This window comes from Promicromonospora sp. NPDC090134, from assembly GCF_044746965.1.
In the GTDB taxonomy this organism is placed as follows: Bacteria; Actinomycetota; Actinomycetes; order Actinomycetales; family Cellulomonadaceae; genus Promicromonospora.
This window is the reverse complement of the sequence record NZ_JBIVCZ010000010.1, coordinates 129508-241853: the sequence shown is the minus strand read 5'-3', so window position 1 is coordinate 241853 and position 112346 is coordinate 129508. Positions and strand designations below refer to the sequence as shown.

General features: G+C 71.9%; 106 protein-coding genes and 2 pseudogenes (2 of these 108 only partly in view). 75 read left to right on the top strand and 33 right to left on the bottom strand.

All coding sequences use genetic code 11. The features are described 5' to 3' along the window. The 4 genes from ACIPN7_RS24585 to ACIPN7_RS24570 form a co-directional block, all read right to left on the bottom strand. Positions 1-472 carry the 5' portion of an alpha/beta fold hydrolase gene (locus ACIPN7_RS24585; RefSeq protein WP_400548761.1) on the bottom strand. 407 nt of this gene lie to the left of the window's left edge, so 472 of the gene's 879 nt are visible here — the first part of the coding sequence; its start codon is at positions 470-472; its stop codon lies off the left edge, out of view. A 99-nt stretch (positions 473-571) separates the two neighbouring features. Beyond that, positions 572-1033: a nuclear transport factor 2 family protein gene (locus tag ACIPN7_RS24580; protein WP_400548698.1), complete on the bottom strand. Its 462-nt coding sequence runs from the start codon at positions 1031-1033 to the stop codon at positions 572-574. Between the two features lie 13 nt (positions 1034-1046). Then, on the bottom strand, positions 1047-1979 hold the full coding sequence (locus ACIPN7_RS24575) for a pyridoxamine 5'-phosphate oxidase family protein (RefSeq protein WP_400548695.1): 933 nt from the start codon (positions 1977-1979) through the stop codon (positions 1047-1049). Between the two features lie 23 nt (positions 1980-2002). Continuing rightward, positions 2003-2542, bottom strand: coding sequence for a carboxymuconolactone decarboxylase family protein (locus ACIPN7_RS24570; RefSeq protein ID WP_400548692.1), 540 nt, complete (start codon positions 2540-2542; stop codon positions 2003-2005). 133 nt (positions 2543-2675) lie between these two features. Here ACIPN7_RS24570 and ACIPN7_RS24565 point away from each other — a divergent pair, with 133 nt between their 5' ends. Then, the gene (locus ACIPN7_RS24565; protein WP_400548689.1) at positions 2676-3266 is read left to right on the top strand and encodes a CGNR zinc finger domain-containing protein; all 591 of its coding nucleotides are present in this window, start codon (positions 2676-2678) and stop codon (positions 3264-3266) included. 30 nt (positions 3267-3296) lie between these two features. On the opposite strand, the gene ACIPN7_RS24560 is transcribed toward ACIPN7_RS24565, so the two are convergent. From ACIPN7_RS24560 to ACIPN7_RS24550, 3 genes are all read right to left on the bottom strand, one after another. After that, complete coding sequence (locus ACIPN7_RS24560) at positions 3297-3971, bottom strand: nitroreductase family protein (protein WP_400548686.1); 675 nt, start codon at positions 3969-3971, stop codon at positions 3297-3299. Between the two features lie 358 nt (positions 3972-4329). Then, positions 4330-5631, bottom strand: coding sequence for an endo-1,4-beta-xylanase (locus tag ACIPN7_RS24555; RefSeq protein WP_400548683.1), 1302 nt, complete (start codon positions 5629-5631; stop codon positions 4330-4332). A gap of 20 nt (positions 5632-5651) precedes the next feature. Further along, the gene (locus ACIPN7_RS24550) at positions 5652-6707 is read right to left on the bottom strand and encodes a LacI family DNA-binding transcriptional regulator (protein WP_400548680.1); all 1056 of its coding nucleotides are present in this window, start codon (positions 6705-6707) and stop codon (positions 5652-5654) included. A gap of 153 nt (positions 6708-6860) precedes the next feature. Between ACIPN7_RS24550 and ACIPN7_RS24545 the strand changes: the two genes are divergently transcribed. From ACIPN7_RS24545 to ACIPN7_RS24515, 7 genes are all read left to right on the top strand, one after another. Further along, complete coding sequence (locus ACIPN7_RS24545; RefSeq protein WP_400548677.1) at positions 6861-8243, top strand: ABC transporter substrate-binding protein; 1383 nt, start codon at positions 6861-6863, stop codon at positions 8241-8243. Between the two features lie 111 nt (positions 8244-8354). Next, entirely contained in the window at positions 8355-9302 is a 948-nt protein-coding gene (locus ACIPN7_RS24540) for a carbohydrate ABC transporter permease (protein ID WP_400548675.1), read from the top strand. A gap of 2 nt (positions 9303-9304) precedes the next feature. Beyond that, a complete protein-coding gene (locus ACIPN7_RS24535; protein ID WP_400548672.1) occupies positions 9305-10093 on the top strand; it encodes a carbohydrate ABC transporter permease in 789 nt (262 codons plus the stop codon). After that, positions 10090-10854: an SDR family oxidoreductase gene (locus ACIPN7_RS24530; RefSeq protein ID WP_400548669.1), complete on the top strand. Its 765-nt coding sequence runs from the start codon at positions 10090-10092 to the stop codon at positions 10852-10854. Before ACIPN7_RS24535 ends, ACIPN7_RS24530 begins: the two co-directional genes overlap by 4 nt. Positions 10855-10919: 65 nt before the next feature. Beyond that, complete coding sequence (locus ACIPN7_RS24525) at positions 10920-11993, top strand: Gfo/Idh/MocA family protein (protein WP_400548666.1); 1074 nt, start codon at positions 10920-10922, stop codon at positions 11991-11993. Beyond that, positions 11990-12445 carry a VOC family protein gene (locus ACIPN7_RS24520; RefSeq protein ID WP_400548663.1) on the top strand — a complete coding sequence of 152 codons (456 nt, stop codon included), beginning with the start codon at positions 11990-11992 and terminating at the stop codon, positions 12443-12445. The genes ACIPN7_RS24525 and ACIPN7_RS24520 overlap by 4 nt, the downstream gene beginning before the upstream one ends. After that, a complete protein-coding gene (locus ACIPN7_RS24515) occupies positions 12445-13314 on the top strand; it encodes an amidohydrolase family protein (RefSeq protein WP_400548660.1) in 870 nt (289 codons plus the stop codon). The genes ACIPN7_RS24520 and ACIPN7_RS24515 overlap by 1 nt, the downstream gene beginning before the upstream one ends. Before the next feature lie 601 nt (positions 13315-13915). Here the strand turns inward: ACIPN7_RS24515 and ACIPN7_RS24510 are convergent. Continuing rightward, on the bottom strand, positions 13916-14806 hold the full coding sequence (locus ACIPN7_RS24510) for a LysR family transcriptional regulator (protein ID WP_400548657.1): 891 nt from the start codon (positions 14804-14806) through the stop codon (positions 13916-13918). A gap of 157 nt (positions 14807-14963) precedes the next feature. Between ACIPN7_RS24510 and ACIPN7_RS24505 the strand changes: the two genes are divergently transcribed. Beyond that, entirely contained in the window at positions 14964-16082 is a 1119-nt protein-coding gene (locus ACIPN7_RS24505) for a serine hydrolase domain-containing protein (protein WP_400548654.1), read from the top strand. Between the two features lie 137 nt (positions 16083-16219). Here the strand turns inward: ACIPN7_RS24505 and ACIPN7_RS24500 are convergent, their stop codons facing one another. Beyond that, positions 16220-16774 (bottom strand): NADP-dependent oxidoreductase, encoded by a 555-nt coding sequence (locus tag ACIPN7_RS24500; protein ID WP_400548651.1) that lies wholly within the window; start codon positions 16772-16774, stop codon positions 16220-16222. A gap of 465 nt (positions 16775-17239) precedes the next feature. Here ACIPN7_RS24500 and trxA point away from each other — a divergent pair, with 465 nt between their 5' ends. The 4 genes from trxA to ACIPN7_RS24480 all read left to right on the top strand — a co-directional run bounded on the left by trxA (position 17240) and on the right by ACIPN7_RS24480 (position 19202). Further along, on the top strand, positions 17240-17611 hold the full coding sequence (gene trxA / locus ACIPN7_RS24495; protein ID WP_400548648.1) for a thioredoxin: 372 nt from the start codon (positions 17240-17242) through the stop codon (positions 17609-17611). 87 nt (positions 17612-17698) lie between these two features. Next, complete coding sequence (gene msrB, locus ACIPN7_RS24490; protein WP_400548645.1) at positions 17699-18172, top strand: peptide-methionine (R)-S-oxide reductase MsrB; 474 nt, start codon at positions 17699-17701, stop codon at positions 18170-18172. Beyond that, positions 18169-18723: a peptide-methionine (S)-S-oxide reductase MsrA gene (gene msrA, locus ACIPN7_RS24485; protein ID WP_400548642.1), complete on the top strand. Its 555-nt coding sequence runs from the start codon at positions 18169-18171 to the stop codon at positions 18721-18723. Before msrB ends, msrA begins: the two co-directional genes overlap by 4 nt. Positions 18724-18833: 110 nt before the next feature. Continuing rightward, entirely contained in the window at positions 18834-19202 is a 369-nt protein-coding gene (locus tag ACIPN7_RS24480; RefSeq protein WP_400548639.1) for a GNAT family N-acetyltransferase, read from the top strand. 13 nt (positions 19203-19215) lie between these two features. Here ACIPN7_RS24480 and ACIPN7_RS24475 read toward each other — a convergent pair whose 3' ends face one another. Then, a complete protein-coding gene (locus ACIPN7_RS24475) occupies positions 19216-19779 on the bottom strand; it encodes a GNAT family N-acetyltransferase (protein ID WP_400548636.1) in 564 nt (187 codons plus the stop codon). 131 nt (positions 19780-19910) lie between these two features. Between ACIPN7_RS24475 and ACIPN7_RS24470 the strand changes: the two genes are divergently transcribed. Genes ACIPN7_RS24470 through ACIPN7_RS24460 form a run of 3 tightly spaced genes read left to right on the top strand, consistent with a single transcriptional unit; the run spans position 19911 to position 22041 of the window. Beyond that, positions 19911-20465: a GNAT family N-acetyltransferase gene (locus ACIPN7_RS24470; RefSeq protein ID WP_400548633.1), complete on the top strand. Its 555-nt coding sequence runs from the start codon at positions 19911-19913 to the stop codon at positions 20463-20465. Beyond that, positions 20369-21085: a uracil-DNA glycosylase family protein gene (locus ACIPN7_RS24465; RefSeq protein WP_400548630.1), complete on the top strand. Its 717-nt coding sequence runs from the start codon at positions 20369-20371 to the stop codon at positions 21083-21085. Before ACIPN7_RS24470 ends, ACIPN7_RS24465 begins: the two co-directional genes overlap by 97 nt. 11 nt (positions 21086-21096) lie before the next feature. Then, positions 21097-22041: an NADP-dependent oxidoreductase gene (locus tag ACIPN7_RS24460; RefSeq protein ID WP_400548627.1), complete on the top strand. Its 945-nt coding sequence runs from the start codon at positions 21097-21099 to the stop codon at positions 22039-22041. Positions 22042-22116: 75 nt separating this feature from the next. Here ACIPN7_RS24460 and ACIPN7_RS24455 read toward each other — a convergent pair whose 3' ends face one another. The 4 genes from ACIPN7_RS24455 to ACIPN7_RS24440 form a co-directional block, all read right to left on the bottom strand. After that, complete coding sequence (locus tag ACIPN7_RS24455; RefSeq protein WP_400548624.1) at positions 22117-22392, bottom strand: DUF6510 family protein; 276 nt, start codon at positions 22390-22392, stop codon at positions 22117-22119. After that, entirely contained in the window at positions 22392-23114 is a 723-nt protein-coding gene (locus tag ACIPN7_RS24450) for an FAD-binding oxidoreductase (protein ID WP_400548758.1), read from the bottom strand. Before ACIPN7_RS24450 ends, ACIPN7_RS24455 begins: the two co-directional genes overlap by 1 nt. A 38-nt stretch (positions 23115-23152) precedes the next feature. After that, positions 23153-23746 carry a molybdopterin-dependent oxidoreductase gene (locus ACIPN7_RS24445; protein WP_400548621.1) on the bottom strand — a complete coding sequence of 198 codons (594 nt, stop codon included), beginning with the start codon at positions 23744-23746 and terminating at the stop codon, positions 23153-23155. 104 nt (positions 23747-23850) lie between these two features. Continuing rightward, the gene (locus ACIPN7_RS24440) at positions 23851-24084 is read right to left on the bottom strand and encodes a hypothetical protein (RefSeq protein ID WP_400548618.1); all 234 of its coding nucleotides are present in this window, start codon (positions 24082-24084) and stop codon (positions 23851-23853) included. Between the two features lie 291 nt (positions 24085-24375). Between ACIPN7_RS24440 and ACIPN7_RS24435 the strand changes: the two genes are divergently transcribed. The 8 genes and pseudogenes from ACIPN7_RS24435 to ACIPN7_RS24400 all read left to right on the top strand — a co-directional run bounded on the left by ACIPN7_RS24435 (position 24376) and on the right by ACIPN7_RS24400 (position 29941). Then, positions 24376-24708: a hypothetical protein gene (locus tag ACIPN7_RS24435; RefSeq protein WP_400548615.1), complete on the top strand. Its 333-nt coding sequence runs from the start codon at positions 24376-24378 to the stop codon at positions 24706-24708. A gap of 210 nt (positions 24709-24918) precedes the next feature. Further along, the gene (locus ACIPN7_RS24430; protein ID WP_400548612.1) at positions 24919-25539 is read left to right on the top strand and encodes a sigma-70 family RNA polymerase sigma factor; all 621 of its coding nucleotides are present in this window, start codon (positions 24919-24921) and stop codon (positions 25537-25539) included. A 135-nt stretch (positions 25540-25674) separates the two neighbouring features. After that, positions 25675-26154 carry a hypothetical protein gene (locus tag ACIPN7_RS24425; RefSeq protein WP_400548609.1) on the top strand — a complete coding sequence of 160 codons (480 nt, stop codon included), beginning with the start codon at positions 25675-25677 and terminating at the stop codon, positions 26152-26154. 48 nt (positions 26155-26202) lie between these two features. Continuing rightward, a complete protein-coding gene (locus ACIPN7_RS24420) occupies positions 26203-26820 on the top strand; it encodes a TetR/AcrR family transcriptional regulator (protein ID WP_400548606.1) in 618 nt (205 codons plus the stop codon). Between the two features lie 209 nt (positions 26821-27029). Beyond that, positions 27030-27398, top strand: a pseudogene (locus ACIPN7_RS24415) (hypothetical protein); the annotation flags it as partial. Positions 27399-27446: 48 nt separating this feature from the next. Then, positions 27447-27677, top strand: a pseudogene (locus ACIPN7_RS24410) (cytochrome ubiquinol oxidase subunit I); the annotation flags it as partial. Positions 27678-27686: 9 nt separating this feature from the next. Then, entirely contained in the window at positions 27687-28448 is a 762-nt protein-coding gene (ppgK, locus tag ACIPN7_RS24405) for a polyphosphate--glucose phosphotransferase (RefSeq protein ID WP_400548603.1), read from the top strand. 167 nt (positions 28449-28615) lie between these two features. Continuing rightward, the gene (locus ACIPN7_RS24400) at positions 28616-29941 is read left to right on the top strand and encodes an NAD(P)/FAD-dependent oxidoreductase (protein ID WP_400548600.1); all 1326 of its coding nucleotides are present in this window, start codon (positions 28616-28618) and stop codon (positions 29939-29941) included. 97 nt (positions 29942-30038) lie between these two features. Here the strand turns inward: ACIPN7_RS24400 and ACIPN7_RS24395 are convergent, their stop codons facing one another. Then, a complete protein-coding gene (locus ACIPN7_RS24395) occupies positions 30039-30407 on the bottom strand; it encodes a MerR family transcriptional regulator (protein WP_400548597.1) in 369 nt (122 codons plus the stop codon). A 68-nt stretch (positions 30408-30475) separates the two neighbouring features. On the opposite strand from ACIPN7_RS24395, the gene ACIPN7_RS24390 reads away from it, so the two are divergent. Further along, a complete protein-coding gene (locus tag ACIPN7_RS24390; protein ID WP_400548590.1) occupies positions 30476-31507 on the top strand; it encodes an oxidoreductase in 1032 nt (343 codons plus the stop codon). 94 nt (positions 31508-31601) lie between these two features. Next, positions 31602-32447, top strand: a complete 846-nt coding sequence (locus tag ACIPN7_RS24385) for an MBL fold metallo-hydrolase (RefSeq protein WP_400548587.1) — start codon at positions 31602-31604, stop codon at positions 32445-32447. Between the two features lie 31 nt (positions 32448-32478). On the opposite strand, the gene ACIPN7_RS24380 is transcribed toward ACIPN7_RS24385, so the two are convergent. After that, entirely contained in the window at positions 32479-33348 is an 870-nt protein-coding gene (locus ACIPN7_RS24380) for an alpha/beta fold hydrolase (RefSeq protein WP_400548584.1), read from the bottom strand. 84 nt (positions 33349-33432) lie between these two features. Between ACIPN7_RS24380 and ACIPN7_RS24375 the strand changes: the two genes are divergently transcribed. The 5 genes from ACIPN7_RS24375 to ACIPN7_RS24355 all read left to right on the top strand — a co-directional run bounded on the left by ACIPN7_RS24375 (position 33433) and on the right by ACIPN7_RS24355 (position 37057). Further along, a complete protein-coding gene (locus ACIPN7_RS24375) occupies positions 33433-33948 on the top strand; it encodes a CGNR zinc finger domain-containing protein (protein WP_400548581.1) in 516 nt (171 codons plus the stop codon). A gap of 74 nt (positions 33949-34022) precedes the next feature. Further along, positions 34023-34427: a molybdopterin-binding protein gene (locus ACIPN7_RS24370; protein WP_400548578.1), complete on the top strand. Its 405-nt coding sequence runs from the start codon at positions 34023-34025 to the stop codon at positions 34425-34427. Beyond that, a complete protein-coding gene (modA, locus tag ACIPN7_RS24365; RefSeq protein WP_400548575.1) occupies positions 34424-35212 on the top strand; it encodes a molybdate ABC transporter substrate-binding protein in 789 nt (262 codons plus the stop codon). The genes ACIPN7_RS24370 and modA overlap by 4 nt, the downstream gene beginning before the upstream one ends. A gap of 1 nt (position 35213) precedes the next feature. Further along, positions 35214-36005 (top strand): ABC transporter permease, encoded by a 792-nt coding sequence (locus tag ACIPN7_RS24360; protein WP_400548573.1) that lies wholly within the window; start codon positions 35214-35216, stop codon positions 36003-36005. Then, positions 36002-37057 carry a sulfate/molybdate ABC transporter ATP-binding protein gene (locus ACIPN7_RS24355; RefSeq protein WP_400548570.1) on the top strand — a complete coding sequence of 352 codons (1056 nt, stop codon included), beginning with the start codon at positions 36002-36004 and terminating at the stop codon, positions 37055-37057. The genes ACIPN7_RS24360 and ACIPN7_RS24355 overlap by 4 nt, the downstream gene beginning before the upstream one ends. Positions 37058-37077: 20 nt before the next feature. Here ACIPN7_RS24355 and ACIPN7_RS24350 read toward each other — a convergent pair whose 3' ends face one another. Beyond that, a complete protein-coding gene (locus ACIPN7_RS24350) occupies positions 37078-38130 on the bottom strand; it encodes a LacI family DNA-binding transcriptional regulator (RefSeq protein ID WP_400548567.1) in 1053 nt (350 codons plus the stop codon). A 198-nt stretch (positions 38131-38328) separates the two neighbouring features. Between ACIPN7_RS24350 and ACIPN7_RS24345 the strand changes: the two genes are divergently transcribed. The 12 genes from ACIPN7_RS24345 (at position 38329) to ACIPN7_RS24290 (ending at position 54972) form a co-directional block, all read left to right on the top strand. Beyond that, a complete protein-coding gene (locus ACIPN7_RS24345; RefSeq protein WP_400548564.1) occupies positions 38329-39615 on the top strand; it encodes an ABC transporter substrate-binding protein in 1287 nt (428 codons plus the stop codon). A 34-nt stretch (positions 39616-39649) separates the two neighbouring features. Further along, positions 39650-40600 carry a carbohydrate ABC transporter permease gene (locus tag ACIPN7_RS24340; protein WP_400548561.1) on the top strand — a complete coding sequence of 317 codons (951 nt, stop codon included), beginning with the start codon at positions 39650-39652 and terminating at the stop codon, positions 40598-40600. After that, positions 40587-41513 (top strand): carbohydrate ABC transporter permease, encoded by a 927-nt coding sequence (locus ACIPN7_RS24335; RefSeq protein WP_400548558.1) that lies wholly within the window; start codon positions 40587-40589, stop codon positions 41511-41513. Before ACIPN7_RS24340 ends, ACIPN7_RS24335 begins: the two co-directional genes overlap by 14 nt. Positions 41514-41590: 77 nt before the next feature. Continuing rightward, a complete protein-coding gene (locus ACIPN7_RS24330; RefSeq protein ID WP_400548554.1) occupies positions 41591-42355 on the top strand; it encodes an SDR family NAD(P)-dependent oxidoreductase in 765 nt (254 codons plus the stop codon). Next, positions 42352-44301 (top strand): heparinase II/III family protein, encoded by a 1950-nt coding sequence (locus ACIPN7_RS24325; protein ID WP_400548551.1) that lies wholly within the window; start codon positions 42352-42354, stop codon positions 44299-44301. Before ACIPN7_RS24330 ends, ACIPN7_RS24325 begins: the two co-directional genes overlap by 4 nt. Beyond that, the gene (locus ACIPN7_RS24320) at positions 44294-46468 is read left to right on the top strand and encodes a hypothetical protein (RefSeq protein WP_400548548.1); all 2175 of its coding nucleotides are present in this window, start codon (positions 44294-44296) and stop codon (positions 46466-46468) included. Before ACIPN7_RS24325 ends, ACIPN7_RS24320 begins: the two co-directional genes overlap by 8 nt. After that, entirely contained in the window at positions 46465-47145 is a 681-nt protein-coding gene (locus tag ACIPN7_RS24315; RefSeq protein ID WP_400548545.1) for a hypothetical protein, read from the top strand. Before ACIPN7_RS24320 ends, ACIPN7_RS24315 begins: the two co-directional genes overlap by 4 nt. After that, complete coding sequence (locus ACIPN7_RS24310) at positions 47142-48497, top strand: GDSL-type esterase/lipase family protein (protein WP_400548542.1); 1356 nt, start codon at positions 47142-47144, stop codon at positions 48495-48497. The genes ACIPN7_RS24315 and ACIPN7_RS24310 overlap by 4 nt, the downstream gene beginning before the upstream one ends. 115 nt (positions 48498-48612) lie before the next feature. Continuing rightward, on the top strand, positions 48613-51093 hold the full coding sequence (locus ACIPN7_RS24305; RefSeq protein WP_400548539.1) for a polysaccharide lyase 8 family protein: 2481 nt from the start codon (positions 48613-48615) through the stop codon (positions 51091-51093). Between the two features lie 71 nt (positions 51094-51164). Continuing rightward, entirely contained in the window at positions 51165-52721 is a 1557-nt protein-coding gene (locus ACIPN7_RS24300; RefSeq protein WP_400548536.1) for a polysaccharide lyase 6 family protein, read from the top strand. A gap of 59 nt (positions 52722-52780) precedes the next feature. Continuing rightward, a complete protein-coding gene (locus tag ACIPN7_RS24295) occupies positions 52781-53761 on the top strand; it encodes an acetylxylan esterase (protein ID WP_400548533.1) in 981 nt (326 codons plus the stop codon). Then, positions 53758-54972, top strand: coding sequence for an MFS transporter (locus ACIPN7_RS24290; RefSeq protein ID WP_400548530.1), 1215 nt, complete (start codon positions 53758-53760; stop codon positions 54970-54972). Before ACIPN7_RS24295 ends, ACIPN7_RS24290 begins: the two co-directional genes overlap by 4 nt. Positions 54973-54984: 12 nt before the next feature. On the opposite strand, the gene ACIPN7_RS24285 is transcribed toward ACIPN7_RS24290, so the two are convergent. The 3 genes from ACIPN7_RS24285 to ACIPN7_RS24275 all read right to left on the bottom strand — a co-directional run bounded on the left by ACIPN7_RS24285 (position 54985) and on the right by ACIPN7_RS24275 (position 57529). After that, positions 54985-55776 (bottom strand): maleylpyruvate isomerase family mycothiol-dependent enzyme, encoded by a 792-nt coding sequence (locus ACIPN7_RS24285; RefSeq protein ID WP_400548527.1) that lies wholly within the window; start codon positions 55774-55776, stop codon positions 54985-54987. A gap of 101 nt (positions 55777-55877) precedes the next feature. Continuing rightward, positions 55878-56621: a dipeptidase PepE gene (gene pepE, locus ACIPN7_RS24280; protein WP_400548524.1), complete on the bottom strand. Its 744-nt coding sequence runs from the start codon at positions 56619-56621 to the stop codon at positions 55878-55880. Positions 56622-56665: 44 nt separating this feature from the next. Continuing rightward, complete coding sequence (locus tag ACIPN7_RS24275) at positions 56666-57529, bottom strand: IclR family transcriptional regulator (RefSeq protein WP_400548521.1); 864 nt, start codon at positions 57527-57529, stop codon at positions 56666-56668. Between the two features lie 175 nt (positions 57530-57704). Here ACIPN7_RS24275 and ACIPN7_RS24270 point away from each other — a divergent pair, with 175 nt between their 5' ends. Genes ACIPN7_RS24270 through ACIPN7_RS24260 form a run of 3 tightly spaced genes read left to right on the top strand, consistent with a single transcriptional unit; the run spans position 57705 to position 61052 of the window. Beyond that, positions 57705-59348, top strand: coding sequence for an OPT/YSL family transporter (locus ACIPN7_RS24270; protein WP_400548518.1), 1644 nt, complete (start codon positions 57705-57707; stop codon positions 59346-59348). Further along, positions 59345-60046: an AroM family protein gene (locus tag ACIPN7_RS24265; protein ID WP_400548515.1), complete on the top strand. Its 702-nt coding sequence runs from the start codon at positions 59345-59347 to the stop codon at positions 60044-60046. Before ACIPN7_RS24270 ends, ACIPN7_RS24265 begins: the two co-directional genes overlap by 4 nt. Positions 60047-60101: 55 nt before the next feature. Continuing rightward, entirely contained in the window at positions 60102-61052 is a 951-nt protein-coding gene (locus ACIPN7_RS24260) for a DUF1177 domain-containing protein (RefSeq protein ID WP_400548512.1), read from the top strand. A 24-nt stretch (positions 61053-61076) separates the two neighbouring features. Here ACIPN7_RS24260 and ACIPN7_RS24255 read toward each other — a convergent pair whose 3' ends face one another. Beyond that, complete coding sequence (locus ACIPN7_RS24255; RefSeq protein ID WP_400548509.1) at positions 61077-61490, bottom strand: hypothetical protein; 414 nt, start codon at positions 61488-61490, stop codon at positions 61077-61079. A gap of 69 nt (positions 61491-61559) precedes the next feature. On the opposite strand from ACIPN7_RS24255, the gene ACIPN7_RS24250 reads away from it, so the two are divergent. Then, the gene (locus ACIPN7_RS24250; protein ID WP_400548506.1) at positions 61560-62429 is read left to right on the top strand and encodes an HAD family hydrolase; all 870 of its coding nucleotides are present in this window, start codon (positions 61560-61562) and stop codon (positions 62427-62429) included. A 100-nt stretch (positions 62430-62529) separates the two neighbouring features. After that, positions 62530-64368: a gamma-glutamyltransferase gene (ggt, locus tag ACIPN7_RS24245; RefSeq protein WP_400548503.1), complete on the top strand. Its 1839-nt coding sequence runs from the start codon at positions 62530-62532 to the stop codon at positions 64366-64368. A gap of 24 nt (positions 64369-64392) precedes the next feature. On the opposite strand, the gene ACIPN7_RS24240 is transcribed toward ggt, so the two are convergent. Further along, positions 64393-65448 (bottom strand): hypothetical protein, encoded by a 1056-nt coding sequence (locus ACIPN7_RS24240; protein ID WP_400548500.1) that lies wholly within the window; start codon positions 65446-65448, stop codon positions 64393-64395. A gap of 144 nt (positions 65449-65592) precedes the next feature. On the opposite strand from ACIPN7_RS24240, the gene ACIPN7_RS24235 reads away from it, so the two are divergent. Beyond that, complete coding sequence (locus ACIPN7_RS24235) at positions 65593-66753, top strand: serine hydrolase domain-containing protein (protein ID WP_400548497.1); 1161 nt, start codon at positions 65593-65595, stop codon at positions 66751-66753. A 64-nt stretch (positions 66754-66817) separates the two neighbouring features. Here the strand turns inward: ACIPN7_RS24235 and ACIPN7_RS24230 are convergent, their stop codons facing one another. Both ACIPN7_RS24230 and ACIPN7_RS24225 read right to left on the bottom strand, forming a co-directional pair. Then, a complete protein-coding gene (locus tag ACIPN7_RS24230; RefSeq protein ID WP_400548494.1) occupies positions 66818-67441 on the bottom strand; it encodes a trimeric intracellular cation channel family protein in 624 nt (207 codons plus the stop codon). A 65-nt stretch (positions 67442-67506) separates the two neighbouring features. Next, positions 67507-67800, bottom strand: coding sequence for a helix-turn-helix domain-containing protein (locus tag ACIPN7_RS24225; protein WP_400548491.1), 294 nt, complete (start codon positions 67798-67800; stop codon positions 67507-67509). Positions 67801-67867: 67 nt separating this feature from the next. On the opposite strand from ACIPN7_RS24225, the gene map reads away from it, so the two are divergent. Next, a complete protein-coding gene (gene map, locus ACIPN7_RS24220; protein ID WP_400548488.1) occupies positions 67868-68650 on the top strand; it encodes a type I methionyl aminopeptidase in 783 nt (260 codons plus the stop codon). Between the two features lie 161 nt (positions 68651-68811). Here map and ACIPN7_RS24215 read toward each other — a convergent pair whose 3' ends face one another. Beyond that, positions 68812-70107 carry a cytochrome P450 gene (locus ACIPN7_RS24215; protein ID WP_400548485.1) on the bottom strand — a complete coding sequence of 432 codons (1296 nt, stop codon included), beginning with the start codon at positions 70105-70107 and terminating at the stop codon, positions 68812-68814. 177 nt (positions 70108-70284) lie between these two features. Between ACIPN7_RS24215 and ACIPN7_RS24210 the strand changes: the two genes are divergently transcribed. Further along, complete coding sequence (locus ACIPN7_RS24210) at positions 70285-71484, top strand: sulfotransferase family protein (RefSeq protein ID WP_400548482.1); 1200 nt, start codon at positions 70285-70287, stop codon at positions 71482-71484. Here the strand turns inward: ACIPN7_RS24210 and ACIPN7_RS24205 are convergent. Beyond that, positions 71454-72377, bottom strand: coding sequence for an SDR family oxidoreductase (locus ACIPN7_RS24205; RefSeq protein WP_400548479.1), 924 nt, complete (start codon positions 72375-72377; stop codon positions 71454-71456). The genes ACIPN7_RS24210 and ACIPN7_RS24205 overlap by 31 nt on opposite strands. A 130-nt stretch (positions 72378-72507) precedes the next feature. On the opposite strand from ACIPN7_RS24205, the gene ACIPN7_RS24200 reads away from it, so the two are divergent. Continuing rightward, the gene (locus tag ACIPN7_RS24200; protein ID WP_400548476.1) at positions 72508-73095 is read left to right on the top strand and encodes a TetR/AcrR family transcriptional regulator; all 588 of its coding nucleotides are present in this window, start codon (positions 72508-72510) and stop codon (positions 73093-73095) included. A 6-nt stretch (positions 73096-73101) separates the two neighbouring features. On the opposite strand, the gene serA is transcribed toward ACIPN7_RS24200, so the two are convergent. Further along, positions 73102-74340, bottom strand: a complete 1239-nt coding sequence (gene serA, locus ACIPN7_RS24195) for a phosphoglycerate dehydrogenase (RefSeq protein ID WP_400548473.1) — start codon at positions 74338-74340, stop codon at positions 73102-73104. A 116-nt stretch (positions 74341-74456) separates the two neighbouring features. Next, positions 74457-76727, bottom strand: a complete 2271-nt coding sequence (locus tag ACIPN7_RS24190) for a HelD family protein (protein WP_400548470.1) — start codon at positions 76725-76727, stop codon at positions 74457-74459. Positions 76728-76848: 121 nt separating this feature from the next. Here ACIPN7_RS24190 and ACIPN7_RS24185 point away from each other — a divergent pair, with 121 nt between their 5' ends. From ACIPN7_RS24185 to ACIPN7_RS24165, 5 genes are all read left to right on the top strand, one after another. After that, positions 76849-78228 carry a PP2C family protein-serine/threonine phosphatase gene (locus ACIPN7_RS24185; protein ID WP_400548467.1) on the top strand — a complete coding sequence of 460 codons (1380 nt, stop codon included), beginning with the start codon at positions 76849-76851 and terminating at the stop codon, positions 78226-78228. After that, the gene (locus tag ACIPN7_RS24180) at positions 78225-79874 is read left to right on the top strand and encodes an ATP-binding protein (protein WP_400548464.1); all 1650 of its coding nucleotides are present in this window, start codon (positions 78225-78227) and stop codon (positions 79872-79874) included. Before ACIPN7_RS24185 ends, ACIPN7_RS24180 begins: the two co-directional genes overlap by 4 nt. A 106-nt stretch (positions 79875-79980) precedes the next feature. Then, positions 79981-80400 (top strand): response regulator, encoded by a 420-nt coding sequence (locus ACIPN7_RS24175; RefSeq protein WP_285101664.1) that lies wholly within the window; start codon positions 79981-79983, stop codon positions 80398-80400. 125 nt (positions 80401-80525) lie between these two features. Continuing rightward, entirely contained in the window at positions 80526-81455 is a 930-nt protein-coding gene (locus tag ACIPN7_RS24170; protein ID WP_400548461.1) for a proteasome assembly chaperone family protein, read from the top strand. Positions 81456-81668: 213 nt separating this feature from the next. Continuing rightward, on the top strand, positions 81669-81872 hold the full coding sequence (locus tag ACIPN7_RS24165; protein ID WP_020016705.1) for a cold-shock protein: 204 nt from the start codon (positions 81669-81671) through the stop codon (positions 81870-81872). Between the two features lie 76 nt (positions 81873-81948). Here ACIPN7_RS24165 and ACIPN7_RS24160 read toward each other — a convergent pair whose 3' ends face one another. After that, positions 81949-82914 (bottom strand): spermidine synthase, encoded by a 966-nt coding sequence (locus tag ACIPN7_RS24160; protein ID WP_400548457.1) that lies wholly within the window; start codon positions 82912-82914, stop codon positions 81949-81951. Between the two features lie 100 nt (positions 82915-83014). On the opposite strand from ACIPN7_RS24160, the gene ACIPN7_RS24155 reads away from it, so the two are divergent. The 3 genes from ACIPN7_RS24155 to ACIPN7_RS24145 all read left to right on the top strand — a co-directional run bounded on the left by ACIPN7_RS24155 (position 83015) and on the right by ACIPN7_RS24145 (position 85314). Continuing rightward, entirely contained in the window at positions 83015-83482 is a 468-nt protein-coding gene (locus ACIPN7_RS24155) for an SAV_6107 family HEPN domain-containing protein (protein ID WP_400548454.1), read from the top strand. Between the two features lie 58 nt (positions 83483-83540). After that, positions 83541-84782 (top strand): DNA polymerase IV, encoded by a 1242-nt coding sequence (locus tag ACIPN7_RS24150; RefSeq protein ID WP_400548451.1) that lies wholly within the window; start codon positions 83541-83543, stop codon positions 84780-84782. Between the two features lie 106 nt (positions 84783-84888). Next, entirely contained in the window at positions 84889-85314 is a 426-nt protein-coding gene (locus ACIPN7_RS24145) for a DUF3040 domain-containing protein (RefSeq protein WP_400548448.1), read from the top strand. Between the two features lie 101 nt (positions 85315-85415). Here the strand turns inward: ACIPN7_RS24145 and ACIPN7_RS24140 are convergent, their stop codons facing one another. From ACIPN7_RS24140 to ACIPN7_RS24130, 3 genes are read right to left on the bottom strand one after another with little or no spacing between them, the layout of a single operon-like run. Further along, the gene (locus ACIPN7_RS24140) at positions 85416-87707 is read right to left on the bottom strand and encodes a transglutaminaseTgpA domain-containing protein (protein WP_400548445.1); all 2292 of its coding nucleotides are present in this window, start codon (positions 87705-87707) and stop codon (positions 85416-85418) included. Beyond that, positions 87704-89017, bottom strand: a complete 1314-nt coding sequence (locus tag ACIPN7_RS24135) for a DUF58 domain-containing protein (RefSeq protein ID WP_400548442.1) — start codon at positions 89015-89017, stop codon at positions 87704-87706. The genes ACIPN7_RS24140 and ACIPN7_RS24135 overlap by 4 nt, the downstream gene beginning before the upstream one ends. Before the next feature lie 20 nt (positions 89018-89037). Continuing rightward, positions 89038-90087 carry an AAA family ATPase gene (locus ACIPN7_RS24130; RefSeq protein ID WP_400548439.1) on the bottom strand — a complete coding sequence of 350 codons (1050 nt, stop codon included), beginning with the start codon at positions 90085-90087 and terminating at the stop codon, positions 89038-89040. Positions 90088-90483: 396 nt separating this feature from the next. On the opposite strand from ACIPN7_RS24130, the gene mraZ reads away from it, so the two are divergent. The 4 genes from mraZ (at position 90484) to ACIPN7_RS24110 (ending at position 94684) form a co-directional block, all read left to right on the top strand. Then, the gene (mraZ, locus tag ACIPN7_RS24125) at positions 90484-90954 is read left to right on the top strand and encodes a division/cell wall cluster transcriptional repressor MraZ (protein ID WP_357484605.1); all 471 of its coding nucleotides are present in this window, start codon (positions 90484-90486) and stop codon (positions 90952-90954) included. A 156-nt stretch (positions 90955-91110) separates the two neighbouring features. Continuing rightward, complete coding sequence (gene rsmH / locus ACIPN7_RS24120; RefSeq protein ID WP_400548436.1) at positions 91111-92154, top strand: 16S rRNA (cytosine(1402)-N(4))-methyltransferase RsmH; 1044 nt, start codon at positions 91111-91113, stop codon at positions 92152-92154. Then, positions 92151-92579 carry a hypothetical protein gene (locus ACIPN7_RS24115; protein WP_400548433.1) on the top strand — a complete coding sequence of 143 codons (429 nt, stop codon included), beginning with the start codon at positions 92151-92153 and terminating at the stop codon, positions 92577-92579. The genes rsmH and ACIPN7_RS24115 overlap by 4 nt, the downstream gene beginning before the upstream one ends. Beyond that, the gene (locus ACIPN7_RS24110; protein ID WP_400548430.1) at positions 92576-94684 is read left to right on the top strand and encodes a penicillin-binding transpeptidase domain-containing protein; all 2109 of its coding nucleotides are present in this window, start codon (positions 92576-92578) and stop codon (positions 94682-94684) included. Before ACIPN7_RS24115 ends, ACIPN7_RS24110 begins: the two co-directional genes overlap by 4 nt. 12 nt (positions 94685-94696) lie before the next feature. Here the strand turns inward: ACIPN7_RS24110 and ACIPN7_RS24105 are convergent, their stop codons facing one another. Further along, positions 94697-95341 carry a TetR/AcrR family transcriptional regulator gene (locus ACIPN7_RS24105; protein WP_400548427.1) on the bottom strand — a complete coding sequence of 215 codons (645 nt, stop codon included), beginning with the start codon at positions 95339-95341 and terminating at the stop codon, positions 94697-94699. A gap of 91 nt (positions 95342-95432) precedes the next feature. Here ACIPN7_RS24105 and ACIPN7_RS24100 point away from each other — a divergent pair, with 91 nt between their 5' ends. The 11 genes from ACIPN7_RS24100 to ACIPN7_RS24050 all read left to right on the top strand — a co-directional run. Then, positions 95433-98033: a beta-glucosidase gene (locus ACIPN7_RS24100; protein WP_400548424.1), complete on the top strand. Its 2601-nt coding sequence runs from the start codon at positions 95433-95435 to the stop codon at positions 98031-98033. 46 nt (positions 98034-98079) lie between these two features. Next, positions 98080-99750 carry an ABC transporter substrate-binding protein gene (locus ACIPN7_RS24095; protein WP_400548421.1) on the top strand — a complete coding sequence of 557 codons (1671 nt, stop codon included), beginning with the start codon at positions 98080-98082 and terminating at the stop codon, positions 99748-99750. Beyond that, entirely contained in the window at positions 99750-100868 is a 1119-nt protein-coding gene (locus ACIPN7_RS24090) for an ABC transporter ATP-binding protein (RefSeq protein ID WP_400548418.1), read from the top strand. Before ACIPN7_RS24095 ends, ACIPN7_RS24090 begins: the two co-directional genes overlap by 1 nt. Continuing rightward, entirely contained in the window at positions 100865-101848 is a 984-nt protein-coding gene (locus tag ACIPN7_RS24085) for an ABC transporter permease (RefSeq protein WP_400548415.1), read from the top strand. The genes ACIPN7_RS24090 and ACIPN7_RS24085 overlap by 4 nt, the downstream gene beginning before the upstream one ends. Continuing rightward, positions 101845-102762 carry an ABC transporter permease gene (locus tag ACIPN7_RS24080; RefSeq protein WP_400548412.1) on the top strand — a complete coding sequence of 306 codons (918 nt, stop codon included), beginning with the start codon at positions 101845-101847 and terminating at the stop codon, positions 102760-102762. Before ACIPN7_RS24085 ends, ACIPN7_RS24080 begins: the two co-directional genes overlap by 4 nt. Further along, positions 102759-103829, top strand: a complete 1071-nt coding sequence (locus tag ACIPN7_RS24075; protein WP_400548409.1) for an ABC transporter ATP-binding protein — start codon at positions 102759-102761, stop codon at positions 103827-103829. Before ACIPN7_RS24080 ends, ACIPN7_RS24075 begins: the two co-directional genes overlap by 4 nt. 259 nt (positions 103830-104088) lie before the next feature. Continuing rightward, the gene (locus tag ACIPN7_RS24070) at positions 104089-104649 is read left to right on the top strand and encodes a suppressor of fused domain protein (protein ID WP_400548406.1); all 561 of its coding nucleotides are present in this window, start codon (positions 104089-104091) and stop codon (positions 104647-104649) included. 407 nt (positions 104650-105056) lie between these two features. Next, complete coding sequence (locus ACIPN7_RS24065; protein ID WP_400548403.1) at positions 105057-105308, top strand: hypothetical protein; 252 nt, start codon at positions 105057-105059, stop codon at positions 105306-105308. 117 nt (positions 105309-105425) lie between these two features. Beyond that, positions 105426-106025 carry a hypothetical protein gene (locus tag ACIPN7_RS24060; RefSeq protein ID WP_400548400.1) on the top strand — a complete coding sequence of 200 codons (600 nt, stop codon included), beginning with the start codon at positions 105426-105428 and terminating at the stop codon, positions 106023-106025. 301 nt (positions 106026-106326) lie between these two features. Then, entirely contained in the window at positions 106327-109569 is a 3243-nt protein-coding gene (locus ACIPN7_RS24055; RefSeq protein ID WP_400548397.1) for a hypothetical protein, read from the top strand. Positions 109570-109658: 89 nt separating this feature from the next. After that, positions 109659-112346 carry the 5' end (the start) of an RHS repeat-associated core domain-containing protein gene (locus ACIPN7_RS24050; RefSeq protein ID WP_400548394.1) on the top strand. 5943 nt of this gene lie beyond the right edge of the window, so the window shows 2688 of its 8631 coding nt (coding positions 1-2688); the start codon lies at positions 109659-109661; the stop codon falls past the right edge of the window.

Genomic DNA, 112346 nt, shown 5'->3' with positions numbered 1-112346 from the left:
TCTCGTCGGTCTGGTCGGCCCAGTAGCGCTTGATGGGCGCCCAGAAGTCGTTGTCCAGTCCTTCGTCGTAGGCGTTGCCGTTCTGCACGATCAGTGCGGTGACAGCGTCGGGGTGGGCGAGGGCGAGGCGCCAGGCGGTCGGTGCGCCGTAGTCGAAGACGTTCACCGCGTAGCGAGTGATGCCCAGACGGTCGAGGAGTTTCTGCACATGGTCGGCCGCGTTGTCGAAGGTGTACGCGAACTCAATGTGATCCGGGGCAGAGCTCTGACCGTAGCCCGGCAGGTCCGGCGCGATCACGCGGAAGCGATCGGCGAGGTAGGGGATCAGGTTGCGGAACATGTGCGACGAGGTGGGGAAGCCGTGCAGCAGCAGCACGACAGGCGCATCTCGTGGGCCCGCCTCGCGGTAGAAGATCTCCAAGCCGTCAAAGTTCTCGACCCTGTAGTCGACGACGGGAACTTTCGGTGGCATATTCACAATGATTCTCCTTGATAGCAGTGAGGGGTGTGAGTTCACAGCGGTACATCCACTATGCGCCTGCGAGCGGTTGGGTGGGCGGATGGACCCAAGTCACCAGATCGGGAGGTCGGCTCCGTGCTCGGCTCGGGAGCGCGCGCCGAAGATCCGGCGCTCGGACTCGGCGATCCGATGGTCGTTGATGGAGGCCTCCCGGCGGCTCATCAGTCCGTCCGGGTCGAACTCCCAGAGCTCGTTGCCGAAGCTGCGCCACCACCTGCCCTCGGCGTCGTGCCATTCGTACTGGAAGCGGACGGCGATGCGGTTGTCGTGGAAGCTCCACAGGCTCTTGCGGAGGGCGTAGTCCAGCTCGCGCTGCCACTTGGCGGCGAGGAAGTCGACGATCGCCGGGCGGCCGACGAGGTGCACGTCGCGGTTGCGCCAGACGGAGTCGGGCGTATAGGCGAGGGCCACCCGCTGGGGGTCGCGGCTGTTCCACCCGTCCTCTGCGGCCTGGACCTTCTGCAGCGCGGTCTCCAGGCTGAACGGGGGGAGCGGTGGGCGCGGGCCGGTCATCAGGTGTCCTTTTTCAGTCGGTCAGTGCGGGGTTTCGCGGGTAGGCAAGGTGCCTGGTCTCGTGCGCTCCGAGCGCGCGCCCGGCCACCAGCCGGTCGAGGCTGAAGCGGGCGATGCGGCCGGTGCGGCCGTCGTCGCCGGCGCGGCCCACCTCGCCCCATTCGATCTGTGTGGTGCCCGACAGGTGCAGCGTGCGGCCGCTGGGGAAGTCGAAGAACAGGAGGGCGGCCTCCGGGTCGACGGCGAGGTTGCCGAAGCTGTTGAAGAGGTTGTTGCCCTTGTAGTCGGGCCACCACAGGCCGTCGGTGTCGACCCGGACGAAGCCGGGTGGACCGCCACGGTGCGAGGCGTCAGCCCCTCGCTCGGGGTTCACGGTGCCGAGAAAGAAGGTGTCGGCCGACCGGATCAGATCGATGTCGTCCGCGGACAGCTCCGTGCCCCGGCGGACGTCCTGCGCGGAGGTGCGGCCACCGTCGTCCTGGGTCAGCAACCGCTGCTGGATGTACTGCGGGCAGTTGCCGTAGGCCTGCTCCACCTCGACCTCGAGCAGGTCGTCGATGCTCGCCACGACCAGGCCGTTGATGCGGACCCGGCGGCGGGTGGCGAACTCCACGGCCGTCATGCCCAGCTTCTGTCCCACGGGGATCCCGTGCAGCGGGTCGCCGGCGGGGATCCGGGCATGGACGGCCAGGGTGGTCGCGGAGCGCACGTCGAGAAAGCCGGGAGGGCCGACGATGGGGGACGTCCAGAGCCGCCCGCTCGGGTCCCGGCCGGTGATGACGAGGAACGTGCGGTCGGCGAGGAACCCCGCGATCCCTCCGGAGAGCTCGACGGGCTCCAGCATCCGAGACATCCGGGCGGCGTCCTCCTGGACGCCGGCCTTGCGCTGGACGTCCAGCTCGCCGGGGTGGAACCCCGCGTCTGCGGACAGATTTTGCTTGATCACGATCGTGCCCTTCCGTGGCGCGGCTACAGCTCGGTGACTGGCCAGTCGTTCTCCACGCCGGCGAGGATGTTGAAGTAGTTGGTCAGGGTGTTGAGCGCCAGGTTGGCGACGACTTCACCGATCTCGTTGTCGGTCACGCCTGCGGTGCGGGCCTCTCCGACGGTGGCTGCCGAAACGTCTCCGGCGTTCTCTGCGACGGCGTTGGAGAACCTGAGGAGGGCCGCGATGTGCGGATCGGCCGACTCGCCGCGGCGCGCCGCGTCAAGCTCGGCGGCATCGACCTTGGCGCTGGTGGCTGCGGTGTAGGTGTGCGCCGAGAGGCAGTACTCGCACCCGTTGAGCTGTGCGGTCGCGATCGCGAGGCGCTCGCGTACGGCAGCAGGGAGGCTGCCGGAACCCACGGCGCCCGAGAGCGCCAGGTAGCTCTTCAGGAGAGCCGGACTGTTGGCCATGGCCTTCGCCATGTTCGGAACCCGGCCGAGACCCTTCTGGACCTGGTCCAACAGCTCCGCGGCGGCCCCGGTTGCCGACTCCGGCTGGATGGGGGTGATGGTCATGCTCATGCCTCGACTCCGTTCTAACGGTTGAATACGGCAGCATCCGTTAGAAGTTCTACACCCTTCTTCTCACGGATGCAAGCGCCTCCACCCGTGATAAGATCTCGCTGTGACCGATCGAGACACGCACCGAGCCTGGATGCTCCCCGAGGAGTCCCTGCCGGTTCGTCTGATGTCGACCATCTGGGCGGACGGGGACGGGCTCCACGACGACCTCAGCGAACCCGGGGACGTGGACGCGTGGCTCGACGCCGTCGGCGTCAGTCGGTTCGGCGCCCAGGCGACATCGGCAGAGCTCGCCTCGGCGAGGGCGCTGCGTGATGCGGCGCGCTACCTGGCCGGACAGGTGACAGGGGACCATCGGGAGCATGCCCGAGCTCCGGTTCCGGACGTTGACGCCGCCGTACGGCGCGTCAACGAAACGGCCGCGCTGTTGCCGCCGCCTCGGCTGGAGGTGGCGGGCGAGGCGGTCCGCGAGGGTGTCGCGATCGACGGCTCGGCGGTGACCGCCGCCCTGGCTCGCGTGGCCCAAGAAGTGGTCGCGCTGGTCGGCGGCGACGACGCGGTCAGGCTACGCGCCTGCTACGCGCCGGGGTGCGTCCTGTACTTCGTCAAGACACACCCGCGGCGGGAGTGGTGCTCCGTGACCTGCGGCAACCGGGTTCGCGCGGCCCGGCACTACGAAAAGACGCGCGAGGCCACGCACGGCACAAAGGCGCGGCAAGCCTGACCTTGGCGCTCATGCCGTGCTGGCCTCCAGCTACCAGCGGTTCCAGTGCGTGAACTCCTCCGCGTCCGCCCGCGGACCGGGCTTGAAGTCGGTGCCGACGGTGTACGCGACCGGGGTGAGGGCGACCTGGACGACGGTCTCGAAGGGGAGGCCGAGCAGGTCCGCCATCTCCCGCTCGTAGGTCAGGTGAGCGGTGGTCCAGGCGGTGCCGAGGCCGCGTTCGCGGGCGGCGAGCATGAAGCTCCAGAAGGCGGGGACGGCTGAACCCCAGCTGCCGGCCTGGCCGCGGACAGTCTCCAGGTCTGTCCGATCGGTGACGCGCAGCGTGGGGATCATCAGCACGGGCATCTCGTGGAGATGCCGTGCTAGGTGTCCGAGGCTGTCGACGATCCTGGCCCACTCCGGTGAGGCGAAGCTCATCCGGGAGGGAGGCGGGCCGACGCGACGGTCACCCGGCGCGCCCGCGGTCAGCCCGGCGTGCCAGAGGCGGGCGACGTCGAGCTTGGTGGCGGGATCGTCGATGAAGACGAAGTCCCACTGCTGACGGTTGCGCCCCGAAGGCGCTTGGGTGGCGATGTGCACGCATTCCTGGATGAGGTCCCGGGGGACTGCGCGCGTGTGGTCGAGGCGCTTGCGGACCGCGCGGGTCGTGGTCAGGACCTCGTCGGCGCTCAGCCCGAGGGTGGGAAAGATCTGCTCCGTCATGGGTTCCTCTCGTGCGGCGGAGGGGGTCCGCTTGCTAGCTGGGCAGCCCACCGAGCATGAACGTTGATGGCGCCCAGCGCTCGCCCGGTCTGTGTCCGTGCCTGTGGTCGATGGATGGCCACCAACCCCATCATCCTGAACAACGGGCATCGAGATGCCCGTCATCGGCTTCAGGGTCTTCGAGTCCCCGGCCGGGGAGACCGCGACCTCGGTCGCCGAAGCGCTGCGCAGTCGGGTCAGAATCGGGACAGGGGCCCTTGGTGTTAACGAACGGCTGCTGCGAGCACCACAGTGGTTGTGCTCGCTCGGGGGCCAGAGGCCAACAGATCCGCCTCGACGTTCACCGGCATCCGCACCGTCATCTTGCGTCTTGGAGCCTGGGCAACAGGGGGACCGATCCGGCCTGCTCACCGGCGGGCAGCGTGAGCTCGGCGACGTCGCCGCCGACGGTGACCCGGAAGTCGCCCGCGAAGGCGTCCACCCGGACCTGTCCGTGCTCGTCGGTCCGCGTCGTCGTCGGGGGCAGCCACCAGGCGCCCTTGACGAGGCCCCGCAGGGCGTCGTAGGCGGGCTTGGGCGTGCCGTCGGCGCGCACCAGCCCGCACGGGGCGCCCAGCCAGGCGCCCTCGTCGGTGAGCCCCCAGTAGTTCACGGCCTGGACGGCGGGGTGCGCCACGAGCTGGCCGTAGTGGCGCACGATCTCATCGGCCTGCCGGGCCTCGCCCTCCGGCGTTGAGGGCCAGGAGTCGACCACGTGGTCGTTCAGGTCGGTGACGTCGGCGGGCATGAGGTCGCCCGACAGCAGCGTGTTCTCCGTGAGGTGGAGCGGCAGGCCGAAGCGGGCGAACCGGTCGAGCACGTCGGCGAAGTACCCCTCGCCGCGGTAGCCCTGGTGCATGTGCGACTGGAGCCCGAGTGCGTCGATCCGCACCCCGGCGTCGAGCACCTCCTCGACGAGCCGCTCGTAGTCGGCCGACAGGTTGAAGTCGTTGAGCAGGAGGGTGACGGACGGGTCGGCCTCGCGGGCGGCGTCGACGGCGAGCCGCACCATGCCGACCCGGCCGAGGCGCTGCGCCAGGCGGGTGACCGCGTTGTCCTCGCGGTCGAAGACCGGCATGATCACGGTCTCGTTGATGGCGTCCCAGGTGGGCACGACGTCGCCGAGCCCAGAGACCTCACGGCGGATCCGGAGCCGGATCTCACGTTCGACGTCTTCGTCGCCGAGATCCAGGAGCCACGTGGGTGCCATCGTGTGCCAGAGCAGGGGGTGCCCCTTGACGGTGACGCCGCGCTCGGCGAACCAGGCGGCGGTGCGCCGCAGCCGGTCGGTGTCGGGCGCGCCGCGCTCCGGCTCGAACCCGCGCCAGTAGAACGGCAGCGTCACCTGGTTGAACAGGTCGAACCACAGCGGCGCGAGCGTGCGGGCGGTCTCGACCGAGGCGCCGCCGAACGGGGAGTAGAGCGGCGTCGTGGTGAGGCCGTTGGCCAGGCCGACGAAGTCGAAGCCGATGTTGCCGAACAGGAACGCGTGCCGGGTCTGCTCGATCTGGACCTCGCGCCCGGCCAGCGGCTGCCCCGCGGCGTCGAGGACCGTGACGGTGGCCCGGGTGTGCCGGTGCGCGAAGCGGGGATCGGCGGAGATCGCGACGGAGTGGTCCATGAAAAGTTTCCTTGGGTGTTTCAGCGTCGCGGGGCGGCCGTGGAGTGGCGTTCGACGAGCGAGGTGGCGAGCTCGGTGCGCGGAGCGGGCCGCAGCTCGTTGCGGGACATCTCGATGACGATCCGGGCAGCCTCGCGGCCCATCTCGAGCAGTGGCTGGCGCACCGTCGTCAGGTGGGGCGTGATCCACTGGCACAGCTCGACATCGTCGAACCCGACGACGGAGAGGTCCTCCGGGACGGTGAGCCCGAGCTCCTCCGCCGCGAGGTAGACGCCGTAGGCCTGCTCGTCCGATCCGGAGACGACGGCGGTGGGGCGGTCCGGGCGGTCCAGCAGGTCCCGCCCGTGCGTGCGGCCGCCCGTGACCAGCGAGTCGCCGTGCCGGACGAGCGAGTCGTCGACGGGGAGCCCGTGCCGCTGGAGCGCGCTGCGGTAGCCGTCGAGACGGTCGCGGTGCGACTCCTCGTCCATGGGCCCGGTGATCACGGCGATGCGCGTGTGGCCCAGCGCGATGAGGTGCTCGGTGGCGTCGCGCCCGCCGGCCCAGTTGGTGGCGGCCACCGTGGGCAGCGCCGGGGCGGCGGCCCCGACCGGGTCGACCAGGACGACGGGCATGCGCAGGCGGGACAGCTCGGTCTCGACCGAGTCGTGCACGTGCGCCGCCACGAGCACCACGCCCTCCGAGCCGCGCTCGGCGAGGTGGTCCACCCACGCGGCGGTGCCGAACGAGTCGCCGCTGCTGGTCGTGAGCACCAGGTCGAGGCCGAGTCGGGCGGCCTCGGTCTGTGCGCCGCGCAGCAGGGTCGTGGCCCACTGGGTGTCGAGGGTCTCGATCACGAAGTCGACGAGCCCGCTCCCGGCGCCCGGGTGCGGGCGGCGCTGCTCGTAGCCGCGCTCGGCGAGCACTTGCTCGACCTGGCGGCGGGTGGCCGCGGACACCCCCGGTCGGCCGTTGAGCACCTTGGAGACGGTGGGGGTCGAGACCCCGGCGGCCTCGGCCACTTCGGCGATGGTGACTCCGCCGCGTCGCTCCTTGCGCCCCGCGCCGGCCTCGGGCCTCGTGGCCGTCCCTGTCATCTCGCGCCCTTCCTTTGTCGCCGGACCGTGCTGACGACGGGTGTTGACGTCGTCGTGAGCGGACTCTATCGTACCGGAAAGCGAAAGCATTAAAGAAACTTTCGCACCTCGCTGGTACCGCATCGGTCGCGAGGACGAGGAAAGGACGCAGAGATGCAGACGTCGAAGAAGACGTTGTCGGCCCGTCGAGTCGGTGCCGTCGCGGCGGTGGCCGCGGCGAGCCTGCTCCTGGCGGCGTGCACCCTGGGTGGCCAGGGCGGCGCGACGACAGGTGACGCGACCAAGGGCAGCATCACGTGGTGGGGCTGGACCCCCGACGCGAACAACGCAGAGAAGCTGATCGCGGCCTTCAACGAGGAGTACCCCGACATCGAGGTCGAGTTCGTCTCGAAGCCGATCGACAGCTACGACTCGGTCCTCTCGCCGGCCATCACGTCGTCGGACGGGCCGGACGTGTTCAACGTCGCGCCGGGTTCTGCGAACGGCGGAGTCGACACCTTCGGGCCGGGTGCGATCGACCTGACGCCCGCCGTCGAGAAGGCGCTGGGGTCGGACTGGTCGAGCAAGGTCTCCGAGCTGGGTGTCAGCGGTCTCACCGTCGAGGACAAGCTGGTCGGGCTCTCCGCCGGCGCCGTCTACTCCGGAAACCTCTGGATCAACCAGGGGATCTTCGACGAGTACGGCCTCGAGCCCCCGACCGACCTCGCCTCCTGGAAGCAGGTGTGCGAGACGCTCGAGGCGGCGGGCGAAGGCTGCTTCGTCCAGGGCGCCGGCCAGTGGGCGTTCGACATGGACACGTTCGAGGCCATCGTCGAGAACATCGAGCCGGGCCTCTACCAGAAGGCGTCGGTCGGCGAGGCGTCGTACACCGAGGGCGACTCGGGCCAGAAGTTCACGCAGGCGATGGAGATCTGGAAGTCGCTGTTCGACGAGGGCATCATGCAGGAGGGCGCCGTCGGCCTGCAGCAGTACCCCGACGCGAACAACGAGTTCATGCAGGGCAAGTACGCCATGATCATGATGGGCTCCTGGTACACCCAGTACGCCGTCAAGGACTCGATGGTCACGGCCATGGAGGCGGCCGGGGTGTCCGACCCGGATCCGATCACCCTCGTCCCTGTCGACTTCCCCGACCTCGCCGGCACCGGCAACGTGGGCAACATGTTCGGCGACGCGGACTACGGCCTGGCCGTCTCCGGCCGCTCGGACAACCAGGCGGCCGCGACCACGTTCGTCACCTGGCTCGCTACGTCGCAGGCCGGCCAGCAGTCCGTGGCCGACACCCTGAACAACATCCCCGCGCTGTCCGGCATCACCCCGGAATGGGACCAGATCGACCTGGTGGACCCGAAGGCGCAGGCGGACGTCCTGTCCGCTTACACCGAGCAGGCCGCAGCGGCCACGCAGCCGCGGTTCGCCTCGATCAGCTCCGAGCTCAACACCGCCTTCCGCGACGCCCTGGTCGGCGTCGCCGGCGGCGACGTGTCGGTCCCGGACGCGCTCGGGAACCTCCAGAGCGTCGTCGACCCGGAGTGACAGACCGGGGTGGGCCGGCCGACCCCTTGCGGCCGGCCCATCCCTCCACAGGGCACGAGGCGCCCGCCCTGAGCGCCGCCCGCACCGCCCCCGACACCCGAAGGACACGCAATGAGCCTCAGCGCAACGCTGCCTGACGCCGCGACACCCACCGGAGGCGCGCCAGCAGCGCAGCCACGCCGCCGGGGGCTGAAGCCGACGGCGAACGGCCTGCCGTGGATCCTGCCCGCGATCGTCGTCGTGGTCGGCCTGATCTACTTCTCGATCGGCTACACCGGCTACGTCTCCACCCTCGACTGGAACGGCTTTATCCTCACCGAGCCCACGTTCCTGGGGTTCCAGAACTTCTCGGAGATGTTCGCCGACCCCGTCTTCTGGAAGGCGCTGGCGCACACCGCCGTCTTCTACGTCGTCACGTTCACCGTGCAGACGGCGCTCGGCTTCACGTTCGCCGCGCTCATGCACTCCCAGGTGTACCTGCGCGGGGTGTACAAGGTGGTCATCTTCGTGCCGACCGTGCTCGCCCCCGCCACCATGGCGCCCGTCTTCCGCCAGATCTTCGACGCGGACGGGCAGCTCAACACGTTCCTGAGGGCAGTCGGGCTCGACGGCCTCGCGCAGACCTGGCTGGCCGGCGGCACGACCGCGATGGGCGTGGTCATGCTCGCCACGATCTGGCAGTGGACCGGCCTGACCTTCATCCTCTTCTACGCCGCCATGAGCCAGATCGACACCGAGATCCTCGAGGCGGCCCGCGTGGACGGCGCCGGGAACCTGCGCACCCTGTGGTCGGTCGTGTGGCCGATGTGCAAGGGCACCACGGTGGCGCTCGCGACGCTCGGCCTGATCGGGGCGCTCAAGACGTTCGACTGGCCGTACCTCATCACCAAGGGCGGCCCCAACTACGCGACCGAGTTCCTGGGCACGTACATCTACCACACGATGTTGTCGGAGAAGCGGTTCGGCTACGCCGCCGCGATCTCCGTCGCGCTCCTCGTCCTCGCGCTCGCCTGCGGCGTCTTCATGTCGCTGCGCAACCGTCGTGAGGGGAAGGCCTGACCATGCTCGTGACACGTTCGTTCACCTCGAAGGTGGTCATCCAGGTCGTCGTGACGCTGATGGCCCTGCCCTTCCTCCTGCCGCTGGTGGCGATGGTCCAGGGGTCGCTCGGCGGCCGGGGCCTCGGCAACTACGTCAAGGTGTGGGAGACCGGGGTGCTGCCCACCTACCTGCTCAACTCGGTGCTGATCTCGGTGTTCGCGATCCTGATCGTCTACGCCTGCACGATGCTCGCGGCGTTCGGGTTCTCCAAGCTGCGCATCGCGGGCAAGGAGCTCTGGTTCTGGGCGCTGCTCCTGGCCCTGACCATGCCCGAGGCGGTGCTGCTCACCCCGCTGTTCGTCACCGCCTCGACCTTCGACATGTACAACCAGCTCGTCGCGGTCATCCTGCCCGTCGCCGCGCTGCAGATCCCGTTCACGACGCTGCTGGCCCGCAACTTCTACGACGGCATCCCGTCCGAGATCATGGACGCCGCCCGCGTCGACGGCGCCAACATCTGGCAGGTCTTCTGGCGGGTGGTCCTGCCGCTGACCCGTCCGATCGCGGCCGCGATCGTCGTCCTCACGCTCATCGCCGCGTGGAACGCGTACCTGCTGCCGATGCTCATGCTCAACGACCCGGGCCGGCAGGTCCTGACGCTGCTCCCGTCGTACTTCGTCAGCCAGTACACGAACGACCAGACCGGGGTGCTCGCCGCGGCGGTCATCGCCGCCGTCCCCATGCTCGTCGCCTACCTCGCGCTGCAGAAGTACTTCGAGCGCGGTCTCGCGGCGGGCGCGCTCAAGTGACCACCAAGGAGAGCCCCGTGGGCATGCTCGAAGGAAGGCTCGCCGTCGTCACGGCGGGGACGGCGGGCATCGGCCTGGCGGTCGCCACCCGGTTCGTCGCCGAGGGCGCGACGGTCGTCGTCACGTCCCCGACCGCGGCCTCGGTGGACGCCGCTGTCGCCCGGCTCGGGCCACGTGCGGTCGGCGTGGTCGGCGACGCCTCCAGCGTCGAGGATCTCGCGCGGCTGGCGGACGCCGTCGCCCGGCTGGGCCGGAAGGTCGACGTCCTGCACGTCAACGCGGGCCGCGACGTCGAACCGACACCGGTGACCGGGATGACGCCGGAGAAGTTCGACGCCGTCGCGGGGCTCACCTTCCGCGGTGCCCTCTTCACGGTGCAGGCGCTCGCCGCGCACCTGGCCGACGGCGCGTCGATCGTGCTCACGTCGTCCATCGCGGGCACCAACGGTGGGCCCGGCCACGCCGTCTACAACGCGAGCAAGGCCGCGGTGCGGTCCCTGGCCCGCACCCTCACGGCCGAGCTCGGCCACCGGGGGATCAGGGCGAACGCCGTGAGCCCGGGCCCGACGCGGACCGCCGGCTTCGACGCGTTCACCGGCGGTTCGGACGACGTCGAGGCGGCAGTCGTCGCCCACATCCCGCTGGGCCGGGTCGGGCTCCCCGAGGAGGTCGCCGCCGCGGTGTGCTTCCTGGCGAGCGACGAGTCGAGCTTCGTCGCCGGGATCGAGCTCACCGTGGACGGCGGCATGAGCCAGGTCTGACGCCGCCGGACCGCAAGCACCGACGTATGGCCGAGTACTGACGTATGACCGAAAGGACACCACCCATGAGCAACCCCGCACGTTTCGCCGTCATCGGGACCGGATGGCGCGCGCAGTTCCACCTGCGCGTCGCCGCCGCGGATCCTGGCCGGCTCGAGGCGGTCGCCGTCATGGCGCGCGACCAGTCGAAGGCCGACGCCCTCTCCGCCCGCTACGGCGTGGCCGGTGTGACCACCATCGACGATCTCCTTGCCCACGAGCCGGAGTTCGTGGTCGCCGACGTCTCGTGGCCCGCCATGCCCGGCATCCTGAAGGAGCTGACCGCTCGCGGCGTCCGGGTGCTGGCCGAGACCCCACCCGCGCCGGACCTGGCGGGCCTCCGCGACCTCTGGACCACCATCACCGACGAGTCCCTGGTCCAGGTGGCCGAGCAGTACGTGCTGATGCCCGGCCACGCCGCCCGCCTGGCCGTGATCGGTGAGGGCGTGATCGGCACGCCGCAGGCGGTCGAGATCGCCTCGACGCACCTGTACCACGCGACGTCGCTCATCCGCGCGTTCCTGGACGTCGGCACGGAACGTGCGGTCGTGTCCGGGCGCACCTTCGAGACCCGGATGGCGCTGCCGCTCGGGTTCGACGGCTGGAACACGGATCCGCAGCCCGAGGTGCAGACGTCGACCTACGCGACGCTCGACTTCGGCGACGGGCGCGTCGGAGTGTACGACTTCATGAACATGCAGTGGTGGAACCCGCTGCTGGCGCGGCGCATCGTCGTGCGCGGCACGCTCGGCGAGCTGGTCGACGACACCGTGACCTCGTGGGACGGCCACGACCCGGTCACCTCCCGGATCGAGTACCGCCGTACGGGTGTGGACATGAACCTCGAGGGCAACGAGGTGGTCCACGCCTCGTTCAACGGCAAGGTGGTGTGGCGCAACGACTGGGTGGGCACCCGCCTGTCGGAGGACGACCTCGCGGTCGCCGACAACCTCGTCGCCGTCGGCGCGTGGGCCCGCGGCGAGGGCGAGGGGCCGTACTCGCTCGCCTCGGCCTGCCAGGACCACGCCCTCGGCCTCGCGATCGAGGAGTCCGCGCGCACCCACCAGGACGTCGTCGTGGCGAAGGAGCCGTGGGCATGAGCGCCCCGGTGCCCGTCAGCGGGCTGATCCAGGTGGCACTCGTGGTGGAGGACATCGAGGCGTCGCTGGACCGGTGGTGCGCCCTGTTCGACATCGAGCGGCCCGAGGTCGTGACGCTGGGCCGGCCCAACCACGACGAGACCTACCGGGGGGAGCCCGCCGACTACCGGCTGCGGCTCGCCGTGATCATGGTCCCCGGCAGCCAGGTGGTCATCGAGCTCAACGAGCCCGACGCCAACCCGTCGACGTTCCGCGAGTTCCTGACGAAGCACGGCGAGGGGGTGCACCACCTCGGCTTCGCCGTCGGTGACGCCCGCGACGCCGTCGTCGGCGACCTCGAGACGGCGGGCTTCGCCAAGCGTGTCGAGGCCTACTACCCGGGCGGCTCCTGGACCGTCATGGACACCGAGGCCGCGCTCGGTGTCAACCTGAACATCAAGCCGCACGCCTGATGTCCGTAGACGCCCCCGCGTTCGTCGACGCGCACGTGCACCTGTGGGACCGGCGCGAGCGGGACCTCGGGTACGCGTGGCTGGACGGCGACGACTTCCCCTTCGGGGACCTCGTCGCCGTCCGCACGGCCCGCTACTCCGTACCAGAGCTGTGGGCCGAGGGGCGGTTCGCGGGGCTCACCAAGGTGGTGCACATGAACGCCGCGTCCGGTGCCCGCGACCCCGTCGCGGAGACGGCCTGGCTCCAGCGGCTGGCCGACGAGACCGGCTGGCCGCACGCCGCCGTCGTGACCTGCGACCTCGCCGCGCCCGACGTCGCCGACCAGCTCGCCCGGCACCGCGCCCACCGCGTCTTCCGGGGCGTCCGGGAGATGGGGCCAGCCGCACGGTTCGCGGACCCCGCGTTCCGCCGCGGGTACGCCGAGCTCGGCCGGGTGGGTGGACTGTTCTTCCACACCGTCGGCCTCGGGAACGCGGCCGCGGCGCTCGCCCTCGTACGCGCTCACCCCGAGACTGCCTTCGTGCTCGACCAGGCCGGCATGCCCCCGGACCGCAGCGCCCAGACGTTCACGACCTGGGAGGGCATGCTGCGAGCGCTCGCGGCGGAGCCGAACACGCTCTGCAAGGTGTCGTCGCTCGGGATGGCCGACCCGGGCTGGACACCTGTGTCGCGGCGCCCGTGGGTGCTGGCCCCGATCGAGGCGTTCGGGGCCGACCGTGTGTTCCTCGGGTCGAACTGGCCGGTCGAGCGGTTGTACTCCAGCTACACCGACGTGGTCGAGGCGTTCCGGTACGCGACCGCGGACCTGACGGCCGGCGAGCGGAACGCGGTCATGGCGGGCACGGCGGAGCGAGTCTTCGGGATCTAGGTGTGATGTCCAGGGAGGTTGTTCAGTCTGGTGATGGGTGGTTGGTTGCCGATCGCGCTGTGGAGTCTGACTCGCCAAACGGCTGGGTTTCGACCGCACGATCACGTTCGTCGACGAGGCCGTCCCCGCCTTTCAGGAACGCACCGGGCCCGCCTACCGCCGGCTCCTGGACCACCTTGCACGAAGCACCACCGGCGCGACGGCCATGCCGCAGGGTCGGAACAGATCCCGCCGCGACAAGCGCCTCAGCGCTGACACGGTTCGTGACACAGTTGCCTGATTCTCAGGTGCTCTGCCACGCAATCTGACACAGTTGCAGCGCCCACCCCTGCCTACGGTTGCCCAGCGTTGTGGTCTCGCGGCAATGTGGTTGCCGCAGCCCAGGAACGGCAGAAATGAGCCGTTCCGGCCGCCCGCTACGCGCGAGTGGCGCGGCTCACCAAGCGCCTCGCGAGCAGTCTCCTCAGCTTTCCGTGGAACAGAAGATGTTCCGCCGCACGTCCGGCTGATCCGCGGTGGTGGAGGCCGCTGACCTGGTGAACGACCAGGTCAGCGGCCTTTGTCGTCCGCGCGCAGAACGAGTGGGGGCGTTACGCAGGCGTCAGAGCTGTCGTGGGCCGAGGTCGCTCAGCACCGCGGTGAGGTTGCGGATGCCCGCGTTGTCGTTGTCGGCCTTCCAGATCGGGCCCCAGCTGATCCTCCAGTCCTGGCGGAACGGCCGGTAGGTGAGGTCGGGGCGCCGGTAGTAGCGGGCCGCGTGCCCGCCGAGCGGTTGGGCGACCTCGCCGTTCGCGGTGGCGCTGAAGGCCTGTTCGAGGTCCGCGATCACCGGACCGCGCGTGATGGTGCGCCCTCCCGGTGTCTGGAACGGGTTGAAGACGTCCAGGTACTCGTCCGCGAAGGCACCGGCGGTGTCGATCACCTCGAAGGCGGCGAGATCCTCCAGGTTGACCGCGTCGGCGCGGGCCAGCTCGTGGTCGAGCGCGAGGGCCACGACCATCGGCTCGGTGAACATGACCGGCCCGCTCGTGAGGTCGGGCTCGCTCATGGGTAGCCACCCGATGTACACATCGACGTCACCCTGCCGCAGTGCGGCCATGGCGTTGCTGAACGGCTGGTAGCGCACTCGAAGATCCCAGGTGGGGTGGGCCGCCCGAAACGCGTCCCAGTACGGCCGCAGCTCCAGGGTGTTGCTGGCGGCGGTCCCGACGCGCAGCACGCCGGCCCGTCCGCTCGCGGCCACGCGTGCTCGTTCGGTGCTGTCGGTGATGGCCCGGAGCAGGGGTCGCAGATCGTCCCGGAGCCGTTCGCCGATCGGCGTCAGGCGCACGACACGGCTGGTGCGGTGGAACAGCGGGGCGCCGATGCTGCGCTCCTGCTTCTTGATCGCCTGGCTGACCGCCGCCTGGGACAGGTGCAGGCGCTGCGCGGTCCGGCCGAAGTGGAGTTCTTCGGTGAGGGTCAGAAAGATCTCTATCTCGCGAAGCTCCATGTCGTTCCTGTCGTTCCTGTCGATCAGCGGTGGTGATCGCTGCGTTGCGATTTTCGCCGTTGTTGAGCGGTTTGGCCGGACTCGATGATATGCGGGGCGGCCAGGACGAGGTCCTGCGGTGCCGCCAACCTCCCCACAGATCGAAACGGAGCCAACCATGAACGCGCCATCCCTCCCCACCCTGGTGCCGGCTGACCGCGACCAGCTGCAGCGAGACATCGAGACCATGGTCGAGGCCGGGTTCACCGGGGTGCAGCTGCGCGTGCACGACGAGCAGGGCGACTGGACCGGCGTCGCCGGCCGGCGGTCGCTGGACGACACCGCCCCGCCGTCGACCGACGGGCACGTCCGGATCGGCAGCAACACCAAGACCTTCGCCGCGACCGTGGCGCTGGCGCTGGTCGGCGAGAACGTGCTCAGCCTGGACGCGTCGGTGCACGACCACCTGCCCGAGCTTCGGCTGGACCCGCGCATCACCCTGCGGATGCTGCTCCAGCACACCAGCGGCGTCTTCAACTTCACCGGTGAGTACTACGACGACGGGACGTTCGTGCCCGGCATCCCCGCGACGCAGTCGGGCAAGGAATGGGTGGACAACCGGTTCCGGACCTACGCACCGGAGGAGCTCGTCGGGATCGCGCTGTCCAACCCGGCTCGGTTCGAGCCGGGCACGGACTGGAGCTACTCCAACACCAACTATGTGCTGGTCCGGCTGCTGATCGAGCGGGTCACCGGCCGCTCGCTCGCCGAGGAGACGCAGCGGCTGGTCCTGGGGCCGCTCGCCCTGACCGGCACGGTGCTGCCGGGTACCTCGCAGGAGATCCCCGCCCCGTACTCCCACGCCTACTACCGGTACGACGACGGCGGCGAGGAGAAGACGGTCGACGTCACCCGGCACAACCCGTCCTGGATCGCCACCGGCGGCGACATGATCTCGACCACCCAGGACCTGCAGACGTTCATCACCGCGCTGCTCGCCGGCACGCTGCTGCCCGGGGCGCTGCTGACTGAGATGCTGACGCCGCACCCCAAGGCCGGCTACGGCCTGGGTGTGTTCGTGCAGCCGACCGAGGCGGGCGGCACCGTCATCACCCACAACGGCGGCATCGCGGGCCACGCCGCACTCATGTACAGCACCCCCGACGGCAGCCGCACACTGACCGCGGCCCTGCACTACGTGGACGACCCCACGATGTCGATGGGCGCCGCCTTCCAGCAGGCCACCCAGGTGCTCGTCCGGGCAGTGTTCGACGGCGGCGACGCGACCGTCCGGTAGCCCGACCGGCGTGCCGGGTCGGCAGCTTGGTCCTGCCCACGGACAGGGCGGCGGCCCGCACGAGGGCTCGTCGCTCTGTCCGGCGCCGCCGGAAGGGCGCCGGCGCGCAGGGTGCGCCCGTGTGATGCGGTCGAGCCCTACGGGCGAACGCGGATGATCGTCTTGCCCTTGGCCCGCTCCGTGGGGTTGAACGCGGCGACCGCCTCGTCAAGGCTCACGACGTCGGCGATGTTCGTCCGCAGGCGTCCGTCACGGACTCGCTGGGCGAGCTCGCTCAGCTGCGCGCGGTCGGCCTCGACGACGAAGTCGACAGCCAGCCCGTCGGCCGGTCGTGCCTCGGGCGGGCCGGCGATGCTGACGAGCGTTCCCCCTGCTCGCACCAGGGCGGCCGACCGCCGCTGGATGTCTCCGCCGATCATGTCGAAGACGAGATCGACCTCACCGACGTCCTCCAGCGAGTCGTCGCCGAGGTCGACGAACTCCTGCACGCCGAAGTCGAGCGCCGCCTGCCGGTCCGCCGTGCGCCCGGTGCCGATCACGTAGGCACCTGCCTCCCGGGCGAGCTGCACCACCATGGACCCGACGCCGCCGGCGGCACCGTGCACAAGAACGCTCTGCCCGACCTCGAGACGACCGTGGACGAACAGACCCTGCCACGCGGTCAGGCCCGAGATCGGCAGGCTCGCACCCACCGTGAAGTCGACGTCGCCGGGAAGTGGCGCGAGGTTGCGTGCCTCGACGGTGTCCGGTCACGCCCCAGACGGTCGGTCCAGGTACCGGGCCACGTCAGCTCACCCGGAGTGAATCCCGACGCGTGGACCTGTACGACGACGTCATTCCCGGCTGGCTCAGGCTCAGGACGGTCGGCCAAGGTCATCCCGGCCGTACCCGCGGCCTCGTCAGTCACCACGATGGCTCTCATCGGGCGCCTCCCCGTTTCGCTTGCGTCTCCTCAACCGTATTTCGGTTCATCACCGTTAGCGGCGCGAGACGCCGACGTCTTACGTGCCACTGCTGTCGCGATGCGCCGGCGGAGGCCTTGCTGTGTGCGTCCGGTAAGACGACGACGGGCGGTGACACCCACCAGACGAGGGTCGTGGCGGCTACGGGTGACGAAGCCCCTACATCACGACCCGTGCTTCGAGGAGAGGGAGACCATGGCGACCATCGAGCTCACGGACGGCAACTTCGAGCGCGCGATCAAGGACAACGACATCGTCCTGGTGGATTTCTGGGCTACCTGGTGCGGCCCCTGCCGGCAGTTCGCGCCGATCTTCGAGCAGTCCGCGAAGAAGAATCCCGACATCGTCCACGGCAAGCTCGACACCGAGGCTGCCGAACGTACCGCGGCGGCTGCCGGCATCACGGCGATCCCGACGCTGATGGCCTTCCGTGAAGGTGTCCTGGTGTTCAACCAGGCCGGCGCGCTTCCCGCCACGGCTCTCGCAGAGGTCGTCGACACGGTCCGGAAGCTCGACATGGACGAGGTTCGCAAGGACCTCGCGGCTCAGGACGAGCGACCCGCGTAGGGCGGGCGGGTGCTGGGACCACAACCGGGCACCACGACGTTGTGGGTAGTGACGACACCTCGCACTGGTGTCAGAAAGGAACGCGACATGGCACACGACTACAACACCTCACCTGAGGCGGTGCGCCGACTGACCAAGACACAGTTCCGTGTCACGCAGGAGGGCGGAACTGAGCCGGCGTTCAGGAACAAGTACTGGGACAACCACGAGTCCGGCATCTACGTCGACGTGGTCTCCGGCCAGCCCTTGTTCTCCTCGACCGACAAGTACGACAGCGGCACCGGCTGGCCGAGCTTCACCAGGCCGATCGGCGCAGGCACGGTCCGGGCCGTGACGGACAGGTCGTTCGGGATGGTGCGTACCGAGGTGCGCTCCACCGCCGCGGACAGCCACCTCGGGCACCTGTTCGGCGACGGTCCGACGGATCGCGGAGGCGAGCGCTACTGCATGAACTCAGCAGCACTGCGCTTCGTGCCGGTCGCCGAGCTGGAGGCACAGGGCTACGGCGAGTACCTGACCCTGTTCGAGACCACGTCGAGTACTGAAGGGCAGGGATCATGAGCAGCGGACCGAACGACACCGGACAGGTCGCACGCCGACCGGGAACCGAGACGGCCGTGCTGGCCGGCGGATGCTTCTGGGGCATGGAGGACCTGATCCGCCGACAGCCCGGCGTCCTGGCCACCCGCGTCGGATACACCGGCGGACACAACGATCACGCGACCTATCGAAACCACGCCGGGCACGCCGAGGCGGTCGAGATCGTCTTCGACCCGACCGCGACGAGCTACCGCGACATCCTGGCGTTCTTCTTCCAGATCCACGACCCGTCGACCCTCGATCGTCAGGGCAACGACATCGGGACGAGCTACCGCTCAGCGATCTTCCCGCTCACCCCCGAGCAGGAGACGGTCGCTCGCGACACGATCGCCGACGTCGACGCATCGGGCCTCTGGCCCGGAAAGGCGGTGACGACGATCGAGCCCGCAGGACCGTTCTGGGAGGCCGAACCCGAGCACCAGGACTACCTGATCACCTATCCGAACGGCTACACCTGCCACTTCCCGCGCCCGAACTGGGTGCTTCCGCGGCGCAGCACCACCTCCGCCTGACCGAGCAGGCGTGGCCCGCGCTCCGCGGGGGCCACGCCCCGGTTCTGCGGCCCGTGCCCAGGCGAGGCGGCGAGAGAACCCCACACCAGCCAGACCAAGAAGGAGCCTCAGTGAACGGCGCAGAGCTCGGACGTAACTCCGACGAACTTCGGGACGAGGTCGACGCAGACCGGTTCGAACTGGTCCGAGACGGCGAGGTGGCCGCGTGGATGAAGTACAAGCACCTCAAGCCGAACCGGTACGTGCTGCTGCACACCGAGGTGGACCAGGCTCAGCGAGGACACGGGGTCGGCAGGGTCGTCGTCGAGGCCGTGCTGGACGAGATCAGGTCACGGCAGGGGACCGTCACGGCGATCTGCCCCTACGTCGCGGACTACCTGGCCGGCACCGATCAGTACAGGGACCTCATCGATCCGAGCCATCCCGGGTATCCGAACCGCGCGGCGGCCGAGGGCGGAGACGGCACGATCCCCACGTGAACCGGCGCGTCCGCTACTGGTTGGGCAGGTCGAGATCACCCTTGCGCAGCCTGAAGACCTGAAGTCTCAGGTCGTAGTACTTCGTCGTCTCGCCGACCCATTCCATACCGATCTCGCGCGCGGTCCTGATCCCGTGATGATTTCCGGTGCGGACGACAGCGAACACCTCTTCCTCGTCGTGGGAGAACGCGTAGTGGGCGAGCGCGTGACCAGCCTCCGATCCCAGCCCTCGGCCCCAAGCACTCGGTGCGAACTGGTAGCCGAGCTCAAGGTCTTCCCCTTCTGGTGGAAGGCCGAGGATCTGCCCGGAACCGATCAGCTTCCCGTCGGCGAGGTCGTCGATCGCCCAGCGGCCCGTCGGCCGTCCTGTCTCGGTCTGTTCTGCGATCCAGTCTTCGATGATCGCCTGCATCCGCCCTGGCTCATCGATCCTGCCCATCGCGGGAGCCAACCAGCGCGCGACGTCGGCCTCCCCGTAGATCGCCAGCGCCTCGACGGAGTCGTCGGGCTGCCAGGGCCGCAGGCGGAGGCGTTGCGTCTCGATCGTGGTGCCGTCGATCGTGACTCGATGGCTCATTTCTCCTCCTGATGTGTCAAGACATGGGACCCGCGGGAGCCGGAGGACATGCCGGCTGGGACTGGCGTGACCGTACGCGAACTGGACGATCCCGTCCAGTTCCTGGCGGTCGCGGTCTGACGGCACTTCGGATGACATTCCACCGCGCATCGCGCACCCGTGCACGTTTCGCGCGTGGCCGTATGGATCGCGCGTTGCGTGCCACCAACGAAGATGGGCGTATCAACCAGGCGTCCCGCCACGACAACCGCGTGGACGAAGTGGTGGAAAAGGAAACTCTCATGACTGATCCGAAGCAGACCGCACCGAAGGCTCGGGACGACGACCAGAAGGTCTTGATGGACGAGGTCGCCGGCGGTCACGACCATCGTCTCGACCTGATGATCGTCAAGGACGGCAAGGTCGGCATCTATGACGCAACCACCGGCGGCCAGCAGGTCGGCGGGCTGACCTACAACGATGACGGCGATCGGGTCGTGCTGGTCGCCGTCTCGATCCTCCCCGAGTTCCGCAACCAGGGGGCCGCCACCAAGCTGATCAGGTACGTCCTGGACGACCTTCGGACGCAGGGCAAGAAGGCTACGGTCCTGTGCCCGATCGTGAGGACCTTCATCGACAAGCATGCCGAGTACCAGGACGTCGTCGACCGGGAGCACCCGGGTGTCGTCAAGGTGGCGCCGCGGTGACAGCCTCGGTAGGTGGTGATCCACGTTTCGAGGACATCCGGGCCGCCATTGCCGCTGATCCTGGGAACGCGTGGGCGAGGGATCGCGGGTACTCGCCCCTCTACACAGCAGGCCCGCGGGCGCGCGTCATGGTCGTCGGCCAGGCGCCAGGACGAGTCGCTCAGGAGAGCGGCTTGCCGTGGAACGACGCCAGCGGAGCGAAGCTCTTCGAATGGCTGGGTGTCGCTGAGGGCCAGTTCCGCGACCCCGACCTGTTCGCGCTGCTGCCGATGGACTTCTACTACCCGGGCAAGGGCGCCACTGGCGATCTGCCCCCCAGGAAGGACTTCGCGCCACGGTGGCACCCGCCGTTGCTGGACCTGATGCCGAAGATCGAGCTGACGATCCTGATCGGCGGCTACGCGCAGAAGTACTACCTGGCCAGCCGGGTGAAGAAGAACCTCACCGAGACCGTCCACGCCTTTCGCGAGTACCTGCCGACCACGATTCCGCTGGTGCATCCGTCGCCACTGAACTTCCGCTGGCAGGCCCGTAACCCATGGTTCGCCACCGACGTGCTTCCCGTCCTCCGGGCGCAGGTCGCCTCGGCGCTGGCGGGGAATCCCAAGAAATTGCAGTGAAGGAGACGCACATGAGAGCGATCGTGGTGACAGACCCCGCAGCGGGGCGAGCAGGAATGAGGCTGGTCGACCGACCCGACCCAGATGTGGCACGACTCGCGAGCCTCGACGGTGCCAGCTACGGCGACGTGGTCGTCGAGGTTCACGCCTCGGGGTTCACCGGGAACGAGCTGGAGTGGCCCTCGACGTGGGTCGACCGGCTCGGCCGCGACCGGACGCCCTCGATCCCCGGCCACGAGGTCGCCGGAGTGGTCACCTCGCTGAGCTACGGGGCCGCAGGACTGTCGGTCGGGCAGCGGGTCTTCGGGCTGACGGACTGGACCCGGGACGGCACTCTGGCGGAGTACGTCGTTGTCGAGGCGCGCAACCTGGCACCGCTGCCCGGCGACGTCGGCTTCGTGACGGGTGCCGGTGTCGCGATGACCGGACTGACCGCCTGGCAGGGGTTGTTCGAGCACGGCCACCTCACCACGGGGCAGAGCGTCCTGGTGCACGGCGCTGCCGGGGCCGTGGGGTCGATGGCGGCGCAGCTCGCACGCGAGTGCGGCGCACATGTCATCGGGACCGGGCGGGCGGCCCATCGTCAGGTGGCACTCGACTTCGGCGCGCACGAGTTCGTCGACCTCGAGAACGAGGCGCTGGAAGAGGCGGGCAAGGTCGACCTCGTGTTCGACGTCTTCGGCGGAGAGATCGGGAACCGCTCCGCGGGCCTGGTGCGGACCGGAGGCACGCTGGTGAGCATCGCCGGCAGCCCCGAGGTGCGACCGGCCGAAGGCCGGACGGTCGACTTCGTGGTGGTGCCCGACCGGACACAGCTCACCGAGATTGCCCGGCGGGTCCACCAGGGTCGGTTGCGGCCCAACATCGGACGGACCGTGAACCTCGAGGACGCCGTCGCCGCCTTCAACTCGACAGAACCGACGAGCGGGAAGACGGTGGTCCGTATCCGTGGTTGAGCGGAGCGGGCGCCGTCGGCCGCCCGCTGGACGACGGTGCGGAGCACGGCGTACGCCGTGCTCCGCACGGTGATGTCAGCCGTCGGTGCTGCCGGTGGCGCGCAGTTCTATCGTGTCCAGTCCCGCGAGACTGAGAATGAGGTGTTCGCCTGCGGTGACCACCACGGCGAGGATGTGGTTGCACGACGCGCACCGCGCGACGAGGCCGGGGGCGTCCGGGTAGACCATCGCTTCGGCGAGAGGCGAGGTCCGGCCGCAGCTGCCGCACCGGGCGCGTGCCGCGGTCACGTCTGTGGTGAACACTTCCGAGAGCACACCGGCGAGCGCGTTGCCGTCGAGGTGGTTCGGCATCAGAGTCCTCCGAATCGTTCGGTGAGGATGTCCGTGGTGGCATGACCGAGCTCCAGCAACCAGCCGGCGACGGTCTCCGCGAACCCGGTGGACCCGCAGACGTAGATGCGGGGCCGCTCTGCCGGTGGGATCGTGCTTGCCGCGAGCGACTCCCGCGTGAGGCGCCCCACGGTGCCGAGCCGGTCGACCGGGGCTTGTCGCGTGTAGACGTGCTCGACCTGGAAGGACGGTCCGGCCAGGTCGTCGAGCTCGCTGGCGAAGAAGACGTCGGCGGGCGTGCGGACCGAGTAGAGCAGCCGAAAGGGAGTGGAGTCCTCGGCAAGGTCGTGCGCCACCGCCATCGCGTAGAGCGGGACGACGCCGGAGCCACCTGCGATCAGCTGGACCGGTCGGTCGTTCTGGCCGGGGCGCCAGACGAAGTAGGACCCGAGGGGTCCGTGGATCTCCAGGTTGTCGCCAGGTCGTGCCTCGTTGACCAGGAACGGTGACACCTCGCCGTCGGGGAGCTCGTCGATCGCGAGAACGACGTGGCCCCACGGTGTCGAGGACGCGACCGAGTAGGACCGGCTGGCCTGATACCCGTCGGGTGCGGTCAGTCGCACGTCGAGGTGCGAGCCGGGCTCGCTCCCGGGCCAGGTCGGGACGGCCAACGTCATGCGAACCGAGTGCGGTGTCTCCGCTCGGTTCTCCACGATCGTGGCTGCGTGCCAGGTGCTCCGCATGCGGTGCTGAGCGGGCTGGACGGACGTACGGGATGTGCTCACCGGTACCGCTGCTCCTTCCACGGGTCGCCGTAGATGTGATAGCCGTACCGCTCCCAGAACCCCGGGTCGTTGGTCGCCATCATGGTCAGGCCCCGCACCCACTTGGCGCTCTTCCAGAAGTAGAGGTGGGGCACGAGCAGCCGCGCCGGACCGCCGTGCTCCGGGTGCAGGGGAGAGCCCTCGGCTTCCGTGGCGACCCACGCCTTGCCGCCCACGAGGTCCTCCAGGGGCAGGTTGGTGGTGTAGCCGCCGTAGGAGTGCGCCATCACGTACTGGTGCTCGGACGTGACCTTGTCGAGGATCTTGTCGAGGCTGACGCCCCGCCACGCCATGCCGAGCTTGGACCAGTGGGTGACGCAGTGGATGTCCACTGTGATGTCCTCGACGCCGAGCGCCAGGAGCTCGTCCCAGGTCCACCGGTGGTCGGCGCCGGTCTCGTCCTGGACGGTGAACTCCCAGTCCGTGGTCTCCACGTGCGGCGTCGGTCCGGCGCTGAGCACGGGCCACCTGTCGACCTTGGTCTGCCCTGGTGGTAGGTGTTTGTCTGCTTGGCCTCTACGGCCGGAGAATCCGCGGGTCGCGAACGACATGCCGACTCCAATCTGAGCTGGTGCCCCTGTGGGGCCGACCTCGTTCGGGTGGTGGAAGGGAAGCCGTGGCACGTGTGTCGTCCCACGGATGCGCGATGTCCGTCTCACGACGTCTGGTGCGCGAGCGCGTCGATCAGACCCCTGAGGTCCTCCCGGCAGTCAGGGCATGACCCCAGATGGGCTGCGACATGTGGAAGGAGCTCCGCGACAGCACCGCTGTCGGTGGTGAGCTCGGCGTAGGCAGGGAGGTCCAGCCGGCACATGTCGCAGCCGGGATCGCTGGGATCGGTTCGGAGGTAGTCGTCCAACCTCCTCCAGTGCTCATCAGCGGTGTTCATGGGACCGTCTCCCATTTTTCTCCCGTGCCAGGTGTGGCGTGCCGCTCCCCGCGTCGGTAGGCATCCAGCTGGAAGTCATCAACCCGGGTTACGAGGTAAGTGGACTTCCGTCGCCGATCTCTTACGTCGTATCCCGAGACTGCTTTCGAGGGTGCCGCAGCCTGAGCGTCAGGTAAGACATCCCGGGCTGTGGCAACCAACGGCGAAACTCGGTCGGGTGACGCGGCTGCGAAGAATGATCGAGCCGTGGGCGCTGCCTGCCCGGAAGTTGTACTGACGAAGGAGAACCTCATGTCGGGCAAGCATCACCACGGCGAGGCCGAAGACGGTGAACCGATCACGGCACAAGACATGCCGGCTGCGCTCACCGCAGGAACGCTCGTCTACGCCGACGGAGCTAATCAGACCTTTACCGCCGACGGGCAACGAACCACCTACGTCGAACGTGGCACATCGACGCAGGGCACCTCGGAGATCCTCGGCGACGGGCAGTTCTCGTCGTTCTGGCCACCGGACTACCGGGCCACCTACATCGTTCGCTGGATCGTCCAGCACGACGTCCGGATCGGGATCAGCTTCACCGAGACCCACAACGGCAGTCGCTTCGAGGGCTTGTATCGGTAGCAGGCGAGTCACGGAAGTCGGCACCCCGTACCTGGACCTGTCTCGCCGAACGGGACGGCGGAGTCCCGTTTTTGTCGCCATGGCAACGCTCTTGCACCTTGTCTGGACCCTAGCGTCCGGTTTACCGTGTGGCAACGCTCTCGGTTCGAGGCGTGCACGGACATGGCCGACGCCGGTTTCTCTTCCCGCGGGCCAGAAGGGTGGGACGCGATGGACGACCTGCAGATCACTCAGGACAACCGCAGATGGGTGCGGGATCTTGGCGCGACCGGATCGGTTCGCGAAGCCGCCTGCCAAGAGCTCTATCGGCTGCTGCATCGGGTTGCGAGGCGCGAGGCGACCCGTCGTGCGTCGTCCTTGCGCATGTACGGGCCGGAGCTGGACGACATCGCCTACCAGGCGGCGGCGGACGCCCTGATGGCGATCAGCCGGCGGCTGGACACGTTTCGGGGTGAGTCACGATTCACGACGTGGGCAGTCAAGTTCGTCATCTTCGACGTCGCGACGAAGATGAGCAGGCACTACTGGCGTCATCACGACGTGCCGTACGACTGCGAGGACTGGTCGCGACTGGCGTCCAGGTTCGAGGTCACGCCCGGCCAGGAGGTCGAGGCGGCCGAGTTCGTCGATGCCGTGTCGCATGCCGTCAAGCACGGCCTCACGGACCGGCAGCGGCTCGTCTTCATGGCGGCCGTGGTGAACGAGGTGCCCATGGACGTCCTGGCGGGCGAGCTCGGCTCGACGAGAAACGCGCTGTACAAGGTGCTGTTCGACGCCTGCAAGAAGCTGCGCGCCGAACTCGTCTCGGAGGGCTACCTACCTGCACTGTGACGCACGTGCGTGCGGTTGAACCGGACTATTTCGTCCAGTTAAACTCTCACGGGAGTTGTCGACGTGACCGACGGCTGATGCGCTGACGAGGAGACGAACTACGCGGTGACAAGCGCAGGTGCGGGCGGTGGGTCTGTGTGGGCGAACACCGCTGGTGGGGCCGGCGAGGAAGCGGCAGAGCAGTTTCGAGCAGTTCTCGACGTGGAGGAACGCTTGCTGGCCACCATCTCGTGCGCCGGCGACTTCACCGACTGGCGATCTCGCGTGGTCCGTGAAGTCATGGATCGCCGGTCACCCTATGCGATGGTGCTGCGTCGCGGTCACGGATCCAGCAGGCAGAGCGAGTTCCTCCAGTGCTGGCAGGCCCTGATCGCGGAGACACTGGAACGGATCGCACCGGCCCGCGAGGCCGGTGCCCTACCACCGGCTGCCTCCGCGGCATCCGGAAACCCCGAGAGCTTGGCCATCGCGATCCTGGCCGCCCTGCATGGTGGTGCCAGGCTGAGCTGGCTGGCGCAGGACGCCCGGTCGCTCGAAGCCGCACTCGACATCGTGCTGACGCCCGTGCTCGCGCTCGACGAGCCGGGCAGCCGCCGTGACCAACGATCTGGTTAGCCGTCTCAGTACGATGTCGCTGTGAACGAGAACTCGGACGAGAGCCCGGTGATCCGGCTGACGGCACGAGGGATGAGGACGAGGACCCGGATCGTCGCCGCAGCCGCAGACCTGATGCGCGTGCAGGGGATCGGGGGAACGACCCTGGACGACGTCATGGTCGCGAGCGGCGCGAGCAAGTCCCAGCTCTACCGGCACTTCGAGGACAAGGACGCACTCGTCAGGGCCGTGATCAGGCACGTGGGCGAGTTCGTCATCGTTCGCGAGACGAACATGCTCGGGACCGTCTCGACCCTGGCCGGGCTGCGGCGCTGGCGAGACTCCCTGATCAAGGCCAATGCGCTGCGCCACGGTATGTATGGCTGTGCGCTCGGTTCGCTCGCCAGCGAGGTCTCTGACCACGATGCCGTCGCTCGGAACATGCTGGACGAGCTGTTCCGTGCCTGGCAGCGCCTCATCGACGACGCCCTCGGCCGGATGAAGCGTGCCGGTGTGCTGGACGATTCGGTCGACACCTCTCGCCTCGCGGTCGGGTTCCTCGCCTCCGTCCAGGGTGGCTATCTCCTCGCGCAGACAGCCCGCGACGTCGAGCCCATGGCCATCGCGATCGACGTCGCCATCGCTCATCTGGAAAGCCTTGCCGCACCAGACCGCGCCGCGTCCTAGCTGCGCGTCCGCAGTCTGACCTCCCGCGGCAAGCCGGGCCCGCCAGATCAGGCCACCGTAGGGTGTTCCCGCGCGACGAGCCTCTTTCGCGAGCAGCACTCCTCCTCCTGCCTGCCAGGCACGAACGAAAGATCCGCCCTCCGGGTCCGCACGAACAACGGAGAAGCGGCGCGGTGAGCGGCCGCGACCCGACCAGGAGGTAGGGCGACATGAGTGATGGGTTCGACGACTACGGCACGGAGCAGGACGTCTTCGGCCTGCTCCCGCAGGACGAGAGCCTTGATGACGACGAGCTCGGCGGGGACGACGACGGAGCCGGCTATTCCCCCCTCGACAAGCCGCTCGCGTACGGCTGGGGATTCACACCCCAGGAGATCGGCGAGCACGAACCGCTCTCGATGAGGCTCGCGCGAGAGGAGCCGGACCCGGTCGACCGCTTCCTGGGGGACGGCCTGGGAGACACGTCTGACACGGACGGTGAGCTCATCGACGACCAGGTCGGCTCGCTACGGGCAGGCCGCCTGGTCTGGGCTGATCAGGACGACACCGACCCGTCCTCCGACCTGCGCGCGACCGACGTCGGCATCGATGGGGCAGGTGCCTCGGCGGAGGAGGCTGCGATCCATGTCGTCCTCGACGACCCGTGGGGTTACGGCCGTTCGCTGGAGTGGGCGACGTCCTGCCCGCCGCCGCGGCACAACTTCGCCTCGCTGCCGCGCATCCGCTCGGAGTCGCCGGCGTTCGACCTGCACCACCCCGAGGTCGTCGCGATGGAACATCGCCAGCTGATCCGCGCGTTGTTGAACGACACAGAGCAGCAGAAACTTGAGCTCGCGCCGCGAGCGAACAACGGATAGGACGGGATCGTGGCGGACCTGGCATTCGGAATTGACATTGGTGGCTCCGCGATCAAGGCCGGCCGGGTCGACCTCGGATCCGGGAGCGTACAGACAAGGCTGTCGCATGTTGCAACACCGATGCCGTCCACCCCGGAGGCGATCATCGCGGCCATGGACAGGCTGCTCGATCTGCACGGAGTGTCGAGCACGATGCCGGTCGGCATATCGATCCCTGCCCCTGTCGTGCACGGAGTCGTCCCGTCCATGGCGAACCTCGATCAGAAGTGGACCGGCGTCGACGTGCCCACGCTGGTGGAGGCACGTCTCGGACATCCCGTCACCGTCGTCAACGACGCGGACGCAGCGGCACTGGGGGAGGTGGGCTTCGGGGCCGCGAAGGGTGTGGCCGGGACGGTGATCGTCACGACCCTGGGGACCGGGATCGGCTCCGGTGTCGTCGTCGACGGCAGGCTCGTGCCCAATGTCGAGCTGGGGCATCTCGAGATCGACTCGTTCGATGCGGAGACGCGTGCGTCCGCACGACAGAAGAACACCGAGAACCTCTCCTGGGAGCAATGGGCCGCGCGGCTGCAGCGCTACTACTCGCACGTCGAGAAGCTCTTCTCGCCGGACCTGTTCGTGGTCGGTGGAGCCATCTCCGAGCAGTCTGCCCACTTTCTGCCGCTCCTGGACCTGCGGACTCCGATCGTGCCTGCCGTCCTCAGGAATCGGGCCGGTGTGATCGGTGCCGCTCTCGCGGCGTCCCTCACGGCCCGGACCGAGCCCTGACCAAGGACCTTTCGCTGTCACGAACGTGTGAGCCGCGTCGTCTCCCTGCCGTCCACGATCTGCCGCCGGGAGCATGCGCACCGGCGCTCGCCGTGGCACGGTCAGGGAGATGAGCTCTGGCCATCCTCCGCAGGTGCGTGTCAACGAAGAGACGAAGCGAGGTTGCGATGGGTGAGAGTCCGACAAGAGTCGTGATCGTCGGGGGTGGTTTCGCCGGGTACAACGCGGCCCGGGCGCTGCGTCGCGCGCTGCCGCGTTCTGCCGACGTCGAGATCGTCCTGGTGAACCGGACGGACTACTTCCTCTACCTGCCGCTCCTGCCGGAGGTCGCGGCCGCCGTGATCGATCCCCGGCGGGTGACCGTCTCGATCCCGGCCACGCTGCGCGGGGTGCGGCTCGCGCTCGGCGACGTGACGGCGATCGACCCGGACAACGACCGCGTCGAGTACACCGACCCGGAGGGCGGGACGCACACGCTGCACTACGACCGGCTGATCGTCGCGGCGGGCAGCGTCACGCGGCTCCTGCCGGTCCCGGGTGTCGCCGAGCACGCGCACGGCTTCCGCGGGGTCGCGGAGGCCCTCTACCTGCGTGACCACGTGATCCGGCAGGTGGAGCTGGCGGCCGCGACGGACGACCCCGCGGAGCGGGACGCGCGCTGCACGTTCGTCGTCGTCGGCGCGGGGTACACCGGCACGGAGGTCGCGGCGCAGGGACCGCTGCTCACCGAGGCGCTGCGCCGGCGGCATCCCGTGCTCGCCAACCAGCGGATGCGCTGGATGCTGCTGGACCTCGCCCCGAAGGTGCTGCCCGAGCTCGACCCACGCCTGTCCCGCGCGGCCGACCGCGTGCTGCGCGGCCGCGGCGTCCGGGTGCTGACCGGGGCCTCGGTACAGGAAGCGATGCCCGACGGCGTCCGGCTCACCACCGGTGAGCTCGTGCCGGCCCGCACCCTGGTGTGGTGCGTCGGCGTGCGGCCCGACCCGCTGGTCAGCGACACCGGGCTCGAGACGCAGAAGGGCCGTCTGGTCGTCGAGACCACGCTGGAGGTGCCCGGGCGGCCGCGCATGTTCGCGTGCGGGGACGCCGCGGCCGTGCCCGACGTCACCCGGCCGGGCGAGGTCACGGCGATGACCGCCCAGCACGCGAGCCGCCAGGGCACGCTCGCCGGCCGGAACGTCGCGGCGTCGCTCGGCTACGGCACCGTCCGCGCGTACAAGCACCACGACCTCGGGTTCGTCGTGGACCTCGGTGGCCTCCAGGCGGCCGCGAACCCGCTGCAGATCCCGATGTCCGGGCTCCTGGCGAAGATCGTGACCCGCGGCTACCACCTGATCTCCATGCCGGGCAACCGGGTCCGCACCGCCGTCGACTGGCTGCTCGACGCCGTCCTGGGCCGCCAGTCGGTCCAGCTCGGGATCATCCGTTCCGCAGCGGTGCCTCTCGACACGACACGGCCCCACGAGCTCGGCCCACCCGAGCAGGGCTCCTGACCTGGTCGGCACGACCTGGAAACTCGGGACGAGGGCGCCACCATCGATGACGACGTCGCGGCCGGGATGCTCACCCGGGCGACCCGCTTCTCGGGGGCTAGGCGCCGGCGTCTTCCCACGCGCGCAGGTAGGCCTTGATCGCCTGACGGTTGCGCTGCAGCGTGTCGATGCGGCGTTCGATGCTGCCCAGCTGGTGTCGTAGCCCGTCCAGGTCCGCGACGACCGGGCAGTCGCTGATGGCCCTCTGATCCGAGTCCGCCAGGCACGGCAGAACCTCCCGGATCATCTCGGTCGTGAACCCGGCTTCCAGGAGCTCGCGGATCTGCAGCACGCGTTCGACGGCCGGTTCCCCGTACGTCCTGTACCCGTTGCCCGACCGGAACGGGTGCAGGATGCCGACCTCCTCGTAGTAGCGCAGCAGCCGTGGAGTCACCCCGGTCCGAGCGGCCAGCTCACCGATCTTCACCAGCACCCCGCCTGTTCTGTCATGACCCGGATGATCGGGCCGCTCCCTGCTGCTTGACCCTGACATTAATGAGAATGTTTACGGTTTTCCAGTTCCTGAGCGGCCGGTCGATCCCGGCCGCATTGCGCTACGACGATGAGGATGACGACGTCATGAGCCCTATGACGAGATGCAGCAGGCCGGCAGTACCCGGCTGGACGGCTGACCGGATGCCGAGCCAGGAAGGACGGACGTTCGTGGTCACCGGGGCCACCAGCGGACTGGGCCTGGTCACGGCACAGGAGCTGGCCGCGCGGGGAGGCCGGGTGCTGCTGGCGGTGCGCGACATCGCGCGAGGAGAAGCGGTCGCGTCGTCGTTGCGTCACGCGCATGCCGACGCGCAGGTCGAGGTGCACCAGGTCGATCTCCTGGACCTGGGCTCGATTCGACGGGCCGCGGACCGGATGGCCGAGGAGGCCGCCGTCGACGTCCTCATCAACAACGCAGGGATCGCGTCGGTCGGGCATGCCGTCACGCCGCAGGGCTCGGAGACACATCTGATGGCCAACCACTTCGGCCACTTCGCGCTGACGGCGCTGCTGGAGCCGGCGTTGCGGCGCGCGTCCGCACCCAGGGTCGTGACCGTGACCTCCTACATGCACGAGCGGGGCGATCTCGACCTGGAGGACCTTGCCTGGCTGCGTCGGCGCTACACGCCGCTCGCTGCCTACTCGGCGTCCAAGCTGGCCAACGCCGTCTTCGGCGTGGAGCTTGCTCGACGCGAGCGCACGTCGCCGAGGCCGATCACGAGCGTTCTCGCCCACCCGGGGTACAGCAACACGCCCATGCAACGGAAGGGAAACGGGCCGACGGGTGCGGCCATGCGTCTGTCCGGCAACCTCTTCGGGCAGGACGCGGAGATGGGGGCGCTCCCTCAGCTCTTCGCCGCGACGGAGACCGGTCTGGAGGCCGGCGCCTACATCGGCCCGGACGGCAGGGGCGGACGCTCTGGATACCCGCATCGTGCGGCGCTCTCGTCCGACGCGCAGGATCCTGCCCTCGGGCGCAGGCTCTGGGAGCGCTCCGAGGAGATCACCGGCATCCGGTGGCCCAGCGTCTGACCCGCGAGCCCTGGGAGGGGCGGGGGATGCGGTGTCGGACCCGTGCGCCGATGCTGGGGGTATCGGTCGTCCGTACCCGACGGAGGGAACCGGGATGCCAGGTGGAACCGGCCTCGCCCACGCCGTGCGCACCGCGACGCGGCCCGGGCTCACGAGGGACCTGCCGTACGGCCCCGAGGACCTCCGGTGGGTCGCGAACTCCGCCACGCTGATCCTCGGCGACCACGACGCCGTCCTGGTCGACACCTATCTCTCCGTCGACCAGAACGCCGAGCTGGTCGAGTGGGTCAGGTCCTTCGGCCGTGACCTGACCCATGTCTTCGTCACCCACGGGCACGGCGATCACTTCTTCGGGCTCCGGCAGCTCCTGGACGCGTTCCCGGGCGCGCGGGCGGTCGCCTCCGCGGGGACGGTCCGGGAGGCGCTCGCCCGAGGCCAGGCGGAGGTGCGTGACAGATCCTGGGGGAGGCTCTTCCCGGGCCAGATCCCGCAGATCTCCTACCCGGCTGCCCTCGACGGCGACCACCTCACGCTCGAGGGCCACCGGCTGGAGGTGATCGAGACGGGCTTCACGGACACCCGGGACACGACGGCGCTGTGGGTGCCCGACCTCGGCCTCGTCGTCGCCGGGGACGTGGCCTACAACGACACGCACCAGCACACCGCGGAGACCACCGCGGCCACGCGCGGGCAGTGGGCCCGGGCCGCGGAGCGACTGGGCGAGCTCGATCCGGTGGCGGTCGTCGCGGGCCACAAGAAACCGGACGCACCGGACCGTCCGGCGATCCTGGCGCAGACCGCTGAGTACCTGCGCGCCTTCGACGCCGTCGTCGAGGTGTCCCACACCCCGGAGGACGTGTACGACCGCATGCTCTCGCTCTATCCCCGCCGTGCGAATCCCGGCGCCCTGTGGAGCAGCGCACGAGCGGCCATGGCGTGAGCTGCTCGGGCGACCCCGGCCCGGCCACGCGTCACCGGGCCAGGGTCGCCCCGAGGAAGTCGCGGATCAGAGCAGAGGTCTCGTCGAGGGCGGACTCGAGCAGGAAGTGCCCGCCGTCCAGCAGGGCGATCCGCGCGCCGGGCAGGTCCCGGGCGAAGGCCTGGGCGCCGGCGGGGCCGAAGATCTCGTCGTTCGCTCCCCACACGGCCAGCAGCGGGACCTGGGAGTCGCGGAAGTACTTCTGCACCTCGGGGTACAGCGTCCGGTTCGTGCTGTAGTCGCGGAAGAGCTGCAGCTGGACCAGGTCGTTGCCCGGGCGGGACACCAGCGCGAGGTCGTGCTCCCAGGTGCCGGGATCCACCAGCGTGGGGTCGGGCACGCCGTGCAGGTACTGCCACCGGATCGCCTCACGGCTGAGCGCGAAGCGCACGCCGGGCTCCGTCCGCTCGTTCTGCTCCCGCCCCCACGCCCACACGTCCGTCCAGAAGCTCTCGACGAACCCCTCCTCGTAGGCGTTGCCGTTCTGGCTGATGATCGCCGTGATCGCGGTCGGGTCCGCCAGTGCGAGACGCCAGCCGATCGGCGCGCCGTAGTCCTGGACGTAGATCGCGTACCGGGTGACGCCCAGGTTCGACAGCAGCCCGGACGTGATCCGTGCGAGCGCGTCGAAGGTGTAGTCGAACTCGTCGACGCCGGGTGCGTCCGACAGCCCGAAGCCGAGGTGGTCGGGCGCCACGACGTGGTACTCCTCGGCGAGCTGGGGGATCAGGGCGCGGAACATGTGCGAGCTCGTCGGATAGCCGTGCAGCAGGACGACGGTGGGCGCGTCCGCCGGTCCGGCCTCGCGGTAGAAGATCCGGTGCCCGTCGACGTCGGTGAACCGGTGGTGGATGGCGGCCATGATGCTAACCCTCTCAGTCGGTGTCGTCTGGTTATGACAGCACCGCGAGTGCTAACCTGTCAACACCAACTAAGGAGGTTAGGGATGGACCTGGTCACCCGGGACGACGAGAACCTGCTGCTGGATCTGCTGAACACGACCCCCGTGGTCGACGGCGAGCGGGTCGACGAGCTCGCGGACTCGCGGGCTGCGGCGAGCTGGGCCACGGCGCGCGACGGGGCCGGGTCCGCCGAGGAGGCCGCGGCGCTCCGGCGCGTCCGGGACGTGATCGAGCGCGCCGTCCGCGACGGCGCCGGCCCGCAGGCACTGGCGGCGGAGGTCGAGCGGATCGTGCTGCGTCCCCGGGTGCGCGACGGCGTGGTCCGCTGGGAGCAGCAGGCGTCCCCGGAGGAGCGGCTCGCGGCACGCGCGCTGCTCGCCTGGGTGGCGATCGGCGAGCGCTACCCGGGCCGGCTGCGGCCGTGCGCGAATCCCGAGTGTCGCCGTTTCCTGCTCGACCGCAGCAACGCGAACACCGCTCGCTGGTGCTCGATGGCCCTCTGCGGCAACCGGTTCAAGGCTCGGCGCCACTACCAGCGCACGCGCGTCGCGGGGCAGTAAGGGCTTGATCGATCTCCGCAGATCGTGACCGGAAGGGTTCCGGCGCCCGACTTCTCGGCGCTAGGATCGGCCACGTGCCGCACATGAGGATCCGAGATGCCGCCACCTACTTGGGGGTGAGCGACGACACCGTGCGCCGGTGGGTCGACAAGGGCCTGCTGACGGCGACCACCGACGAGTCGGGCCGCAAGGTCGTGGACGGGTACGAGGTGGCCCTGGTCGCCCGTCAGCAGGCCACCCTGCCCGGCCCGCCCGGCGGGACGGCGAGCTCGGCGCGCAACCGGTTCGTGGGGCTGGTCACCGACATCCGGACCGATGCGGTGATGGCCCAGGTCGAGCTGCAGTGCGGGCCCTTCCGCGTGGTGTCCCTCATGAGCAGCGAGGCGGTACGTGACCTGGGCCTGGAGCTGGGCTCGGTCGCGGTGGCCGTGATCAAGTCCACGACGGTGATCGTGGAGACAGCCAAAGGAGAGTCATGAGGCGAACGCTCTCGATCACGACCGCGGCGCTGGTGCTGGCCGCCGCGGTGGCCGGTTGCGGGTCCGGCGGGTCGGGTGACACCGCCGCGGCGGAGGGCGCCGCTGCCGGGGCGACGACCCTGACCGTGTACGCGGCGGCGTCGCTGACCGCGACGTTCGAGCAGATCGGTGAGGAGTTCGAGCAGGCGCACGAGGGTGTGCAGGTGGAGTTCAACTTCGCCGGCTCGTCGGACCTGGTCGCGCAGATCCAGGAGGGGGCTCCGGCCGACGTCTTCGCCTCGGCGGACGAGGCCAACATGGACAAGCTGACCGCCGACGGGCTGGAGGGCGCCGAGCCGGTCGCGTTCGCGTCCAACACCCTGCAGATCGCGGTGCCGCCGGGCAACCCCGCCGGGGTCGCGGACCTCGGCGACCTGGCCGGCGACCTGAACCTGGTCATCTGCGCCCCGGAGGTGCCGTGCGGCGCCGCCACCCAGAAGGTCGCCGGGTCGGCCGGCGTGAAGCTCGCCCCGGTGAGCGAGGAGCAGTCGGTGACCGACGTGCTCGCCAAGGTCACCACCGGTGAGGCCGACGCCGGGCTGGTGTACGTGACCGACGTGATCGGCGCCGGCGACGAGGTCGAGGGCATCGAGTTCCCTGAGTCCGCCGCCGCGGTGAACGTCTACCCGATCGCGCCCGTCGCGGACAGTGCGAACGCGGGTCTGGCCCAGGAGTTCGTCGACCTCGTCCTCGCCGAGGGCGGGCAGACCGTCCTGCGGGACGCCGGGTTCGCGCCGGCTCCCTGACGTGGCTGCCTCGCCCGGCCGGGTCGGTGTCCCGACCTGGATCTTCGTCCCCGCCGCGGCGGGAGCGGCCTTCGTGCTGCTCCCGCTCGCGGCGATCGTGCTGCGCACGCCGTGGAGCCGGTTCCTCGACCTGCTCGTCTCGCCGGCCGCCACCGAGGCGCTGCTGCTGAGCCTGCGCACCTCCGGCACCAGCACCCTGCTGTGCGTCGGGTTCGGCGTTCCCATGGCGCTGGTCCTGGCCCGCACGAGCTTCCGCGGGCAGGGCGTGCTGCGTTCCCTGGTGCTGCTGCCCCTGGTGCTGCCGCCCGTGGTCGGCGGCATCGCGCTGCTGTACACGTTCGGACGGCGCGGGCTGCTCGGCGAGACGTTCGAGGTGCTCGGCCTCCAGGTCGCGTTCTCCACCACCGCAGTTGTCATGGCGCAGACATTCGTCGCCCTGCCCTTCCTCGTGGTCAGCCTGGAGGGCGCGCTGCGCACCGCCGGGCAGAAGTACGAGGTGGTGGCCGCCACGCTGGGTGCCGGACCGACCACCGTCTTCCGGCGCGTCACCCTGCCGCTGGTGCTGCCCGGGCTGGTGTCGGGCGCCGTGCTGGCGTTCGCCCGGGCGCTCGGCGAGTTCGGCGCCACCATCACCTTTGCCGGCAGCCTGCAGGGCGTCACCCGCACCCTCCCGCTGGAGATCTACCTGCGCCGGGAGACCGACGCCCAGGCGGCCGTGGCCCTCTCCCTGGTGCTGGTGATGGTCGCGATCCTGGTCATCGGGTTCGCCCGGCAGGGCAGGAGCAGCCTGTGACGTTCCACTACGACGCCGCCGTGGCCGACCGGGGCGTCGACCTCACCTTCGACATCGCCCCCGGCCGGACCCTCGCGCTCCTGGGTCCGAACGGGGCCGGGAAGTCCACCGCCCTGGCCGTGGCCGCCGGGCTGCTGCGTCCCGACACCGGCCGGGTCGTGCTGGACGGGCGTCCCCTGACCGTCACCGGTCACGACGAGCGGGACGTCCTGGTCGCCCCGCACGACCGGCAGGTCTCGCTGCTGGCCCAGGAGCCGCTGCTCTTTCCGCACCTGAGCCTGCTGGACAACGTCGCGTTCGGACCGCGCAGCCGCGGCGCCGGCCGGGCCGGGTCCCGGACCGTCGCCCGCCACTGGCTGGGCGAGGTCGGCATCGCCGAGCTCGCCGACCGCCGTCCCGCCCAGGTCTCCGGCGGGCAGGCGCAGCGCGCGGCCGTCGCCCGGGCCCTGGCCGCGGACCCGCGGCTGCTGCTCCTGGACGAGCCGATGGCCGCCCTCGACGTCGCCGTGACCCCGGCCCTGCGCCAGACCCTGCGGCGTGTGCTGGCCGACCGCACCGTCCTGCTGGTCACGCACGACGCCCTGGACGCCCTGCTGCTCGCCGACGAGGTCGCCGTCATCGAGGACGGCCGGATCGTCGACCAGGGGGAGACCGCGCAGGTGCTCGCCCAGCCCCGCAGCCGGTTCACCGCCCAGATCGCCGGGCTGAACATGATCACCGGCACCTGGCGGGACGGCGCGGTGCTCACCCTGGCGGGCCTCCGGATCGAGGGGCGGCCCGACGGGCCCGCGCCCCGCCCGGGCGACGCCGCGGTGGCAGTGTTCCCGCCCAGCGCCGTGTCCGTGTTCCTCGACGACCCCGGCGGCAGCCCGCGCAACGCGCTCCGGGTGACGATCACCCACCTGGAGCCGCAGGGCGGCCGGATCCGGGTGCGCACCGAGGAGCTCAGCGCCGACGTCACGCCCCAGGCGGCCGCCGAGCTCGACCTCGCCCCGGGGTCGCCGGCCTACTTCGTGGTCAAGGCCACCGAGATCGCGGTCTACGCCACCTGACGCCGGGCGGCCCGAGCGGGTCAGGCCGCCGCGGGCCCGGTCGAGTCCCGGACCACGAGCTCGGGCCGGAACAGCAGCGAGCTGCCCCGGCTCGAGGTGTCGTCGTCCTCGGGCTCGTGGAGGGCGCGGAACGCGGCGGCGGCCATCTCCTTCATCGGCTGCCGCACGGTCGTCAGGGCCGGCGAGTACAGCTCGGCGAGCACGATGTCGTCGAAGCCCGCGACCGAGACGTCCCGGCCCACCTCCAGCCCGGCGTCGCGCACGGCGCGGCACACGCCGATGGCCGTCATGTCGTTGACGGCGAAGATCGCGGTGGGGGGATTCGGGCCGGCGAGCAGCTCGGTGGTGGCGACCCGCCCGAGCTCGGCGGCCTCGACGTCGCCGAAGGTGCTGTCCACGATGCTCCCGGGCCAGGTCACGACGTCGGGCCGCGCGATGCCCGCGCGCTCCAGCGCGCGCAGGAAGCCCTGGAACCGCTCGGTGCGGTTGATCGACCGGATGGCCCCCGAGACGAACGCGATGCGGCGGTGGCCGAGCGACACGAGGTGGTCGCCCATGAGCTCGGCGCCGATGGTGTTGTCGACGCTCACGTTGATCAGGCCCGCCGGGTCGTCGGCCTGGGCGGTGCGGTCGAAGGCGACCAGCCGCAGACCGTCGTCCAGCAGGCTCGCGACGTGCTCGAGCGAGGGCAGGGACGAGCACAGGACGATGCCGCGGATGCCGTCGGAGACGAGCTCGTCGACGTACTGGCGCTCCCGCTCGGGGTCGCGCTCGGAGTTGCAGAGCAGCACGTGGTAGCCCTGGGTCAGTGCCGCCGCCTCGACGTGGCGCGCGAGCGCGCCCCAGTAGGGGTTGCCGACCGACGGCACCACCAGGCCGATGACCTGCGGCTTGCCCGTCCGGAGCTGGCGGGCGGCGCGGTTGGGCCGGTAGCCGAGCTTGCGGATGGTGGACTCCACGCGGTGCCGCGTCTCGGGCAGCATCCGGTCGGTCCGGCCGTTGAGCAGGTTCGAGACCGTGCTCGTGGACACCCCCGCCGCTCGTGCGACGTCAAGGATCGTGACTCCAGCCATGTGCGCGTGTGGCCCCCTCCGGATCGGGATTCAGCCCATCTGTCAGTGCATCGATGGACTGAATAGGCCCGAGCATAGTCCATAAACGGACACTTGACCCCTGCCTGATGGCCCCCTATCGTCAGTGCATCGTTACACCGGGAGTCGCCGAAGACTCCCGCCCTGCGTGGAGATCAGTGCCGATCGAAAGGGCAAGTCATGGAACTCAGCCGTCGCAGCTTCCTCACGGCCATGGGCCTCGGGACCGCGACCGTCATGGCGGGTTGCGCCACGACGAGCGGGAGCGGCGCCCCCGCCGCCGACGTCACGGGGCCCGCGGAGGGCGACATCACCTTCCTGTGCGCGCTGTTCGAGGGCGCCACGGGCAAGGAGACGCTCGAGGGCAAGCTGCTCAAGCAGTTCAACGAGAAGTACCCGGACGTCAACGTCACCGTCGACTACACGGACTACGGCTCCCTCAACGAGAAGATCACGACCGGCCTGGCGAGCGGCCTCATGCCCGACGTCGTCACCCTCGGCGTCGGCTGGATCCCGCCCTTCGCGTACAAGAACGCGATCGCGCCCCTGCCCGAGTCGCTGGCCACGCGCTACACCTACGAGGAGCGCGTGCTGGAGCCGTCGCGGTTCGACGGCAAGCTGTACGCGCTGCCCATGGTGCTGGACACGCGCATCGTGGCCTACCGCAAGGACTTCTTCGAGGAGGCCGGGATCACCGCCCCGCCCAAGGACTGGGCCGAGCTGCGCGAGGTCGCCAAGGAGCTCACCGTCCGGGATGCGGACGGGACCCTCCAGCGCGCCGGGTTCGACCCGTTCTCGATCGACCTGCGCCAGTGCTGGGAGACGTTCCTGTTCGGCAACTCCGGCGAGCTGTTCTCCGCCGACGGGCGCGAGGTCCTGTTCGACGGCCCGGAGGGGGTCGCGGCCCTGCAGCTCTTCCTCGACATGGTGGCGGACGGCTCGGCCGACTTCGCCCTCACGACCGAGGCGGGCCAGCCGACCACCCTGCAGCAGGGCACCTCGGCGATCATGATGACCAACAACTCGCTGTACGTGCAGCTCCAGCAGCAGAACCCGGAGCTGATCGACAAGGTCGGCACCTTCGTGCTGGGGAACACCGGCCCGGCGATGCTCCAGGGCGGCACGATGATCTCGCAGTCGGCCAGCTCCAAGAACCCGGCCGCCGCGCGGGCGCTCGTGGAGTTCCTCGGCTCGCCCGACGCCGTGCTGGTCGCCTCCGAACAGCGCGGCTCCGTCCCCGCGATCTCCGACCTCCGGGACAGCGACTACGTCAAGGGCAACCCGATGGTCGCGTTCGCGCTGGAGAACCTCGACAAGGCGCGGTCCGAGGGCGGCACGCCGGCCTGGATGGAGATCCGGGAGAAGATCAAGCCCACCCTCGAGACCGCAGTCGTCGGCCAGCAGACCGCCGAGCAGGCCATCGCCCAGCTCGCCGGCATCGCCGACGACGCGATCGCCCGCCTGTGACCCGGTCCGTCCACTCGAGGAAGAGGGGTCCGTCGTGGCCGTTGTCTCCGCGCCGCGCGCCGTGAGCGCGCCGCCCTCCGCCCCGCCCCGCTCGTCCGCGCCCCGGCGCGGACGAGCGGGGGCGGCCCGCCGCCGCGCGGGGATGCTCATGGTGGCGCCCGCGTTCCTGCACGCCCTGATCTGGATCGGCATCCCGGTGATCGCCGCGTTCGTGCTGTCGTTCACGTCCTACGACGTGCTCACGCAGCCGCGGTTCATCGGCATTCAGAACTACCTGGACGCGTTCGGCGACCCGGTGTTCCGCCGGGGCATGCTCAACACCCTGGTCTACGCGTTCTTCACCGTGCCGGTCGCGATGGCGATCGCCCTGCTCATCGCCCTCATGCTCGACACGCAGCTCCGGGCGCGGGCGCTGTTCCGCACCGCGGTGTTCATCCCGCAGGTGACCGCGACCATCGCCGTCGCGCTGGTCTGGCTCTGGATCTACGACCCGCGCAGCGGCCTGCTCAACGCGGTGCTCAGCTTCTTCGGGCTGCCCGCGCAGAACTGGCTGTCGTCGACCACCTGGGCGATGCCCGCGGTCATCACCGTCGGCATCTGGCAGGGCATCGGCCTCAAGATGCTCATCTACCTGGCCGCCCTGCAGTCCCTGCCCAAGGACGTCTACGAGGCGGCGTCGGTCGACGGCGCCTCCCGGACCCGCCAGTTCTTCAGCCTCACGCTGCCGCTGCTGCGGCCCGCCACGTTCTTCGTCTTCGTCACCTCGGTCATCTCCGCCTTCCAGGCGTTCGACCTCATCTACATCCTCACCGACGGCGGACCGGCGAACACGACCACGATGATGACGTACGAGATCTACAAGTCGGCCTTCCGGGAGTTCCGCGTCGGCTACGCGTGCGCCCAGTCGATCGTCCTGTTCGTGTTCCTGCTGGTCCTGACCCTCGCCAACCGACGGCTCAACGGAGGCGACAGTGGCAGGCACTGATCTCGCCGCGGCCCCGCCGCGCACGACCCCGGGCACCGCCCGGACCCCGGCGGCCCGCCGCCGGCTCGAACGGACCGCCCTCTACGTGGCGCTGACGATCATCGCCGTGGTGATGGTGGTGCCGTTCGTGTGGATGATCCTCACCTCGCTCAAGACGCCCCAGGACATCGCGGCGAACCCGCCGGCGATCCTGCCGACGCAGTGGGCGTGGAGCAACTACACGGAGGCGCTCGCGGCCGCGCCGTTCCTGACGTACGCGCGCAACAGCCTGGTCATCGCCGTGAGCCACACGGCGATCAACCTGGTGGTCGCCTCCATGGCGGGCTACGCGCTGGCCCGGCTGCGGTTCCGCGGGTCGGAGCTGGTGTTCCTCGGCTTCGTCGCGGCGCTGATGATCCCGACCTACACCAAGATCATCCCGGAGTTCCTCATCGTGCGGTTCATGCCGCTGTTCGGGGGCAACGACATCCTGGGGCAGGGCGGCACCGGCTGGCTCGACACCTGGTGGGCCCTGATCGTCCCCGGCGCGGTGACGCCGTTCGCCGTGTTCCTGTTCCGCCAGTTCTACCTGGACCTGCCGGTGGAGCTGGAGGAGGCGGCCCGCCTGGACGGCGTCAGCGAGCTGGGCATCTGGGCGCGGATCATGACGCCGCTGGTCAAGCCGGCGTTCATCACGGTGGCGCTGCTGACCTTCGAGAGCTCCTGGAACAACTTCCTGTGGCCGCTGCTGGTCACGCGGAGCGACTCGATGCGGGTCATCCAGGTGGGGCTCTCGGTCTTCCGCACGGAGAACGACACCCAGTGGGCCTTCCTCATGGCGGGGACGACCCTGGCGACCCTGCCGATGGTGGTGCTGTTCCTGCTCGGCCAGAAGTACTTCGTCCGCGGCTTCGCGAACGCGGGCATCAAGTGACACCCGGGGACCACGTGACACGGGGGCAACAGACGACACGCGGCAGGGCGCCACGTGCCGGAGAGAGAGGACTGCAGATGGCGATGGACATGACGGACGTACGGGTGCTCGTGACGGGCGCGGGGCACGGCATCGGCCGGGGGATCGCCCTGGCCCTGGCGGCCGCGGGGGCGGACGTCGTCGTGCACTACGGCAGCTCGGCCGACGCGGCCGCACAGACCGTGGCGGACATCGAGGCGCTGGGCCGCAAGGCCGTGGCGCTGCGCGCCGACGTGACGGTGACCGAGGACGTCGACCGGCTGGTCGCCGAGGCCGTGGCGTTCCTGGGCGGGCTCGACGTGGTGGTCTGCAACGCCGGGCACCTGATCGGCCGCGTGCCCGTGGCCGAGATGAGCGACGAGCACTACGCCTCCGTCGTGGACGTCAACCTCGGCGCGACGTTCCGCACCTGCCGGGCGGCGATCCCGCACCTGCTGGAGTCGGACCGCCCGCGGATCGTCGCGATGTCGTCGCTCGCGGCGCACAACGGCGGCGGCCCCGGGTCGGTCGTCTACGCGGCGGCGAAGGCGGGCATCCGCGGCTTCGTCAAGGGCCTCGCCAAGGAGCTGGGCGCCCAGGGCGTCACGGTCAACGCCGTGGCCCCGGGATACATCGCGGACACCGCGTTCCACGGCACGTTCAGCACCGCCGAGGCGCAGCAGAAGATGGTCGCCGGCACCCCGGTCGGCCGCCCCGGCACCGTGGACGACGTCGCCGCGGCCGTGCTGTACCTGGCGTCGCGCGAGGCCTCGTACATCACGGGCACCACGCTCGACGTCGACGGCGGGACCTGGCCGCGATGACCTCCCTGGCCCCGGAGCACACCGTCGCCGCCGGGCTGCCGCGCGAGCGCGGCGGGTGGTGGCACAACTTCGTCTGCCCGGTGCACGGCACGGAGCTCTCCCCCGAGGGCATCCCGGGTCCCGTGCCCCCGGCGGGCGGGGTGCGGTGCCCGCACGGCTGCCGGGTCGACTCCGAACCCGTGCGCGGCGCCTGGCTCGTGCTGAGCCACCAGGCGTGGGCGCGGCGCATCCGGGTGCTCGCGCACCGCGCCGCCCGCACGGGGTCGGACGCCGACCGGGACGAGGCCGTCGCGCTGCTCGCGGCGTACGCCGAGGTCTACGCCGAGGTCGCCGGCGGCGGCGAGCACGAGCGGGCGCAGGACTGGATGCTCCGGGGCCGGCTGTTCCACCAGGCGCTGACCGACGCGATCTGGTCCGTCTCGATCGGGCACGCGGTGTGGTCGCTCGCCGAGGCCGCGCCCGAGCGGGCCGCGGACCTGCGCCCGGTGCTCCCGGTGCTCGACGCGACCGCCGAGGCGGCCCGCGCGGCGCGCGACCGGCTCGTGGGCGAGGGCCGGTTCACCTCGAACTACACGGCCTGGCTGAACGCCGCGGGCCGGGTGTGCGCGCGGGCCGCGGCCCTCGTGCGGGCGGGCGACGACGCGGAGGAGGCCGCCGCGCCGTCGTCCCTGGACGACGACGAGTGGCTGGCCGGGGAGCACGGGCAGCTCGCCCACGTGCTCGCCGCGACCACCCGCGGCGGCTGGGAGTGGGAGGCCAGCACGTACTACCACGGCTTCGTGCTGCGGGCCTACCTGCTGTCCCTGCGCGGGACCGACCCGGCGACCCTGCCGCCCGCGGCCCGGGACCGGCTCGTCGCGATGGTCGACGTGCTCGCGGGCCTGGCCACGGACGACGGCATCCTGCCCGCCGTCCACGACGGCCCGTACACCCGCCCGGCCCTCGCACTGGAGTGGACGGAGCTGTGCGCGCTCGCCGACGGGTTCGTGGCGGACGCCGGGCTCGCGGCCGTCGCCGCCCGGGCGCGCGAGGAGGCGTCCGGTCCGGAGACGCGCGCGGGCGACCCGCTGGAGGACGAGCTGCGGAGCCTGCCCGGCGGCTGGTTCGCCGGCGTGCCGCTCGCGGTCGCCCGCCCGGCCCGTCCGGCGGTGAGCGTCGACGAGGAGGTGGGGATCGCCGTCGTGCGCGCCGCGGGCATCCACGCCGTGCTCGACCACGGGCCGCACGGCGCGGGCCACGGGCACCACGACAAGCTCGCGCTCCACCTCTACGGGCAGCGGACCCCGTGGCAGCCGGACCCGGGGCAGGTGCCCTACGGGCACCCCGCGTGGCGCGACCACTACGCGTCGGCCGCCGCGCACCCGTGCGTGCGGGTGGACGACGGCGACCCCGCCGAGGCGACCGGCCGCCTGCTCGACCGCGACGAGCGGTCGCTGACCGTCGAGGTGCGCGGCGACGCGACGTCCTGGTACGACGGCGTCCGGGCGCTGCGGCGCCTGGTGGCCGGCGACGGCTACCTGCTCGACGTCGTGGCCGCGACCGCGGACCGGCCCCGGCGGCTGACGCTCGGGCTGCGGCCCGACGTCCCGCTGGCGGTGCGCCTCGACGGCGACGTGGTGCGCACCGCGTGGGACGGCGCGGAGCGGCTCGACGGCGTCCACGCTGCGCGTGCCGCCGGGCCCGACGGGCCGGTGCCGGTGCGGGCCGTCGTCCGCCCGGGGCCCGGGCCGGCCGACGACCCGCAGCGCGAGCGCGCCCACGTCGACTGGACGGCGCACGACGCGACGTCGGCCCTGTGGGTGTCCGTCTACCGGACCGGTGCCGCGGCGGGCGACGTGCCCGAGGGCGGCGTGGAGCTGGCCGTGGACGCGGCCGAGATCCGGGTCCGGCGCGCCGACGGCACGGTGGACGTGCACCGGCTGCCCCGGGAAGCGACGCATGACTGACACGGACCTGGGCCCGGCCGCCGCGGCCGCGGCCGCCGCGCCGCCCCGGCTCCTGCTCGACGACGCTCGGCTGGCCGACCTGCGCTCCCGGCTCGACGGCGACCTGGCGCCCCACTGGCGCCGGCTCGCCGAGCAGTGCGACCTCTACCGGCGTACCGCGCCGCCGACGGAGCACCCGCTCGCGAGCATCACCTACCTGGGACCGGCCGCCGCCAACCTGGCGCTCGCGTACCGGCTCACGGGGCAGCGGCACTACCTCGACGAGGCGTGGCGCTGGATCTTGGCGGCCGTGTCCTTCGAGCACTGGGGCCGTGCCCACCTGCCCGACCACGACCTCGACGCGGGGTGGCTGCTGCACGGGCTGTCCCTGGCCTACACCTGGCTCGGGGACGACCTGGGGCCGGAGCGCGCCGAGGCGCTGCGCGCCAAGCTCGCCCTCCAGGGCCAGCGGCTGTACGACTTCGCGGTGGCGAACGAGGGCTCCTGGTGGAGCAGCTCGTACTGGCAGAACCACCACTGGATCTGCCACACGGGCCTCGCGACGGTCGGGTACGCACTCGGCGAGCGGGCCTGGACGGAGCGGGCCAAGGACGCGTTCGCCACCGTCGTCGACGTGCTGCCGGCGGACGGCTCCGACATGGAGGGCGTCGTGTACTGGCGCTACGGCGTGCCGTGGCTCGCGACCTACCTCGACCTGCTCCAGCACACCGAGGGGATCGACTGGTGGGACCGTTGCCGGTTCCTCGCGCACACCTTCTGGTACCGGCTGCACCAGGCCGCGCCCGGCTACGAGGAGATCGTGGACCACGGTGACTGCCATGACCGGCGCAGCGGGCACAGCGTGGCGCTCTACCGGATCCTCGCCGCGCGGTACGGGATCGGGGAGGCGCAGTGGCTCGCCGACGCCGTCGCCGACCGGTTCTTCTGGCGCGAGGCGTACGAGAGCGGCGTCCGCCCGGGCGTGCTGCCCGAGGCGTGGGCCGAGCTGCTCTGGTACGACGCCGCCGTCGAACCCGTCGACCCGGCGTCCACCGTGCCGGCGCAGGCCTCGTTCGAGGACCTCGGCCTGCTGGTGCACCGCACCTCGTGGGCCGACGACGCGACGCTGCTCTCGTTCAAGTCGTCGCCCGGCGGCGGCCGGACGGCGTGGGAGGCCTCGCGCCGTATCGACGCCGAGCGCGGGTGGGACACCCTGAGCGCCGGCCACCACCACCCCGACGCCGGCTCCTTCGTGCTCGCCTCGCGCGGGGCCTGGCTCCTGGTCGACGAGGGCTACTCCAACCGCAAGCGTGCCGGGCACCACAACCTCGTGCTGGTGGACGGCCAGGGTTTCGCGGGGGAGGGGCGCTACCACGTCTACGCGGACGCGCCCCCGACCCGGACGGCCGACATGGTCGACGTCCTGGCCGAGGGCGGATTCCTGCACGGCCGTGCCCGGACCGGGCGCATGTACCCGGAGGAGCTCGGGGTCGAGAGCCTGGAGCGGTCCGTCGCCGTGCTGCCCTCGGGGCGCGTGGTCGTGGTCGACCGGGGCCGGGCCGCCGAGCCGCGGTCGTGGACCCTGCTCTTCCACGCCGACCACCCGGCGCAGGACGCGCCGTCGCCGGGGCCCGACGCCGGCGGCGCCGTCCGGCACGCGCTGCGCAACGGCCGCGCCGGAGCCTGGCTCACCACGTACCCCTGGGGCGCGACGGGCGTTGCCGGCGCGACGGGCGCGGGCAGCACTGTGGAGCGGGTCGTCACGGAGGTCGAGGCCAACCCCACCTCCAGCACGCCGGACCTCGTGGTCACGCGTCGGATGCACACCCTGCGCGTGACGCCGCCCGCCGCGCGCGACCTGCTCGCGGTGACCGTGATCGAGCCGTTCGACGCCTTCCGCACCGACGGCGCGAGCGGCCCGGTGGCGCGGCTGCTGCCGGCGCGCGCCGGGGTGGCGGTCGACCTCGGCGCGGGGGATCGGGCCTACCTCGCGGGCCCGGAGGGCGAGATCGACGCCGAGGGCGTGCGCGGCCGGGCCCGGGCGGTCCTGGTCTCGGGGCACGGGCACGAGCGGCGGGTCGCCGTGGCGGCCGCGCGCGAGGTCCGGCTCGACGGAGAGCTGGTGCTCGACGAGGCCTCCGCAGGGGCCGGCGCCGAGGTCACGCGCGTGCTCGGGGTCGACGCATGACCGCCGCCGTGCCGGCACAGGTGCGCCCCGACGGCTCCCGCCAGTGGTCGCGGACGCTGCTGGGCTGGCTGGAGTGGCTCGCGCACCCCGTGCTCGCGGGCCTGGCGTTCGCCGTCCTGTGCGTCGGCGTGGTCACCTGGCTCCCCGCGCTCGCGGCGACGGCGCACGCGCTGCGGGCCTGGCGGACCGAGGGCGAGAACCGCACGTTCACCGGCGTCTTCCGTGCCTTCGGCACGTACCTGCGGCCGCTGCTGGTCCACGCGGTCGCCTCGACCGGCGGGCTGGCCCTGCTGGTGGTCGACATCGTCTTTCTCGCGGGGCGGACCGGCCCCGCCGCCGTCGTCCTCGTGCTGCTCACGCTGGGCCTGCTGCTCGTGGCCGTGCCCTACCACCTGGCCCTCGCCGTGGTGGCGGGCGCGGACCCCGCGGGCACGGCGCGGGGTTGGGCCGGGGACGCGCTGTGGTTCGCGTTCGGCTCGGTGGCGCGGGGGACGGCGCTGCTGGGCGCCGTCGTCGCGACGCCGGTCTTCTCCCTGGTGATCCCCGCCGGACCGCTGCTGTTGTCCGCGAGCGTGCCCGTGCTGGTGGGGCTCGTGATCCTCGACCAGGCCGCAGTACCCGACCAGACCGCAGTACCCGACCAGACCGTGGTTCCCGACCGTACGGAGGACGCATGACCGGCACCGCACCGCTCGCCCGCCGCACCCTGCTCACGGGAGCCCTGGCCTCGACCGGGGCGCTGCTCGCCGGCCCCGCCCTGGCTGGTTCCGCCGTCGCCGGCCCGCGCACGCTGCCCGACGCCGGACCGGCGTCGGGAGCGGGGACCCGCCGTGTCGCCTGGGTGCCGTCGTGGGCCACCGCCCACACCCGCCCGACGGCGACCGACCCGCTCGTCCAGGCCGGCGTGACCGACCAGAGCGTCCGGCACGTGCTGCGCCTCAGTGCCGGCACCACGCAGGGCAGCGGCACGGCCGGGCCGGGCCGCCTCCGGATCCGGCTGGCCGGGACGTTCTCGGCGCAGCCCGTGCTCGTCGGCGCGGTGACCGTGGCCCGCCGCGCCGACGGGCTCGCCGGGGCCGGGCCGGGCGTCGACCCGGCGACCGTGACCCCCGTGACCTTCGGCGGCGCGAGCGGCGGCCGGCTCGCCGCCGGCGCGACGCTCGTCAGCGATCCCGTCGCCCTCGCCGTGCCCGACGGCGGCGACCTCGTGGTCAGCCTGCACCTGCCCGGGCCGACCGGTCCGTTGAGCTTTCACCGCAACGTGCACGCGACCGGCTACGTCGCCGCGGGGGACCGGACGGCGGACGCGGGCGACGCGTTCGCCGCCGAGGGCAGCGTCACGACCCGGTCGGCCGTGCTCCTGTGCGGCGTCGACGTCGAGCGCCCGGGCGTCCCCGGCGTCGCCGTGCTGGGCGACTCGATCACCGAGGGCGTGGGCACGCCCGACGACGCCGACCAGCGGCTCACCGACCACCTCGCGCGGCGGCTCGCGGAGCGCGGCGGGCCGGTCGGGGTCGCCAACCTCGGCATCAGCGGCAACCGGGTGCTGCTCGACGACGAGCGCTTCGGGCCGAGCGGCCAGGCGCGTCTCGACCGGGACGCGCTGGCGCTGCCCGGGGTGGACACGCTGCTCGTGGTGCTCGGCGTCAACGACCTGCAGCAGCCGCCCAGCCAGACCGACCCCGAGGTGATCCTCGCGGGGTACCGGCAGCTCGTGCTGCGCGCCCGCGACCGGGGTTTGCGCGTGGTCGGCACCACGGTCACGCCCTTCGGCGGCTGGCAGCGCTGGACGCCGGCCCTGGAGGAGGAGCGGCGGTACGTCAACGCGGCACTGCTCGCCGGGGCGAGGGGCGGGCGGCCCGACGCCGGGGCGTTCGACGCCGTGGCCGACGTCGCCGCCGCCGTCGCCGATCCCGCCGACCCGGCCCGGCTGCTGCCCGCGTTCGACAGCGGCGACGGCCTGCACCCGAGCCCCGCCGGCGCGGCGGCGATGGCGGCGGCGGTCGGCCGCCGCACGCTGCTGGGCTGACCCTCCCGACTCCGCTCGTCCCCGCGACGAGCGGGTGCCGCGCGCCCGCGCGCGGCCGATCCACCGCACCGCACTGCCTCGACGACGAACCAGCTCAACGACGAGAGGGACCGTGATGGAGAACGACACCGCAACCGAGGGCTCCGGCCCGACCCGGCGCACCGTGCTGCTCGGCCTGGGCACGCTCGCGGGCGTGGCCGCCCTGGCGCCGTATGCCGCCCTCCCCGCCCGGGCGCTGCCCGCGGCCACGACCACGGAGCTGGTCGAGCGCTGGGCCGTGCTCCAGACCGGCGGCCCGGGGCTCGACCTCGCCGACACCCACGTGGCGGCCGCCGTCCGGCGCGTCGACCGGGCGGCGACCACCGTGCTGGCCACCCTCGACCGGTCCGCGGGGCGCACCGCCCTGTGGGCCGACCTCGCAGACCGGACCCGGTCCACGAACGTGACCACGACCTTCAAGCGGCTGCGCTCGATCGCGGTGGCCTGGGCGACGCCCGGCACCTCGGTCGCGGGTGACCCGGCGGTGGCCGGCGCCGTGGCCGACGGCCTCGGCTGGATGCACGACAACCTCTACGGTCCGGGCCTGCCGCGCTTCGACAACGACTGGGACTGGGAGATCGGCTCCGCCTCGGCCCTGGTCGACACCCTGGTGGTGCTGCGCGAGCACCTCGGCGCCGACCTCGCGCGCTCCACGGCCGCCGTCCACCACTACACGCCCGACCCGAACCTGTGGCGGGCCGACCGGCAGATCGCCACGGGGGCCAACCGGGTGTGGATCGCCACCGTGGTCGCCGTCCGCGCCGCGCTCGACGGCGACGGCGACGCCCTGGTCCGGGTCCGCGACGCCCTGAGCGACGTCGAGGGCGGGGGTGCCAACAGCGTGCTCGCCTTCGTGGACGACGCGGCCGCCGCGGCGGGCACGGGGGAGGGCTTCTTCCGGGACGGCTCGTTCCTGCAGCACTGGAAGCACCCGTACAACGGCGGCTACGGCAAGGAGCTGCTCGGCACGCTGTCCTCGCTGCTGCACCTGTTGGGCGACTCGCCGTGGCAGGTCACCGACCCGGCCCTGGCCAACGTCTACGCCTGGGTGACCGACGGGTTCGACCCCCTCATGGTGCGCGGCGACGTCGTCGCCTCGGTGTGCGGGCGGGAGATCGCGCGCCCGAGCAAGCAGGGCCACGCCTCGGCGCAGACGGTGGTCGAGGGCACGCTCCGGCTCATCCCGTCCGCCCCGGCGGCGCAGGCGGCGACCCTGACCGCCCTGGTCGCCCAGTGGATCGCCGAGGACACCTACCGCGACTTCCTCGCCGGGACCACGCCCGCGTCCGTCGTCGCGGCCAAGGCGCTCCTGGCCGCGGGGCCGACGCCGCGCGGGCCGCTCGTCGGGCAGCACCAGTACCCGGCGATGGACAAGGTGGTGCACCACCGCCCTGGCTTCGCGGTCAGCGTCAGCGCGTACTCCTCCCGCGTCTACAACTACGAGTCGATCCAGAACGAGAACCTGCACGGCTGGCACCTCTCCGACGGCATGGTGCTGCTGTACACGGACGACCTGGGGCACTACAGCGAGGACTACTGGCCCACCGTGGACCCGTACCGACTGCCCGGCACCACCGTGGACACCGTGCGCCGCGCCGACGGCGCGGACCACCGCGCCACGAACGACGCGACGTGGGTAGGCGGCGCGACGCTGCCCGGCACCACGCTGGGCAGCTACGGGCAGGACCTGCGCGGCCAGGGCTCCGACCTGCGCGCGCTGAAGAGCTGGTTCCTGCTCGACGACGTCGTCGTCTGCCTCGGCTCCGGCATCACGGCGCCGGGCGCCGCGGGCGCCGAGACCGTGGTGGAGAACCGCAAGCTGCGCGACGGCGCCGCCCTCGTGGTCGACGGCGTGGACCAGCACGTCACCCCCGGCTGGTCCGCGACCCTGGACGACGTGCGCTGGTGCCACCTCGCGGGCACCTCCGGCTACGTCTTCCCCGACGGCGCCACCCTGCACGCGCTGCGCGAGGACCGTACCCACACCTGGCGCGAGATCAACGTCAAGTACGGCACCGACACCCCCGTGACCCGCCCGTACCTGACCGCCTGGCTCGACCACGGCGCGGCCCCCGCCGACGCGGGCTACGCCTACGTGCTGCTGCCGGCCGCGTCCCCGGACGAGACGCGGCTGTTCTCCGCGGCGTGCGGGACGGCGGACGGCCTGCGGGTGCTCGCGCAGGACGCCGCCGCGCACGCCGTCGTGCTCGGCGGCACCGTCGCGGCGAACTTCTGGGGCGCGGGGCGGGTCGTGCTGGACGCCGCGGCCGCGCCCGGTGCCCCGGGTGCCGGCATCTCCGGCGCGCTCGTGGCCGACGGCGCCACGTCGGTCGTGCTGCACGCCGACCCGGCCGCGGGCGGGCAGCGGCCCACCCGCGTCGCGGTGAGCGACCCGACCCAGACCCGGGAGCAGGTGGTCGTCGACCTGGAGGTGCCCGGGCTGCGCCTCGCCGGCGCCGACGCGGCCGTGACCGTCACGCGGCGGGGCACGGGCTGGCGGCTCGTCGCCGACGGCGCCGCCCTGCGCGGGGCGACCGTGACCGCGTCGTTCGTCTGACCGCCGTTCACCGATCGACGTCCCACCCGATCCACGTCCACCGATCCAGACCGATCCAGGAGGTAGCACTCATGAGCACGCACTCCGTCCGATCCCGTACATGGAACCGCCGCACGGTCGCCCTGCTGGCGGGCCTCGCGCTCGCCGGCTCCGCCGTCGTCCCGGTGGTGGCGGCAGCGGCGCCGCTGTCCCCGGCGTCCGTGACCGGCCCGAGCACCGCGACCACCCCGGCCGGCGCGGCCCGCGCCGCCGCCGACCCGGCCCCGCTGCGCACCGTCCGGGTGAGCACCAGCGCGGAGCTGGCAGCCGCGTTCGCCGCCGCCGTCGCGGGCGACCGCATCGTGCTCGCCGACGGCGACTACACGATGGTCAAGCTCGCCGACAAGTCCGGCACCGAGGCGCACCCGATCGTCGTCGAGGGCGCCACCCTCGGCGGCGCCGTCGTCACGGGCGGCCAGCTCGAGGTCACGCGGTCGCACCACGTCGTCGTCCGCGGCCTGGCCTGGCGCAACGCCGCGACGCTCAAGATCGAGGCGTCCACCCACGTGCGTCTGACCCGGAACGACTTCCGGCTGGCGTTCGCGCCCCCGGCCGACCCCGCCTCCTCGCGGCACTGGGTGTCGATCGCGGGGGAGGGCAGCGGCGACAACCGCGTGGATCACAACGCGTTCGCCGGCAAGACCGTGCTGGGCAACTACGTCACGGTCTACGGCGGCGCGACCCAGATCTCGCAGCACGACCGGATCGACCACAACTACTTCGCGGACAGCCCCGCCCAGCCCGTCAACGGTGGCGAGGCGATCCGCCTCGGCGTCTCCGCGCTGTCCGACTCCAGCTCGTTCGCCGTCGTGGAGCACAACCTGTTCGAGAACTGCGACTCCGACCCGGAGATCGTCTCGCTGAAGAGCGACGACAACACCGTCCGGTACAACACGTTCCGCACCTCGGCGGGCTCCGTCGTGGCCCGCCGTGGGGACCGCAACGCCATCCACGGCAACGTGTTCCTCGGCGGGGGCAAGGCCGGCACGGGCGGGGTGCGCCTCTACGGCGACGACCAGCGCGTGCACGACAACTACTTCGAGGGGCTGGCGGGCTCCGGCTACACGGCGGCGCTCCAGGTCGACGGCGGCGACGTGGACGGGTCCGGCTCGACGTCGGCGCACTGGCGCGTGCACCGGGCGACCATCGCGCACAACACGTTCGTCGACAATGTGTCGACCATCGAGCTCGGCGCCAACTACGTCTACCCGCCGGCCGACGTGACGATCGCGAACAACGTGGTGGTCGGCTCCACCGGGCAGCTGTTCGCCGAGTACAAGGCGACCGACGGACTGACCCTCGCCGGCAATATCGCGTACCCGCAGGGCGGCGCGACCCTCGGCATCTCGGCCCAGCCGGGCCAGATCCGGGTCGTCGACCCGCTCCTGGTCCGGTCGGGCGGGCTCTGGCGGCTGCGCCAGGGACCCGCCGTCGACGCCGCCGTGGGCACCTACCCGTTCCTCGTCGAGGACATGGACGGGCAGCCGCGCGACCAGCACCCCGACGTCGGCGCCGACGAGGTCTCCGGCGCTCCCGTGTTGCGGCACCCGCTGACGCCGTCCGACGTCGGGCCGCTCGCGGACCTCTGACCACCTGACCGCTCCACCTACCTGTCCCACCCACCTGCCCACCCATCCGGAGGAGAACCATGGCCCTCTTCGACAAGCCGCTCGACGAGCTGCGCGCCTACCGCCCCGAACCCGAGGAGCCGGCGGACTTCGACGCGTTCTGGAAGCAGACGCTCGACGCCGCCGCGGCCGTCGCGACCGAGCCCGTCGCCGTGCCGTACGACGCCGGCCTCGCGACCGTCGAGGTGCACGACGTGACCTTCTCCGGGTGGGCGGGACAGCCCGTCAAGGCGTGGCTGCTGCTGCCGCGCCACCGCACGGGCCCCCTGCCAGCCGTCGTGCAGTACATCGGGTACAACGGCGGGCGCGGCGTGCCGTGGGAGTGGCTCACCTGGAGCGCGGCGGGGTACGCGCACCTGGTCATGGACAACCGCGGGCAGGGCGGCGGCGGCAAGACGACGGCCGACACCCCCGACGTCGCACCCGAGGGCCACGGGTCCTCGTCGCCCGGGTTCCTCACCCGCGGCATCGAGGACCCCGCCAAGCACTACTACCGCCGGCTGATCACCGACGCCGTCCGGGCCGTGGACGCCGTCAAGCAGCTCCCCGACGTGGACCCCGAGCGGGTCGCCGTGCTGGGCGGCAGCCAGGGCGGCGGGCTCGCCCTCGCCGTCGCGGGCCTGCGCGACGACCTCGCCGGCGCGATCGCCGACGTGCCCTTCCTGAGCCACTACCGGCGCGCCTCCCAGATCACGGACCTCGGCCCCTACTCCGAGATCGCCCGCTGGCTCAAGGGCCACCGGTTCGAGATCGAGACGGCGATGCGCACGCTCTCCTACTTCGACGCCACGAACTTCGCCGCCCGCGCCCGCTGCCCGGGCTGGTTCTCCGTGGCCCTCATGGACAAGGTCTGCCCGCCGTCCACCGTCTTCGCGGCCTACCACCGCTACGGCGGGCCCGCGCAGATCGAGGTGTTCCCCTACAACGAGCACGAGGGCGGCGGCGCGTACGACACGCCCCGCAAGCTCGCGGCGCTCGCGGAGGTGCTCGGCCCCCGGTGACCTCCTCCGACGGGTCGCCGTCGCCCCCGGCAGGCGTGATGACCGCCCTCTACGTCAACACGTTCGTCATGGCGACGGGCTTCTACCTGCTGGTGCCGCTGCTCGCGGTGCACCTCTCGGACCGGCTCGGCTTCGGGCTCGCGCTGGTGGGCCTGCTCGCCGGGATCCGCGCCGCCGCGCAGCAGGGGCTCCAGCTCCCCGCCGGCCTGCTGGCCGACCGGTGGGGCGTGCGCGGCACCATCGTGGCCGGCGTGCTCGTGCGGGCGGCGGGCTTCGGCGCGCTGGCCCTCGCGACGACACCGGTCGCGGTCGGCGCCGCCGGGCTCGCCATCGGGCTCGGGGGCGCGCTGTTCCACCCGGCGAGCTACGCGGCGTACGCCCGGCTCGGCAGCGCCCGGCCCGACGTCTTCGCCCGCCGGGAGGCCCTGAGCAACGCCGGTTTCGTCGTGGGGCCGCTGCTGGGCGGGCTGCTGGTCACGGCCGGGTTCGACGTCGTGTGCGGGGTCGCGGCACTGCTGTTCCTCGCCGCCGCGCCGCTCACCTGGTGGGGGCTCGGGCGCGCGGTGGAGCCGGGGGCGGCTGGTGCCCCGGTCGCACCCGGGAACCCGGCCGCGCCGGAAGCGCCCGCCGCCCGCCCGGCCGGCGTGGCACGGCGGGACGCGCGCCGCGGGCTGGTCGTCCTGCTGCTGCTCAACGCGGGGGCGTGGGCGATCTTCACCCAGCTCCAGCTCGTGGTGCCCCTGCGGCTGGAGAGCGCGCTCGGCAGCAGCGTGGGCGTCGGCGCTACCTACGCGGCCGCGGCGGTGCTCGTGCTCACCACGACCGTGCCCGTGACGCGGTGGCTGCAGGACCGGCTCCGGCTGCCCGTGGTGCTTGCCCTGGGCACCGGCACCATGGGCGCGGGCATCGCCCTGCTCGGCGGTGGCCCGGGTATCGGGTCCCTGGCGGGGGGCATGACCGTGTTCACGCTCGGACAGATGGTGTTCCAGCCCGCCATGAGCGCGGTCGTCGCAGCGGGGGCACCGGCCGCGTCCGTCGCGACCCGGTTCGGCGTCAACGGGCTGGCGCTCGCGGTCGGCGGCGTCGTCGGGTCGTCGCTGGTCGGGGCGCTGCTGGCCGGGCCGCTCGCCGGCCCCGGCTGGGGCTGGGCGGGCTTCGCCGTGGCCGGTGCGCTGCTCGCCGTGGGGTACGCCCGGACGCGGCTCTGGTAGGGCCCGGCCCGGTCAGTCGGCCACGTGGGCAGTGCTCTCCAGCCAGTGCCGGGCGAGCCCGGCGTCGCCGTCGACGGTGACGCCGTCGGCGAGGGGGAGCCGCCGGGTCAGGGTCAGCAGCAGCGCCCCGGCCGGGCCGGTCACCGTCACGTCGGCCGGCCGGGTCACGGGCTGCCACCTGGCCCCGTCGGGCCGCCGTTCGACGAACCAGGCGCCCGTGCCGTCCTCGGTGTCGGTGGCCTGCCACTGCAGGGTCTGCCCGGTGCCCCGGATGGCGCCCGCGGAACCGGGCCGCCGCATCTTCCACGTCGGGGAGGTCAGCATCGCGAGGTGGTTGTCGATGAGCGCCGCCGCGACGTCGGGCTCGACGTCGACCGTCCGGCCCGCCGCGTGCGCGCCGTCGAAGCCGTGCACCACCGACTCGTTGAGCACGCTGGCCATCCAGAACCGCGCGCCGGTCCGCGCGTCCCCCGCGGCGTTGAACACGAGAGCGTCGAGGGCGTCGTCGGACAGGGCGTCCGCGACCCGCCGCGCGGACCCTTCGAGCCAGGCGGGCCACTCGCGGGGGTCGGCGGGGAGCTCGGCGGCGCCGGCGGGCAGCTGCGCCGGGTCGATGATGCGCCGCTCGATGATCTCCGCGACCCAGTGCTGGGTCTGGCCCACGTGCGCGACCAGGTCGGCGACGGTCCACCCCGGGGTGGTCGGGACGGCGGCCGCGGGGCCGGCCGCGGCGGCCGAATCGGCCAGCCGGCGGGTGTGCTCGACGATCGCCCACCGGGCGCGCCCGGCGTTCAGCTCGGTCATGGGTCTGTCCGTTCCGTAGGTTCCGCTGACGTGCTGTGACTGACGCGGCGGGGCGGGTGAACTCATCGACGAGCCGCTGACCGGCGTCGGCCGCGCCCGGGTCAGGTCGCCGAGGCCACGTCGAACCGCGGCGTGCTGCCGAGCAGCTCGCTCACGTCGCCGCTCACCTCGCGGGGTGCGGCCCCGCGGGAGAACACGAGCGCCGGGCCCGGTGCTCCCGCGCCGACGGCGGACCCGCCGATGCGCGCGGTGCCGTCCTGGACGGCGAGCCACGTGCCTTCGCGCAGGCCGAGCACGGGTACGTCGTTGACCTCCAGGAACTCCGCCAGCCGCTGCTCGCGCGTCTCGCCGCGGTGCGTGCTGGCCGGGTCCGCGTCGAGGAAGTGCGGGTTGAGCTGGACCGGCACCAGCCCAAGGGCCTCGAACGACGCAGGCTGCGCGATCGGCATGTCGTTCGTCGTGCGGATGGTCGGCCCGGCGATGTTGGTGCCCGCGCTCGCGCCCATGTAGGGCAGGCCGGCGCGGACCCGGGCCGCGAGCGGGGCGAGCACGTCGAGGCGCTGCAGGGTGTCGAGCAGGCGGAACGTGTTCCCGCCGCCCACGAACACGGCCTCGGCCCGCTCGATCTCGGCCCGCGGGTCGGCGGCCTCGTGCAGCCCGGTCACGCGGGTGCCGCTCGGCGCCAGCGCCGCGGCGACCTTGGCCGTGTAGGCGTCGTGGTCGGCCAGGGCGTAGGGGACGAAGGTGAGGGCGGCGCCGTCGAGAAAGGTGAGCACGGTCTCCAGCGCGTGCTCGAGGTAGCCGGTGCCGTGGTTCGTGGAGTTCGACAGGAGCAGCAGTCGCATGGGTGTCCTTGGTGGGTTGGTCGGGGATCGGAGCAGGGGCGGGCTCAGGGCCGCGCCGTGCGGGACCGGCCGCGCCGCCAGTCGCGCTGCGCGGGAGTGGGCGGCCGGTGCAGCAGGCCGGCCAGCTGCTTCGCGGCGTCGAGCAGCGCGGGGACCTGCTCACGCAGGTCGTCGTCGTACTCGAAGACCTTGGGCTCGACCACGGAGATCGAGCCGACCGGGTTGGAGCCGATCAGGACGGGCGCCGCGATGGCGCGGGTCGTGGAGTCGTACTCGCCCTCGGAGACGGCCCAGCCGGCGCGGTAGGCCTCGTCGAACAGCCGGTCCAGGCCGGCCTCGTCCACCTCGGTGAGCTCCGTGTAGCGGGCGAACGGGCGGCCGCTGAGCATGTTCCGCCGCGCGAGCGGGTCGAGGAACGCGAAGTAGGCGCGCGACGTCGCCCCAGCGTGCGCCGGGTAGAGGTCGCCCACCAGCGGGTGCGAGCGCACGGGACCGTGCTCGCCGTCGACGGCGGCGATGCAGCGCACGTGGAACCCGTCGGGGATCGTGAAGGAGGCCGTGCGGCCGGTCGTCGCGGCGAGCTCCGCGAGGACCTGCTCGGCGAGCCGGGCGAGCCCGCCGCCGCGCTCCCAGAGCGCGGCCATGCGCCACATCGCGGGGCCGAGGCGGTACCGGCGCGTGTAGGGGTCGGCGGCGAGGAAGCCCTGCGCCGCCAGCGCGGCGAGCAGGCGCTGGCTGGTCGACTTGGTGATGCCGAACTCCTCCGCCAGCTCGAAGACGCCCCACTCGGTGCGCGTCTCGCTGTACGAGAGCAGCACCTGGAGGGCGCGGTCGACGGTCTGCAGCGGGGAGCTGCTCTCCGGGATCGCCCCGGAGGCCGCGGGATCGGGTGTCTCTGCTGGTGGCACGGTCGCTCCTCTTGGTCGCCCGCATCGTAACCGACGGCCCGAAATATGAATGTAACTCCCAGATAGTGGGACCTGGTTGTCGGTTGCGGCCGTCGTGGCGCACGGTGCTCGGCAACGTCCTCCACCGGGCGGCAACCGTTCGCCGCCCGCAGCACTCCTCGAAGGGGCTCACCCCATGGCAGCTTCATCCGTCAGCGATCCCGCGCAGGCCGCGGCGACGGCGCGCCATCCGCGGGCGTTCGAGCCGCGCACCGCGATCATCACTCTCGCGATGAGCGTCGTCGGCGCGGTCATCGGCATCCACATGATCACGACGCTCGGCGTCTCCCCGAACACGAGCGTCATCGGCGCCGTCGTCGCGATGCTGATCGGCCGCATCGGCTTCGCCGGGCTGCACCGGATGCGAGACGTGAACCGCCAGAACCTGGTCCAGTCGGCGATCTCGGGGGCGACGTTCGCCGCCGCGAACTCGCTGCTGACCCCGATGGCCATCCCGTTCCTGTTCGGACGGCCCGACCTGGTGTGGCCGATGCTGCTCGGCGCGAGCCTCGGCCTGGCGATCGACGTGTACGTGCTCTACCGCGCCTATGGCTCGCGGTTCCTGCCCGCCGATGCCGCCTGGCCGCCCGGCGTCGCCGCCGCGGAGACGATCCGCGCGGGCGACCGGGGCGGCAAGCAGGCCGCTCTGCTCGTGGGTGGCGGGATCGTCGGGTTCGGCGCGTCGTTCCTCGGCCTGCCGATGTCCGCGGCCGGCATCGCGATGATCGGCAACGTCTGGGCGCTGCTGATGTTCGCGGTCGGCCTGCTGGTGGCGCAGTACGTACCCGCGCTGACCGGCCTGGACCTCAACGCCTTCTACGTGCCGCACGGCGTGATGATCGGCGCCGGCCTCGTGGCGCTCGTCCAGATCGGCGTCATGCTGTTCGGCCGGCCGTCCGAACGGGCCGTCGCCAAGGAGGCCGCGCTGCTGGAGGCCGCCAAGGACGACCCGTCGCTCGTGCCCACGGTGAGCGAGCGCACGCTGCGCGGCGCGCTCGGTTCCGGCTTCGTGATGTTCCTCCTGGGCGCCGTCGTGCTGGCGATCGCCGGCGGCGTCTGGGTCGAGCTGCCGTGGTGGGGCATCCTCGGGTTCGCGCTCTTCGCGGCCGTCGCCGCCATCGTGCACGAGCTCATCGTGGGTCTGGCCGCCATGCACGCCGGCTGGTTCCCCGCCTTCGCCGTGACGCTGATCTTCCTCATCCTGGGCCTGGTGCTGCAGTTCCCGACCATCCCGCTCGCCCTCCTGGTGGGCTACTGCGCCTCGACGGGACCGGCGTTCGCCGACATGGGCTACGACTTCAAGGCGGGCTGGCTGCTGCGCCGCGACCGCCGCCCGTACACGGCGTTCGAGCTGGACGGCCGGCGCGAGCAGCTCAAGGCGTCGATCCTCGGGTTCGTCGTCGCCATCGGCATGGTCGCGCTGGTCTGGCCCAGCCTGTTCGAGAGCGGCCAGGTGCCGCCCACGGCGAAGGTCTACGTGGACACCATCCAGGCCGGGATCACCGACCCCGCCGTGCTGGTCAACCTGCTGATCTGGGCGGTGCCGGGTGCCGTGGTGCAGCTCGTGGGCGGGCCCGGGCGCCAGCTCGGGGTGCTGCTGGCCACCGGCCTGCTGGTGGCCACGCCCAACGCGGGCTGGCTCGTGCTCGTCGCCCTGGTGGTGCGCCTGGTGTGGCGCCGCCTGCGCGGCGAGGAGGGCGAGCGGGAGACCGCGCTCGTGGGCGCGGGCCTGATCGCCGGCGACTCCCTCTACTCGGTCGGAAGGATGGTCTGGCGATGACGGCGCACCCCGCGCGCCCGACCCGGCTCGGCGTCGTCACCATCGGGCAGACGCCCCGCGTCGACCTGACCCCCGAGCTGGCCGCGCTGCTCCCCGGCGTCACGCTCGTCGAGCGCGGTGTGCTCGACGGGTGCACGCCCGGCGAGATCGTGTCCTTCGCCCCCGAGCCCGGCGACCACGTGCTGACCACCCGCCTCGCCGACGGCGGGTCGGCCGTCATCGGCGAGGTGGCCGTGCTGCGGCGGCTGCCCGCACTGGTCGCCGACCTGGAGCGCGAGGTCGACGCCGTGCTGCTGGCCTGTACGGGGCCGTTCCCGGCGCTCGCGCACTCCAAGCCGCTGTTCGTCCCGGACCGGATCATCGCGCACGCGGTGGCCGCGTTCGCGGGCGACGGCGGCACGGTCGGCGTCATCGCGCCGCTCGCCGAGCAGGCGCAGGACACCACCCGCAAGTTCTCCCGCGTGCTGGGTGCGGGCGCCCGAGTCGCGGTCGCGGCGAGCTCGCCGTACACCGAGGGGGAGCCCGAGCTGCGCGCGGCCGCCGGCCGGCTGGCCGACGACGGCGCCGAGGTGATCGCGCTCGACTGCTTCGGCTACACCGCGGCGATGCGCGACGTCGTCGCCGAGGCGAGCGGGCTGCCCGTCGTCGTCGCCCGGTCCGTGGCCGCCCGGCTCGCCGCCGAGGTGCTCGGCGCTTGAACGGCTCCGCGAACCGCGGCGCACACAGACCAGTCAGCAACTAGGAGGCACACCCATGTCCTGGAGCCATCTCACCGCCATGTTCGACCTGCTCGACGACCCCGCCGTCCGCGGCGCCGCCGTGGCCGACCACCTCGCGAGCCTCGGCGCTTCCCCCGACAGCATCGAGGTCGAGGTCGTCGACGGGCCCGGCGGCACCACCGACTTCGTGCGCGTCACCATCCCCGGCGCCGAGGGCAAGCGGGCCGGGGGCACCGCCCCGACGCTCGGCGTGCTCGGCCGCCTCGGCGGGCTGGGCGCCCGCCCCGAGCAGATCGGGTTCGTCAGCGACGGCGACGGCGCCCTGGCCTCGCTCACCGTCGCCGCCAAGCTGATCGCGATGCGGGCCCGCGGTGAGCGCCTGCCCGGCGACGTGATCGTCGCGACGCACGTCGACCCCGACGCACCCACCCAGCCGCACGACCCGGTGCCGTTCATGAGCTCGGCCGTGGACCAGGAGACGAGCAACCGGCACGAGGTGCTGGCCGAGATGGACGCGATCCTGTCCATCGACACCACGAAGGGCAACCGGGTCTGCAACCACAAGGGCATCGCGATCACGCCCACCGTCGTGGACGGCTGGATCGTGCGCGTCTCCGAGACGCTGCTCGACGTGGCCAGCCGCACCACCGGCCGCGCCCCCGCCGTCATGCCCATCACGATGCAGGACATCACGCCGTACGGGAACGGCCTCTTCCACGTGAACTCGATCGTGCAGCCCGCGACCGCCACGGCGGTCCCCGTCGTCGGGCTGGCGATCGTCACCGAGACCGCGGTGGCGGGCTCGGCCACGGGCGCCACCGACCTGCACGACGTCGAGGCCGCGGTCCGCTTCGCGATCGAGACCGCGAAGGACTTCGGGCGTGGCATCGCGTCGTTCGCCGACGCCGAGGAGGTCGCACGGCTGCAGGAGCTGTACGGGAGCATGGCCGGGCTGCGGACGGTCGGCAGCGCGGTCGCGGTCTGACGGGGTCCCGGGTCCGGGCGCCGGCTACGGCGCGGTCGTGCTCCGTGCCGCCCGGCGCCGCTCGACGGCCCGGGTGACCACGGCGACGACCGCGCCCCCGGCGAGGGTGCCCAGCAGGACGAGCAGCGCGCCGACGGCCCAGAGCCCGGAGTCGTCGGTCGCCTGCGCCTGGATGGTCCACGCCGCCGTGAACGGCAGGGCCACCGCGAGCACCGCGGCCCACGCGGGCAGCGCCAGCGAGCCGACCACCACCAGGGCGACCAGCACGAGCGCGCACGCGATCACCTGGGGTGCCGCGTAGGGGCCGGTGACGTTCCCGGTCACGGGATCGACCTCCTGCACGACGTCCCGGCCCAGGAAGATCCACCAGGCCACGACGGTCAGCACGACCACGGTGAGCGTGGTCAGGGTGGGGGAGGGACTCTTCCGCGTCGTCATCTCTTCACTCTGCCAACAACTGGTCACAGAAGTGCTGTGACATCCCGGCGCGACGCGCGTCTGAGAGGCATGACACACACGACCGGCACCGTGACGTCGCCCTCCACCACCACCGCCACCGAGCTGCGGACGGCCGCCCTGGCCGCCCCCCGAGCAAGCGCAGGGACCCGCACCCTGGTCGCCCTCGACATCGACGGAACACTGCTGGGCGCCGACGGGATCGTCCCGGCCGTGACGGTCGGGGCCGTCCGGGAGGTGCGGAGGTCGGGCCACCACGTGGTGCTCGCCTCGGGCCGGTCGCTGGTGGGGATCCTCCCCGTGGCCGGCCAGCTCGGCATCGAGCAGGGCTGGGCCGTCGCGTCCAACGGCGCGGTGGTCGCGCGCGTCGACACCGCCCTGCCCAGCGGCTACAGGATCGAGAAGATGCACTCGTTCGACGTCGAGCCGGTGGTCCGGCTCGCGCGCGCGGCGCTCCCCGCGGTGCAGGTCGGGGTCGAGGAGGTGGGCTGGGGGTACCGCGTCAACCGTGTCTTCGAGCGCGGGCTGGTCAACGGGGAGCAGCGCCGGGTCACGGACGCCGAGCTGTGGAAGGTGCCCGCCGCGCGCGTGATCCTGCGCGGCGACGGGGTGCTGACGCTCCTGGAGCCCCTGCGCGAGCTGGGCGTCACGGTCAACCCGGCCGGGCCCGACTGGGTCGACGTCACGCCGCTGTCCCTGAGCAAGGCGACGGCGCTCGAACGCATCCGCGAGCGGGTCGGGGTCGACCCGGGTGCGACCCTCGCCGTCGGGGACGGGGTCAACGACCTGGAGATGATCACCTGGGCCGCGCGCGGCGTCGCGATGGGCCACGCCCCGGCGGCGGTCATCGACGCGGCGGACGAGGTCACCGGACCGATCGAGGAGCACGGTGTGGTGGCGGTCCTGAGCACCCTGAGGTGAAATCGGTCCATCCGGTATGCAACGTATCGGATGGTTCGCACGTCTTAGTCGTGCCATCCCGTTGCGGGCCATGGCCCACACCTCAGGAGGATCCGTCCCTATGCACAAGAGATTCGTCGTTCGTTCCTCGGCGGTCACGGGCGCGCTGACGCTCGTGCTCGCCGGCGCGATCGCCGCGAGCCCGGCCGACGCCGCTCCCGACGCCACCGTCCCCGGCGCGCAGCACCAACCACCGCGGGTGCCCACCTCCGTGGGTTACGGCGGCGCGGTCAGCTCGCTCGACCCGGTCGTCTCGGACGTGGGCCTCAAGGTGCTGCGCCAGGGCGGCAACGCGACCGACGCGGCGGTCGCGATGGCGGCGGCGATCGGGGTGACCGACCCCTACAGCGCGGGGATCGGCGGCGGCGGGTTCTTCGTGCACTACGACGCCGAGACCGGCGAGGTCGAGACCGTCGACGGGCGCGAGACGGCGCCCGCCGGGGTCGGACCGGACATCTTCGTCGACCCGGCGACGGGGGAGCCGTACCCCTTCTACCCGGACCTGGTGACCGCCGGCGTCAGCGTCGGTGTCCCGGGGACGCCCGCCACCTGGGACCGTGCGCTGGACCGGTGGGGCACGACGTCGCTGGGCGAGGCGCTGGGCCCGGCCACCGCGGTCGCGGAGCAGGGCTTCGTCGTCGACCAGCTCTTCCACGACCAGACCGTGGCCAACCAGGAACGGTTCGAGGCGCTCACCTCCACGACCGAGCTGTTCTTGCCGGGCGGTGAGGCGCCCGCGGTCGGGTCGGTGTTCCGCAACCCGGACCTCGCGGCGACCTACCGGACGCTCGCCGCCGGGGGCGTGGACGCGTTCTACGGCGGCGCGCTCGCGCAGGAGATCGCCGGCGCGGTGCAGGCGCCGCCGGTCAGCGACGACACCGAGCTCCCGGTGCCGGCCGGGTCGATGACCACCGAGGACCTCGCGTCGTACGAGGTGGTCGACCGGGACCCGGTCTCCTTCTCGTACCGCGGGTACGACGTCTACGGGATGGCGCCGCCGGCGTCGGGCGGGACCACGGTGGGCGAGGCGCTGAACATCCTGGAGCAGTTCGAGCTGGGTTCGCTGGACGACCCGGCCGTGCTGCACCACCACATCGAGGCGAGCGCCCTGGCGTTCGCGGACCGGGCCGCGTACCTGGGCGACGGCGGCTTCGTGGACGTGCCGGTGGCCGGGCTGCTGGACGACGCCTTCGCGCGCGAGCGGGCCTGTCTGGTCGACCCGGAGGTCGCGGCGCCCAAGCCGGTGGCGGCCGGCGACGCCAGGTCGTACGACGGCGTGTGCGGCGCGGACGCCGCACCCGGCACCGAGCCCGAGGACACCGAGAGCACGTCGACCACGAACCTGACGGTGGTCGACCGGTGGGGCGACGTGGTCGAGTACACGCTGACGATCGAGCAGATCGGCGGGTCGGGGATCGTGGTGCCCGGGCGCGGCTTCCTGCTGAACAACGAGCTCACGGACTTCAGCATCGGGTACGACGCCGACGACCCGAACCGGATCGAGGCGGGCAAGCGCCCGCGCTCGTCGATGGCGCCGACGATCGTGCTGGAGGACGGGCGCCCGGTGCTCGCGCTGGGGTCGCCGGGCGGGTCGAACATCATCTCGACGGTCACGCAGATGCTGATCAACCGCATCGACCTCGGCATGACGATCCAGGAGGCGATCGCCGCGCCGCGCGTGGCGCCGCAGAACTCGGCGCGTCCCGTGGCGGAGCAGGCGTTCGTCGACCGCTACGGCACGGCACTGGCCGGCTACGGGCACACGCTCACGCCGACGGCCAACGCGATCGGGGCGGCAACCGCCATCGAGATCGGTCCGGGCGGCCTGCTCACCGCCGTGGCGGAGCCGGCCCGGCTCGGCGGCGGATCGGCCCGCGTGGTGCGGCCCGCCGGGCAGTGACGTGAGCGGGGGTGCGGGCCCGCGTCACGCGGCGCGTGTCCGCACCCCGCGCTCCTCACGCAGCAGGACCTCCAGCGCCACGAAGGCGAGCACGTCCAGGACCAGGCCGAACGCCGCCGTCCACCGCACCGCCCGGAACACCAGGAGCTGGGTGAACAGCAGGCTCACGAGCACCGCGCGGCGCACCCAGACCGCGCCCTGGAGGTGGTTGCGCCGCCCGACGACGACGCCGACCACCAGCAGCACCACGGACACCCCGACCGCCACGAGGATCGCGGCGCCCGTCCACGCGGGCACGCCGGTCACCTGCCCGGCCAGGACGCGGACGCCGACGGTCGCCTCCGCCGCACCCACCAGCAGCAGGAGCGTGATGACCAGCCATGCCGCCCACGCGCGGTCCACGAGCGCGTCCAGCCACCGCACCACGCCCCGCACCCCGGCGCGGACCGGGTCGGGCACGTCGGCGTCGTCGGCGGGCACGGTCTCGACCAGGTCGGCGACCAGGCGCGCGCCCGGTTCGCCGGCGCCCTTGGCGGCGAGCTCGCGCGCCTCCTGGCGCGCGCCGGGCGTGAACCCGCCGGCCAGGCCGGCGGCGAGCCGGTCGGCGGCCACGGCGAGGTACTCGGCCGGGTGGTGCGGACGGCGGCCGTGCAGGCCCTCGACGACCAGCACGAGCACCACCGTGACGAAGTAGATGATCGCGGCGGTGGGGGCGTAGAAGTAGTCGTTGTCGGAGGTGACGAACTTGCCGACCTCGTCGATGAACAGCCCGAAGCCCACGCCGCCGAGCAGGGCGCCGAGAGAGCGCGGCACCGGGCCGACGTACGACAGCAGGAGCATCAGCGCCAGGGCCATGAGGAGCCCGCCCCACAGCACGTGCGCCAGGTGCAGCCCGCCCCCGCCGATCTGCGGGTACCCCGTCGCCGCGAGGTACGCCCGCGTGGCGAGCACGGTCACGACGCTCGCCACGAGGAACGTCACCAGGTGCCGCACCGCCGCCGTGTCGCGCGGCGCCCCGAGCCGCAGCAGGTGGCCGCGGCCGGCCAGGCCGCCTGATCCGGTCGTGCGATCGTTCGTCATGCCGTCTCCCCTCGGACCGGGACGGCTCCCGTCGCCCCCATGGTGCATCCTCCCGCACGGCCCGGTCCGGGGGGGCTACCCCTACCTCGACGAGGGTGGCCAGCCCGGCTGTGCCGGGGCCGGCCCGTCGATAGCGTCACCGCCATGAGCATCGAGAAGCGCAGGGCCGCGCGGGCCGCGGTCGCCGTCGTCGTGGCCGCCTGCCTGACGGCTTCCATGGCGCCCGCCACCGCGGCACCCGGCGGGTCGTCCGCGATCCCGGCGCCGCCGTCCCGGGCCGCACTGGTCCAGCAGGCCGAACGGATCGTGGCGGCGGGCACACCGGGCGTCGTCGTCGAGACGCGCGACGAGGACGGCGGGCAGACCGTCGTCGCCGGGACCGGCGACCTGCGTACCGGCCGGGCACCGCAGCCCCACGGGCAGGTCCGCATCGGCAGCGTCACCAAGACGTTCACGGCGACCGTCGTGCTGAGCCTCGTCGCGGAGGGGCGGGTGGATCTCGACGCGCCGATCGGCCGCTACCTGCCCGGCGTCCTGCCCTATGCCGAACCGATCACCGTGCGCGAGCTGCTGCAGCACCGCAGCGGCCTGTACGACTACGGGACCGTACTGTGGGCGACCCCCGAGGTCGCGGCCCGCTCCCGGTTCGCGGACCACGAGCCGTCCGAGCTGGTCGGGATCGCCACGCGCGAGCCGCTCCAGTCCGCTCCCGGTGTGGAGTTCGGCTACTCCAACACCGACTACGTGCTCCTCGGCATGCTCGTGGAGCGGGTCACCGGGCACGGCTACGCCCGCGAGCTCGAGCGGCGGGTGCTCCGCCCGGCCGGGCTGCGGCACACGTACGTCCCGGGGCACAGCCCCTGGTTGCTCCGGCCGGCGGCTCGTGGGTACGAGGCCGTGGGCTCGTTCGCGGGCCTGACCGACCTGACCGCGTACAACATGTCGGTCGCCTGGGCGAGCGGCGACCTCGTGTCCACCGTCGGCGACGTGAACCGGTTCTACGCGGCGCTGCTCGGCGGCCGGCTGCTGCCGGACCCGTTGCTGCGCGAGATGCGGCAGACCCTGCCCGCGTTCCCCGGGTTCGACTACGGGCTGGGGCTCGGCCGGACCGAGTTCTGCGGCCAGGAGGTCTGGGGTCACGTCGGGGGAGTGCCCGGCTACGGTACGTACAGCTTCACGAGCGCGCGCAGCGGCCGCCAGGTCACGGTCGTGGTCAACCAGGGCCTCACGCAGAACATGGCGGCGGAGGACGCGGCCTACGCGCTCGTCGCGCTGGAGTTCTGCGGGGAGCACGCGGCCGGGTAGCCGCGCCTGCGGCGGGAGCATCGGCAGGACGCCGAGCCGCGGCCCCGACCTCGGGCCTCAGGCCTCAGGCCGTGCCGGGGCTGCCCGCCGGCGGCGCCTGCCAGCGGTAGCGCAGGGAGACCATCCGCAGCGCGAACACCAGCGCGGCGACGGCGGAGCCCGTGCCGATGCTGAACCAGTCCGCCCACACCAGTGCGCTGGTCAGCGCGGCCCCGAGCAGCGCCGGGATGGCGTACAGGCCGCGGGCGCGGAAGATCTGCGGCACGTCGTTGGCGATGACGTCGCGGATGACCCCGCCGCCCACCGCCGTCACCAGGCCGAGGATCGCGGATGCCACCGGGTTCATGCCCGCGGCCAGCGAGACGAGCGTGCCGGTGACCGCGAAGAGCGCCATACCGGCGGCGTCGAACGTGATCAGCAGGTCGTGGAAGCGGCGCACGACGTGCGCGAAGAAGTACACGACCACCGCGGCGACCACGGGCGGGACCAGGTAGACGGGCGAGTCGAAGGCCCGCGGCACGCCGACGTCGAGGATCACGTCGCGCAGGATGCCGCCGCCCAGGCCCACGCAGGTGCCGAGCAGCAGCGACCCGACGATGTCGAACTGCCGCTGGGCGGCGAGCAGCGAGCCCGAGACGGCGAAGAAGAAGACGCCCAGGAGGTCCCCGGCGAGCTGCGTCCACTCCACGTCAGGTTCCTTCCGTCAGGCACACCGGTCCCGACAATATGCGACCTGCCTCGACGGGGGCGACGTCAGGAGACCAGGCGGGCGCGGGTGTCCCGGGTGACCTTCATGGCGCCGTCGGGCCGGCTGATCTCGGCCCACACCTCGTCGAGGGACAGGCCCAGCACGCCGGCGATCGCCGCGATCGTCGAGAACGCGGGCGTGGCCACGCGGCCCGACTCGATCTTGCGCAGGGTCTCAGGGGAGACACGCGCGTCGAGCGCGGTCTCCAGCATCGAGCGGTCCCCGCGGGCGCGACGCAGCAGCGCGCCGAGGCGCTGCCCGCGCTCGACCTCGGCGGGGGTGAGCGGCAACCTGACCATGACGCCAATACTAATACCGGGATAACATGGCCGGGATAGTTATTGGCATGCGTGCGAAGGGCACCCCATGATCGAGATCCTCAACCCCGCCGAGCTGGCCCGCGCCAGGGAGACGGGCGCCCTGGTCGGCGGTTTCCTGCGGACGCTGCGCGACCGGGCCACGGCCGGCACCAACCTCCTGGACATCGACCGGTGGACCCGGGACCTGATCGCCGACGCCGGGGCGCAGTCCTGCTACGTCGACTACGCGCCGTCCTTCGGCCGCGGGCCATTCGGCCACTACATCTGCACGGCCGTGAACGACGCCGTGCTGCACGGGATGCCGTACGACTACCGGCTCGCCGACGGCGACCTGCTCACGCTCGACCTCGCCGTCTCCCTGGACGGGATCGCCGCGGACTCCGCGATCAGCTTCGTCGTGGGCGGGGCCAGGCCCGGGCCCGAGGCCGCCGAGAGCCGCGCGCTGATCGAGGCGACCGAGCGCGCGCTGGCCGCGGGCATCGCCGCGGCCGGGCCGGGGGCGCGGATCGGCGACCTGTCGCACGCCATCGGCACGGTCCTGGGCGGCGCCGGGTACCCGGTCAACACCGAGTTCGGCGGGCACGGCATCGGCTCGACCATGCACCAGGACCCGCACGTCGCGAACACGGGCCGGCCGGGCCGCGGCTACCGCCTGCGCCCCGGGCTGCTGCTCGCACTGGAGCCGTGGGTCATGGCGGACACGGACGAGCTCGTGACCGACGCCGACGGCTGGACCCTGCGGAGCGCCACCGGCTGCCGCACGGCGCACAGCGAGCACACGATCGCCATCACGGACGACGGCGCGGAGATCCTCACCCTGCCGCGGTAGGGGCGGACGTCGGGGCCGACGGCGCCGCCGGGTCGTGGCCGGCGGCGGCCACGGCCGTCCGGACAGAACATCACACAAGAGATCAGAAGGTAAGAGCACAAAGAAGCCCGCCGGGCCGGCTGATCACCGGCCCGACAGGCTGACCTGCGGGTCTGTCCGCGCTACCCGCGCGGCGCCGTCGTCGGGAAGAGGGGCCGGGGCGGCGGGGCCTGCTCGCGCGGCGGGGGGAACGTGACCGGCAGCCGGGCGGGGAACCGCATCCACGGGCTGGTGGCCCACTCGACGTCGGCCGGGTCGCCCACGAGCGTGACCTGGAGGCGCTGCAGCAGCTCGGCGACCGCGATCCGCGAGACCACGCGCCCGAGCCGCGGCGCGGGGCAGCGGTGCACACCCGCGCCGAAGGACAGGTAGGCGCGGTTGCCGACGGTGTCCCACGGGTCGTCGGACTGCACCAGCGGGTCGTGGTTGGCCGCGTGCACGGCGACCACCACGGTGTCGCCCCGCTGGATCAGCTTGTCGTCGATCACCACGTCGCGCACCGCGAACCGCGGCATCAGGTTCGGGTTGGTCGTGGACCGCCACAGCACCTCGTCGAGCGCGTCGTCGATGTGCAGGCGGCCGCCCGAGATCCGGTGCGAGAACCGCGGGTCGCTCAGCACCAGCACGAGCGTCTGGGCGATCCAGGCCATCAGCGCCTCGGTCGCCGCGGCGGTGATGGCCGTCAGCGTCTGGGCCCGTTCGAGGTCGTTCTCGAAGTTGTCGTGCACGGACAGCACGCCGGCGATGTCGCGCGTGCCGCGCTCGCGGCTGTAGGCGATGTGCCCGGTGACGATCTCGCGCAGCTCGTCGGTCAGCGCGCGGGCGTCCGCGCCCGCCTCGAAGATCGCCCGGGTGATCTCCTGCAGGCGCTGGGCCTGCGTGGGCTCCAGCCCGTCGAGCTCGGACAGCACCAGGAACGGGACCACCGCGGCGTACTCGGCCACGAGGTCGGCGCGGCCGCGGTCCTGGAACCGGTCGATGAGCATGCCGCACAGCCGGCGGGTGATCGCACCGGCCCGGGTCTCGTCGATCTGCTCCAGGGCGTCGTCGACCGGGGGCCGCAGGCGGGCGTGCTTGGGGCCGTCGGCGTCGGCCAGCGTGGGTTTCGGGCTCTTTGCCAGCACGAGGTGCAGCGTCGAGGCCGGGCCGAGCAGGTCCTTGCCGTGCCCGTTCCAGATCGAGGGGTCCTTGATGAACGTGCGGTCGTCCCGCAGCACGCCGACCGCGGCGGAGTGGCCCAGCACCAGCCATGCCGGCACCCCGGGCTCCAGCTCGACGGGGGCGACCGAGCCCCACTGTTCCCGGAGCCGCTCGTACACCGCGTTCGCGTCGGCCGCGGCCGTGGTCTCCACGAGCAGCGTGCGGTCGGTCACGTCGTCCAGGCGCACCGTTGGACCCGACGGCGGTGATGCGGTCACGTTTCCCCTCTCGTCGGCGGGCGGCCCCGGGTCGTTCGTGACTCCGGGCACAAGCCCTCGCTCGGGATGCTAACGGCGAGCGGTCGGAGTTAGCCAGTGGCAATGCCGCAGGTCACGATCCGGCAAGGAGCTCCGCGGCGCTTGTCGGCGCCCGGTCGCATCGGCAGGATGTGCGCTATGCCCCAGGCCACACCTCTGCTCCGTATCCTCAACGTGCTGCTCGCCCCCGGCCTGCGCACCCGCAAGGACCCCGACGCCGTGTTCGAGAGCCTGCTCGCCGACGCCCAGCGCGGGCGCGTCGCGCTCGGCGCCGACGAGCTCGCGGCGCTCGACGGCTTGCGCCTGCTGCTGGCCGACCACGCCGCCAACCCCGACCTGAGCGCCATGGGCTGGTCCAGCACGCAGGACCAGATCCGGGCCCGGCTGACCAACCGCGCGATCGTACGCGACCTCCAGGCGAGCCGGCCCGAGGTGCGGGACGAGCCGGTGACCGCGCCGGTGTTCGTCGTCGGGCTGCCGCGCACCGGGACCACCGTGACGTACAACCTGATCGCCCGGCACCCCGGCAACCGCGGCCCCAAGCTGTGGGAGATGGACAACCTGGGCCTGCCGCGCCCCGCGGCGGAGCGCGAGAAGCTGATCGCGCAGGCCCGCAAGCGGTACGCCACCGTGGCCAGGCTCAGCCCTACGTGGGGGCACCTGCACCCGCTGGTCGCCGACAGCGAGGAGGAGGACTTCATGCTGCGCGCCCACACCGAGATGTTCGCCACCTGGGGTCCGGCGCCGCGCTACCTCGACTGGGTCGGGACCGCCGACCTCACGGAGGACTACCGGTTCCTGCACGACGCGCTGCAGATCATGGCCGCCGGCGAGGCCCCGGACCGCTGGGTGCTCAAGCACCCCATGGACCTGTGGCGGATGCCGGAGATCCTGCGGGCCTTCCCGGGGGCGCGCTTCGTCTGGACGCACCGTGCGCCCGGCGCCGCCGTCGCCTCCGGCTGCTCCATGGCCGAGGCGACGGAGACGATGTACGTCAAGCCCGGCCGCATCGACCTGGAGCGGATCGGCCAGGACTGGCTGAAGATCTCCGCGGACGGGGTGGGGCGCGCGGTCGCGCTGCGCGAGCAGCTGCCCGACGACGCGGTGATCGACGTGGTCTACGACGACCTGATGAAGGACCCCGAGACGGTCGTGCACGGGCTGTTCGAGACCCTGGGCCTGGACTGGGGCGTGACGGACGACGCCAACCTCGCCGCGGCCCTCGACCGCAGCGGCCACCGCCCGCACGCATACTCGCTGGAGCGGTACGGCCTGGACGAGGCGCAGGTCGCCGCCGCCTTCGCCGCCTACCGGATCCCGGCCTCCGTGCTCGGCTGACCGACGGTCACGGACGCCGCGACGCCCATGTCGGCGGCCACGACGCGGGTGGCGTCGTCCGCCGTCCTGCCGAGGGCCTCGACGGCTTGGCGCTGGACCTCGGGCGCGACGACCGTGTGTCGCGGCCGGGCGCCGTCCGGCAGCTCGACGAGCTCGACGAGGGCGTCGGCGACCGTCTGCGGGTCGTCGGGCGACTCGACCTGTCGCCCGGTCAGGTCGGTGAGGAAGCGGGTCATGTTCTCGCCGTAGACGGACAGCCGGGCGGCGTCCGCCGGCCCGACGGAGTTGGGCCCGATGCTGGTGGGGTACGGCGCCGGCTCGACGATCACGGACTCGACGCCGAAGGGCGCCAGCTCGAGGTGCCACGCGTCGGTGAGGCTGCCGAGTGCCGCCTTGCTCGCGGAGTACAGACCGGTGTACGGGAGCGTCACCCGGCCGGAGAGCGACCCGACCTGGATCAGGGCGCCGTGGCCCTGCTCGCGGAGGTGCGGCAGGGCCGCGCGGTTCACCCGGACCGCGCCGAGCACGTTGACGTCGAGCTGGCGGTGCACCTCGTCCGCGGAGAACGCCTCGACGGGGCCGGGGAAGATCCCGCCCGCGTTGTTGACGACCACGTCGAGCCGGCCGGCCGCGTCCAGCACGGCTGCGACGGCGCGGTCGGCCGACGTCTGGTCCGTCACGTCGAGCTCGACGACCCGGAGGTCGACCTCCTCCCGCGTCGCGAACGCCGCCAGCTCGGCAGCGGCGCGCTCGTTGCGGCCGCTCACGTCGCGCAGTGCCGCGAAGACCCGGTGGCCGCGCCGGGCCAGGGACTCCACGGTCAGCCGGCCGAAGCCGGAGCTCGCCCCGGTCACCAGCACAACGCGGCGCTCGACACCTGTCACATCGCTCATGAACATCTCCATCGCTAAAGCGGGGTGGCACCCCGGTTGGCTCACGATATGGAGGGGCACCCCGGTTGTCAAAGAGGCCTCCGGCTACGATATGGAGGGGCACCCCGATTGGGCACTGGTAGGAGATCGTGTGGCAGACAACGCGGCCGTCGTGACGGCACAGGAACGACCGATGCGGGCGGACGCGCGGCGCAACTACGACCGGATCCTGGCGGCCGCCGCCGCCGAGGTGGCACGGTCCGGGGCGAACACGTCGCTCGAGGAGATCGCGAGGCGGGCCGGCGTCGGCTCCGCGACCCTGCACCGCCACTTCCCGTCCCGGCAGGCGCTGCTCGAAGAGGTCTTCCACGATCGCGTCGAGATGCTGTGCGCGGATGCTCGTGAGCTGGCGACGAGCGATGATCCGGGCGCGGCGCTCGTGACGTGGGTGAAGGCGGTCGCGGTCTACGGTGCGACCACGCGCGGCCTGGCGGCGGCGCTGATGATGGGTCCGCCCCAGCCGTCGAGCCAGGGCTGCGGGGCGATGCTGCACGACGCCGGCGACGAGCTGCTGCGGCGCGCCCGGGCCGCGGGGGCGGTGCGGTCCGACGTGTCCATGGCGGACCTGCTCAGCCTCGTCAACGCCGTCTCACTGGTCACCGAGGGGGACGGCGACGCCGCCGACGAGGCCGTCCGGCTCGTCTCGCTCGCGATCGACGGCGTGTGGCCGCACGCCTGACCGGGCTCAGCGAGCGGCCGGTCCCGGCGGGAACTCGGGGCGCTCGAAGGCGTCGCGGATCCGCAGGCGGATGGTCGCGTCCAGCGCCTGGAGCTTCTTCGAGGCGCCCCGCTCGGTCACGTCCGAGATGTCCGTGACCACGTAGCCGATGTCGCCGCGCGTGGCGAGCATCTGGCCCTCGATGTTGGCGCCGTGGTCGGCGAAGATCTGGTTCACGGTCGCCAGCACGCCCGGCACGTTGCGGTGCAGCAGCTTGATGCGGCCCACGCCGGTGTGCTCGAGCTGGAGGTTGGGCAGGTTGACGCTGAGCATCGTCGAGCCGGTCGTCACGTAGTCGCTCAGCTTCTTGGCCACGAACTGGCCGATCGCCTCCTGCGCCTCCTCCGTGGAGCCGCCCACGTGCGGCGTGAGGATCACGTTCGGCAGGCCGCGCAGCACCGACTCGAAGGTGTCGCCGCGCTTCTTGGGCTCCTCCGGGAAGACGTCGACCGCGGCGCCCGACAGGCGTCCGGACGTGATGTGCTCGGCCAGCGAGTCGACGTCGACCACGAACCCGCGGCACAGGTTGAGGAAGATCGCGCCCGGCTTCATGCGGGCGAACTGCTTCTCGCCGAACAGGCCGGCGTTGCCGGAGCGGCCGTCCACGTGCAGCGTGACGATGTCGGCGGTCTCCAGGAGCTCGTCCAGGGTCTCCAGCCGGCGCGCGTTGCCCAGCGCCAGCTTCTCCGCGGTGTCGTAGAAGACGACGGACATGCCCAGGTTCTCGGCGAGCACGGAGAGCTGCGAGCCGATGTTGCCGTAGCCGATGATGCCGAGGGTGCGGCCGCGCACCTCGTGCGAGCCGTCCGCCGACTTGTCCCACACGCCCGCGTGCAGGGCGCGGTCGCGCTCCGTCATCCGGCGGGTCAGGGAGATGATCTCCGCGATCGCCAGCTCCACGACGGAGCGGGTGTTGGAGAACGGCGCGTTGAACACCGCGACGCCGCGGTGCGCTGCCGCCGTCAGGTTGATCTGGTTGGTGCCGATGCTGAAGGCGCCGACGCCGACCAGGCTGTCGGACTCGGCCAGCACCCGCGCCGTCACCTCGGTCTTGGACCGGATGCCCAGGAGCTGGACGCCGTCGAGCGCCGCGATGAGCTCGTCCTCGTCGAGCGCTCCCTTGCGGTAGTCGACCTCGTACCCGGCCGACTCGAGGATCGGGACGGAGGTGGGGTGGACGTTCTCGAGGAGAAGGGCTCGCTGCACGCACCCATGGTGCGCCAGGGGGAGCGGATGCAACAAACGGATCGGGCCCACGTCCCGCCTGCTGGGACGGCAGGTGGGACGCGGGCCGACGGCGGGCCGTCCGCGGCGGGTGCGGGTCAGAACCCTTCGGGCAGGTCGCGCGTGTGCACCACCACGAGGCGCTGCGTGGGACGGGTCATCGCGACGTACAGGTCGCTGGTCCCGCCGGCGCCCTCGGCGATCGCCGCCGGCTCCACCAGGACCACGGCGTCGAACTCCAGGCCCTTGGTCTCGCGCGGCGCCAGGACGGTCACCTGCGCGTCCTCCGGCCGCTGGGCCGACAGGCGGGCGGCCTCCTCCGCGCCGACGGCCGAGGCCAGCGCCCCGGCCACGGCGCCGGCCAGGCGTGCGACGCCGTCCGACGGCGCGACGACGGCCACGCGGCCGGCGTCGGGCCCCACCAGCTCCTTGACGAGGCCGAGCGCCTGGGCGACCACCACGCCGTCGTCCGGCAGGCCGTCCGGGCCCGCCGGCGTGGGGACCACGTCGAGGGAGCCCTCGACGTCGCGCGCGGCCCGCAGCTCCGAGACGGGCAGCCGCGCGGCCCGCGCGACCCGCTGGGCGGTGTCGGCCACGGTGGACGGCGTGCGGTAGGAGACCGTGAGCTCCGACAGGCGCCAGCCGTCGCGCAGCAGCGGGGTGAGCATGCGGTCCCAGCTGCGCGCGCCCGCCGCCGACGACGTCTGGGCCACGTCGCCGACGATGGTCATCGACCGCGTCGGCACCCGGCGCACCAGAGCCCGCCAGGCCATGGGGGAGAGCTCCTGGGCCTCGTCGACCACCACGTGGCCGTAGGTCCAGGAGCGGTCACCGGCGGCGCGCTCCGCCGTCGTCAGGGACGGGCCGCTCGCGGTGAAGCGGGAGGCGAGCGTCTCGGCGTCGACCAGGCCGCCGCCCGCGCCGGTGGTCGAGAGCACGCTGCGCGCGTACTCGATCTCGCGCGCCTGCTCGGCGTCGCGGAGCTGGGCCTCGGCCCGGGCCAGGGAGTCGTCCTCGCCCAGCAGCTCGTACGCCTCGTCGAGGATCGGCACGTCCGACTCCGTCCACGGCGCGCCCGGCTCCCGGACCAGCAGGCGCCGCTCGCGCTCGGACAGCTCCGGCGCGGCCTCGGCCAGCCGGTGCGGCTTCGCGTACAGGTCCGCGACGAGCTTCTCGGGCGTGATCGGCAGCCAGGCGAGGTTGAGCGCCACCCGGACGTCGCGGTCGGAGCGCAGGTCCTCGGTCACCGACGCGCGGTCCTCGGACGACAACGGGGCGCCGTCGAAGTCGCGGTACTGGTCGGCCAGCCGGCCGAGCATGTCGCGCACGAACGACGCGCGGGCCAGGTTGTGCGGCTTGTGCGTGCGGCGGGCGCGGGCGATCGCGTCGGCGACGTCGCGCGGGCGGATCACGAAGTCGTGCCCCTCGACCCGCACCTCGACGTCGTGCCGCGGCACGCGCTCGCGCGCCCGCACGGCCCGGCGGATCACCTTGCGCCAGAGCAGCAGGCCCTTGAGCCGGGCCACCTGGCCCTCGTCCACGGCGGTCGCCCGGACCCCCGGGACGAGGTCGCCGATGGTGGTGGACACCACGCCCGTCTCGCCCAGCGAGGGGAGCACCTGGTCGATGTACCGCAGGAACGCGCTCGACGGCCCGACCACCAGCACGCCGGAGCGCTCCAGCAGGCGCCGGTGCGCGTACAGCAGGTAGGCCGCGCGGTGCAGCGCCACCGCGGTCTTGCCGGTGCCGGGACCGCCCTGGACCACCAGCGCCCCGGTGAGGTCGGAGCGGATGATGCGGTCCTGCTCGGCCTGGATGGTCGCGACGATGTCCGTCATCCGGCCGGTCCGGCCCTGTGCCATCGCCGCCAGCAGCGCGCCCTCGCCGGACAGCGCGTCCGCGTCGATGTCGCCGTCGAGGTCGAGGACCTCGTCCTCCAGGCCCGTGACCGAACGGCCCTTGGTCACCAGGTGCCGCCGCCGCCGCACGTCGCCCGGGTGCAGCGCCGTGGCCCGGTAGAAGGCCTCGGCGGCCGGGGCGCGCCAGTCGGTCAGCATGGACCGGTGCTCGGCGTCGGTCAGCCCGATGCGCCCGACGTACCGGGTCGCCGTCCCGTCCCCGGACCCCTCGGCGAGGTCGAGCCGGCCGAAGACCAGCCGGTCCTCGACGGCGTCGAGCTGCGCGGCCCGGTCCTCGTACAGCGTCGCGAACGCGTCCCGCTCGGAACGGTTCTGGTGCGTGCCCGAGGCACCCGCCAGGCGCACGTCCCGCAGGCGGTTCGCGGTGGTGCCGCGCAGGGTGTCCAAGCGGACGTACATCGTGTCGACGACTGCTTGCTCGTGGGCGAGCTCGCCCGCGATTCCCGTCACGCCCTACCTCCGTGTTCCACCAGCGAGAAAACTCCGGTCGTTATCAACCGGCCGACCATTATCGCCCAACCGTCGGCCTGTCCGCTGACACGGCGTCATCTCGCTGGATAGGATCGCCGCCATGGCACTGGGCGGAGCGGGATCGGCGAGGCCCGGAGGCGGGTCCGGACCCGATGCGCGCCCGGCCCGGCTCGACGGCCCCATCTCGGTGCTCCTGGTCGAGGACGACGACGCCGACGCGTTCCTCGTGAGCGAGCTGCTGGCCGACGCGGACGTCGAGGCCGACCTCCGCGCGGACCTGCACCGCGCCCGCTCCGTGGACGAGGCGCTCGGCATCCTGTCCATGGTCTCGGTGGACTGCCTGCTGCTGGACCTGGGCCTGCCCGACGCCGAGGGGCTGGAGGCCCTGCGCCGCGTCATCGAGGGCATCGAGGTGCTGCCCGTGCAGCCCGCCGTCGTGGTGCTGACCGGGAACACGTCGAACGACCTGGGCTCCGCCGCCGTCGCGAACGGCGCCGACGACTACCTGGTCAAGGGCGACGTCGACGGCGACGGGCTCGCCCGCTGCCTGCGCTACGCGACGCTGCGCCGCCGGTCCGCCGCCCAGCAGATCGCGCTGTTCCGCAGCGAGGTGCGCGCCGCCGAGACCACGCGGCTGGAGCGCGCGCTGCTGCCCAAGGAGCTCGTCACCGACGAGCGGGTCTCGGTCATGGTCGGCTACCTGCCGGGCGGCAACGGCCTGCTCGGCGGCGACTTCTTCGACACGGTCGAACGCCCCGACGGCACCCTGGTCACGGTCATCGGCGACGTCGCCGGGCACGGCCCGGACGAGGCCGCCCTCGGCGCCGCCATGCGGACGGCGTGGCGCACCCTCGTGCTGGCCGACACGCCCGCGGACGACGTCCTGCCCCTGCTGGAGCGCGTGCTCCTGGCCGAGCGCGGCCGCCCCGAGGTGTTCGTCACGATCTGCCAGGCCGTGATCTCGGCGGACCGCGCGCACATGGACGTCTACCTCGCCGGGCACCTCCCGCCGCTGCTCGTGGTGCCGCAGACGCCGGCCGGCGAGGCCACCGCCAGCCACCGCTGCGAGGAGCTGCCCTCGTCCGACCGCGGCCGCGCGCTCGGCATCCCCGTCGAGGGCACCTGGACCGCGCACCGCGTCCGCCTGCCGGAGGTGTGGACCGCGGTGCTCTACACGGACGGGCTCGTGGAGGCGGCCGTCGGCGCCGACCCCGGGGGCACGCCCGTGCTGCCGCCCAGCGCCCACGGCCGGATGCCGCGCCTCGGCGCGCACGGCCTGCGCAGCGTCGTGGAGCACGAGATGGACCAGGGCACCGACGAGGTCGTGACCCGGGTGCTGCGCCGGGTGCGCGCGCTGCACGGCGGCCCGCTGGTCGACGACGCCGCGCTGCTCTTCGTCGGCTGGGCCGGCGCCGGCGCCACGGAGCCCGGTGAACGCACCTCGACCCTGGCCGACTCGGTGGAGTGGTCGCGGGCATGACTCTGGTGCCGGACGAGCACCGGTTCACCGGTGTGTCGATGCGTCGCCGCCTCGCGCGGCTGCTCGGCGCGGTCGCCGCCATGCTCGTGCTCGCGCTCGCCGTCGCCGTGCTCGCCCTGGTCCAGTCCCGCGGCCTGGACGCCCGGGCCGACGGCCCGTACTACCGGGCCCTGGTCGACGGCGAGCGGGCCTCCCTGGCGCTCGCCGACGCCGACTCGTCGCTGCGCGCCTACCGCGCCACGTGCGACGAGGCCGCCCTCGAGCCCTGGACGCGCGCCGTCGGGTCGAGCGGCCGCATCATGCTCCTGGCCGACGTCGAGCGGCGCGCCCTGCAGTCGGACGCCGAGGTGGCGCTGGCCTACGAGGAGGCGGTGCGGCGCACCGACGCGTGGTTCGACGAGTACGCCGAACCCGTGGTGGCGGCCGTCCAGGCGGCGCCGGCGGGCCAGGTGGCCTGCCGCATGGAGCTGCTCAGCACGGCCCCGCCGACGGCCGAGGGCGACGCCCTGTACGAGGCCGCCAACACCGCCGTCGTCCACTACCTGGCCGAGCTGGGGGCGCAGCGCGACGCGATCGTGGCCACCCGGACGGTCTGGGAGCGGCTGCTGCTGGGGGCGGTGGCGACGCTCGTGCTCGTGGTCGTGCTGATGGGCACGATGATGTGGCTCGCCCTGGAGTCCTGGGTGATCCGGCCGCTGACCGAGCTGACGGCCGCCGTCCGGGTGGTGAGCAGCGGCGTGCTCGGGCGCGAGATCCGGCCCGCCGGCACGGGCGAGGTGGCCCTGCTCGCCATGCACGTGGAGACGATGCGCCGCGAGCTGGTGCACCAGGTGGAGGAGATCCGCCTGTCGCACCAGGAGGTGGAGAACGCGCACACCCTGCTCAGCGAGCAGGCGCGCGAGCTGGAGCGGTCCAACCGCGACCTGGAGCAGTTCGCCTACGTGGCCTCGCACGACCTTCAGGAGCCCCTGCGCAAGGTGGCCAGCTTCACGCAGCTCCTGCAGAAGCGGTACGGCGACTCGCTCGACGACCGCGCCGACCAGTACATCGAGTTCGCCGTGGACGGCGCCAAGCGCATGCAGCGGCTCATCCAGGACCTGCTGAGCTTCTCGCGCGTGGGCCGCACGGGCGTGCCGCGCGAGGACGTGGAGCTGGAGGGCGTGCTCACGGCGGCGCTGACCGAGCTGTCGGAGCGGATCGCGGAGTCGGGGGCCGAGATCGTCCACGACCCGATGCCCGTGGTGCACGGCGAACGCGCCCTGCTGCAGCAGATCTTCGTCAACCTGATCGGCAACTCGCTCAAGTTCCGCGACCCCGAGCGCACGCCGAACGTCCGGATCGAGGTGCGCAGCATGCGGGCGCACTGGGAGATCTCGGTGGTGGACAACGGCATCGGCATCGACGCCCAGTACGCGGAGCGGGTGTTCGTCATCTTCCAGCGGCTGCACTCGCGCGAGCAGTACGCGGGCACAGGCATCGGCCTCTCGCTGGTGAAACGGATCGTGGAGTACCACAAGGGCCGCATCTGGATCGAGCCGGCGGACGGCGGCGGCACCATCGTGCGGTTCACCCTGGCCCGGCGGCAGGGGCAACCTGCCACGGGGCGCCTTTCGACCGAACGGGCCCAGTCGACTACGCTTCAATGAAACGGCCTGACCAGGGCCGACGGCGGGGCGCGACGAAGGGGCCCGCCGGTGTGGACTCCATGGGACAGGTACGGGCCGGGTGGTCAACGTGAGCGGTCAGAAGGTGATGGAGATCCTCCTCGTGGAGGACGACCCGGGCGACGTCCTGATGACGCGCGAGGCGTTCGAGGACCACCGGGTCGCCAACAACGTCTCGGTGGTCGGCGACGGCGTGAGCGCGCTGGAGTTCCTGCGCAAGCAGGGGCAGTACGCCAAGGTGCCGACCCCTGACCTGGTGCTGCTCGACCTCAACCTGCCGAAGATGGACGGCCTCGAGGTGCTCGCCGTCGCCAAGGGTGACCCGATGCTGCGGCACATCCCCGTGGTGGTGCTGACCACGTCGGACGCCCAGGAGGACGTGGTGGGCTCCTACTCGCTGCACGCCAACGCCTACGTGACCAAGCCGGTGGACTTCGACCGGTTCATCGACGTGGTGCGCCAGATCGACGACTTCTTCGTGTCCGTGGTGCGCCTGCCCGGCAGGTGAGGCGGGAGCTGTTCGCGACGCTGTGGGCGTAACGGGAAGACACCCGGCCGTCCTGACGTTGGACCAGAGCAGACACCCTTTCGGATCGGGTGATCGGCAGTACTCCGACGAGCGAGGGAGCGCACGTGCTTGACCCCCAGGGCATCTACGACGTCGACGAGGCAGCGGTCGAGCGCACGCTGGGTCGCAGCGTGCCCGGCAGCTCCGACGGGCCCGTCCTGCTGCACGCCGTCCGCGGTTTCGTGGACGCCGGCAGCGCGGGCGACCTCGCCATCGAGCACCTGATCGACGAGTTCCGCGTGGAGCGTCTGGTGACGTTCGACGTCGACCAGCTGCTCGACTACCGCTCCAAGCGGGCGACCATGACCTTCGACTCCGACCGGTGGGCCGACTACCAGGCCCCCTACCTCGCGGTCGACCACCTGACCGACGCCGAGGGCACGGGCTTCCTGCTGCTGCACGGCGCCGAGCCGGACCTGCAGTGGGAACGCGTCGTGGCCGGGCTGATCCAGCTCGTCGAGCGCTTCGGCGTGAGCCTCGTGGTCGGCATCCAGGGCATCCCGATGGGTTTGCCCCACACCCGCCCCCTGTCGCTGACGGCGCACGCCACCCGGCCCGGGCTGGTCGACGACTACACGTCGTGGTTCGGCAGCGTGAAGGTGCCGGGCTCGCTGTCCGCGCTCCTCGAGTACCGGCTCGGTGAGGCGGGGCACGACGCGCTCGGCTTCACGGTCCACGTGCCGCACTACCTGGCGCAGTCGCAGTACCCGCCGGCCACGGTGGTCGCGCTGCACCACACGGAGCGGGCGACCGGGCTCGACCTGGCGGTCCCTGCCCTGGAGGAGGCGGCCACCGACGCCAAGATCGAGGTGGAGAAGCAGGTCGCGGAGTCGACCGAGATCGCCGCCGTCGTCAAGGCGCTGGAGGAGCAGTACGACGCCTTCGCGCGGTCGATCGGCCGGCCGAGCCTGCTCGCGGAGACCACGCAGATCCCGAGCGCCGAGGAGCTGGGCGCCGAGTTCGAGCGGTTCCTCGCACAGCAGAACGGCGACTGAGCCGGAGCGGGTCCTCGGCCCGGTGTGTCATAGCTGCGGCAGAAATGTGCGTGTTCCATGGCACATTTGAGTGGACCATGCCACACTGGCGCACGTTGCAGTGACGTACCAAGGCCACGTCCGCCGTGTCGTGAGCAAGTCGGGAAAGCATTGCGGCACGGGGGCGGGCAACGGGCTCGCCGTCGGATCCCGGACGGAAGGTCGAAGGACAGCATGGCGCAGGGTTCTGTGAAGTGGTTCAACGCGGAGAAGGGGTACGGGTTCATCGCCCAGGACGGCGGCGGCGCCGACGTCTTCGTGCACTACTCCGCAATCCAGTCCAACGGGTACCGGTCTCTCGAGGAGGCCCAGCGGGTCGAGTTCGAGATCACGCAGGGTCCCAAGGGTCCGCAGGCGGAAGCAGTCGTGCCGCTCTGACGTAACTCGTGAGAAGGCCGTCCTCCCTCCGGGGAGGGCGGCCTTCTTCGCGCGCCGTTCGAGGCGCGGGGCGGGCTCAGGTCGCCGGGTCGGGGGTCGACGTCGCCAGCGGGGCCGCCGTGCCGGCGAACGCCGCCGCGTCGTCGCCGGCCAGGAGGGTGGCGGGCACCGCCAGGGTGCGCAGGGCGCGCCCCAGGCGGGGGTCCCGCAGGTCCGGGCGCTCGACGGCGTCGTGGGCCCCCAGGGGGCCCTGTGGGGCGTCCTGGGCGCCCTCGTGGGCCGGGTCCTCCGGCAGCTCGCGGACGGCCGCGAGGACCAGGTTGCCGTACCGGCGGCCCTTGAGGATCGCGGGCTCGGCGACGGCGGCGAGCCGGCCCTGCGCCGCGGCGTCCGGCCCGAAGGCCTCCGCGAGGCTCGCGACCTCGCGGCGCGCGGTGGTCAGCGGGGGCCGGTCGGCGCAGTTCACCAGGAGGATGCCGCCGGGGCGCAGCACGCGGTGGGCCTGCGCGGCGAACCCCGTGCCCACCAGGTGCTCCGGTGTGCGGTCGCCCGCGAACACGTCCCGGACCACCACGTCGTAGGACGCGTCGTGCGCGGCGGCCAGGGCGCGCCCCGCGTCGTCGGCGCGCAGACGCAGCAGGGGCGAGCGCGGCAGGGCGAACCACTCGCGCACGAGCTCCAGGAGGCGGGGGTCGAGGTCGATGCCGAGCTGGCGGGAGCCGGGCCGCTCGTGCTCCACGTGCCGCGCGAAGGCGCTGCCGGCGGCGCCGAGGTGCAGCACCCGCAGCGGTCCGGGCGGCAGGAGCGCCACGAACGCGGCCATCTGCTGCATGTACTCGAAGTCGAGAAAACCGGGGTCGGCGAGGTCGAGGCTGGAGCTCGGCACGCCGTTGACGTGCAGCGTCACCCGCTGGGGGAAGTCGGGGTCGCGCACCACCTCGGCGGTGCCGGTGCTGATCGGCACGGGGCCGACGGGCAGCTCGGCGGGGAGTGTCAGTGGTGCGGAGGAGGATGGGCGGCGTCGGGCGGAGCGGCGGGCCATGAGCACAGTGTCTCCCGGACCGGCGGTGCGCTTGACAGGATAGAACGTATGTTCGATAGTGTCGCTCAAGGGGTTCGATCGGAGGTTCGAGATGGGCACCATGCAGTCTCAGAGCGGGCGGGACGTGGTCTCTGCACGCATGCTCGTGCCGCGCGCCGTCCCGCCGGGCGTCAGCGCCCTGCTGCGCAAGGCGGACGCGGAGCTCGCCGAGGCCGCGCGTGCGGCTGACCCGGGCGACCGGTTCGTGCACGCGCACCTCGCGGCCATCCGGTCGGCCGCGGCCGTCGTGGCCCTGCGGGGCCGCCCGTCGGCGCGCTCCGGCGCGCGGACCGTGTGGGACATGCTCGCGCACGCCGAACCGGACCTCGCGGCCTGGTCGGGCTACTTCGCGTCCGGCGCGCCCTTGCGGGCCGCGGTGGACGCGGGGCGCGGGGAGCAGGTGGAGCCCGCGCGGGCGGACGAGCTGCTCGCGTGCGCCGAGGACTTCCGGGACGAGGTGGCGATGCTCGTGGACCCGCAGACAGGGTTCGCGACACAGCGCCTGTCCCTGGTGCCCGAGGCGTCCTGACCGCGCCGGCGGGTGCCGGCAGACAAGCACTGGGCGAGAGCGGGAACGGAGCACGTTCGTGAGCAAGGGGCCGCGGTCAGCGGCGGCGAGGCGGGACTGGGGGTCGGACGAGTCCGGCTGCTCGGTGCTGCACCTGGACATGGACGCGTTCTTCGCGTCCTGCGAGCTGGCGCGGCGGCCGGAGCTGCGTGGCCTGCCGGTCATCGTCGGCGCGCAGGAGCGCGGCGTCGTGCTGGCCGCGACCTACGAGGCGCGCGCCTTCGGCGTGCGGTCCGCGATGCCGATGACACGGGCGCGCCTGCTGTGCCCGCAGGCCGTCGTGGTCCGGCCCGACCACGAGCTGTACCGCGACGTGTCCCGCTCGGTCATGGGCCTGCTGCAGGAGGTCACGCCGCTCGTGGAGCAGATCAGCGTGGACGAGGCCTTCCTGGACGTCAGCGGGGCCAGGCGGCGCCTCGGCCCGCCCACGACGATCGGCGCCGAGCTGCGCCGCCGCATCGAGGCCGAGCACGGCGTGACGGCCTCCGTGGGCATCGCCCGGAACAAGTTCGTGGCCAAGCTGGCCTCCACGCACGCCAAGCCGGACGGCCTGATGCTCGTCCCCGTGGACGCCACCGTCGACTTCCTGCACACGCTGCCCGTCGGCGCCCTGTGGGGCGTGGGGGAGAAGACCGAGAAGTCGCTGGCCGCGTGGGGGATCACCACCGTCGCGGAGCTGGCCCGCACGGACCTGCCGAGCCTGCAGGCGGCCGTCGGCCGCGTCAGCGGCGCGCACCTGCACGACCTCTCCTGGGGGCGCGACCCGCGCCCCGTCGTGCCCGAGCACCGCGAGCACAGCATCGGCGCCGAGACCACCTTCGGCACGGACCAGGACGACACCGAGGCCGTGAGCCGGCGGGTCCTGGAACTGTCCGACCGGGTCGCCGCGCGGCTGCGGCACCAGGGCGTGCTGGCCCGCACGGTGTCGGTCAAGGTGCGCTCCAGCGATTTCGCGACGTTCACCCGCTCCCGCACCCTGGACGGGCCCACGGACGTCGCCCGGGACATCTACCTCGTGGCGCGCGAGCTCGTCGCGGCGGTCGATCTGGGTGGACTTCCGGTGCGGCTGGTGGGCGTCCGGGGTGAAAACCTCTTGCAACGCGACGGTTCCACCCAGCAGCTCACTCTGGAGGAAGCGGTCGATCCGCGCTCCGGAGCACAGCGAGAGGCTGAAGTTGCGCTCGACGCTGTGCGCGAAAAGTTCGGGAAAACAGCGATCGACCTGGGTGTACATCGCAAGAACGGCACGCATCTTTACTGATCTGCCCCTATAGTCATGGGTATGCCCGGGATGTCGACTACCACCGACGGCCGGGTGGTCCTATCCTGGAAGGGACACTGTTCCTTTGCGAGATCCGGGGGTCTCGATGCCTCTGTCCGAGTACGAGCAGCGGGTGCTGGAGCAGATGGAGCGTGCTCTGACGTCAGACGACCCGCGGCTGGCGAACACGCTCCAGTCCACAGGCCGTGGTAACGCGCTCCGTTATGTGCTGTCCGGGGCCGGCGTAGTCGTCGGCCTGCTTCTCCTTGTCGTCGGTGCAGCGACGTCGCGTACGTGGCTCGGGGCCATCGGCTTCGTGCTGATGTTCGCGGGTGTGGTCTTCGCGTTCCTCGGACCGCGCAAGAAGCAGCAGGAGGGTCCGGTCGGCGTCGTCGGCGAAGACGGCACCGTCCAGCCCGCGAACGGGGGAGCACGCAAGGCCCGCAAGCGGCAGGGTGGTGGTGGTCGTTCCGGCTTCCTCGCCCGCCTCGAAGAGCGCTGGGAGAACCGGCGCAACCAGGGCGGCCGCTAGCCGGCCAACCGTTCCCGGTGGTCCTGACCGGACGACCGCACATGACAGGAGCCGGGCCCCGAGGGGCCCGGCTCCTGTCTTTCGTCCCGCACTCGACGGGGTCAGGGCTTGCGGGTCAGTACCTCCGTCAGCTCCGCGGTCACCGTGGCCGTGAGCTCCTCGAGCTCGGCGGCCGTCGGCGGCGTCGAGTCGCGGGCGTAGCGCTCGTCCTCGGCGGCGTCGGCCAGTGCGGTGAGCCGTTCGGCGACGTCGTCGGGCAGGGGTGTGCCCGTCCTGGCGCGTACCTGATCGGCGATGACCTCCGGCGCGCGGCGCAGCGTGACCGACGGGCCGAGCCGCACCTCCCGCTCGGCGAGCAGCGCCAGCACGCGGGCCCAGGCCCGCTCGGGGTCGAGCTCCTCGACCTCCGTGCGGCGGCGCAGCAGCAGCCACGCGGCGCCGCCGAGCACCCCGAGGGCGACGATGACCGCGACCACCCAGGCCCAGCCGGGCAGGGTCTGGTCGGACATCTGGCTGCCCGACGACGCGTCGTCCGTGGCGCCTGCCTCTGACTGCTCCGGCCGCTGTGTCGGCTGCTGCGGGGGCACCTCGTTGGCGCGCGACGGCGTGGGCGAGGCACTGGGCGCGGTGCCCGTGCCGGGGTTGGCGTACGAGGGCAGCGGGCCGGTCTGGACCTGCGGCGTCGGCTCGAAGCGGACCCAGCCGACGGACGGGAAGTAGATCTCGGGCCAGGCGTGCGAGTCCTGGCCGGTGACCCGGTAGCTGCCGTCGCCGTCGGGCCGGCCAGGCAGCCAGCCGACGCCGATCCGGGCCGGGATGTCGAGGCTGCGGGCCATCACCATCATCGAGAGGGCGTACTGCGTGCAGTACCCCTCCTTGTTCTGCAGGAAGTCCCAGACCGTGTCCGACGAGCCCCGGTAGTCGGCGTCCGGGTTGTACACGAACCCGGCGCCCGAGCGCAGGTGGTTCTGGAGCGCGACCACCGCGTCGAACCGGGTGGGCGCGTCGCCGGCGACCTCCTGGGCGTAGGCGGCGATGTCGTCCCGGTGCTCGGTGTCCGGCACCTCCGTGTACCCGGCCGACCGGGGGTCGCCCGCCGTGGGCGTGGCCCGCAGCAGCTCGGGGGTGAGCCCGCGGTCGACGATCTCGACGGTGTACGGGGCACCCTGCTGGGTGCCCTCGCCGCTGCGCACCTCGTCCCGCAGCGGGTCGTAGGCCCAGCCGCCCTGGACGTCGACGGTGCGGGGCTCGAGCGGCAGCGGCAGCTCCGCGCCGTCGAGCTGCCCGATCCGCAGGTCCATCCGGCGGCGCTCGCCGTCGGAGCCCTCGCCGGGCGGCGCGAGGACCGTCGACGGGTCGAACTCGGCCAGGCCGCCGGTGGGCACGTTCCGGTTGGTCTGGACGCCGTCGAAGGCTGTGAGGGTCATGACGCGCAGGGGGCCGGCCGGCTGGCCCTCGGCCATCGTGTACGTCAGCACGGTGTTGGAGGACCGGGCGCTCAGCGGCTGGCGCATGTCCAGCTCGGAGGACAGCTCCACCGTGTCGGACGGCGTGGAGATGAGCTGGTTCCACGTCCCGGCCAGCGCCGGCAGGGCAGCCATGCCGGTCGCGACGCCGAGCGAGGTGGCGGCGACCGCCACCGAGGTCAGGGCCGTGATCCCGGAGCGGAACCGCTGCGCCCGGCGCACCGCCGCGGAGTCGGCGTCGCTGCGCCGTCCCGGCGTCAGCCCCACCGGGTCGACGGTGAGCAGCAGGAGCATCGCGGTGACGCTGATGACGAAGACCTGCCACTGCACGTCCCCGATGAGCGTCAGCGACGGCGTCCACAGGAGCAGCAGCGGCACCCCGGCGAAGCCCGGCATGCGGGCGCCGGCGAGGGAGTCCACCACGAGCAGCACCAGCAGGGTGCCGCCCACGGCGACCATGCTGATGGCCGGGCCCGGGTCCACGGGCGCCACCTGCGTGCTCATCAGCTCGGTGGCCTGGCGGAACCGTTCGAGGGCCTGCTCCACGGAGTCGGGCCCCACGAAGGGCTCGAACCGCTGGCCCGGTCCGCCGTAGCGCGCCAGGACGAACCAGACGGCGACCAGGAGGCCCGCCGTCGTCGCGAAGAACGAGGCGCTGCCGGCCGCGCGATCGGCGGCCCGGTCCGCGCTCGGCCCCTGGCCCGCCGCCCGGCGGGCGGCGGCACGGTCGACGGCGTTGCGCAGCAGCAGGTACCGCACCACGCAGGTGGTGGCCGAGACGAGGACGACGCCGGTGGTGCCTGCGGTGAGCCAGGGCCCGGGGTCGATGACGAGCGTGAGCGCGTGCATGGAGGCGATCACGGCGATCGCGACGAGCACGCCGGACGCGACGGTGCGGACCAGCGGGCCGCGGTGCGCGGGGATCACGGCGCACGCTCCGCGAGCAGGGCCCAGGCGCGCTCCGGGTCGGTGCGGGCCTCACAGGTGCTGACGTGCCAGCCGGAGGCGCGCAGCTCGGCGGCCGTCTGGTCCAGCTCGTGCTGGAACCCGGCGCCGCGCGGCGCCACCAGCAGCCCCCAGCAGGTGCCCTCGGCGCCCAGCGCGGCGAGGTCGTGCCGCGCGTCGGGTCCCTGCGGGCCGAGCACCGCCACGACGATCTCGCCCGGGGCGCGGGCGAGCCGGAGCGCCCGCGCGGTGGTGCTCGTCGCGTGCTGGCCCTCCGACGCGCCGCGGTGCCCGCGGATGTCGACGCAGGCGTCGAGCAGGGCGGACCGGCTGGCGCGGGTGATGGCGAAGCGGACGCCGTCCACGCTGGGCGCCACGCTGGTGGTCACCAGGCGGGACGGGTGGCCGGCGTCGAGGAACGAGGTGGCGATCGACGCGCAGAGCTCGACGGCCCACTCGCCGTCGTCCACCGCCGCCGGACGGCGCAGGCTGCCGGACTCCTGCCAGTGGGGCAGCAGCGAGCGGTCGAGCAGGACGGTCACGGGGCGCACCCCGGCGCTCTCGTCGGCGCGGACCATGAGCTGGCCGCGGCGTGCGGCGCTCGCCCAGTGCACGCGGCGCGGGTCGTCGCCGGCGACGTACTCCCGGAGCACCGAGTCGTCGGTGGACTGCAGGCGCGCGCCCGTGGCGGAGTGGTCGACGTCGCCCACCGACCGGGTGCGCACGGCGAGCTCGACGGTGCGGGGCCACACCGGGACGTGCGTGGCGCTGCCGAGGGGCTGGGTGGCGCGGACCAGGCCGAACACGTCGGTCCGGGTGGTCAGCAGCGGGCCCAGCGACCAGCGCCCGCGCCGCATCGGCGTGAGCGAGTAGTGCACGGTGATCCGGTCGGCGCGCGCGGAGACCCGGGCGCGGATGCCCTGGTGCCCGGCGAGCTCGTGCGCCGCCTGCTCGGACAGGCGCAGGCGGGACAGCCGCTCGTACGCGGCGCCGGAGGCCTGGTGCGCGGCGACCAGGAGGCTCACGTCCGCCGTCCGGTCGCGCACCACGGGGTTGGGCGCGACGGACCGCGTCACGTGCAGGGCGCCCCGGCCGGACTCCAGCCGCTGGGTGCCGATCACCAGCCAGGCCACGGCCACGGCGATGAGCGCCGCGGCGCCCAGGCCGACCAGGTCGGGCAGGGTGAGGACCAGCCCGAGCGGGATCAGCACACCGCCCACGCAGGCCGCCCCGATGCCGCGGGGGGTGAGCCGGACCCGGCTGATCCGGGTGAGCGTGTCGCGCCACTTCATGACGGTGCCGCCCCGGCCGCTCAGAACTGGCGCCGGTCGGCGGGCTCGAGCGCCGGCACCGGTGTGCGCTGCACGATCTCGTCGACGAGCGTCTCGGGGGTCACGCCACCGAGGCGCGCCTCGGTGGTGAGGATGAGGCGGTGGGCCAGCACGGGCCGGGCGAGCCGCTGGATGTCGTCGGGCAGCACGTGGTCGCGGCCCGCCATGGCGGCGATCGCCTTGGCGGCGCGCAGGAGCTGGAGCGAGGCGCGGGGCGAGGCGCCCAGCCGCAGGCCCGGGTGCTCACGCGTGGCGCCGACGAGCCCGACGACGTACCGCTTGACCGAGGGGGACGCGTACAGCGACCGCACGAGCTGCGCGAACCGCAGCAGCGTGTGCCCGTCGGTCACGGCCTCCAGGTGGGCCAGCGGCGTGCTGGCCTCCTGCCGGTCGAGCATGAGCATCTCGGCGTCGATGTCGGGGTATCCCACGGTGATGCGGGCCATGAACCGGTCGCGCTGCGCCTCGGGCAGGGGGTAGGTGCCCTCCATCTCCACCGGGTTCTGGGTGGCGACCACGAGGAACGGCCGGGGGAGCTGGTGGGTGGTGCCGTCGACGGTGGTCTGGCCCTCCTCCATGCACTCCAGCAGCGCGGACTGGGTCTTGGGCGAGGCGCGGTTGATCTCGTCGCCGATCACGATGTTGCTGAACACCGGGCCCGGGCGGAACTCGAACTCGTGGCTGCCGGTGCGGAAGATGTTGACGCCCGTGAGGTCGCTCGGCAGCAGGTCGGGCGTGAACTGGATGCGGCCCACGTGGCAGTCGATGCTGCGCGCGACGGCCTTGGCGAGCGTGGTCTTGCCGACACCGGGCACGTCCTCGACGAGCAGGTGGCCCTCGGCCAGCAGGACGGCGAGGGTGATGTCGGCCAGGCCGGGCCGGCCCGTCACGACGGACTCCACGGCGCCCCGGACGCGGGCCATGGTCTCCACGAGCTCGTCGAGCGTGGCTGGTCCGGGCGCCCCCTGGGGAGCGGGCTCTCCGCCGAACCGAGGATCCGTGAGGCCGGACGTGGCGCGTTCCGTGTGCACTGGGGACCTCCATCGGGCCGGGAGTCAGGCCGGTTTCTCGCGCGTGTACGCGCTGTTCGGAAGCCGGGGCGACTGTCGCTCGCCCGGCTGGACCAGCCTAGTAGAGATGTAAAGCACTCTGTTGTGTGCATCACGCGGTCTTCACACATCCCAGGGCTTGTTTCGCCCTGGTGAAACGACGTCTCGCCCGGTGGGGGACCCGCACGAGACTGCGGACCGGAGGCGCCTACCGGGACATTCCACGCCACGCCGGACATGAATTCACTCCACCTGCTCTTTACCTCTTTGACCTGCGCATTGAGGGCTGGTGGGCAGTTCTCCCCAGGGTTTTTCCGAGTGCGGTGGTGGAAAGTGGAGTAGCGTGGAGTATGCGGGAGCGGAAGGAGGTGTCGGCCCATGACTGCGATGGCAGAAGGTTTCGCAGGTCTGGGTCTGCTCCTCGGCACGTACACCCCGAAGCTCGACGAGAAGGGGCGCCTGATCCTTCCTGCCAAGTTCCGGGGGCGACTGTCCGGCGGTCTGGTGATGACCAAAGGGCAGGAGCGGTGCCTCTTTCTTCTTCCGATGGACGAGTTCCAGCAGATCTACACCCAGATCCGGCAGGCGCCGGTGACGAGCAAGGCAGCACGGGACTACACGCGAAACTTCCTGGCGGGAGCGAGCGACGAGGTCCCGGACAAGCAGGGCCGGGTCTCCATCCCGACGCACCTGCGGGCGTACGCCGGTCTCGACCGCGATGTGGTCGTGATCGGGGTGGGGACCCGCGTGGAGGTGTGGGATGCGCAGGCGTGGGCCACATATCAGGAACAGACCGAACCCGACTACATCGATCAGGCCGAGGAGATCTTCCCCGGGCTGAGCTTCTAGGCAGGGCGAGGGGACGGCCGTACGGCCAGGCCTCCTCCCGCAGGATCCGGCGCACTTCCCCGCCGCCGGAACCGTGCGGAGGGAGACCTGACCGGACGGCGGTACCGGCACCACCGGCACGACGCAGGACGAGCACCACGCAGGAGGGAGACACCGATGAACGCGACCGACGACCGCCCCGGCACCGGCAGTGACGCCGCCGACCGCCACCTCCCGGTGCTGCTCCAGCGCTGCGTCGACCTGCTGGCCCCCGCGCTCGCCGAGCCCGGCTCGGTCCTGGTGGACTGCACGCTCGGCATGGGCGGTCACACCGAGGCCGTGCTCGAGCAGGTCCCGACGGCCCACGTCATCGGCATCGACCGCGACCCCCAGGCCCTCGCCCTCGCGGGCGAGCGGCTCGCCCGGTTCGGCGACCGGTTCACGCCGGTGCACGCGGTGTACGACGAGATCACCGAGGTGGTCGACGCGCACGCCGGCGGCGCCGTGCAGGGCGTGCTCATGGACCTCGGGGTGTCCTCGCTGCAGCTCGACGAGACCGACCGCGGTTTCGCCTACGCGCAGGACGCCCCGCTCGACATGCGCATGGACTCCACCCAGGAGCTGACGGCGGCCGTCGTGCTCAACACGTACGACGAGCGCGACCTCGCGCGGATCCTGCGGGAGTACGGCGAGGAGCGCTTCGCGGGCAAGATCGCGCGGGCGATCGTCCGGCGTCGGGCCGAGCGGGAGTGGGACCGCAGCGGGGAGCTCGTCGACCTGCTGCGCGCCGTCATCCCCGCCGCGACCCGCAAGACCGGCGGCCACCCGGGCAAGCGCACCTTCCAGGCGCTGCGCATCGAGGTGAACGGTGAGCTCGAGGTCCTCGAGCGGGCCGTACCCGCCGCGATCGAGGCGCTCGCGGTGGACGGCCGCATCGTCGTGGAGTCGTACCAGTCGCTCGAGGACCGGATCGTCAAGCGGGCCATCGCGCAGGGCACCACGTCGTCGGCCCCGCCCGGCCTGCCTGTCGAGCCCGAGACCCACCGGCCCTATCTCGAGGCGCTCACCCGGGGCGCGGAGGAGGCGGACGCCGCGGAGCTGGAGCGCAACCCGCGCTCGGCGTCGGTCCGGCTGCGCGCCGCACGGCGCGTGCGCCCCACACCCGAGCACCTGCTGAACCGCACCAACAAGCACCACACAGCGAAGGAGGACCGCCGATGAGTGCTACCAACGCCGCGACGGCCCGCGCAGTCCGTCCGGCCGAGCTGCCCCGCACCCGCAGGGCACCGCTGACCGCGATCTCCGGGGGCGCCGCGCAGCGCGGCCGCCGCCTGGACGTGGTCCGCGCGCCGCTGCACGCGAAGAGCCGGGTGCCCTTCTTCGTGCTGTGCGCCACCCTGATGGTCGGTTCTCTCGTGGCGGTGCTGGTGCTGAACACCACGCTCGCGCGTGGCTCCTACGAGATGTCGCAGCTCCAGGGCGACGTGGCGCAGACCGCCCAGGACGTGCAGGTGCTGCAGGAGGACCTGAGCGCGGCCGAGACGGACCTGGACGATAAGGCCCGCAGCCTCGGCATGGTGCCGGCGGAGAACCCGACCATGGTCAGTGTCCGTACCGGCAAGGTGGTGAAGGGCACGGGCCAGTGACGGGTCCGACGTCGGGCTCGGGCCGGCAGCGCACCCCGTCGGGGCGCGCTGCCGGCTCGCGTTCCGCCCAGCTGCGCCAGGCCAAGAGCAAGGCGCAGCCCGCGAAGGCGCAGCCCGCCAAGCGAGGCTCGGCCAAGGCGCAGCCTGCCAAGGCCCGCACCACGCGAGCCCAACCGGCCAAGGCCCAGCAAGCCAGGACCCGGCCCGCCACGGGCGGCTCCGCGAAGGCCCAGCCCCGTGCCACCAGCACGCGGCTGGGCTTTCAGGCACCCGACGGTCCCCGTGCGGCCGCTACCCAGTCCCGGCCCGCCCGGTCCCGGGTGGTGCGCCCGCTGCCACCGAGGCCGGGCCGGCCGGAGGTGCGGCAGCGCTGGCTGGTCGGCATCGCGGCCGTGGTGGTGCTCGTCTTCCTGGTACGGCTGGTGCACGTGCAGCTCATCGAGGGGCCCAGCCTGGCCGCCAAGGCCGAGGCCGCCCGCACGGCCACCGCGGTCACGCCCGCGCACCGGGGCGACATCACCGACGCGAACGGCGTGGTGCTCGCGACCTCGGTGGACCGCTACACGGTGGTGGGCGACCCGGTGGCGATCGAGGACTTCCGCGGCTCGAGCCGCGGCCTGGACGCCGAGGGCAACAAGGTGCAGGACGGCGCCCTGGGCATCGCCCAGCTCCTCGCGCCGATCCTCGACGAGCCCAAGAACGAGCTGGCGGCCAAGCTCGTGGGCGAGTCCCGCTACAAGGTGCTCGCGAAGAACGTGGTGCCGCAGGTGCAGCGCGCCATCGCGGACCTGCAGATCCGGGCGTACATCCGGACCGACCTCACCTCGCGGCGCACCTACCCGGCCGGGACGGTCGCGGGCTCGCTGGTCGGCTTCGTGGACGACGAGCAGACCGGGCAGGGCGGTATCGAGGCCGCGTACGACGACCTGCTCGCGGGAACCGCGGGCTCGGACACGTACGAGCGCAGCCTTGACGGCCTGCGCATCCCGGCCGCCGGCCAGGAGTCGGTCCCGGCGGTCCCGGGCGACAGCATCCAGCTCTCGCTGGTGCACGACATCCAGTGGAAGGCGCAGGACTCCATCGACGAGGCCAAGCGGACCACCGGCGCGGAGTACGGCATCGCCATCGTGCAGGACGTGCGCACGGGCGAGATCGTGGCGCTCGCGGACTCGGGGTCGGTGAACCCGAACGACCGGTCGACGTCGGCCGTCGCGGGCGGCTCGCGCGCCGTGAAGGACGTGTTCGACCCGGGCTCGACGGGCAAGGTGGTCACCATGGCCGCGGCGCTGGAGGGCGGCTACTGGAACCCGAACAGCAGGTTCACCGTGCCGTACACCTACACGACGCCGAACGGCCAGGCCTTCCGCGACTCGCACGAGCACCCCGTGCAGCGGCTGACGCTGACGGGCGTGCTGGCGCAGTCGTCGAACACGGGCACGGTGCAGGCCGGCGAGAAGATCCCGCTGCAGACGCGGCAGGACTACCTGTACAAGTTCGGGTTCGGGGAGCCGACGGGCCTGGGCCTGCCCGGCGAGTCCGTGGGCCTGATGCCGCCCGCCGACGTCGCGGACTGGGACGGCCGCACGCAGTACGCGGTGCTGTTCGGGCAGGGCCTGTCCGTCAACGCGATGCAGGCCACCAGCGTGTTCTCGACGGTGGCGAACGGCGGCGTGCGGATGACGCCCACGCTCTTCGAGGGCTCCACGAGCCCCGACGGCGTCACGACGCCCGCCGAGCGCGAGCCGGGGGAGCGGGTCATCTCGCAGGAGACCGCGGACACCCTGGTCGAGATGATGGAGACCGTGACCGAGGACGGCGGTACGGGTACCAACGCGGCCGTGCCGGGCTACCGGGTGGCGGGCAAGACCGGTACCGCGCAGATGCCCGCGGGCGGCGGCTGGACGTACATGGCGTCGTTCATCGGTGTCGCGCCGGCCGACGACCCCCGGTACACCGTGGCGGTGTTCCTCAAGAGCCCGCACAGCTCGATCTTCGGCGGCGACGTCGCGGCGCCGGTGTTCAGCGACGTCATGGGCTTCACGTTGCAGAAGATGGACGTGCCGCCGAGCGAGGACCCGAAGCGGCGGCTCAAGACCGAGTGGTGAGGCGGTCGCGGGTCAGCTCGTGATCCGCACCGCGGCGCCCAGGGTGGCGGTCAGGATCGACTCGATGGCGAAGCCCGTCGCCGACGCGAGGTCGACGGCCTCCGGGTCGAGCAGCCACTGGAGCTGGAGGCCGTCCATGACGGCGATCACCGCGGCGGCGGCGCGCTCGGGCTCGCCCTCGGGCAGGGTCACGTCCCGCTCGGCGGCCAGCTCGCGGACGGCCTGGGAGATCTCGCCGCGCAGCACGGAGAAGCGCTCGGCGACCCAGGTGGACGCCGGGTGCCCGTCGGTCACGGACTCGCCGGTGAGCACCGCGTAGGCCTGCACGATGCCGCGCCGGTCGGCGTTCAGCCGCGCGGTGGTGACCAGGTGCCGGAACAGCTCCATGCCGCCCGGGATGTGCTTGCCCTCCAGGTGCTGCACGTCCACGCGGTCGCGGTACTCGAGCACCTCCCACAGCAGCTTGTCCTTGCTGCCGAAGTGGTGCAGCACCCCGGCGTGCGTGATGCCCACCTGCGCGGCGACATCGACGAGCGAGCCCTGGTGGTAGCCCTTGGACCCGAACACGCGCGTGGCGGCGGCGAGGATCTCCTCCCGCCGCTCGTCGCGGGTGGGTCGCTTGGCCTTCGGGGCAGCCTGCCCGGTCGCGTCTGGCATGCCCTCACGATACAGAACTTTGCGGGCTTACTTACCAGTAAGTAAGTGTGGTTGAATGCGGTCAGCCGTCCACCGCCGAACGGAGAAGCACTTGTCATCGCAGGCAGTTACCGCGCAGGTCGTCGCCACGGAGCCCGCGCTGCTCCGGCTCCTCGACGGGCTCTCCGCCGAGGAGAAGGTGTCGCTCGTCGTGGGCGCGTCCATGTGGTCCACCACGGGGGTTCCGCGCATCGGGCTGGAGCCGGTGGTGCTGTCCGACGGGCCGGTCGGCGTGCGCGGTCCGAACGGCGGGACGTCCGCGATGTTCCCCGCGCCGTCGGCCCTGGCCGCGACGTGGGACCTGGAGCTGGCCCGGCGCGCCGGGGCCCTGTTCGCCGCCGAGGCCCGCCGCCACGGCGTCGACGTGGTGCTGGCTCCGCAGGTCAACCTGCAGCGCACCCCCGTGGGCGGCCGGCACTTCGAGTGCTACTCCGAGGACCCGCACCTGACGGCCGAGATCGCGGTGGCGCTCGTGGGCGCCGCGCAGGAGCGGGGTGTCGGGATGTGCGTCAAGCACTACGTCGCCAACGACTCCGAGACCGAGCGCACGCGCTACCTCGCGCGTCTCGACGAGCGGACGCTGCGCGAGGCCTACCTGGCGCCCTTCGAGCGCCTCGTGCGCGACGTCAACCCGTGGTCCGTCATGGGCGCCTACAACGGCGCCGACACCGAGGGACTCGCGGCGCCCCTGCTGGAGCACCGGCCGCTCGTGGTCGACCTGCTCAAGGAGGAGTGGGGCTACGACGGCCTGTTCGTGAGCGACTGGGTCGCCACGCAGTCCGTGGCGCCCGCCGTGCGCGGCGGCCTGGACCTGCAGATGCCCGGGCCCGACGGCGCGTGGGGCGACGGCCTGCTCGACGCCGTCCGCTCCGGCGAGGTCGCCGAGTCGGAGCTGGACGACAAGGTGCTGCGCCTGCTGCGGCTCGCCCGCCGCACCGGCCGGCTCGTGCTGCCCCGGACCGCCGACGGCGGCGCCGCGGGCGCGCACCTCGCGCTCCAGGCCGTTCCGGACCAGGCGGCCGCCGCGACCGCGACGTCGAGCGAGCTGCTGCGCGAGCTCGCCGCCCGCTCCGTCGTGGTGCTCAAGGACGACGCCGGCCTGGTGCCGCTGGTGTCCGACGGCGCCCGGCCCCTGCGGGTCGCGCTGCTCGGGCCCGCCGCGATCGAGCCCTTCTTCCAGGGCGGCGGCTCCTCGTTCGTCCAGCCCGACCACCTCACCTACCCCGCCGACGAGCTGCGCGCCGCGCTGCCGCAGGGCTCCGAGCTGACCGTGCTGGCCGGCGCCCGCGCCCTGCACAACCCGCCGGAGCTCGACGTCGACCGGTGCACCGACCCGGTCACCGCGCAGCACGGCCTGCGCGTCGCCTTCCTGGCCGCCGACGGCAGCACGCTCGAGGAGCGCACCGCCCAGGAGTGGACCGGCTGGCTGGAGGACGTGCGGCCCGACGCCGACGCCGTCCGCCTGCGGGCGACCGTCCGGCTGGACGAGCCGGGCGCCCACGAGCTGGGTGTCGGCACCGTCGGCGTGCACCGGGTGCTCGTCGACGGCGCGGAGGTCGCCACGGGCAGCACGGTCGTGAACGAGGACGTCGTGCTCTCCTCCGGGCACAACCACCCGATCGCGGCCCTTGCGCAGGCGAGCGGCGCCGCCGAGCTGGACGCGACCGTCCAGGTGGTGCACGCCGTGGGCTACGGGCACTTCGTGCGCGCCGCCCTGGTGCACCGGCTGCCCGGCCCCTCGGCCGAGGACGAGCTGGCTGCCGCCGTCGAGGCCGCGGCCGGCGCAGACGTCGCCGTGGTGCTGATCGGCACCACCGCCGAGGTCGAGTCCGAGGGCTACGACCGTCCCGACCTGGACCTGCCCGGCAACCAGGACGAGCTCGTGCGGCGCGTCGCGGCGGCCAACCCGCGCACCGTCGTCGTCGTCAACGCGGGCGCGCCCGTGCTGCTGCCGTGGCTGAACGACGTGCCCACCGCGCTGTGGGGCTGGCTGCCCGGGCAGGAGGCGGGCACGGCGCTCGCCGACGTGCTGACCGGCGCCACCGAGCCGTCCGGCCGCCTGCCCTGGACGCTCCCCGCGCGCTTCGAGGACGTCCCGGTGCCGCACGCGCGGCCGGTGGACGGCGTCGTCGACTACACCGAGGGGACCGACGTCGGCTACCGCGCCTGGGAGCGGCGGCTGGCCGCCGCGCCGGACGCCGCCCCCGCGGGCGGCGGTGCGCCGGTGCCCGCCGCGCCGTTCGGGCACGGCCTGGGCTGGACCACCTGGGAGTACGAGGACGCCGTCCTCGCCTGGGGCCAGTCCCACGACGCCCCCGCGACCCTCACCGCGTACGTGACCGTCCGGAACACCGGGTCCCGCGCGGGCCGCGAGGTGGTCCAGGTCTACGTCGAGGCGCCCGCGGGCGGACCGAGCCGCCCCGTGCGGTGGCTCGGTGGATTCGCGGTGGCGGACGTGCCCGCCATGGGCAGCGCGACCGTCCGTGTACCCGTTCCCACCCGGGCGCTGCAGGTCTGGGACCCGCAGGCCAAGGGCTGGACCACGCCGCCGGGCACCTACCGGCTGCGTACGGGCAGGTCCGTCGCGGACCTGCGCCTGACCAACGAGCTGACCGTCCGGCCCGGGGAGGAACCCGGCGCCGGAACCCAGTGATCAGACCCCATCTGTCCCGTACGGGACGAGTGCAAGGAGGCACACCGTGAGGATTCACAAGCACGTCGCCGTCGTGGCGGCCGCGGCGGCCGTCGCGCTGCTGGCAGCCTGCAGCGGCGGTGGCGGTGGCGGCACCGCCACCCAGGCGGGCGGCGGAGAGACCCTGACCGTCGGCATGCCGAACGGCGTCCAGACCGAGAACCACAGCCCGTTCGCCACGGGCTCGTCCGCCCTCTCGCTGGGCTACGCGTTCACGATCTACGAGCCGCTGATGATGCGCAACCAGGCCCGGCCCTCCGAGGAGCCCGAGCCCTGGCTCGCCGACAGCATCGAGTGGAACGAGGACTTCACCGAGGCCGTCATCACGCCCCGCGAGGGCGTCACCTGGTCGGACGGGGAGGAGTTCACCGCCGACGACGTCGCGTTCTCCATCCAGCTCCGCAAGGACTTCGAGGCGCTCAACACCGGCGCCCTGCCCTACGACTCGGTCGACACCGACGGGTCCACCGTGACGGTCACGTTCACGAGCGGGCAGTTCGTCAACCAGTCCAAGCTGTACGACCTGGTGATGGTGCCCGAGCACATCTGGGCCGACGTGAAGGACCCGACCACCGACACCAACCCCGACCCCGTGGGCACCGGCCCGTACACGCTGGAGTCCTGGACGCCGCAGGCCGCCACGGTCGTGGCCCGTGACGACTACTGGGGCGGCGAGCCCGCCGTCCCCGAGATCCGGTACTCGTCGTACAACGACAACAACGCCCTGACCACGGCCCTGACCACCGGTGAGGCGCAGTGGGGCTGGACGTTCATCGCCGACTACGAGAACGTCTACATCGCCCAGGACCCCGAGCACTACCACCAGTACGCCGCCGGCGGCCTCGGCATCGACGTGCTCTACCTGAACAACGAGACCAAGCCGTTCGACGACAAGGCGTTCCGCCAGGCCCTGAACATGGTCATCGACCGCCAGGAGCTGGTCGACGTCGCCACCTCCGGCGTGAACCCCGCCCTGACCAGCGTCACCGGCCTGCCCCTGCCCGCCGGCGAGGAGTTCCTCTCCGCCGACTACGCCGACCAGGAGTACGCGGTCGACGTCGAGGGCGCCCGCGCCCTGCTGGAGGACGCCGGTTACACCTGGGAGGGCGAGAAGCTCGTCGACCCCGACGGCGACGAGGTGACGTTCGAGCTGGTCAACCCGGCCGGCTGGAACGACTACCTGACCGCCCTGGACCTCATCAAGAACTCCGCCGCCGAGCTCGGCGCCACCGCCACCGTCAACCCCGTCAACCAGGACGGCTGGTTCGCCGACATCATCCCCGGCGGCGACTTCCAGGCCACCCTGCACTGGACCGACGGCGGCGCCACGCCCTGGGACATGTACTCCGACATCCTGGACGGCGCGCAGTACAAGAAGCTGGGCGAGCCGGCCACGTGGAACTTCGGCCGCTTCCAGAACGACGAGGCCACGCAGGCGCTCGCCGACTACGCCGCCGCGCAGGACGACGCCACGCGCACCGAGGCGCTGGACACCATCCAGAAGGTGTTCGTCGAAGAGGTGCCGGGCATCGCCATCTGGACCCGCCCGGCCACCGCGCAGTACTCGACGCAGAACTACGTGGGCTGGCCGTCCGAGGAGGACCCGTACAACCAGCCCCAGCCCACCGGTGTGCAGGCCGCGCAGATCCTGATGCACCTCAAGCCCGCGGAAGGCTGATGAGCGAGACGACACCGGTGCTGGCCGCGCACGGCCTCACCAAGCATTTCCGAGCGGGCGGGCGCCGCGTCAGCGGTAGCTCGCCCGCCCGGGCGATCCACGCCGTGGACGGCGTGGACCTCGAGCTCCACCGCGGCCAGGTCCTGGCCGTGGTGGGGGAGTCGGGCTCCGGCAAGTCCACGGTCGCCCGGCTGCTCGCCGGACTGATCCCGATCACGGGCGGGCAGGTGCTGCTCGACGGCGCCGGCGTCCGCCTGCGGGGCCGGCGGGCGTTCCGCGCGTACGTGCGACGCGTGCAGATGATCTTCCAGGACCCGTTCGGTTCCCTGAACCCGGTGCACCCCGTGCGCTACACCCTGACCAGGGCGCTGCGGCTGCACCGCAAGCAGTCCAGCGGGGGCACGCTGCGCGGGGCCGAGCTGGAGGCGGCACTGACCGAGCTGCTGGAGCGCGTGCACCTCACGCCCGCGACGCGGTACGTGGACAAGTACCCGCACGAGCTGTCCGGCGGGCAGCGGCAGCGCATCGCCATCGCGCGGGCCCTGGCCGCCGACCCGGAGGTGCTGCTCGCCGACGAGCCCGTCTCCATGCTCGACGTCTCGATCCGGCTGGGCATCCTCAACCTGCTGGCCGACCTGCGCGACCGGCTCGGGATCGCCGTCCTATACATCACCCACGACATCGCCTCCGCCCGGTACTTCGCCGACCGCACCACCGTGCTGTACGCGGGGCAGGTCATGGAGACCGGCGACTCCGAGTCCGTGACCCAGGAGCCGCTGCACCCCTACACGCGGCTGCTGATCGCCTCCGCGCCCGACCCCGACGACCTGGCGGGCACCGGCGCCGCGGCCGTGCGGGAGCAGGGGACCGGCGGCGAGCCGCCGAGCCTCGTGGACCCGCCGCCCGGCTGCCGGTTCGCGCCGCGCTGCCCGTACGCGACCGACCTGTGCCGCACCGAGACCCCCGAGCTGATCGAGGTCGCCCCCGGGCGGTCCGCAGCCTGCTGGGGGTACTCCGAGCGGGAGGGGCGGCCCGACGTCGGGCCCGCCGTCCGCCATGCCGGCGGGAGCGGGTCCGGCGCGAACGGCGCCGGCGGGAACGGGGAGGTGGCCGCATGAGGTTCCTGCTGCGCAGGGTCGTGTTCTACGCGCTGACCGCGTGGGCCGCGATCACCATCAACTTCTTCATCCCGCGCATGCTGCCGGGCGACCCCGTGACGGCCCTGCTGGGCCGGATGCAGGGCCGCATCGACAGCAACGCCGAGCACTCGCTGCGCGTGCTGTTCGGCCTGGACCAGGACACCAGCCTCTGGCAGCAGTACGTCGACTACTGGGGACTGCTCCTGCGGGGCGACCTGGGCCTGTCCTTCACACACTTCCCGACGCCCGTGGCCGACATCGTCAACCAGTCGCTGCCGTGGACGGTGGGGCTGGTCGGCGTCGCCACGATCATCGCGTTCGTCATCGGCTCGCTCATCGGCACGTTCCTCGGCTGGCGCCGCGGCACCTGGGCCGACGGGCTGCTGCCCGTGGCGACGTTCTTCCAGGCCGTGCCGTACTTCTGGCTGGGCCTGATCACGATCGCCGTGCTGTCGGTCAACCTCGGCTGGTTCCCGTCCAGCGGCAGCTACGACCGCGGCCTCGTGCCCTCGTTCAGCGGCGAGTTCATCGGCTCCGTCATCTACTACGGGTTCCTGCCCGCGCTCACGGTGGTGCTGTCGTCCGTGGCCGGCTGGGTGCTCGGCATGCGCAACATGATGGTGACCGTCTCCTCCGAGGACTACGTCACCGTGGCGCACGCCAAGGGCCTGCCCGAACGGCAGGTCATGCTCGGCTACGCCGCGCGCAACGCCGTGCTGCCGCAGGTCTCCAGCTTCGCGCTGTCCCTCGGCTTCGTCGTCGGCGGCACGCTGATCATGGAGATGGTCTTCTCCTACCAGGGCATCGGCTACACGCTCTACCAGGCGGTCTCCACCCACGACTACCCGCTGATGCAGGGCTGCTTCCTGGTCATCACGCTGTCCGTCCTCGTGGCGAACATGGTGGCCGACCTCGCCTACGCCCTGCTCGACCCCCGCACCCGGACGGAGGACCGATGAAGAACCAGCTGCTGTTCCTGCGCAACGGCAAGGTCATCACCGGCCTGGTCATCCTCGGCTTCTTCACGCTGCTCGCCCTGGTGGGCCCGTGGCTCTCGCCGTACGACCCCAACCAGGTGAGCGACGCGCTGCTCAGCCCGCCGTCCGCCAGCCACTGGCTCGGCACCGACCACACCGGGCGCGACATCCTGTCCCAGATCATCGTGGGCGCTCGCGGCGTCCTGGTGGTCGGGCTGGTCGCGGGCGTGAGCGCCACCGTGGTGGGCGTGCTCGTGGGCGTGACCGCCGGGTTCGTCGGCGGCATCGGCGACGAGTCGCTGTCCGCGCTGTCGAACATGTTCCTGGTCATCCCGCAGCTGCCGCTGATCATCCTGATCGCCGCGCAGCTGCCGTCCGCCGGCGGGCTCACCGTCGCGCTGGTCATCGGGGCGACCGGCTGGGCCTGGGGCGCTCGCGTGCTGCGCGCCCAGACGCTGTCGCTGCGCAAGCGCGACTTCGTGGAGGCTGCCCGGGCCAACGGGGAGCGCACCTGGCGCCTCGTGCTCGCCGAGGTCATGCCCAACCTGACCGCGGTGATCGCCTCCGGGTTCGTGGGCACCGTGACGTTCGCGGTGCTGTCCCAGGTCACCCTGTCGTTCATCGGCATCACGCCGGTCAGCGACTGGAACTGGGGCACCATCCTGTTCTGGGCGCAGAACAACCTCGCGCTGCAGCGTGGCGCGTGGTGGTGGTTCGTGCCGGCCGGGGCGTGCATCGCGCTGCTCGGCATGGCGCTGACACTGGTCAACTTCGGTATCGACGAGATCGTCAACCCCCGCCTGCGGTCCACCGGCCTGCACGCGCGCTCGCTGCGTCGCCGGGGCATCCGGCCGCGCGTGGGGTTCACGCCGGTGGTGCGGGAGGTGCGGTCATGAGCACGGCCACGAGTCCGGGTATCGATACCGGCACCGGTACGACGACGGCGGAGCCGGTCCTGGAGGTCCGGAACCTGAGCGTCGACTACGGGTTCGGCGACGACCCCACGCACGTGCTGCGCGACGTCTCCCTGACGCTGCGCCGCGGCGAGGTGCTGGGGCTGGCGGGGGAGTCTGGCTGCGGCAAGTCGACCCTTGCTTACGCCGCGACGCGGCTGCTCGCCCCGCCGGGCCTCATCACGGGCGGCGAGGTGTGGCTGACGAACCGCGACGGCAAGCGGGCGGACCTGCTCGCCCTGTCCGACGCCGAGCTGCGGGCCGCCCGCTGGCGCGACATCGCGATCGTGTTCCAGGGTGCCATGAGCTCGCTCAACCCGGTGTTCCGGGTGGAGAAGCAGCTCGTCGACGGCATCCTGGCGCACCGGCCGCGCATGGGGCGCGGGGAGGCCCGGGAGCGGGCGGCGGAGCTGCTGCGGCTCGTGGGCATCTCGGCCGACCGGCTGCGGGCCTACCCGCACCAGCTCTCCGGCGGCATGCGGCAGCGCGTGATGATCGCGATGGCGCTGGCCCTGGAGCCGCAGGTGCTCATCATGGACGAGCCCACCACGGCGCTCGACGTGGTGATGCAGCGGCAGATCCTGGAGAAGGTGATGGAGCTGCGTGAGCGGCTGGGCTTCTCCGTGGTGCTCATCACGCACGACGTGTCCCTGCTGGTCGAGGTGGCCGACCGCATCGCCGTCATGTACGCGGGCGAGATCGTGGAGACGGCGGCGGCGCGCGACGTGTACACGCACCCGCGGCACCCGTACTCCGCGGGCCTGCTCGGGTCGTTCCCTCCGCTGCACGGGCCGCGTCGCGACCTCTCGGGCATCCCCGGCGCCCCGCCGGACCTGTCCCAGCGCGAGCCCGGGTGCCCGTTCGCCCCGCGGTGCCCGCACGTCATGGACGTGTGCCGCACCGAGCTGCCCGTGCTCGGGCGGACGGCGCAGGCCGAGGACGGGCGGCTGGTGGCGTGCCACCTGCACACGTCGGAGTCGGCGACGCTGCCGGACCTGGTGGCGCGATAGATCTGGGGCTGTCGCCGGGGCGCCTGGCCGACTGATCGGCGGTCCAGGTGACCGCCGGGGAAAGTGTTGGTCACCGGGGTGTGTTGCTGTGCGTAGACAACGTCTACGCACAGCAACACACCCCGCACGCGTACGCTCTGTCCGATCATCGTTGTCCTGGGGTAACGGTGCTGAAACCTCGGCAGGGTCGGCTGGAAGGAAGTCGGGGAGGACCTGATCCCCCGCGACGTTGTGGCGGAGAAAATGATTCGAGGTACGGATGAGCCTGATTGATCACTTTGAGCGCCGGCTCGGGACAATCTCTGGCGGCAAGCGGCTCAAGATCGACGGAGTCCAGATAGCTCATTACGAGAACGGTAGGTTCCGTGCCGTCGCGTCATGGTCGACTCTCGGTATGAGCCGCCACGTCCTGACAGTCCGGGGTACGACTGATCGATACGTGCTCGAGGTCTTTCTTGCAATGCGTGAGTTCTCGAATCTGGGAACCGCTGATGTGGGCAGATGTGTCGAGTGGGTTGCGGGCGAGATGATTGGCCGCCACGAGGCACGCATTCGAGGGGATGTGCAGAAACTGCCCTCGCCGATCCATCCAGAATCGCTGCTTGATCACGTGTACTTCGCCAATCCTGTGTACTACGACGAGGATTTCTATAGTGTCGAGCTCGAGCCGAACGGGCAGGCTGCGGGAATCGTCTGGCTTATTCCTATCGGTCCGCATGAAGCTGAGTATGTCCGCGAGCATGGATGGCGGCGGTTCGAGGAACAGCTGGAGCGGGTCGACCCAGACCTCTTCGATCTCACGAGAGATGAGATATTTTGAACCTGCCTCGTCCCGATCAGGCGCATCATCCGTACACATCCGCGAGTGGTGTGATGGTCTTCCCTGGTGAATCGGGTCCATTGAAATCTGACCAGCTCGCGGAGCAGTCCTGATGGCTGAGATCGCGGTCGACGATCTCAAGAGGGCCCTTGATATTCTTCTCGATCGGGTTGCAGTAAATGGCATCGTCCGAGTGGATCGCGACGCATTCTGGGCCGTTCCGTCGCAGGACGCGTACGACATCTACCGTGAACCATCGGAACTGACGATCGGCATGGTGTCCGAGTCGATGGCGAACATCTCTCCGCACTGCTCATGGAGCCCGACCGAGCCATCGACCACGGCCTTGTCTGGTTGGCGGAGGTCTTGCGGGCCGTGGGTGACGAGGTATCGGGAGTCATGCCCTGATGGCCAAGTTCCTGTGCTTGTGCGGTCACGCGATCCGCACCAGCGGCGAGATCCCCCACCCCTACCAGTGGAACGTGCTGTCAGACGTCGACTTCGATCACCACTCCGGGACCGTCGACGCGGACGAGCTCTACCAGCAGGCCACGTTGATGTACCGGTGTCCCCAAAGTGATCACCTGTGGATCTACTGGCGTGGCCTCGACCATCCGCCGTCGTTGTACTCGCCCGGCGACGACCAGACCCGGGTTTGACGCGCACCGCGCCGGTGATCAGGCGTCTGTCGCCCTGTGCGACGGTCTGACCGGTTTCCGGTGGCTCGACGATCAACCTGATGTGGAGGTATCACTTTGGGCGTGTCCAATTTGTTAGTGGAGCGTTGGGACGAGCGTCTCAGCTCAATGCTTCGCGAACGCGGGTGGTTGGCGCTTCGACTCACAGATGTCACGGTCTACGAGCATCGCGCTGGTGAGGGTCACCGCCGCTTCGTTGCCGACTCGATTCGGCAGGCAGATCGAGTTATCCCGCTGCCGAAGGTCGGGGTCCGATATCCCGAGATAGCAGAAGTTGCCAAAGAGATCGGATGGGCAGGCCGCAATGTCACCTCGACTGTCGGCATCGACCTGATCCATCTGATCAGGAAGATCGACAGTGGTTCACGCGCTACTCGCTGGATGCTGAGCGATGTCGGCCAGGTCGACGCAACGGCGGATCAACTTGTTGGAGACCTTGAGGTCTTCGGAGAGTCGTTCTACCACGAGTACTCCACAATCGATGGACTGTTGAATGGCTATGGTGATCTTGTGCTTTCTGCGCCGCAGAAGCTTGAGGTGGCAATTGCTTTTTCCCTGCGTGACGAATTCGAAACGGCGAAGCGAATCGTGGACAGTTTGAAAGTCGATGATTCGATTGTTGACGGTCGCCTGCGCAGCGCGATCGCTGCCTTCGACAAACCATGGGTGCCAATATAGTCTTTAACTGGATTCGGCTCTGCGGCCTGTCTTGGGGAAGTTGGCGCTCGGGATGTTTCTGCAGTTCGGGGAAGGCCGGCTGGTCGCGTGCCACCTGCACATGTCGGGGTCGGTGTGGGAAGCTGCCTGATCTGGTGGCGCGGTAGCTCTGCTCGATCGGCCGGGCCTGCCCCATGAAGAGCGCAGGTCATGACGAGGCCCCAGCCTGACACTCGCCGTCGGGCGAACCACGTCATGCAGCAGGAGAGATCACCCGCTGTTTGGTCAAGGGGTGGTGATTCTCGCCCATAACCTCCTCTCTGTGGATATTCCGGACCTGGGTGGGTTGCGCCGATCTGCGGCGACGGTGTGGGGGCGTGCGGCACGGGGTATCCGGACGCGCGCGGGTGGTGCGGTCGCGGCGGTGACGGCGCTGGTGGTCCTGGCGACAGGCGCCTCCGCCCTCGTCGCGACTGGGGCAGCGGACGGCGTGCTGGCGGCGATGGGGGACGAGCCCGTCCAGGAGTGCCCGGTCGAGGAACCGACGCTGACGGCTGCGCTGGCGACGGCCGCCCGCTGCGGTCACGAGGTCGAGGCACTCGACGAGAAGACCCCCTGGCAGTCGTCCTTCGGGCAGCCGTCAGGCCAGGTGCGGCTGGAGATCGGGAGCAGTGCGGACGCGTCCGACGCCGATGGCGACGGGGTGTTCGAGCCGATCGAGACCGCGGTGGCCGAGGACGAGTCCGGCCGCCTGAGCCCGGCCGCCCCCGCGGTGGCCATGAGCTTCTCCGCGGGTGGCGACGAGGTCACCTCGGAGCCGGACGTCCTCGCGAGGATGACCTCGGCGGACGGCCAGGTGGTGGACGTCGAGGCACCGTTCGAGCTGACCGACCCGGTCGTCGAGGGTGACCGGATCGTGTACGCGGACGTCATGTCGACCGGCGGCGAGCCGTCCGGCGTCGACCTGGTCGTCGCGGTGAACACCGACGGGTCCGGCTTCAGCCAGGTGCTGCGCTTCGCGGACGAGGCGGCGGCACGCAACCCCCACGTCGCTGAGCTCGATGCCGACCTCGGCTTCGACGTGAGCGCCAAGGACGCCTCCGGCACCGGCCTGGAGATCGCACGCGAGCACGGTGCGTTCACCGTCACCGATCCGCACGCGGCTGAGGCGGATGCTGATGGTGATGACCCCGAGGTGTTCCGGTCGTCCCGACCTCTGGTCTGGACGTCCGAGGCGTCCGCGGAGGAGCCCGCCGGCGCGACGGCAGGACGAGCGGCGGTATCGGAGACCGCAGTTCCTTCCGCCTCGGTCACGTCCGACGAGGCGGACCCGCTCACGGGTCCGCTGACCCCCGGCGCGGTGGTCGAGGTGCCCACGGACGACGGCGAGGACACCGAAGAGGGCGCCGTCGGTGCCGCGATCATGGCCGCGGCCGAGAACGAGTCAACGGCGTTCCCGATGTTCGCGGCGCTGGCCGTCTCGGGAACGCTGTCCGAGGTCACGGCGGTGCGGAGTGCCTGGCCGGACAGCGCCTCCTCCTACCAGTTCGACGGTGACGCGGGCCTCGGTCGTTGCTTGGCGCCTGACCCGTACGCCGGCTATCAGTGCGGCCTGACCAGCACCCATCGGATCCTGTACGAGTTCGGCGGCCTGGGCGGAGTGGGGAGCCTTGCGTCTGCGGACGTGACGAAGGCGGTCTTCAACATCAACGCCACCTTCTCCTACAACTGCGACAAGACCGGTGTCTGGGTGTACCAGACCGGCTCGAACGCGGTCAGCAGCGCGACGACGTGGAACAACCGTGGGTCCTGGTCGACGCGCCTTGCCGGGGAGCTGGTGACGCACCGCACGGGTTGCGCCGGGATGGTGCGATCGGTCGGGTTCGACGTCACGGCGGGTGCGAAGAAGGTCGCGTCGTCGAACTGGTCGTCGCTCACCCTGGGCGTGCGGTCGGCGAACGAGTCCACGATGGTCGGCTGGAAGCGGTACATCGGCCGCAACGACGGCAACGGCAGCACCAGCGCGCGCGCCACGCTGTCCGTCACCTACAACCGAGCCCCCGGCATCCCGTCGAGCCTGACGACGTGGCACAGCAAGGAGGACTACTCCTGCAAGACGGGTACGGACCGTCCCGTGCTGCGCACGACCATGCCGCGGCTGTCCGCGTTCATCCGGGACCCGGACGGCAACGCGACCAAGGCGCGGTTCCAGATCTACCGGGTCGACAGTGGCGTCCAGGTCTGGGGCGCCTACATGTCGTCCTACCTGCCGTCGGCGCGCACGCACAAGATCCAGGTGCCGGAGAACGAGCTGTTCTCCAACGTCGTCTACAAGTGGCGCGCCCTGGCCAAGGACTCCACCGGGCGCGAGGGCGTGCCGTCGAAGTGGTGTGAGTTCACCGTGGACATCACCAAGCCCGAGAAGCCGAACATCTACGCCGTGACGAGCGGTGAAGGCGTGGAGGCGGTCTACACCAACGAGAACATCGAGGCCGGCGGCATCGGGCTGACGGGCAAGTTCCGGTTCGGCTGGGCAGGCTCCAAGGACGTGGTCCGGTTCAAGTACGGCTTCACGGACACCTCGACGCCCAAGTCGGTCGCGACCTCCTCGGCGGGAACGGCGGTGGTGTCCTTCACGCCGACCAAGCCGGGACCTGCGACGGTGTACGTACGCTCCGTCGACCGTGCCGGCAACATCTCTGACATGTCGTCGTTCTTCATAGACATTGCTGCTCCCCAGGAGTCACACATCTGGCGGATGGACGAGGGCACCGGTACCAGCGTGGCGGACGGGTCCTGGGTCACGGTCAAGGAACCCTTGGGGATCAAGGACGACGGACTGGGCACCGCCCCGGCGTGGGTGGCCGGCCCGCACGAGCTCTTCGGGTCTCGAGCCGGCGACAAGGCGCTCTCCCTGGACGGTGTGGATGACCGGGCTGCGACTGTCGGGGCGGGCCTCGACACGACCAAGAGCTTCGTCGTGTCGGCTCATGTGCGGCTTCCGCAGGACGCGGATCTCCTGGGGCATGACATCGCGGTCTCGCAGAACGGAACAGTCCAGTCGCCGTTCGCCCTGATGTGGTGGGGATCGTGCAAGACGGACGGTGGCTGCTGGTCGTTCAACCTGTACCAGACGGACGCCCTCAACTCGGGGATCGTGCGTGCCACTCAGTCCTCCGCGGTCACCTACACCCCGGGTGAGTGGGTGCACCTGACGGGCTCGTGGAACAAGGACACGGGGAAGGCGTCCCTGTGGGTCTGTCCGGTCGGAACGCCGGAGAACCCCGCACCCGCGAACCCGATCCGGAGCGATTCCACGGCGACCATCACGTCGATGTGGCGCGCGACGGGCGCAACCGTCATCGGGCGCGGCAAGTGGAACGGCGAGGCCGCCCACTTCTTCGACGGTGAGATCGACAACGTGCGTGTGTTCGAAGGAACGGTCTTCGCCGAGAACAAGGTTCGGCGGCTCTGCCAGGGCGCTGACAGCACCGACTTCGTGACGGGGCTTCCGGCCCTCGACCCGACGGTGGGCGACAAGTCGATCGAGGAGTCGGGCCAGTGACCGTGCGAGCAACGGGTGGCGGTAAGCGGCGACTGACGAACCAGATGGGAACACGAGTGACCGGGTGGGCTGGACGGGTGGGCGGCGGCGTGACCGCAGCGACCCTCAGGACGGCGCGGACGATGAGATCCGCGTGGCGAGCCGGTGCGCGGCGTACGGGCGCGGTTGCCGTCGCGAGCGGCCTGGCACTTGCCCTCGTGGGCCAGCCGGCGCTCGCCGTCGGCCCGATCGTGGGGATCGAGTGCCAGGCTCTGACAGCAGCGGCAACGGCACCGGATCAGGACGCCGCGCTCGACCTGGCACAGTCGTGTGGTCAGGACGTCGAGATCGCCTCGGCCCGCTCGCCGTGGTCGACGTTCACCGCGACCGAGGACGGCACCGTGACCCAGGAGGTCACCGCCACGGCGACGCGTACTGCGGTCAGCGGCGCGTGGGGCCCGGTCTCGAACCGGATCACCGACCCGACGCCGGGCGACGGGACGTTGTCGGTCTCCGCACCGGTGTACCCGATCACGCTCTCGGACGGGACCGCCGGCGTACCGCTGGCGACGATCAACCGCGATGGGCACACCCTGACCTACGACAGCCCGTTCGACCTGACGGATCCCGTGGTCGACGGCGACTCGGTGACCTACCCGGCAGTGGCCGGTGAGGGCGCCGACCTCGTCGTCACGATCAACCCGGACGGTACGGGTATCTCGACCGCACTGCGCCTGGCCGACCGCTCCGCCGCCAAGCGTGCTGACCGAAAGCTCGGCCTGGACGAGCTCACCTTCCCTGTCACCACCTCTGCCGGCCTGACGGTCACCCAGAGCGCCGCCGGCGGGTTCGACGTCGTCGACGCCTTCGGGCAGCCGATCTTCCGCGCGCCGCAGCCGAAGATGTGGGACTCCGCGGCGTCCGGAGGCGCCCCGGCGGACGCCGGAACGTCCGGGTTGTTCAGCACCAGTGGCACTCCGACGACCAAGGACGCGGTCGGGCCTACCAGAGCCAGCCATTGGGATCAGGTCAGCGGCGAGGACGCCACCGACCCGAAGGCCCGGGCGACCGCTCCGCTCCTCGGCGACCAGGAGCTGCCGATGCCGGTGGACCTCGTCCCCGCCAGGGCCCGGCACACCACCGACGCCGCGACCGGTACGACGCCGGGCGCCGTCCCTGGGGTCGACCCGTCGGGCAGCACCGCGCCGGGCGTGGACCTCACGAGCGGGCTCTCCGTCGGTGGTGACCCCCTGGACGCGGCAGGCGGATTCGGCGCCGCAGGCGCCACCGAGTCCTCGACGGTCGGTGTGCGAATCCGACCGGACCGGGACTTCCTGCTCTCGGACCCCGACACGGTCTTTCCCGCGTTGATCGACCCGACCGTGACGTCAGCCGGCAACGAGTGGCTCATGGTGCACGAGGGCACGCCGGATGTCACCAGCGGTTACATGTTCGAGGGGAACCAGGGACTGGGGCTGTGCGACGTCGCCGCGGCCGCTGCCTGCAACGAGACCATCAAGTTCCGCCTGGGCTGGCAGTTCACAGGCCTCGACCACCTCGGTCTCCTCGAGCCGGATGCCATCACGTCGGCGACGTTCAGTGTCTACGGCGACCACAGCTGGGACTGCACCGCACGGACGGTGCGGCTCTTCAGCACGAGGCCGATCGACGCGGCGTCGACCTGGGACACCTGGGGCATCGCACCGTTCGGTACGGAGCTGTCCCGCGTCACGGTCGCGCACAAGGAGTCGTGCGACAACGCCGGATGGGTCGACTTCGACGCGACGACGGGCGCCAAGAACCTCGCTTCGACCGACACCGGCACGCTCAGCCTGGGCCTCGCGGCCCTCAACGAGACCGACATGACGCAGGGGTGGAAGCGGTACCGGCACGACGCCAAGCTCACCGTCGAGTACGAGCCCCCGGCTGCCTCGGCGGATGCCGAGGGCGCCGACCTGGCGGCACGTACGAAGAACCTCGACCCGGCCAAGCAGGCCGCGGATGACGCGGCCCCGGATGCCGCCACGCCGACACCCGTGCCCGTGGCAACTCCGCCGGAGCCCACCGCGGACCCGGCTCTCGTCCCCGTACAGGAGACACCTGAGGCAGCCGAGGCCACCCTGCCTGTGCCCGAGACGCTGACCGCGGTCCCGGAGGGCGCGCTGGGCGGACTCGATCTGAAGATCGGTGCCCCGGCCCCTGCCGCGGGCACGTCGGAGGCCGCCTCAGAGGTGCACGTCGAGGTCGCTGACCAGGCCACGGCCATCGGCTCCGGGATCTCAGGTGTCCTGCTCGACGTCACCGACACCTCGGCAGAGGCCCCGCCGGAGAGTGGAGTGCGGCAGGTCGATGTCCAGGTGAACTACGACGAGTTCACGGACCTGGCGGGCGCCGACTGGTCCGGCCGCCTCGGCATCGTCCGCATCCCGGAGTGCCACGCCACGACCCCGGACCTGGAGGAGTGCTCGCCCACGCCGGTCGAGTCGACGAACGACGTCGAGGCCGGCACCGTCACCGCGACGCTCGACCTGGCGGCCGCCGGAACCCTGGCCGCCGCCGGAGTCACCGCGGAGAAGTCCGCCGACTCGAAGAAGAGCGCGGCCGTCGAGACGCAGGCGAGTGCGCTCGCGGAGGGTGGCGGCGACACGTTCGCCGTCACGGCCGGCACCAGCTCCGGGGCCGGCGACTGGGGTGCCACCCCGCTGTCCTCGGCATCCTCGTGGTCGGTCAGCGGCGGCACGGGCTCGCTGGGTTGGTCGTACCCGATCCAGGTCCCGTCGCCGGCCGCCGGCCCCTCG

Coding starts and splice junctions, on each gene's coding strand:
- pepE (WP_400548524.1), bottom strand. CDS start 56,621: ATGCGACTGCTGCTCCTGTCGAACTCCACGAACCACGGCACCGGCTAC.
- ACIPN7_RS24105 (WP_400548427.1), bottom strand. CDS start 95,341: ATGCCAGACGCGACCGGGCAGGCTGCCCCGAAGGCCAAGCGACCCACC.
- ACIPN7_RS24555 (WP_400548683.1), bottom strand. CDS start 5,631: ATGGACCACTCCGTCGCGATCTCCGCCGATCCCCGCTTCGCGCACCGG.
- ACIPN7_RS24580 (WP_400548698.1), bottom strand. CDS start 1,033: ATGACCGGCCCGCGCCCACCGCTCCCCCCGTTCAGCCTGGAGACCGCG.
- ACIPN7_RS24345 (WP_400548564.1), top strand. CDS start 38,329: ATGGAACTCAGCCGTCGCAGCTTCCTCACGGCCATGGGCCTCGGGACC.
- ACIPN7_RS24065 (WP_400548403.1), top strand. CDS start 105,057: ATGGCCAAGTTCCTGTGCTTGTGCGGTCACGCGATCCGCACCAGCGGC.
- ACIPN7_RS24285 (WP_400548527.1), bottom strand. CDS start 55,776: ATGACCGAGCTGAACGCCGGGCGCGCCCGGTGGGCGATCGTCGAGCAC.
- ACIPN7_RS24260 (WP_400548512.1), top strand. CDS start 60,102: ATGTCCTGGAGCCATCTCACCGCCATGTTCGACCTGCTCGACGACCCC.
- ACIPN7_RS24310 (WP_400548542.1), top strand. CDS start 47,142: ATGACCGGCACCGCACCGCTCGCCCGCCGCACCCTGCTCACGGGAGCC.
- ACIPN7_RS24115 (WP_400548433.1), top strand. CDS start 92,151: ATGAGTGCTACCAACGCCGCGACGGCCCGCGCAGTCCGTCCGGCCGAG.
- ACIPN7_RS24225 (WP_400548491.1), bottom strand. CDS start 67,800: ATGGTCAGGTTGCCGCTCACCCCCGCCGAGGTCGAGCGCGGGCAGCGC.
- ACIPN7_RS24565 (WP_400548689.1), top strand. CDS start 2,676: ATGCTCCCCGAGGAGTCCCTGCCGGTTCGTCTGATGTCGACCATCTGG.
- rsmH (WP_400548436.1), top strand. CDS start 91,111: ATGAACGCGACCGACGACCGCCCCGGCACCGGCAGTGACGCCGCCGAC.
- ACIPN7_RS24390 (WP_400548590.1), top strand. CDS start 30,476: ATGAGAATGTTTACGGTTTTCCAGTTCCTGAGCGGCCGGTCGATCCCG.
- ACIPN7_RS24315 (WP_400548545.1), top strand. CDS start 46,465: ATGACCGCCGCCGTGCCGGCACAGGTGCGCCCCGACGGCTCCCGCCAG.
- ACIPN7_RS24305 (WP_400548539.1), top strand. CDS start 48,613: ATGGAGAACGACACCGCAACCGAGGGCTCCGGCCCGACCCGGCGCACC.
- ACIPN7_RS24535 (WP_400548672.1), top strand. CDS start 9,305: ATGCTCGTGACACGTTCGTTCACCTCGAAGGTGGTCATCCAGGTCGTC.
- ACIPN7_RS24265 (WP_400548515.1), top strand. CDS start 59,345: ATGACGGCGCACCCCGCGCGCCCGACCCGGCTCGGCGTCGTCACCATC.
- ACIPN7_RS24185 (WP_400548467.1), top strand. CDS start 76,849: ATGGCACTGGGCGGAGCGGGATCGGCGAGGCCCGGAGGCGGGTCCGGA.
- ACIPN7_RS24155 (WP_400548454.1), top strand. CDS start 83,015: ATGCAGTCTCAGAGCGGGCGGGACGTGGTCTCTGCACGCATGCTCGTG.
- ACIPN7_RS24445 (WP_400548621.1), bottom strand. CDS start 23,746: ATGTCGTTCGCGACCCGCGGATTCTCCGGCCGTAGAGGCCAAGCAGAC.
- ACIPN7_RS24250 (WP_400548506.1), top strand. CDS start 61,560: ATGACACACACGACCGGCACCGTGACGTCGCCCTCCACCACCACCGCC.
- ACIPN7_RS24520 (WP_400548663.1), top strand. CDS start 11,990: ATGAGCGCCCCGGTGCCCGTCAGCGGGCTGATCCAGGTGGCACTCGTG.
- ACIPN7_RS24330 (WP_400548554.1), top strand. CDS start 41,591: ATGGCGATGGACATGACGGACGTACGGGTGCTCGTGACGGGCGCGGGG.
- ACIPN7_RS24400 (WP_400548600.1), top strand. CDS start 28,616: ATGGGTGAGAGTCCGACAAGAGTCGTGATCGTCGGGGGTGGTTTCGCC.
- ACIPN7_RS24320 (WP_400548548.1), top strand. CDS start 44,294: ATGACTGACACGGACCTGGGCCCGGCCGCCGCGGCCGCGGCCGCCGCG.
- ACIPN7_RS24255 (WP_400548509.1), bottom strand. CDS start 61,490: ATGACGACGCGGAAGAGTCCCTCCCCCACCCTGACCACGCTCACCGTG.
- ACIPN7_RS24145 (WP_400548448.1), top strand. CDS start 84,889: ATGCCTCTGTCCGAGTACGAGCAGCGGGTGCTGGAGCAGATGGAGCGT.
- ACIPN7_RS24475 (WP_400548636.1), bottom strand. CDS start 19,779: ATGAGCCATCGAGTCACGATCGACGGCACCACGATCGAGACGCAACGC.
- ACIPN7_RS24085 (WP_400548415.1), top strand. CDS start 100,865: ATGAGGTTCCTGCTGCGCAGGGTCGTGTTCTACGCGCTGACCGCGTGG.
- ACIPN7_RS24540 (WP_400548675.1), top strand. CDS start 8,355: ATGAGCCTCAGCGCAACGCTGCCTGACGCCGCGACACCCACCGGAGGC.
- ACIPN7_RS24385 (WP_400548587.1), top strand. CDS start 31,602: ATGCCAGGTGGAACCGGCCTCGCCCACGCCGTGCGCACCGCGACGCGG.
- ACIPN7_RS24460 (WP_400548627.1), top strand. CDS start 21,097: ATGAGAGCGATCGTGGTGACAGACCCCGCAGCGGGGCGAGCAGGAATG.
- ACIPN7_RS24075 (WP_400548409.1), top strand. CDS start 102,759: ATGAGCACGGCCACGAGTCCGGGTATCGATACCGGCACCGGTACGACG.
- ACIPN7_RS24550 (WP_400548680.1), bottom strand. CDS start 6,707: ATGACAGGGACGGCCACGAGGCCCGAGGCCGGCGCGGGGCGCAAGGAG.
- ACIPN7_RS24430 (WP_400548612.1), top strand. CDS start 24,919: ATGGACGACCTGCAGATCACTCAGGACAACCGCAGATGGGTGCGGGAT.
- ACIPN7_RS24325 (WP_400548551.1), top strand. CDS start 42,352: ATGACCTCCCTGGCCCCGGAGCACACCGTCGCCGCCGGGCTGCCGCGC.
- trxA (WP_400548648.1), top strand. CDS start 17,240: ATGGCGACCATCGAGCTCACGGACGGCAACTTCGAGCGCGCGATCAAG.
- modA (WP_400548575.1), top strand. CDS start 34,424: ATGAGGCGAACGCTCTCGATCACGACCGCGGCGCTGGTGCTGGCCGCC.
- ACIPN7_RS24510 (WP_400548657.1), bottom strand. CDS start 14,806: ATGGAGCTTCGCGAGATAGAGATCTTTCTGACCCTCACCGAAGAACTC.
- ACIPN7_RS24165 (WP_020016705.1), top strand. CDS start 81,669: ATGGCGCAGGGTTCTGTGAAGTGGTTCAACGCGGAGAAGGGGTACGGG.
- ACIPN7_RS24455 (WP_400548624.1), bottom strand. CDS start 22,392: ATGCCGAACCACCTCGACGGCAACGCGCTCGCCGGTGTGCTCTCGGAA.
- ACIPN7_RS24070 (WP_400548406.1), top strand. CDS start 104,089: ATGAGCCTGATTGATCACTTTGAGCGCCGGCTCGGGACAATCTCTGGC.
- ACIPN7_RS24175 (WP_285101664.1), top strand. CDS start 79,981: ATGGAGATCCTCCTCGTGGAGGACGACCCGGGCGACGTCCTGATGACG.
- ACIPN7_RS24350 (WP_400548567.1), bottom strand. CDS start 38,130: ATGGCTGGAGTCACGATCCTTGACGTCGCACGAGCGGCGGGGGTGTCC.
- ACIPN7_RS24545 (WP_400548677.1), top strand. CDS start 6,861: ATGCAGACGTCGAAGAAGACGTTGTCGGCCCGTCGAGTCGGTGCCGTC.
- ACIPN7_RS24240 (WP_400548500.1), bottom strand. CDS start 65,448: ATGACGAACGATCGCACGACCGGATCAGGCGGCCTGGCCGGCCGCGGC.
- msrB (WP_400548645.1), top strand. CDS start 17,699: ATGGCACACGACTACAACACCTCACCTGAGGCGGTGCGCCGACTGACC.
- ACIPN7_RS24270 (WP_400548518.1), top strand. CDS start 57,705: ATGGCAGCTTCATCCGTCAGCGATCCCGCGCAGGCCGCGGCGACGGCG.
- ggt (WP_400548503.1), top strand. CDS start 62,530: ATGCACAAGAGATTCGTCGTTCGTTCCTCGGCGGTCACGGGCGCGCTG.
- ACIPN7_RS24505 (WP_400548654.1), top strand. CDS start 14,964: ATGAACGCGCCATCCCTCCCCACCCTGGTGCCGGCTGACCGCGACCAG.
- ACIPN7_RS24090 (WP_400548418.1), top strand. CDS start 99,750: ATGAGCGAGACGACACCGGTGCTGGCCGCGCACGGCCTCACCAAGCAT.
- ACIPN7_RS24525 (WP_400548666.1), top strand. CDS start 10,920: ATGAGCAACCCCGCACGTTTCGCCGTCATCGGGACCGGATGGCGCGCG.
- ACIPN7_RS24080 (WP_400548412.1), top strand. CDS start 101,845: ATGAAGAACCAGCTGCTGTTCCTGCGCAACGGCAAGGTCATCACCGGC.
- mraZ (WP_357484605.1), top strand. CDS start 90,484: ATGACTGCGATGGCAGAAGGTTTCGCAGGTCTGGGTCTGCTCCTCGGC.
- map (WP_400548488.1), top strand. CDS start 67,868: ATGATCGAGATCCTCAACCCCGCCGAGCTGGCCCGCGCCAGGGAGACG.
- ACIPN7_RS24235 (WP_400548497.1), top strand. CDS start 65,593: ATGAGCATCGAGAAGCGCAGGGCCGCGCGGGCCGCGGTCGCCGTCGTC.
- ACIPN7_RS24570 (WP_400548692.1), bottom strand. CDS start 2,542: ATGAGCATGACCATCACCCCCATCCAGCCGGAGTCGGCAACCGGGGCC.
- ACIPN7_RS24180 (WP_400548464.1), top strand. CDS start 78,225: ATGACTCTGGTGCCGGACGAGCACCGGTTCACCGGTGTGTCGATGCGT.
- ACIPN7_RS24160 (WP_400548457.1), bottom strand. CDS start 82,914: ATGGCCCGCCGCTCCGCCCGACGCCGCCCATCCTCCTCCGCACCACTG.
- ACIPN7_RS24300 (WP_400548536.1), top strand. CDS start 51,165: ATGAGCACGCACTCCGTCCGATCCCGTACATGGAACCGCCGCACGGTC.
- ACIPN7_RS24450 (WP_400548758.1), bottom strand. CDS start 23,114: ATGCGGAGCACCTGGCACGCAGCCACGATCGTGGAGAACCGAGCGGAG.
- ACIPN7_RS24295 (WP_400548533.1), top strand. CDS start 52,781: ATGGCCCTCTTCGACAAGCCGCTCGACGAGCTGCGCGCCTACCGCCCC.
- ACIPN7_RS24470 (WP_400548633.1), top strand. CDS start 19,911: ATGACATTCCACCGCGCATCGCGCACCCGTGCACGTTTCGCGCGTGGC.
- ACIPN7_RS24435 (WP_400548615.1), top strand. CDS start 24,376: ATGTCGGGCAAGCATCACCACGGCGAGGCCGAAGACGGTGAACCGATC.
- ACIPN7_RS24440 (WP_400548618.1), bottom strand. CDS start 24,084: ATGAACACCGCTGATGAGCACTGGAGGAGGTTGGACGACTACCTCCGA.
- ACIPN7_RS24205 (WP_400548479.1), bottom strand. CDS start 72,377: ATGAGCGATGTGACAGGTGTCGAGCGCCGCGTTGTGCTGGTGACCGGG.
- msrA (WP_400548642.1), top strand. CDS start 18,169: ATGAGCAGCGGACCGAACGACACCGGACAGGTCGCACGCCGACCGGGA.
- ACIPN7_RS24135 (WP_400548442.1), bottom strand. CDS start 89,017: ATGAAGTGGCGCGACACGCTCACCCGGATCAGCCGGGTCCGGCTCACC.
- ACIPN7_RS24375 (WP_400548581.1), top strand. CDS start 33,433: ATGGACCTGGTCACCCGGGACGACGAGAACCTGCTGCTGGATCTGCTG.
- ACIPN7_RS24560 (WP_400548686.1), bottom strand. CDS start 3,971: ATGACGGAGCAGATCTTTCCCACCCTCGGGCTGAGCGCCGACGAGGTC.
- ACIPN7_RS24210 (WP_400548482.1), top strand. CDS start 70,285: ATGCCCCAGGCCACACCTCTGCTCCGTATCCTCAACGTGCTGCTCGCC.
- ACIPN7_RS24380 (WP_400548584.1), bottom strand. CDS start 33,348: ATGGCCGCCATCCACCACCGGTTCACCGACGTCGACGGGCACCGGATC.
- ACIPN7_RS24515 (WP_400548660.1), top strand. CDS start 12,445: ATGTCCGTAGACGCCCCCGCGTTCGTCGACGCGCACGTGCACCTGTGG.